Here is a 115,343-nt window from a genome sequence, read left to right on the forward strand (position 1 = left end):
TCCCGAATTTTATTTGAAGAACAAGTTGATTTACCGGATGGTATTTTTATTAATAATTTACCTGATAAAATCGCTGATTTGCGGTTAGAGCAATTTGAAATTAATAAACAACGTGATCAGATAATACAACCCAATATCTATCTTGATCAGTTGATGCAGGAATACCAAACAGCTCATCCTGAAGTTACCGATCCTAATGCACTAAAAGAGTTACGTAGTGCATTAGAATTACTTGTTGATGCGCGTCGAGAGTTGCTTGATAAACTTAATAATCAATTAGGTAATCAAATTTCAGGTTCGATAAATCTGCAAATGGATCAGCAACAATTACGCAGTGTTGTAAGCTCTTTAGAAGGTACATTAGCACAACAGATTTTCTGGGTGAGTAGTAACAAACCTATCAATCTCAATTGGTTTTCAACGTTTCCTTCTCAAGCAGTGGCAGAATTTCAAAGTTTTAAATTGAATTGGTCAAATGAAAATCTGTTGATCGGGGCTAAGAAATCACTCCCTGTCCTTATTGCGTTGATTCTGTTTGGTTCAATACTGATTTGGCAACGTAAAAAACTAGATACTCAGTTTGAAAAGCTGAATGGGGATATTAATAAGCTCAATAAAGATTCTCAGCTACATACACCTCTGGCGTTAGGCATTGTTTTCCTAAAAACATTACCTCTTTCTTGTTTTGTTTTAGCGATTGGTTATTGGCTAATAAATAGTTTTAATGTGCAACAAGAATTTATCTGGTCTTTTGCTTGGCAATTTGCGGTATTTTGGCTGATGTTTGAATGGTCTTATCGTTTAATGTCTGATAATGGCGTTGCTGTAAAACATTTTAAAATCCCTGTAGAGCGAGTTCAGCAAAATCGTAAACGTTTATTACGTCTTTCTTTTCCTATGCTACCAATTATTTTGCTTTCTGCTTATGGTATTAATAACCCATTATTACTGGTGGGTGATGTTATTGGGCAATTGGTTGCGATTATTTCACTGTTTTGTATTAGTTTATGTGCGTTGCCATTTTGCCGTGAAATGTGGCAAGAAAAGGGCAATCATGTTGTTAGAACGGTTGTGATCACCCTATTAACGTTCTCGCCTTTAATTTTAATGGGGTTAGTGATTTTTGGTTATTACTATACGGCGTTACGTTTAGCAAATCGCTGGATTGATAGCTTATATCTGCTTATGTTGTGGTTCATTGCTTATCATGCCAGTTTGCGGGGATTAACCGTGGCGGCTCGAAGGCTTGCTTACCGTCGAGCTATCGAGCGTAGGCAAGCGATGTTAAAAGAAAAAAAAGAGAGCGAAGATAATAGCCTTGAGCCAATTCAAGAGCCACCCATGGATATGGAGCAAATCAATCAGCAATCATTAAGACTGACAACAATGATTTTATTTATCATTTTTGCGTCTAGCTTCTACGGTATCTGGTCTGATTTTATTACTGTATTTACCTATTTAGATGGTATCTCGCTCTGGAGTTACACTTTACCTACTGAGTTAGGCAATGTTGTCAAAGCTGTCACCGTAGCAGATCTCTTATTGTCTATTTCTATTATGGCAATTTCTTGGTTTTTGACGCGAAACTTACCCGGTTTATTAGAAGTATTAATTTTATCGCGCATCAAATTGCAACAAGGCGCTTCTTATGCCATTACGACCATTCTAACCTACGTTATTATTGCTATGGGTACTATTGTTTCTCTAGGAATATTAGGTGTGGCATGGGAAAAATTACAATGGTTAGCTGCTGCTTTAACGGTAGGGTTAGGGTTTGGTTTACAAGAGATATTTGCAAACTTTGTGTCTGGTTTAATCATCTTGTTTGAAAGACCGGTCAGAATTGGCGATACCGTTACTATCGGGAGCTATTCTGGTACTGTTAGTCGAATTCGAATAAGGGCAACGACTGTGACAGACTTTGATCGTAAAGAAGTGATTATTCCCAATAAAGCCTTTGTAACAGAACGTCTTATTAACTGGACATTATCGGATACAGTCACACGTATTATTATTCAGGTGGGGGTGGCTTATGGATCTGATCTTGATAAGGTCAAAGCTATCTTAATGAAAGCGGCAAAAGAGAATGCCAGAGTGATGACTGAGCCTGAGCCAGTCGTCTTATTCACTGAGTTTGGCGCCAGTACGCTAAACCACGATTTACGTTTTTATGTCAGAACATTAGGGGATAGAAGCATTGCAATTGATGAAGTTAATCGTGCTATTGATAAGCTTTGTAATGAAAACGACATTAATATTGCATTTAATCAACTTGATGTTTATTTGCATAATAAACAAGGTGATGAAGTACAAGAGATAAAACGCCCTCTTGATGGTTCAACACCTGAAACGAATCCCCCTTTGGCTTAATTAAGGGGAATATTTGTTGATTGTGCCGCCAATTTGTTTTCATAATCTTGGCGCACAATCTCAAGGGCTTCTAGTGCTGTTTTAGGATCAATATGGTGACTTTCAAGTAAATAGATAAGATCAACAGCCAACTGAACAGATTCTGGGGCTTCTTTTAAACTCATAATAATCGCCTTTAAAATTTATCCTCTTGTTTTTCAATGCTTTTTTCGATAGAGAAAAGGGCGTTTTTACAGCGTGCTAGGCGATTCTCCAGTGTGGCAATTTCTTTTTGCAATTCTTGTTGCTGCATAAAACTCTGTGCTTGCGTTAATGAAAGTTCTCTATCTTGGATCATGGCCTGTAGTCTGCGCTCATAATCCTGATGTTGGGCAAGTTTTTGGTATAAATCGACACTTTTTTTTCGTTGAGTAAGTTGGTTCTCTTGCTTTCTTAGTGTTTGTGTCGATAATTCACGAGTTAATGCTTCTATTTGTTGTAGGATTTGTGTGGCCAGAAATTTAACTTGCTGGCTTCGTTGTGCCTCAACACAAGCGATTAACTGGGTAAAATTATCGCGGATCTGTTGCATATAGCCGCCAAGAGAATCACTTCGGCGGTGGAATAGTGCTGTGTCGAAGCAAGGTGCTGCAATTTTTTTGTTTGCAATAGGCGCCAGTGTTTCGGCAAGATTGTCTATCTGTTTTTTAAACAAGCTTAAAGGATCAGGTTTATTCATCAGGTTCTTGTCCTTGTTTTGATAAAAACATGAATTGACTTAAAGCAACAAAAAAGAGTTGTTAACTGGCTTTCTGTTGCATTTTAACGGCATATTGCATAGATTCTATCGTTTCGTTTTTTATTATGGCACTGATTATGACTGCTAACGCGCAACAACTGCAATTTATTAAAGACAGTATTGAAACCATTCCTGATTATCCAAAAGAAGGGATATTATTTCGTGATATCACTACATTACTGGATAATCCTGCTGCATATCAGGCAACCATTGATTTATTGGTAGAACACTATCAAGGTCAGGGTATCACTAAAGTCGTGGGTACCGAAGCTCGCGGTTTCTTATTTGGTGCTCCGGTCGCTCTACGTCTTGGTGTTGGTTTCGTTCCTGTTCGTAAAAAAGGTAAATTGCCTCGCGAAACGCTCAGTGAAACTTATGATTTGGAATACGGCACAGATACTTTAGAGATCCACAAAGACAGTATCACGGATAAAGATAAAGTATTAATGGTTGATGATTTACTGGCAACAGGTGGCACCATTGAAGCAACTGCACGTCTTATCCGTCGTTTAGGTGGAACTGTGACAGAAGCAGCCTTTATTATCTGCTTACCTGATTTAGGCGGTATTGAACGCTTAGAAAAACAAGGTGTTCACAGCTTTACACTAGTTGATTTTCCAGGACATTAATATCTTCACTGTTTAGAGTGTGGTGATTCACACCATTATTTTAAACATGAGTAATAGTGCGGGTACTTTTGTGTTATTTGTGTGTGATATATAAATATCCATGGCCCGCACAATTGATTTTCTTTTCTGACACACGTCAAATATTCGACGGTTCTTTCATCAATATCTCATTTGTTTCTGACAAATCTCGCTCAATGGGGCGTCCCTGTGTTAGCATAGAGATAAATCTCGTTCAAATTTAGCGGAATCAATGAGCTATCAGGTACTTGCCCGTAAGTGGCGCCCACAAACTTTTCACGATGTTGTCGGTCAACGTCATGTGTTGACGGCTTTAGCTAATGGTCTAGATCATCAGCGACTTCATCACGCCTATCTTTTTTCAGGCACTCGAGGTGTCGGAAAAACCACTATTGCCCGCTTATTTGCTAAAGGGCTCAATTGTGAAACAGGCATTACGAGTAAACCTTGTGGTCAATGTGCAAATTGCCTTGAAATAGAACAGGGGCGTTTTGTTGATTTAATTGAAATAGATGCTGCATCGCGTACCAAGGTAGAAGATACCCGTGAACTGCTTGATAATGTGCAATATGCGCCAGCACGTGGACGTTTCAAAGTCTACTTGATTGACGAAGTTCATATGCTTTCTCGTCACAGTTTTAATGCGCTATTAAAAACATTAGAAGAACCACCAGAGCACGTTAAATTCCTACTAGCGACGACAGATCCACAAAAATTACCGGTCACGATTTTATCGCGTTGTTTACAGTTTCATTTGCGCGCGTTAGATATCGACCAGATTGCGACTCAACTCGAAAAAGTACTTACCGCTGAGCATATTGAAAATGATGTAAGAGCACGTCAGCTTATTGCTCGAGCAGCCGATGGCAGTATGCGAGATGCTTTAAGTTTAACGGACCAAGCTATTGCAAGTGGTGAAGGGGTTGTCAGTACTGAAGTTGTTAGCCAAATGCTTGGTACTATTGATGATGCTCAGCCTTTAGCACTGATTGAAGCTCTAGTAAAAGCAGATGGTCAACAAGTGATGTCACTAGTTAATGAAGTGGCTTCAAGGGGCACCGATTGGGAAAACTTCTTGGTTGAAACACTTTCATTATTGCATCAAATTGCCATGTTGCAATTATTGCCAAGTGAAGATAATCCCCAAGAACAATTTACCCAAGAACGTTTGCGCCTATTGGCTAAATCTGTTTCACCACAAGACTTACAACTCTATTATCAAACCTTATTGGTTGGACGAAAAGAACTGGCTTATGCACCAGATAGACGCATGGGCGTTGAAATGACGTTATTAAGGGCGTTGGCTTTTCATCCAAAAACAGTGATTGATGAGGTTTCTTCTGCACCATTAGCACAAACTTTACCTTCTACGTCATTGCCTACGAATAGAATGTCTGAACACAATGCCCAACAAGTGCCTCAGATACATTCGTCACAAAATACACGTTCTTCTTCACCTATGGATAATGCCTCATTAGGTAATAGTCCAGCAGCACAACTTTTAAGAGCACGGCAGGCGATAAAGGGGACGGAACAACAAACTCCGCCAAAAAAGTCTGAACCGGCAATGCCAAATCAGGCTAAGCCGGCTGCTAGTGCATTAGAGCGGCTAGCAGCCGTGAGTGAAAGACGTCAGCAAGTTGCTAAGCGTCAATCTAATCCTAATGCACTCGAGAAAAAGAAAAAAGAAGCGTATCAATGGCGTCCACAAAATCCTGAGTTGATGTCAACGCAAGAGACGGTATCTTCGCCTAAAGAGATCAAAGAAGTTCTCGAATACGAAAAAACCCCTGAATTAGCGGCAAAAATCGCGAAAGAATCACAAGAAAGAGATGCATGGGCTGCTGAAATTGAAAAAATGCCATTACCTAAATTGGTGCAACAACTGGCATTAAATGCGTATAAAGAGACAGTAAGTGAAGAAAACGTGATTTTGCATTTACGAACGAGACAGAAACATTTAAATTCTGCAAATGCGCTACGCACACTCACAAATGCATTAAGTGAATTGCATGGAAAAGCAATTTCACTCACAATTATAGAAGATGATGATCCCGCGGTAAAAACTCCGCTGGAGTGGCGACAAGCCATTTATGATGAAAAGTTGGCGTTATCGCGTCAATCGATTATTACGGATAAAACAATTCAAACATTACAGCAATATTTTGATGCTGAATTGGATGAAGAGAGTATCCGACCTGTTTAATCGCAACATGTTGTATGACTTCATACTGTGTGGCTTTTACAAAGAGAGACAATTATGTTCGGAAAAGGTGGTTTGGGCAATCTGATGAAGCAAGCCCAACAAATGCAAGACAAAATGCAACAAATGCAAGAAGAGATCGCGAACTTAGAAGTGACCGGTGAATCTGGCGCTGGCTTAGTCAAGATCACTATCAATGGTGCTCATAATTGCCGTCGTGTTGAAATCGATCCTAGTCTGCTAGAAGATGACAAAGAGATGTTAGAAGATCTGATTGCAGCCGCCTTTAATGATGCTGCGCGTCGTATCGATGAAACACAAAAAGAGAAAATGGCCTCTGTCTCTAATGGTATGCAATTACCACCAGGCTTTAAGATGCCATTCTAATGCAAACTAGCCCACTTCTTGAATCATTAATGGAAGCGTTGCGTTGTTTGCCTGGTGTCGGGCCTAAATCAGCGCAACGAATGGCTTTCCAACTGCTTCAGCGTGATAGAAGCGGTGGTATGCGACTTGCACAAGCGTTAACGCGTGCAATGTCTGAAATCGGTCATTGCTGTGATTGCCGTACTTTTACTGAAGAAGAGCGTTGCACCATTTGTGCCAATGTTCGTCGTCAGCAGAATGGGCAAATTTGTGTTGTGGAAAGTCCTGCAGATATTCATGCTATTGAGCAGACAGGGCAGTTTGCGGGCCGATACTTCGTTTTAATGGGGCATTTATCCCCTTTAGATGGCATCGGACCGATGGATATTGGTTTAGATAGACTTGAAGAGCGTTTGAGCCAAGAAACGATTTCAGAAGTTATCTTGGCAACAAACCCGACAGTGGAAGGTGAAGCGACAGCTAATTATATTGCTGAGATCTGTGCTCAGTATGATATTACGGCAAGCCGAATTGCTCACGGGGTTCCTGTGGGAGGCGAGCTTGAAATGGTTGATGGTACAACGCTTTCACACTCTATTGCTGGACGTCAAAAAATCTATTATTAATATAATAAATATTTTATTTGAAAAGCACCTTTTACTTAATGTAACAAGGTGCTTTTTTCATTTAATATTATGAAAAATATCGTAATTCTAATTTAAAATAATATTTTTAAGTCTTAAAACCGACTTTTTCTAAGAAATATCTTTATCTTCAAATTATTGTTTTTTTCTTTCTGATGAATTTTGCGCCTTTATGTTACATTAATCATTATCATGAAAAATAATAACTGAATGATGGAGCATCTTATGATCCCTGACGTAGCCTTAGTTGATAACAGTGAACAACGTACCCCTCTGATCTTAGTGTTAGATAGTTCTGGTAGTATGTATGGTCAGCCTATTCAACAATTAAATGAAGGCCTTAAACTACTTGAACAAGAACTAAAAAATGACGTTATCGCAGCGAAACGTGTGCGTATTTTAGTGATTGAATATGGTGGATATGACCAATGTACGGTGCATGGTGATTGGAAAGATGCGATGGACTTTACGGCTCCCGTTTTAGAAGCAAATGGCACAACCCCAATGGGACAAGCAATCATGTTGGCGCTTGAAGAGATAGAAGCTGAAAAACAACGCTTTAAACAAGCGGGTGTTGCTTATACTCGTCCTTGGCTATTTTTAATGTCTGATGGTGTACCAACTGATCAGTGGGAACAAGCCGCACAGCTTTGTCGCCAAGCAGAAGAAAGTCAAAAAACAGCAGTATTTCCAATTATGGTTGATGGTGCATCAGCAGAAGTGATGGGAAGTTTTAGTCGTAATGGTGTTAATGGTGTGAAAATGCTTAAAGGGCTGCAATTTAAAGAATTATTCTTGTGGTTAAGTGCCAGTATGCAAGTGGTTTCTCAATCAACACCGGGTGGCACTGCACAATTACCTTCAACAGATTCTTGGGCGAGTGTACCTGTTTGATGAATGATTGGTTAGCTTATGGGGCATCGGTGACAGGTATTGCCCATCAAGAACGTCAAATTCCTTGTCAGGATGCGTATTTTATTCGCCGCAAGGGCGAGTATCTTATCGCAGCTGTTTGTGATGGTGCTGGTTCATCTCGTTATAGTGAGCAAGGTGCTCAACTTGTGGCGCGGTTATTTACACTACGCATTACAGAGTGGCCAAATATTGATTTATTAACCGAAAAACAGATAGCACAGGGTACAAAACAACTTATTGAAGATATTCGCATTCAACTTGCTGAATATGCAGAAATAAAACAGTGTGCACTTAATGAATATGCATCCACTCTTGTGGCATGTTGGATTGGTGATGAAGGTGGCTACTTATTCCATTTAGGTGATGGTATTGCGGTTGTGGAATACAGTGATGGTACAAGTTATGTTTCTCAACCAGAAAATGGCGAATATGCCAATCAAACCTGGTTTGTGACGTCTGAGAACTGGGAAGCACACCTACGTGTTATACCTCTCAATAAACCAGTGAAGCAAGTTATTTTAATGTCAGATGGTGTACAGCCTTTTGCCATGAATAAAGCGTGTGATGCTCTTTACGAGCCTTTCATTACCCCCGTTATTCGTTATTTAAAAACAGTCTCAGAAGACTGTGGAAGTGAAGCACTCGCGGGAACATTGGCAGATCCTCGTACACATTCAATTACGGGTGATGATAAAACTTTAGTGATTTGCATCAGGGATGAAACGTTGTGGTAAAAGCGAGAAAAAAAAGAATAGTGACATCTGGTGCGACACAACTGCAAGATGAAAATGGTAAGATTTATCAAATTGGTGAGTTGATAAAAAGTGGGGGGGCAGGAAGTGTTAGTCACATTAATAATGCCTCTTTCCAAGTATCAAAGGTTTATCATGATAAAATTGATAAAGCTTATTATCTGAAAAAGATCACGGCAATGCAGAAGCTAAAACCTGCATTAGAAGCCATTTCTGTTAATGATACCCCAATAATTCAACTCGCATGGCCAGAAGCACGTTTATACAATAGCCAAAAGCAATTTGTTGGCTTTGTAATGCCTGAACTGGATGTGAAAAACACCATAGAGTTGGAGTATATTCTTCAAGAGCGTCAAGCAAAAGCTCATAACTTACCCACAGGGATGGGCGCTAAGGTTAGTCTGGCTTATAATCTTTGTACATTGATTGATGCATTGCATCAACAAGGACATCGTATTATTGATATGAAACCGTTAAACCTGCGGTTTTATAAATCAAGCTTATACATGTCTCTTCTTGATTGTGATGGTTTTAGTATTCAAGGTGAAAATATACGCTATCCCGCAGGGCAATTTACGGTTGAATACTTAGCGCCAGAATTTCAAGCAAAGCAAACTATTCCACAAGAGCAAGAAGAGTCGCAAGACCGATTTGCATTAGCTGTCATTATTTTTCAACTGCTTAATTTTGGTATTCACCCCTTTAGTGGTCGTCCTAAAAATGACAGTGTTCCTACTGATATTCCAAGACGTATTGCTGGTCGTTTTTATGGCTATGGCGTAAAGGCACATAATTTAATTACACCCAGTGTGGCGAGTGGACATAAACAATTACCTGATACATTAAGAATACTTTTTGATAAAGCGTTTTCTGGTGCACCTTCATTAAGACCAAGTGCCAAAACATGGGCGACGGCACTTTATGAATATGCACAACCTGAAAAACAGCAAATGGTGGTTTGTCAGAAAGATAAAAACCACCAGCATTTTGCAGGTAAAGCCTGTGTAGCATGTGCAAGACAAGCTCAATTACAGCAAGTTGCAACGACTCAAAAACAAAACCAAACGCAACGTGAGCAAGTTCGTCAAAAAAGAGTACAAAATGCGAATATCCGACAAGCGCCAATTCAAACTACGCCAGCGAAACCTATTCAACCGCCTGCGATATTTATTGCAGTTAAAAATGCAATAAACCAAGTACCCAAAGTCATATTACATACTGCTATTGCCATGATTGTTCCTGTGATTTTGGGGGTATTACTGATGAACTTTATTCCACAAGGAGCCAGCAGTAGTTTAGGTTCTAGTTGGATCGCTGATTTAATCAAAGCGGATTATATTGAACAAATACTAATAACGATGTTGAGTGTGATGTTTTTAATGGTTTCAGCCATTATCTTGTTAGTTATTTTTGTTTTCCCTTCAATGCATATTTTGAAAAGAAAGCCATAGTTTAGGGAAATAACATGAAAAAAAGAATAAAGCTGATCCTCATTATTATTGGCGTTATAACGTTACTGTTCCCTTTTTGGTTGCCAGCCTTCTTAGTTTCAACCTTTAGTTTGATTGATGGTGTTAATAGCCAAATTCTCCCCTCATCTGTTCGCTTTGATGAGCGTAATTTCTTACTGGGATTATGGCTAGGCTCTCTCATTATGACGATTGTAATGTTATTGCAATCGTGGAGAGCTAAAAATATTTACTATTTATTCGGTGGGGGGCTAGTGCTTTTAATGGCGCTGGGCGTGTCATTTTCAGTGATCCCAACGAGTGAATTGGAAGATCGTCGTCGTTTTGTTTTACAAAGTATCGAACAATCTGAATGGCAAAATTATCATTATCTTGTTGTTAATAGTGAAAATGAGATCCGTAACATTATCCGGTCTAATCAATCTAAAGCGCTGGCATCTATTAGCGCTATTGAGAAAGTGCGAATTACTTTACCAGGATTGGATTATTTTAGTGATGATGTGGCAGTAGCGACAAAAGCGAAAGAAGCTTATTTAGTTCATACCAAGGGAACATCAGAATATGCGGAAGCTGCAAAAATACTCAATTTTTATGGCGACTGGCTATTAAATCAACCTGAGATTATGGTTGCTCAGGCATTAGCTTCCCTTTCAAATAGTAATGATGCTCAATTAACGCAATCAGGTATTAATGTTATTGCTGTTGCACCATTATCACCTGAGGCATGGCAAGTTTTAGCACTTACTTATATTGCTCATCGTTCTTTGGATACACAAATTGAAAAAGCGATGTTAGCTTTAATGGTGGCAGATACGCTCAAGCAAGCTAAGCAAGGCCATAATGATATTTCAGCACAACAATTGTTGAAAAAAGCAATTTCAGAGCTTACTGAAAATCAGCGCCAGATTTATCAAATATTACAAGCGCGTGTTGTTGAAGATCGTTTTTATCGACAAAGCAGTACACCACCAGAAGAAGTCACTAAGCTTGCTAATCAGCGATTACCAGTGAGTAATGCAATTAATAATGATTTAACCACTTATCTTGAAATGCAATCAATGATGGGAAAAGAGTATCCCGGAGAAGTGATTGTTGAATCACCTAATGAAGTGAAAAACTTAACTGAGATCCGTTATCCAACAATCAGAAAATATATCCCTCGTGCAGATGTTATTTTATCCGTTGATGTTGATCCTCAAGGGCGTATTTCAGGGCTTTGGGTGCAAAACAGTAGTGGTATTCATGCTTTCGATGATCAAGCTGTGAAAGCTGCTCGTCATTGGCGTTTTATGCCAAACAAAGACGGATATCGCCAACGTGTGACAGTCCGTTTTGAAAGTACCCGTCTTGGTTGGAAAGAGTATGCGGTTAAGCAACAATCAACATTGATAACATTGGTTAAAGCTTATGCGAGACAAGATGTAAAAGGGATAACACTGACTGAAAATGCTTATACAGAACTGAAAAAGCAAGCACCTGAATTAGAAGATGGAAGAGAAGCAACTCGCTCTAGCTATGATCCTTATGCTTCTTATTACCCTAGATTATCTCAACAACAGCAAGAAAAGCGTGCAGCGTTACAAGCTATCTTAAAAGAGTTGCAGACATTGCCTAATGGTAAAAATAACCATGAAAGTTGGGATAATAGCATTCGCTTTTTAAATGAAAAACTTGCTCTTCATCAGGATAATGCTGATATCGTGAGAACAGTGGCACGTTTTGAATTGCAATATTACAACGTAGGAACCAATAATTTAGCCAGTTCTCCGAAAATTTATCCTCAAGATAAAGAATATTGGCAAACTTTATTACTCAATGCGCGTACTCACTTTGAACAGGCCATTGCATTAGAACCCGATCGTGAAGATGTTTGGTTAGGTTGGGGGATAACATGGTTAGATGAAGATCCTGAAATTGCAGCAGGTGCATTTGCTAAAGCGGCACAGCAAAAATCAAAAGAGAGTATTAGCTCTTTAATGCAAATGCTAGAAATGAGAATGGTGATAAATACACTTGAGGGTGCTCGCTTAGAGCGCTATCAAACCTTGCGAGCAAGAATGGATATGCGTTATTTACCAGAAGGTATTGAAGTCAAACCTTCAGATGATTATCTCAGTGATGACTTAACACAAATTCAGTTAGCTCAACGTGCAATACCAGCATCAGAACCGAATAGCAAAGTTATTCGCTCACCGTTAAGTGTTGATAGAGTTGAGCAATCAAATCGGATATTTAGTGTTGATTTCTCATCAGCAAATATCAAAGGCAGTAATCAGCCGTTACCAAAAGTGAATGCACCTAACTCCGCACCTAAAACAGGGGATATGATCTTACAACTTGATATTGATCCTCAAGGTGTTCCTACAGTGGTGATGCTAAAAAGCAGTAGTGGTGATATGAGCATTGATAATGCTGTGATTGATGTTGCTTATCAGTGGCGATTTAATGGTTCACCTTCTCGAAAAGGTAATGTACTTTTGATATCCGTTCAATTTAGTCAATAATCTTACTTTGTTTAAGTAATGTTATAAAAAAACGCCTTTTTTGTTGATGTTGAGGCGTTTTTTTTTGTATTTTATTATTCTATAACTTATTGAAAGTCATAAAATTGTTATCTAGATCACAAAAAAATCGCCTTTTGAAAACAGCAAAACCACTTAACTAAGAAAATAGACCGCTTAATTCGGTATACAACCGCTAAGCGATTTAGTCACACCATGTCAGTGTCAAAATTCTTATTATGTAGCTGCGGGCAGTTATCTCTCAGATTCGCTTAAATCATTCTTTACTGTCCCGCATTACTCTTTGGCTGTTCGGTCTTGCCTGAAAAAAAGGTGTCTCATGAACAAAAATGCATTTTTAAAGCACGTACCTTGGGTGGTCCTCGGGATTATCGGTGCTTTTTGTCTTTCAGTGGTTGCACTTCGTCGTGGTGAACACGTTAGTGCTCTATGGATAGTTGTTGCTTCTGTAGCTGTCTACTTAGTTGCTTATCGTTATTACAGTCTTTATATCGCTCAAAAAGTGATGAAGCTTGATCCAACGAGAGCAACACCTTCTGTTGTTAATAATGACGGATTGAACTATGTTCCGACTAACCGTTATGTTTTATTTGGTCACCACTTTGCGGCTATTGCAGGCGCTGGTCCTTTAGTTGGCCCGGTTCTTGCGGCTCAAATGGGGTACTTACCCGGCACACTTTGGTTATTAGCAGGGGTTGTGCTAGCGGGGGCAGTACAAGACTTTATGGTGTTGTTTATTTCAACACGCCGTAATGGTAACTCACTTGGTGAGATGATAAAGAAAGAGATGGGTCCAATTCCGGGTACTATCGCTTTATTCGGCTGTTTCCTTATCATGATCATCATTCTTGCAGTACTTGCACTTATCGTTGTTAAAGCATTAGCTGAAAGCCCATGGGGTGTGTTCACTGTTTGTTCAACAGTGCCGATTGCCCTGTTTATGGGTATTTATATGCGCTATATCCGTCCAGGTCGTGTGGGCGAAGTTTCGGTTATTGGTATTGTCTTACTGATCGCAGCGATTTGGTTTGGCGGTGTTATTGCGAATGATCCGTACTGGGGGCCAGCGTTAACCTTTAAAGATACAACAATTACCTTTGGTCTTATTGGTTATGCTTTTGTGTCTGCATTACTGCCAGTATGGTTAATTCTTGCGCCTCGTGACTACTTAGCAACGTTCTTAAAAATTGGCGTTATCGTTGGTTTGGCCGTGGGGATTGTTATTTTAAACCCTGAATTGAAAATGCCGGCGGTTACTCAATATATCGATGGTACTGGTCCATTATGGAAAGGGGCTTTATTCCCATTCTTATTTATTACTATCGCTTGTGGTGCCGTTTCAGGCTTCCATGCTCTGATTGCTTCAGGTACAACACCTAAGCTTATCGCAAATGAAATGGATGCTCGTTTTATTGGTTATGGTGCCATGTTAATGGAATCGTTCGTTGCGATTATGGCGCTAGTGGCTGCATCTATCATTGAACCTGGTCTGTATTTCGCAATGAATACACCACCTGCAGGCTTAGGCATTACTATGCCAAACCTACACGAATTAGGGGGTGAAAATACGGCAGTGATCATGGGGCAACTAAAAGAAGTTACTGTACATGCAGCTGCAACAGTAAGTTCATGGGGCTTTGTCATCTCTCCGGAAGAAATCTTACAAACAGCGAAAGATATTGGTGAGCCTTCAGTATTAAACCGTGCTGGTGGTGCACCTACTTTAGCGGTTGGTATCGCGATGGTATTCCATAAGATCATTCCTGCTGCAGATATGGGCTTCTGGTATCACTTTGGTATTTTATTCGAAGCGCTCTTTATTTTAACGGCGTTAGATGCCGGTACACGTTCTGGTCGCTTTATGCTTCAAGACTTGTTAGGTAACTTTATCCCTTATCTGAAGAAAACAAATTCGTTTATTCCGGGTGTTATTGGTACGGCGGGTTGCGTAGGTTTATGGGGATATCTGTTATACCAAGGTGTTGTTGACCCACTAGGTGGTGTTAAGAGTCTATGGCCATTGTTTGGTATTTCAAACCAAATGTTAGCGGCTGTTGCTCTGGTATTAGGTACGGTTATCTTAATTAAGATGAAACGCACTAAATATATTTGGGTAACTGTTATTCCAGCAGTATGGCTATTGATTTGTACAACATGGGCATTAGGTCTGAAACTTCTAAGTGATGACCCACAAATGGAAGGTTTCTTCTACTTAGCAAATGAATACAAAGCGAAGATTTTAGCAGGAGGTGCCGACTTAACCGCGGCAGAGATTACCAATATGAATCATATTGTAATCAATAACTACACTAATGCAGGCTTAAGTATTCTGTTCTTAGTGGTTGTTTACAGCATCATTTTCTACGGTTTCCGTACCGCAATGAAAGCACGTAAAAACCCAAAAGAAACAGCACAAGAAACACCATATGCTCCTATGCCAAAAGACGTTAAAGTGTCCTCTGGTCACTAATATTCGGTAAACAGTTTAACTCCGTACTGGTTTAGCTGGTACGGAGTTTAGGAGAAACGTATGTTTGGCAATTTAGGACAAGCTGGAAAATATCTAGGACAAGCTGCACGTATGCTGATAGGTATTCCTGATTATGACAACTATGTACAGCATATGAAAGATAACCATCCAGATAAGCCAGTTATGACCTATAACGAGTTTTTCCGTGAACGTCAGGAAGCTCGTTATGGCGGTGGTGACGGTAAAGGCGGTTTTCGCTGTTGCTAATAATCTGTAAAGGAGACACATTATGGAACCTATTGCAGTTACGATATTGACTGGTTTTTTAGGATCAGGAAAAACAACGCTTTTGCGTCATATGCTCAATGAAGAGCATGGTTATAAAATCGCTGTTATTGAAAATGAATTTGGTGAAGTGCCTATTGATGACGAAATTATTGGTGATAGAGCCACTCAAATTAAAACGCTTACCAATGGTTGTATTTGTTGCAGCAAATCGAATGAATTAGAAGACACGTTATTAGATTTATGTGACAGTCTCGATCGTGGTGAAATTCAGTTTGATAGATTAGTCATTGAATGTACTGGTATGGCTGATCCTGGCCCGATTAGCCAAACATTTTTTTCTCATGAAGTAATTTGCCAACGCTATTTGTTGGATGGAATTATTACTGTTGTCGATAATATTCATGCTCAACAACAGCTTGATCAATTTACGATTGCTCAGTCTCAAATAGGTTATGCTGACCGCATTTTGTTAACGAAAACAGATATCACACCAGCCTCTCCTGAATTAATGGCGCGTTTAAGACGTATTAATGCAAGAGCCCCCGTTAATACCGTTATTCATGGGCAAATTGATTTAGGATTATTGTTTAACGTAAAAGGTTTTATGTTGAACGATAATCTTGATGTAAAACAGCCTTTGTTTCGTTATCAAGCAGATAAGCAAGATGATATTCATTCCATTGTGCTGAAATTCGATTATCCCGTTGAATTGCAAAAAGTCTCAGATGTAATGGAAAAATTATTATTAAGCTTTGCTGATAATCTTTTGCGTTATAAGGGGATATTAAATATTAAAGATCAACCTAATCGCTTGTTATTCCAAGGAGTACAACGTCTTTACAGTGCTGATTGGGATAGACCATGGCATGAGGATGAAACTCGCCAAAGCACATTGGTCTTTATTGGCATTCAATTACCAGAAGAAGAGATAAGAGCCAGTTTTGATGCATTGATGCCTAGCACAGAAGAGAAGACATATTAACCTAATACCCTGTAGTGAGTGTTAGAAAGTAGTAAGAAGTAGAGAAGTAACCGTAGTAGTCGTAAAAATAGCAGTAACGAATATTGATAAGCTCCTGACTTGAGGAGGATCCTGTTCCTAGGATCTTATGTTTCACCCCATAATAACCAACATTATGGGGTGCTTTTTTTTAAACGTTCAAATTAGCCATTAGCAACAGCTTTATATTCCATGATCTCAATAATTTGGACATCAGTATGTTGCATTGCACGGCTTGCTAATGCACACAGATTTTCAATTGTAGAGTCAACATCATGAGCGACAATACCGTCATTACCTGTCACATAAGTATTATCTAGCGCCATTAATACAGCTTTATAAGCCGCACTTGCTCCTGTTGAAACTTTCATTGCACAGCTATTTGATGCGCCATCACAAATTACACCACTAATATCACCAATCATGCTACTAATTGCCATTGCCATGGATTCATAGCGTTCATCCATTAGCCATGCAATTGCACCTGCAGCACCCATTGATGCGGTTGTTGCTGCACATAACGCAGATAACGCGGGGAATTTATGATGAATATAGATTGCGAGTAAATGAGAAAGCATTAATGCTCTCGCCATTTTCTCTTCGCTGACCTTCAAATATTCAGCAACGACGACGACAGGCATTGTTGCCGCAATACCTTGGTTACCTGAGCCAGAATTACTCATAGCAGGTAAAACGGCACCACCCATACGTGCATCAGATGCAGCAGAAGTACGGATCATAATTTCAGATAATAAATCTTTTGCTAATAAACCACGCTGTTGTTGGCGTTGTAAAGTTTGCCCAATATGTAAACCATAAGTATTGTTCAAACCTTCTTTTGATAACGCATCATTTAAGTGTGCTGATTCAAGGATAAAAGAAATTTCTTCTACTGGTATTTGAGTAACAAATTGATAAATTTCTTGGGTATTTGTTTGAGTCAGTGTTTCTTTGATTTCGCAAGGCGATGTTGATTGTTCAGCATCGTCACAAGTGTTATCAAAAATCACATTGTTGTTATGAATGATTTTAACAATATTGGTGTGATTGCCTGCAATAATGACAGTTGCGCTGTTTTCGCCATCTTCAACAGTAACTTCGCTGTAGAGTACTTCTTGGCATGCTTTTTTAATCGAAACATTCACAATGCCAGAAGCTAATAATGCTTTGCTTTGTTCAACATGGTCTGGTGTTGCATTTTTTAATACTTCGAGGCCAGCTTTACAATCACCACCAACGGCACCCAAGCTTGCGGCAATGGATAAACCTACCATACCCGTACCTGGTACGGTTACGCCCATGCCGTTTTTCATTAAATTAGGAGAGACTTCTGCACTAATGCGGGTAATCGCGTGTTGTAAGTAACTTGCTGCTGTTGCAGCTGCTAATGCAAGCGAAATAGGTTCTGTACAACCTAAAGCGGGTTTGACTTGTTGTTTTACTGCCGCTATTAATATTTTCCAACGAGAGGATAATTGTTCTTTCATTGCATGTATCCAATAAACAGTATGAAAATTAATGAGTTATTCTATTTTTAATACCATCATAATACTGAATTTATAGGAGAAAGTTTTTTCCGAATTTACTAGCATTGCGTAAAATTTAAGAAATTATTACTCTTTATGATGTCAATCTTGGTAGTTTTTTCCACAATAAATAAAAGTAAATATTTTGGCGCCCTTGTGCAATTTTTTAGTGTAAAAGCGGGTGTTTTGTATCTTATTTATTAATAAAAAATAGAATGAAATAATTTGAATATCTAACGGTGAGATAAAATAAAAAGGCAATAGAACGAATACACAGTTCTATTGCTAGTATAATATTCATACTGAATGTGGGCTAACTTAGGAATGTTAAAATAAAGGCAATGAGTGCTTCAAGCATCACACGATTATCTTAACAGAATAGATAATAAGCTCTTTATTTTCGAGAGTATAAGAATAATCTTTTATTCTTTTGTTAATATTTTCATAGTAATAGCATCAATGCTTTATTTGAAAATAGAAATATATTTTTATAAAAAGATATAATTAATTTTTTATTATCTAAATAACAATCAAATATCTTTATCTATTTTTAATATGTTTATTATTTGAAAATAACCTGAAGCAAAAATATAGCTTCAGGTTTATTTATTAATAATAGAAAATAGCAATAATAGCGCTATGGAATATAAAACCAACCATAAGTGGTATTGCTGTCCTTTTTACAACATCAAATGGTTGTAGCTTTGCACCACTAGATACTGCAATGATAACCCCAGCTACAGGAGACATACCTCGTCCCATATGTGATGCTTGTTGCATAGGTAAAATCATCGCAATTGGGTTTACTCCCATACTATGAGCAATTTGTGGAATTAGTTCAACGAATGCAAGGAATGGCGCATTACCTGAACCCATAATAATCGCGGCTGCTAATGTGACGATAGCGAAAACGAGTGCCATTGCAAATGGAGGCAGGCCAACAGACTCTGCCATAATGATCAAACTCTCTATAGCACCACTCACTTTAATACCATGAGCAAAAACACCTGCAGCGACTAATAAACCCACAACATTACTAAATGCAGAGCCCATACCTTTTAAGAAATGCTGAAAGCCGGCACATACTGATTTAAAATCACGTAAGCGTAGGGATTCAATTAGCATACAAATTGCCATTGAAATCAATACGATTGTGACCACATCAAGGTGAATGCCTTTAACAAATAGGCTTGATGAACTTACCGCCATCATAATGGGTAACATTGGCAATAAGGCATAAAAGCCAGGTACGTTTTTATTACTTTTTACTTCTTCAGATATTGTGCCTAATTGAGGCATAAATCCAGCTTTGCGGTCACAATGACGTTGCCAAAAGATATGCGTAATACCAATAGCTAATACGGTTGCGACAGCTGCTGGCCCTTGGTAATAAAGCACATATTCAACAACCCCTAAATCAACGGCTTTTGCACCACGAATGGCATCAATTGCAGTCGGGGTATAAGCAACACCCAATGAAGTTGCAATCACACCCGCAGCAGAGGCTGGAGATAAACCAAGTCCTATCATAATCGGGAACATGGTGCCCATTAATAGAACGGCCAATCCAGTTGCTGAAGGAATAGCAAGTTGCAAAATACTCGCGAGTAAAAAAGAGAAAAATAGCAACACATAAGGTGAGCGCATATTTTTCAATGGGCGAGTTGCAACACGTACAACGGCCTCATTGGCGCCAATATGATCCATATAATGCGCAAATCCCATCAGTGCCATGATCATTAAACCAAGATCAGCCGCACGACTACTAAAGAGATCACGCATTACTTCAAAAGGATCTAACCAGCCAATACCTGTTGTTTTGACATTTTTAGGAAGAATATCTCCCCAACCAAACAGCATGGTGAGTGCCATTAAGGCTAAACCTGCTATTAACAAAACAGGTTCGGCTTTATATCCTTTCAAGATCATTCTGGCGACAATAACGACGACTACTAAGACCGCAAGAATTTGGATCATGCTTTAGCTCCAGGTGCAAAACGCTCCGCCGTGATCGTCACGACAGATTTTAAGACATCACTAGCAGCGTAAAGCGATTTAACTGGCAGATATTCATAAATAGAGTGGAAATTATGCGCACCGGTAAAGATATTAGGACAAGGCAGGCCATTTTGAGAGAGCGCTGCGCCATCATAACCACCACGCATTGGAATTGGACGAGGGGTAATGCCATTTGCTTCATAAGCAGCCACAGCAATATCAATCGGATAACGGTTATCACCTTGCAGGCTATTAAAGACGTTGGCATAGCGGTCAGCTTGTTTACAAACGACAGAACCTTCCCCCCATAAGCCTTCACAATATTCTGAAAGCTGCTTTAAAAATGCCATACGTTGTGCATAGCCTTTTTCGGTAAAATCACGCACATCCATTTTTAATATCGTGCGAGCACTATTACCAGCTAATTGTTTTACCCAATAATAACCCTCACGGCCTTCGGTATATTCTGGAGCTTCACCGCCCGGCAACATTGCAACGAATTTGTGTGCCATTAATAATGAGTTTTTTAATTTACCTTTTGCTGACATCGGATGAGCTGATGCACCCGTAAATGTGATTTCAACATCACCTGCATTCCAGTTTTCATAAACTAATTCACCAATACCGCAACAATCCAATGTATAAGCAAAATCGGCGCCAAATTCTTTAGTATCAAAAGCTTTTGCACCTCGTAGACCTTGCTCTTCATCTGGCACAAAACCAATTTTAACCGTACCATGTTTAACTTCAGGATGTTGTTTAAAGTACTGCAACATATCCATAATAGAGGCGATAGCTGCTTTATCGTCAGCACCTAATAAACTGGTACCATCAGTGACAATAATATCATCACCAATATAGTTCTCTAATTCAGGAAATTCACTTTGACGTAAATAAATATCAAGATCTTTATTTAAGCAAAGATCACCCCCTTTATAAGGTAAGATTTGCGCTTTGGTATCATTAGTCTGTTCTGCACTAGTGTCTAAATGACCAAAGAAAGCAACAGTAGGTACTTCATAATCAAGATTAGAAGGTAGTGTCGCAGTAACAATCGCAGTATCACGAATTTTAATATCTTCAACACCTAACGCTTTTAGCTCTTCGACTAATTGTAGAGCAAGCACTCGCTGACCTTCTGAGGAAGGCATAATGCCAGCAGCGCCATTTTCTCTATTTGTTGTTGTATTCACTTTTGTATAAGAAATAAATCGTTTAACGAGATTCATAACAAGACTCCATTGTATTTTTAATTGTATTCTCTGTATTGATGATTAGTGATCTCATTTATTAGAAAATGACTAATGCTTACTTGTATCATAAAAAAAACAATAGGGAATTAGAGAAAAAGAATTATTTTTACAAAAAAAATTTAATGTTGAATATTATTTAATCTTTGGTTTTTCTTTTATTAAAAAAAATAGTGTTTTTTGTAGGTGAGGTTATTTTATTTAACTTATAGGACTGTATTTCTGTGATCTTAATCATGAAAAAGGCTCTTCGCATAAAAAATGTTAAAAATATAAAATTAATCATTATTTATTTTAATGTATTGATTTCTTTAATGGTTGTAATTTATTTATCTTTTGATGGAATTTAATCGAAAATAATGAATAAAATAACGTAACTTATTGATAGAAAATAATTATAATGTACGATTTAATTCTCTTAAAACGAATAGGAGGATATATGTATATAAATAATGTAGTTAGAAGCACATTTTCAGCGATACAAAATATTGAAAATAAAGGCGATAATTTTAAAATTAGTTTAAATAGCGTAATATTGGTTTGCTATAATACGATTGTTAGTTTTATAAAACCTATTTTAAATAAAAATATAAATTATCTGGGGTTGAATAAAAATATTTCTAACATTGAAAATAAAATCCATCGAAGAAAAAGTAAAATTATACTATTAAAAAATAATAATGAGCTTAATAGAATAGAAGTTAATGATTTTGTAGATGAGCATTTATCTGAAGCTAAAAGAAAAGTAAAAAGTGATAAAATAAAAGAGAGTGTAATTAGTAATATTATCTCTTCTTTAGAAGAAATATCTACGTTAGATAAAGAAATAATTATAAATTTCAATAATGAATTACATTTTCACTCTAAATGGATTTTATTTTCTGGTAATACAATTTCATTGAAAGAAATAAAAAATGAATTTTTAGAGTCAATAATAGATACTATATTAAATTCAGATTATAGAATAAAATCTAAATTTGGCAATATTGATAGTTATAAATATTTTTTACGCGATGATATCAACAATGCTGTTGAGAGCATTCTTTATAAGAATTAGTTTGATGTATTTATTTTTGAATAGTATTGGTTATATAGATGGTGGATAAATGGTAGATGGAAAGAAAATATAATATAGAATATTGCCTATGTTAAATTCATAGGATGATCATGATGTATTATACGAAAATAACAGATGTTAAATTACAAGGAAGTTCTTCAAATATATTAAATCAATCATCAAGTGATGCTCTTAGCATTAAACCTAGAAAATTTTTCTAAATAAGAAATTCAAAAATTCAGATTTCTAATGCTAGCTCTTCCGATAAAAAAATCTAATAGATGATGAACCCATTTATATGAAAATGAATAAGAGTGTAGATAACGTTACAAATACTTATAATAATGATTCATATAGTTATCTTTTTTAGAAAAGTTTATTCATTAATAATAAAAAATAATTTTTTTGTTGAGTTAATTGAGAAAGAAGTAGAATTAATATTTAGTGATCTAAAAAATAAAAATGATGATATTAATAAATTGAAAACTATAGAGTCATTAAATTTACCCGTTGATAGTTTAAAGAAAGACATTGTTGAAGAAAATATTTATGAAGAAATAGATAATGATTGTTATTTAAGTGAAAAATTAGAGTAAATAGATGCTTTGTCTGAAGCTGTTTCTAAGAATAAAAAATTAAAAGGAATTTTTAAAGATCATCTAATTATAATTTTAGATAAAATTTCATTAAATGAGTTGTTTTTTTAAGTGATAGGTATGAAGAGTTATATGAAATAGAAGAATTTTTTAATTAGTAAATTTATTTTACTATTTATAGAAAGTTTTAATAAGTTAAATAAAAATAAAATTAGATGATAATTTAAAAAGAGAATTAAATTCTATTATCCTTTTGAAAAGCCTAAAATTAAAAGATAATAAGATTATTTATCAAATTCCCCCGATAAAAAAATATCGGGGGAATTTAATAGTTATATATCTAAGCGCTTGGCTTGCCATCTACGAGAATGCCAACGCCATGCGTTAGTTAAGCCTCGTAACCACTCATCACAAAGAAAACCAATCCAGATACCTATTAAGCCCATTTCCATCTTAATACCAAGGAAATAACCCACAGGAATAGCGACTCCCCACATAAAGCAAATTGCGGTTATAAGGGGGAATTTAGCATCGCCGGCCGCACGTAAGGCATTAACCATCACGATATTAAATGTACGACCTGGTTCTAAAAAGACCGATAAAATAAACAGAGGAATTAATTGGTTGATAATGCGTTGATCTTCAGTAATGGAATACAAAATAGGATCACGCATAAACCAATAAATAATAACAACCCCAATCGTGAATATCACACCGGTTTTTAAACTTTTCCAACCACGATTAAAGGCATCATCAAAGCGTTTTGCACCAACTAAGTGACCCACTAATATTTCATTACCAATACTAATCGCAATACCAAAAAGCATTAAAAATAGTGATAATTGGAAATAAAGCGTTTGTGCTGCAAGAGGAACTTCACCCATTAAACCAATAAAGGCAGATGCAGTCATATAATGTAAAATCCAAACCAAGTTTTCTCCCGCGGCGGGTAAACCAATATGTAGGATCTTCCCTAACATATTTTTAGACCACACGACGAGTTGTTTGGCTTCGAATTTAATACGTAAACCGTAGAACAGTAATCCACACAGTAAAATAACGGCAATAATACGACCGACAACGGTAGACCAAGCAACGCCCACTAATCCGTATTGTGGTAAACCAAAGAAGCCGTAAAGTACAATCATATTACCAATCACGGTAACAATATTGGCTATCAATGTGACATACATGGCTGCTTTAGATTTGCCATAAACTCTCAGACAAGCTGCAAGAATAATCGAGATTGCCTCAGGAATAAGGCAAATACCAATAATATGTAGGTAATTGTAGCCATCTTGCACTAAATGCTCAGGCGTATTCATAAGATGTAGAATATTGTAGCCAAAGAAAAGAATGATCAAAGCGCTACTAATACCTAGCAAAGAGTTAAAAGCGATAGAAATATGGATGGCTTGGCTGGCTTTTTCTCTTTTACCTGCACCTAAATATTGTGCAATAACAACGCTACATCCCACACTAATAAAGCTAAAGATGGTGATAAAAAGGTCAAAAACTTGGTTACCGACGCCCATAGCTGCTAAGTAAGCAGTGGAAACGTGGCTTACCATGTAAGTATTAATTAATAGTGTGGCTAGATGTAGGAATATATCTATAAATATCGGCCAACTAAGAGAGAAAAGCGAGCGATCCGCTACATCAGATTGATGCATTGAAAACCTTCTTAAAAACAGAGTGAAATCGATTTATTAATATAACGCGTAGGAAGGTAGAAGATTCTACAAGGTTTATTTATAAGGTAATAGCGCAAATAATGTTTATCTGGCAAAAAAGATATTTATATGGTTTATTCATTGATAACTAATCACTATTATCATTAAGAGATGATTAACGTTAAAGTCAGGGGAATTAATGAATACTAAAATAAAAGTAGCGATTGTAGGTTATGGCAATATTGGTCGATTTGCATTAGAGGCTGTTCAAGCGGCTCAAGATTTTGAATTAATAGGTGTTGTTCGTCGTGATATTAATAATATTCCAGAAGAACTGCAAAATATTACCGTGACTAACGATATCAAAACATTAGGTAATGTTGATGTTGCGCTCTTGTGTTCACCGACACGTGCAATTAAAGAGTTAGCTAAATCTATTTTAAGTTTAGGCATTAATACAGTAGATAGTTTTGATGTTCACAGTGAAATCGTGTCATTGAAAACAGAACTAGATGAAGTCGCGAAAAAACATGATCGCGTAGCTGTTATTTCTGCGGGATGGGATCCGGGTTCTGATTCCATCATTCGAACTTTAATGTTAGCCATGGCGCCAAAAGGGATCACTTATACAAACTTTGGCCCTGGTATGAGCATGGGGCATAGCGTAGCAGCCAAAGCTATTGATGGTGTAAAAGATGCGCTTTCAATGACTATTCCATTAGGGACTGGTGTCCATCGTCGTATGGTTTACGTGGAGTTAGAAGCTGGGGCAAATTTTAATCAAGTAGAGCAATCGATTAAAGCTGATAGCTATTTCTCTTCTGATGAAACCCATGTTAAGCAAGTCGATTGTGTCGATAGCTTAAAAGATGTTGGGCATGGTGTTCATATGACTCATAAAGGTGTTTCGGGTAAAACGCATAATCAATTATTTGAATATTCAATGCGTATTAACAATCCTGCATTGACGTCTCAATTTATGGTCTCAGCGGCAAGAGCTAGTATGAAGCAACGCGCGGGTGCATATACGGTTATTGAGATCCCACCTGTTGATTTCTTAGCGGGTGATTTAAATACATTAGTTGCAAAATTGGTCTAATTTTCATTAGTACTTTCTGTATAAAATATTGCCCACATAATGTGGGCAATATAGGTTAACGCTTAGGCAAACTTGATGATTTTGAATTAGCGTTTAATACTTTTAAATTCTTTGGTCGTTGCGGTTAATGCCACTTCTGTTGGTAAACGTTCCATTGAACTTGCACCATAGAAGCCGTGACAATCAGGGCAATTATCTAAGATATATTGTGCATCTTCTGGCGTTGCAATTGGACCACCATGACAAAGCACAATGACATCAGAACGCACAGCTTTAGCGGCTTTTGCCCAGTCATTAATTAAAGGAACACAGTCCACTAATGTCAGCGCGGTTTCTGCACCAATGTTACCGCCAGTAGTTAATCCCATATGTGGCACAATAATATCTGCGCCAGCCTCAGTCATTGCAATGGCGTCTTCACGACTAAAGACATAAGGTGTGGTTAGTAGATCTTTTTCGTGAGCTAGACGGATCATCTCCACTTCAAGCCCATATCCCATACCCGTTTCTTCTAAATTCGCACGGAAATTACCGTCAATTAAGCCAACAGTTGGGAAATTTTGTACACCGGCAAATCCTGTCGCTTTGACATCATCTAAAAACTTATCAAAGTTACAGAATGGATCGGTGCCATTTACTCCTGCAAGTACTGGGGTATGTTTAACAACAGGTAAGACTTCTTTTGCCATATCCATCACGATTTCATTAGCGTTACCATAAGCTAATAAACCTGCTAAAGATCCTCGGCCTGCCATACGGTAACGACCTGAGTTATAAATAACAATAAGGTCTATACCACCGGCTTCTTCACATTTAGCAGAAAGGCCGGTGCCTGCACCACCACCAATAATTGGTTCATGGCGCGCGATCATTTCGTTGAATTTTTTTAGTAATGTTTCACGTGAATGAGTCATTCTTCTTTCTCCGTGGTTAACAAATAAGTTCCTGGTGTAAATCATAAATTTGCTGAGTAAACTCAGCTGAGTTTATGTGATAAGGACTGATGACTAATTGACGAGTCTCTGTCTCTTTAAATGTTGTTAGAAATGCATCAAAAAACGCTTGATTTGCTTTTGGATCCCAAAAAGGACCCCCTTCAATATCCAGAGCAGAAAAACCGCCCTGTGGTAATACAAACCGTAATGGACCTTCACACTGATTCATTTTTTCAGCGATCCAAATACCCAATTGACGGTTTTCCTCTGGTGTTGTGCGCATTAAGGTGACTTGTGCATTATGATGATAAAATTGACGCCCTTTATACTTCTCAGGAACACTAGAAGGGCGACCAAAATTCACCATATCTAATGCACCGCAAGAACCGATATAAGGGGTTTTAGTACGGGCGATTGCACCAAAACGATCTTCATCACAAGCAAGTACACCATCAAACAAGTAATCACATACTTCGGTTGTGGTAAGATCTAACACACTATGAAGTAGGTGACTGTCTGCCAGTTTTTCCATGGCTTTACCGCCACTTCCTGTTGCATGAAAAACAAGGCAGTCATAATTATTTTCAAGTTTTTTTGTGAGTTGTTGTACACAAGGCGTGGTGACACCAAACATCGTTAGTGCTACCGCAGGCTTATCAACAACATGTTCTTCTTGGTAAAAATAAACAGCACCAGCGATTTGATTCGCTGCATTTCTTAATACCTTGCGAGAAATGCGATTTAAGCCGGATACATCCGTAACGGAGTACATCATTGAGATATCACTTGCGCCGATATAGCCTGAAATATCGCCAGACGCCATCGTCGATACCATCAATTTAGGTACACCAATTGGCAAAGATTGCATTGCTGGTGTAATCAGTGCCGTTCCCCCTGATCCGCCTAGCCCAAGAATGGCTAAGACATCATCTTGGTGAGTTAAATAGTGTTCAAATGCGATTGACATTGCTTCTATTGCTTTCCCTCTGTCGCCACAGAAAACAACTTCTGGGCCATTGGGGTGAAAGCGTGCAACTTCAGCTGCTGTGACATCAGCTTCTCTTGCTAATGCCGTGGGTTTTGTTGTCAAATCAACTGTTTTAACAGGAAGGCCTGCTTTTTTAATTAAATCACTGACATAAAAAATCTCAGCACTTTTAGTATCAAGCGTTGTGGCAATATAAATAGAACCAGCATACTGTTTCATAAGCCTTCCCATACCTTTTATGATTATCGACGAATAGATTATAATCATAATGAGACTTGAGTTTCATTTATCATAGCACCATTTTGAGACACCTGTCTCATAATTTTTATTTTTTGTACGCTAAAGGTCGATAAGGTGTGATTAATCACCTAAAGTAAACGTCAAGTTTTGTGAGTATTTAGCTTAAGGTAAGCTAGGCATATATAAGTCAGACATATAAAAAAGTAGAAATAACGAAGGATTTTTTATGAGTTACAGTGATGAAACGGATGCAATGTCCGGTACACGAAAAAGGACCCATCAATTATTGGTGACAACAGCGTTGGGGCTTTTCGAGCAAGGGATGTTACCGACAGTGTCGGAATTAGCGGCACATGCAGGTGTTTCGAGAGCAACCGCATATCGTTATTTTCCCACACAAAGTGATTTAATTAGTGCTACAGTTGATGCAAGTTTAGCACCGATCATTGCATGGACGCCAACTCCTGAAGATAATACGCAACAGCGTATTACTAAATTGCTCGATCTTGCCTACCCACAAATGTTTAAACATGAAGGTGCACTGCGTGGTGCATTACAAGTTTCATTACAGCAATGGGCAAAAGAGAGACAATCGAGTGAATACGCAGAAAAACGATTTATTCGCGGTCATCGTAAAGAGATCCTACTCAAAGTAATTGAGCCTTTAAAAGCACATTATCCTCAAGAAATGTGGGATAAAGTGATTAAATCATTCTCTTTGATTTATGGTTCTGAAGTCTTTTTAGTAATGAAAGATATCTGGAAAATGGATGATCAACAGGTTATTGATATGACTCAATGGATGGCAAAAGCTATCCTAAATCAGGCAAAATCTGATTATCCCGCAGATAACGATTAATTATTTGAATAAATCGGTTAAAATTGTATAAATCATTTACGTTTTAGCTATTGCAGGGATCGTTATGTCACACAAAACAGAAGACCAAGAGTGGCTGGTAGAACAACTACAATTTATTGCACAAGGCATTGGTAAAACATTATCGCCTTTTTGTGAAGTTGTACTTCATGATCTAACCGATAGTGAAAATACCATTATGGTCATTGAAAATAACCTATCAGGTAGAAAAGTTGGGGACAGAGCAACTGAGCTGGGAATGGCGCGTATTGAATCGTCAGATTTCCCTCAAATAGTGGCTAATTATCCCAATCAGTTCCCTGATGGTAGAACAGCAAAAAGTACTTCTATCGGTATTAAAGATAAGCAAGGCAATTATGTCGCAGCGTTATGTTTAAATATTGATATTTCAATGATCAAAGGATTACAAATGGTACTTAACCAATTTGCGACCCTTGAAGAAGGTAATGACATTATTGAAACCTTTAGTTCAGTGACTGAAGATTCGCTGAAAAAACGTATTGATGAGTTTTCTGCGACTTATTCGGTCACTCCAAGAGCATTAAAACCGCATCAACGACGCGAATTGCTACTGTGTTTACAGGATGAAGGTTATCTTTCACTGCGTAAGGCAATGGAAATTACCGCACAATACCTTGGTGTTTCAAGAGCGACCGTGTATAACGATTTAAAAGAGTAGTATTTTTTAAGTATAATGATTAGTCATTAATAAAGAATAAATAAATTTTTTTAAAAAAAGATATCATTTATTGATATCTTTTTTTATTTATATTTTTTTAGTTTTATAATATGTCGTATTTTTATTAAAAGTGGTTAACTGATTACTATTGTGTGATTTTTATAAACATAAAAAAAGGAGAAGAATAAAATGAGTGATAAATAGTTTAATTAAGTATTTAGGTGAAAATTATGAATGTAAATGGATTGAAGAGTTTTGATGCAAGAATTTCGTTTTCAACTAGTCGTGTTGTTTTTGATAACGATAAATTAACTATTACGAAAAATATAAAAAATATATCTAACACAACGACAAAGTTTAACTTTGTCAAGAAAGTATTTAATGCAATGAGAAAATTTTCTACGCTATTAATGATGAGTCAAAGCGGGAGAATGGGAATAGAAAATAGAAAAGGAAATATTGTTAGATATACAGATGAAATGAATATTCTAAATAGCAGATTTAATGAATGTTTTGAACTTCAAAATGAAAATTCAAAGGAGTTAAAAAATAAAGGCAATGAATTGGATTCATTGATAATAAATAGAGAAAATTTAAAGTTAACATTACTTAATAATGATATATTTAATGAATTTATACATAACGAAAAAGAGTTGGAATTGATTTTAAATGATCCTGAAAAATTAAAGGAATTAATAAATAACAATGAGAGTTTTAAAAGTAAAATAGATAATGATGAAAAAATAGGAAAAATAATAAAAAATTTTTTAAAAAGTAATAGAATAGAATTAGAAAAAAATTTAGAAAGCGCTATTGATTTAAAAAATAAATTAATAATAGAGGAAAGAAAAGTAGATCATTTTTTATCTTTAATAGAAAATGAGAATGTATCCTTCAACGATAGATATAGTTTTTTTAACTACTTAAATGAGTTAAAAAGAGCAGAGTCTTTTTGCCAACAATCTGGAAATCCTAGTGATGAGCAACTTGCTGATGTATTTAAAAATATCTTTGAAGAAAGAATTTCAAGAGTAAAAGAAAGTGATGTTAAAAAAATATATAGTGAAGTAATAGACACTTATCATTATGAAACCTTTTTTTTAAAAGAAAATAAGAGCATTTTAGCTAATTTTTCCTCCAATAATGAGAAAGAGAAATTTCTTTCTAAAATTAATTTCTTAGTTTCCATCTCAGAGAGTCACCCAGATATATTGAATAATCTTTTTGATCAAAATATCTCTGATAAATTACATGATATAATGCATACAATACTTAATGAAGAATATCATGACTCTGGAGTGAATATTTCTTATTTTAATACTAAGAATACTTGGATTAAAGAGTACATGAATGAGTTTTATGGGAGTGAAAGAAAAATAACAACTCAAAGTGTAGGTACAAATACTGAAAATGAAAAAATAACTCAAAGTGTAGGTACAAATACTGAAAATGAAAATGAAAAAATAACTCAAAGTGTAGGTAAAAATACTGAAAATGAAAATGAAAAAATAACTCAAAGTGAGGGTACAAATACTGATATTCAAGATGTAGATAGTTATAACAATAATGCTGTTTATTCTAATGAAAAATCTCATGATGGAGAGGTTTTTTTTGAGATTGAAGGCTTAGATTCCATTTTGAAAGAATTCAGCACTGAATTAAAGAATAGGGATATATCTAATTATAGTCAATTCAATGATGCTATCAAAAATATGTTGGATAAACTTTCTGTTTTGAGTGATGTTATTACGGAAACTCTTGAATCACCAATAGTAGAAGAAAAAAAATTATTGGTCTCAGTAGAAAATATGGAGATTTTTTCAAAGACTATTTATTCTATTCAACAACAACTAGTGTCAATTAAACCTGATTACGCTTCTGGATTAGGTAACATCAATAACTTTTATCCTGAAATTCAGCGTTCAACAGAGGATATTTCTGATGCATTTGAGAATATTATCAATATAATAACGCCATCTCGTGGTAGTGATTCAACAAAATCTGAAATAAAAACATTATTGAGTCGTGTTTTTAATAAAATAAATACGTCTAAAATCGTTTTAAGAAAAGAAATGCTGAATGTTGCTATAGAATTATTTGATAAACTAGTTAAAGAATCAGAATCTAAACTAACGGATGATTTTTCTGAGGTAAAAGGGAAAAAAAACACTGTATTAACTAATAATAAGATTAAATAGATGAATATATACCAACGTTGGGAAGGCGTATTCGTATTAATAATAAAGTAGCATCAAATAATAAAGTAGTATCAAATAGTGATTCAAAAACAAACAGCGAGCTTTCAAAAAGTAAATCAAAAGAAAGATACAATGCTATCAATAGGTCGATTGATAATGTACTTTCAGATATTAAGGAGCTTATTGAAGGTAATGATAAAAAACCAGTGATAATCAAAAATATTTCCTTAAATAATATTTTTTATCACTAATCGGATAATTTTCTAACGTGCCAAATATCTCAAATCCCTGCTTTTGGTAAAAAGGCAGGGCTTGAAAGCTAAAGGTATCGACCTCAGCATATTTGGCGCCTTTCTCTTTTGCTGTGTTTTCCATTGTTTGCAGTAATTCTGTACCTATGTTTTGTCCACGATAGGCTTTATCTACCCATAAATAGCGGATCCGTAGCCAATTTCCTAAAATATCCCCCGTGATCCCACCTATTTTTTTACCGTTCTCTTCTTTAAAAACAGCAAGTGGAGTGTATTGCTCCATCTGAATATAATGAAGATTGTGGGTTAGCAATCCTTCATAAATTTCATTGATCTCATTCGGTGTTGGATTTGTGGTAATTTTTAACGACATAATTGGCTCTTAATATTAATAAAAATAATAATTACATTATCACTATTTGGTTATTAAATATTTATATAAATGCTAGGATAAAACAATAATTAAAAAACTGGATAACACAACATGTCGTTTTTAAAAACTCTGCCTGGTATTCTATTTTGTGCATTAATAGGCGGTGTTCTTACCCTTTCAGGTTTACCCATGGCACTGATGTTTGGGCCAATTATTGTCGTTATTATCGCTTATCGCTTTAAATGGGAGCTTGCGGTTCCTAAGCATACATTAACCTTTATTCAGCTTACTTTAGGAACCTCGGTTGGTTTAATGTTTAACCAAGTTCATTTAGGTAGTGCTGATAATTTAATGATTTTATTACTCACTCTTGTTGTTTGTTTAGCTATTCAGTTTTTTGTTAGTTATTTTTGGTTCTATCGTCATATTGGTTGGACGAAAGAAGAGTCAATGCTTGGTGCTGTGCCCGGCGCGATGGTTGCTATTCTAGCATTAACTGATCATACGAAAACACCTCCTCAAAAAATCGTTATTTCTCATACCATCCGTTTAATGGTGCTGATTATTATGGCGGGTTTTATTGTTGGAGCAGATAAAGCCAATATGCCTGAGTTTGCTATACCCGAAATGACGTTGATTTCATTGTTGTGGTTATTATTGATTGTGGCTTTAGGGCTAGGTGCGGGGCTTTTATTGCAGAAAATCCGATTTCCAGCTCCTTTTATGTTGACTTCATTAGGCAGTGCGATATTAGTTCAATCGTTTGTCAGCGAACCTATTGCTTTTCCTATGTTACTTAATGAATTGAGCATGGTTTTAATTGGTATGAATATCGGGGCACATTTTGTTGTTTTCCCTTTGTCATCACTGATTAAAAATGCCTTTTCTTCTGTACAAGTTGTTATTATTAATGTGATTTTAACGGTGATTGTAGCGTATGGGGCTGCCTATTTAACGGGAGTGCCTTGGGCAACATTAGTATTAGCATGGGCGCCGGGAAGTATGGAAGCCATGACCTTTGCTGCAATAACGATGAATGTAGATGCTGCTTTTGTGATGTCGAATCATATTTTTAGAATGCTGATTATTCAAAGTATTCCTTCTATCGCTCTGTATTGGAATGAATATAGACAGAAGAAAGATAGCTAGCACAAAGAAGAATAAAGAGTAGGAAAGCAAATCAGCTTTTTTGATAACCTCTATTTAGTTGCGTGATAGTGTTTTTATTAAATAAGCAGACTATTTTAAGAGGTTATCTTGTCCTATTAATCTCGCTGTAACTCATCAGGTGTGTTAATAATTTAATAAACTTAATGACTTATTTGCGAGTAACTGACATTTCTTATTGTGTGGCACTTCAATACCTTTTAAATCATTGTAACTATCTTCATTTAATTGGCTCATCGGTAATATTGAATAATTACTGACATCCCATTGTTGCGAACGAGAAAAGACCATTAAGGCTCTTTCAATTTTAGATTTTGATATTTGCTCATAACCACAATCTTTATTTAAAAAAAGGTAGATGGCGGTTAAATCTGCCAAGTCTTCTGCTTGTGTATAGGTTAATGCTTTTGCACTTGAAGAAACGAGCATAAAAAAAGAAAGCGTTAACGTGCAGAACAAGGCGAACATTTTTTTCATTAGGTGTGCTGTTCCTTTATGTGATGATTTAGCTAGTTTTGTTATTTGGCTTAATGTAGTTAAAAGTTTTGCAAAGACCCGCTATTTTGTTGGGTTTTAAATTGACCTTCCAGTAAGGGGAAACTTTAGCATCGGTAATAGGTTACAAGGCTTTTTTATTCGTCTTATCTCAATAAAGACAGAATAACTTGTTTTTATTCAAAGGAATATATTATGCAACGTCGTGAATTTTTAAAATTAGGCGCAACATTGAGTGCTGTAACATTATTGCCGAGCTGGAGTCGTTTTGCGTTCGCCCAAAGTAACACGCCTTCATTGGCTATTCCACCTCAAATTACGCCTGATGCTCAACAAAAGATTGTTCTTAATATTCAACAAGGTGTTTCCCAATTTATTCCCAATGCAAGCACAACCACATGGGGTTATAACGGCAGTTTATTAGGTCCCGCTCTGAAACTTAAACGAGGCCAACCAGTCACTATTAATATCAATAATAAATTGCCAGAAACGACAACGGTTCATTGGCATGGTCTTGAAATTAGCGGTGAAGAAGACGGTGGCCCACAAGCAATGATTGCACCTGGGAAATCTCGTACAGTCACTTTTACACCAAATCAAGCAGAATCTACGTGCTGGTTCCACCCTCATACTCATGGCGTTACGGGACAACAAGTCGCTATGGGATTAGGCGGATTGGTCATTATTGAAGATGATGAAACCGCAAGCCGTAAATTGCCAAATCGCTGGGGTGTTGATGATTTGCCCGTTATTTTACAAGACAAGCGTTTAGACAGTGATGGACAAATCGATTATCAACTCGATGTTATGAGTGCTGCAATTGGTTGGTTTGGCGATATGATGTTAACTAACGGTGCAATTCAACCACAACATATTGTGCCAAAAGGCTGGATCAGATTACGCTTCTTAAATGGTTGTAATGCGCGAAGTTTAAACCTTGCCACAAGTGATGGTAGACCAATGTATGTTATTGCTAGCGATGGAGGGTTGTTAGCGGAACCTGTCAAAGTGACTGAATTGCCGATTTTAATGGGTGAGCGCTTTGAAGTTTTAGTGGATACGTCTGATGGGCGTGATTTTGATATTGTTACTTTACCCGTACGCCAAATGGGGATGGTTTTAGCGCCATTTGACAATGTACTCCCTGTGTTGCGTTTATTACCATCAGCAGAAAAAGGGCAAGGCTTATTACCTGAGCAATTAGCACTTATTCCAGCATTACCAACACTCAGCAATCTTTCAACGCGGACATTACATTTACGTATGGATATGCGTTTAGATATGCAAGGTATGATGCTATTAACAGAACGTTATGGTGATAAAGCATTAGCGGGCATTCATCATGGGATGAGTCATATGCGACAAGGTAACGGCAGTGGCATGATGGGCGGTGGGATGAATTGCGGTCATGGAAATGGTGATTTAGATATCTATAATGCCAATAGTATCAATGGTATTCCATTCTCAATGACTGAACCTGCATTTGATGTGAAACAAGGCGTTTATGAGCGTTGGGTTGTTTCTGGTCGTGGTGACATGATGCTACATCCATTCCATGTTCATGGTACACAATTTCGTATTTTATCTGAAAATGGTAGAGCACCAGAGAAGCATCGCCAAGGTTGGAAAGATATTGTGAAAGTTGAAGGACAACTTAGCGAAATTCTTGTAAAGTTTGACCATTTAGCGACAAAACAGCACCCATTTATGGCACACTGCCATTTATTAGAACATGAAGATACGGGGATGATGGCAGGATTTACCGTGAGTAAATAATCTATCACTATAAAAATTATTAATATCAGTAAGATAAATTGATAAAGAGCACAAGATTAATATTTTGTGCCTTTATTTTCATTAAATCAGATCATCGCATGATGAGGGAAGTTCTGGTACAATCGTTTGCTTTCCCCGTTAACCCAATCGAAATTAATCATGAAACATATTGTTGATGTCATGATCTCTGAAGAAGAGATCAAACAGCGTATTGCTGAGCTAGGTCGTGAAATCACAGAACATTACCGCCCACGTCAAGGTCAACATGATCTTGTCTTAATCGGCTTGTTAAAAGGTTCTTTTATTTTTATGGCAGATTTATGCCGTGAAATTGACGTGAACCATGAAGTCGATTTTATGACTGTATCAAGTTACGGTAATGGGATGACGTCAACGCGTGACGTTAAAATCATTAAAGATCTCGATGAAGATATCCGTGGTAAAGATGTTCTGATTGTTGAAGATATCATTGACTCAGGTAATACCTTAAACCGCGTTAAAGAGATTTTAAGCTTACGTGAGCCTGCTTCTATTTCTATCTGTACTCTGTTGGATAAACCCTCTCGCCGTGAAGTAGATGTACCCGTTGAGTGGATTGGTTATTCCATCGAAGATAAATTCGTTATTGGTTACGGTATTGATTACGCACAGCGTTATCGCCATCTGCCTTATATTGGGCATGTAACATTATTAGATGAGTAATTATTTGTTGACTTAAAATAGAAGTGAAAAAACCCGCTTTAGGCGGGTTTTTTATTGAATAGAATGTGTTTATTAACGTGGATGACTTAATTTTGCCATTGCTTGACGATAAGAAAGTTCAAGCTTTTCACGGCTATCTGAGGTGACATCGAGATCGTGCAATTCACCATTATTTAAACCATAAACCCAGCCGTGGATCATCACTTTTTGCCCACGTTTCCACGCAGCTTGCATTATAGTAGAGTGACCGAGGTTATACACTTGTTCGATAACGTTGAGTTCACAAAGTAGGTTTAACCTATCTTGTGGGGCAAGTTCACCTAACATTGAGCTGTGCTTGTACCAAATATCGCGGATATGCAGTAACCAGTTATTGATAAGTCCTAATTCAGTTCCTTCAATGGCCGCTTCAATGCCACCACAGCCATAGTGTCCACAGACAATAATATGCTCAACTTGTAATACATCAACCGCATATTGGATCACTGAAAGGCAGTTTAAATCGGTATGGATGACTAAGTTTGCTACATTACGGTGAACAAATAAGTCACCCGGTGCTGCATTGATCAATTTTTCTGCTGGAACGCGGCTGTCTGAGCAACCAATCCATAAAAAATGAGGCTTTTGACCTTTACAGAGATCTTTAAAAAACTGAGGGTTTTCTTCAGTAACAGATTCTGACCATTGCTTGTTATTGGCTAACAGTTCTTCAATTTTTCTCATCATGACGTGACTGCCTGTAAATTCGGTTTCCCACCATTTGCGCTGACAGTACGCCAACACGAAATAGCTCTTGTGTTATTGTTGGATGCGAGAGATCCATTAAGAAAGGGTATTTTTATACCATTACTTTTGAATTAATCAGAGGGCTTTTTAAAGCCAATTGACAGATAATTGTCTATATTTTTTCGCTTTCAAATAAGATAGATCTTTTTATAGCATTTGTTTAATGAATTTATCAATACATTCTTTGATGTAAATCAAATGTATAAAAAGATAACTGTTTGTTAATCTTGTCATTGTCTTATTCGAAAAACAATTTCCATAAACATTATATAAATAAATCTTATATTTATGTTTTTAGCTGTTTTTACTATGGTGAGCAAATTGATATGCAAATCTATAATCATCATTGATTGGGAGCGATAAATAGCGAGATGATATCTATCAGTCAGATTGAGGAACAAGGGCAATAATTTTATTGCTATCAGTTAGGCTAAATGATTGCATCAAGGGATGAATGGATTAAGACATTAGGAATATAAGCAAGAAATAACAGTACAGAGTATCTTAGCCGTTTATTTTTGCTTACACTGAAATTTATTTTTATTAACTGTAATAGTTAAAATAAATTTATTTATTCATTTGTGTCATGAGCTCTAAAACGGTTTATTTACGGCCCGATTTTCTCTAGAATATCTTATTCCATTTTGATTTTATTGAACTAAGTTTATTTTCTAATTCGAAGTGTGTGAGCAATACGTAGCATTAGTAAGACTTAGTTGAATAGCTACTTTCTGATTTCAGCTCAGTTAATGCTGAATAATGCTGTTGATAAAAGGTAATTCCCACTTATGACGTATGCATTGGAGTTAACGGAGTTAACGAAAACTTATCACAATGGCGTAAAAGCGCTAAAAGGAATTAATCTAACCGTTGAAGCGGGTGATTTTTATGCTTTATTAGGCCCAAATGGTGCAGGAAAATCGACCACTATTGGTATTATCAGCTCTTTAGTTAATAAAAGCAGTGGCAAAGTCAACGTCTTTGGCTATGACACCGATACCGATATGGTTAATGCAAAACGCCAGCTAGGATTAGTGCCACAAGAATTCAATTTCAATCCTTTTGAAACCGTATTACAAATAGTCCTCAATCAAGCTGGTTATTATGGTGTTCCACGTAAATTAGCATTAGAGCGTGCTGAAACTTATTTAACCCAGTTAGATTTATGGGAAAAACGTGATGATAGAGCTCGTTTTTTATCTGGAGGAATGAAGCGCCGTTTAATGATTGCTCGTGCATTAATGCATCAGCCAAAATTACTTATTCTCGATGAGCCAACCGCTGGTGTTGATATTGAATTACGTCGCTCAATGTGGACGTTTTTAAAACAACTAAATGCTGAAGGGACAACGATTATTTTAACGACGCACTATTTAGAAGAAGCAGAAATGTTGTGCCGGAATATCGGTATTATTCAACGTGGTGAATTAGTTGAAAATACCAGTATGAAAAATCTATTAAGTAAATTAGAGTCTGAAACTTTTATTTTAGATCTCGCGCCAAAAAGTCCATTACCTGAATTACAAAATTATCAATATCGATTAATGGATACTTCAACATTAGAAGTCGATGTTAAAAGAGAACAAGGCTTAAACAGTGTTTTTGCTCAACTTAATGCACAAGGCATTCAAGTGTTAAGTATGAGAAATAAAGCCAATCGCCTAGAAGAATTATTTGTTCATTTGGTTAATGAAGAGCATACAGTAGAAGGAGAGAGGGAATGATTCAGCTGTATTGGGTAGCCCTCAAAACAATTTGGATTAAAGAAGTCACCCGTTTTGGTCGTATTTGGGTGCAAACATTAATTCCACCTGTGATAACCATGTCTCTCTATTTCGTTATTTTCGGTAACCTAATTGGTAAACGAATTGGCGATATGGGGGGGGTTGATTATATGCAGTTTATTGTTCCTGGCCTGATTATGATGGCCGTAATAACAAACTCTTATGCCAATGTTTCCTCTTCATTTTTTGGCGCCAAGTTTCAGCGTAGTATTGAAGAGTTATTAGTTTCGCCTGTGCCCACGCATGTTGTTATTGCCGGTTTTGTTGGGGGTGGTGTTGCTCGTGGTATTTGTGTTGGTATCTTAGTGACTTTAGTTTCACTGTTTTTTGTGCCATTAGAAATGCATTCTTGGACAATGGTGGTGGTGACATTACTGATGACTTCCATTGTTTTTTCTCTCGCAGGATTATTAAATGCAATTTTTGCGAAAACCTTTGATGATATCAGTATTATCCCAACGTTTGTTTTAACACCATTAACTTATTTAGGAGGGGTGTTTTATTCACTTTCACTCTTACCTGAATTTTGGCAAGGCGTGTCTAAATTAAACCCTATTGTGTATATGATTAGTGGTTTTCGTTATGGTTTTCTGGGCATTACGGATGTCTCTTTAACCGTAACGATTAGTGTTTTGTGTCTTTTCATTGCCGTGTTTTACGTTATTGCATGGTATTTAATTGAAAAAGGCCGTGGTTTAAGAAGCTAATCAAAAAGCAAAATAGAAAGTGATAAAAGTTGGAAATCGGTGTCTTATTTAGAGATACCGATTTTTTTTAGCCATTTTTTCAGCATAAATGTTAATTTTTCTTTAATTTAATACTTTGCTATTAACAAAATGGTTTTTCTTGTTTAGTATACTAAACACTTTGATAGGGGATAGAAAGGATATGTAATGACAACGGCAAGCCAAACAGGCAAAGCGCCTGAGGCAATCTCTCGTAATAAGCTTTTATGTATCGCTGGTATGGGCTGGACTTTTGATGCAATGGATGTGGGGCTACTTGCTTTTTTGCTCACCGCATTAAAAGAAGATTGGGGATTAACAGCATCACAATTAGGTTGGATTGGCAGTGTAAATTCAATTGGAATGGCGGTTGGCGCTTTCGTGTTTGGCATTATTGCCGATAGAAAAGGGCGAAAACCCGTCTTTATCTTTACTTTATTGCTGTTTAGCTTAGGGTGTGGCTTAACTGCATTAGCAAGCTCTTTGATGGTTGTCCTTGTTTTACGTTTCTTTATTGGAATGGGATTAGGTGGGGAATTACCCGTTGCTTCTACACTTGTCAGTGAAAGTGTTGAAACGCATGAGCGAGGCCGTATTGTTGTTTTATTAGAGAGTTTTTGGGCTGTCGGTTGGTTAATTGCGGCTTTGATTGCTTATTTTATTATTCCTGATTATGGCTGGCGTATGGCGATGTTATTAAGTGCATTACCTGCGGTATATGCTCTTTATTTACGATCAAAATTACCTGAACCAACCTCATCTCATATTTCACAGAAAAAAACACGTTTATCGATTCGCCAATCAATGGCATTAATTTGGTCACCCCAGTATCGACGTTCAACGCTAATGCTGTGGATCTTATGGTTCTGTGTTGTTTTCTCTTATTACGGTATTTTCTTATGGCTACCAAGTGTGGCTATGTTAAAAGGCTTTAGTTTAATTAAAAGCTTTCAATATGTACTTATTATGACCTTAGCTCAGCTACCTGGTTATTTTACCGCTGCGTGGTTAATTGAACGCTATGGGCGAAAGTTTGTGTTAGTCTCGTATTTAGCAGGAACCGCTGTGAGTGCCTATTATTTTAGTGTGGCAGAGACCACGACAACGTTACTTGTGTTTGGCATGTTGTTGTCATTCTTTAATTTAGGAGCTTGGGGAGCCTTATATGCTTATACACCAGAGCAATACCCTGATGGAATACGCGCAACAGGTGCAGGAACAGCAACAGCAATTGGGCGTATTGGCGGAATATTAGGGCCTTTAATGGTAGGATATTTAGTCCAATATCAATTTGAAATAAGTTCTATATTTCTTATTTTCAGCTTTTCTATTGTGATTGGGATATTGGCAGTGATGTTATTAGGTAAAGAGACAAAGAATAAACCACTTAACTCAATTTAATTACACTTTGTGTGACTAAAAATACAGAAATCCCCTTACTTGTAATATGATAGCGATTAAGAATTTTATGAAGAAAGGGGATTAATCATGTCTCATTATGATGAAGTGGTTAAACAGGTTGATGATGCTATTGCAACAACGAGTATTGAAACCATGAATGAACTTTTAGTTGAATTAGGCAAAGATAAAACGATTGAATATCCACTGCGTTATGAGCAACAAGAGCGTTTACGCACGGCTATTTTTCATCACGGTGAAAAACAGCGTTAATTGGATTGTCGCTAAGAAATAAGCATTAAAAAAGCGTTTAACCGTTTTAATAAACAGGTGTAAACGCTTTTTTCTTTTTACTGCATTGTATCAATACGGATCAAAAAGTCTTTTTACCTTCAAGTACTGCAATTCTATTTTCAATGGATGGGTGAGTTGAAAAAATAGAATCTCCTTTATTAAAAATAAAGGCCGCTTTGCGATAAGCTCGTCCTGTTGAACCATCTTCAAAATTTTCAGTGTCATGTTGTGCTGAAATTTTCTTTAATGCATTAATCATCGCTTGATTATCTTGAGTTAAATCAACGGCTACTGCATCAGCCATATATTCACGAGTACGAGATAAATAGAAATAGAGCACTTGTGTAATGATTGGTAAAACAAAGTTTAAAATAATTAAAATCAGTCGTGCTTTGCTTGCAGCATCATTGCTTTTACCCCCTCGGCTACTAGACGCAATATACAAACGGCTACCAAAGATATTCGTGACCGTTAAAATAACGTTAGCGAGTATACCGACATATAATGTTAATCGTGAATCACCATGAATAATATGCCCTGTTTCATGCGCTAATACGGCTTGCACTTCTTGACGATTCAGGCGATTGAGCAACCCTGTTGTGATACCAATAAAAGCATTTTTCTCAGACCAACCGGCAGCAAAGGCATTGGCTTCTGGTGTATCAAGAAGATAGAGTTTGGGTATATAGCCTAGTGTTGCACTTAAACTAAGCTCTTCAACAATATTAAGCAATTGGCGCTCTTGTGCATTTAAAGTATCATCTGGACTAATTAATCGTGCATTCATCCCTGTTAGCATGATTTTGTGCCCTTTAAAGTGGATAAAAAGAAGCAATAAAATCGAGATGGCTAAAATAATCAGTGAAGCAATGGGGAGAGACTGGAAAGTCAGAAATGCCAACATATTATCGGTTAGATTTAAGTCGGGATTTGCCCCAATAGCGGTATCCACTAGTAAACCAATGATGAGCATTAATAATAAATAAGTTGCTATAACCAAACGAGTTCGAATAGCATTTTTTCGTAGAACATTTCTGAAATCCATTAGTGACTCCAAACAGCACCGTTAAGTGCTGTTTTTATCAATCTAGAAAGAACAAATCTCTTTTTATTACGCTAAAATTAATCAAAATTAATGCGACGGGCTTCTTCTGTTTTAATTGTTTCTTCATCCAAGCGCCAGTACTCTTTATCAATAACCAGACTTGGGAAAATTTTGACGATAAACACCGCGGGAATAGCGGCAATAAAAGCGCGATATTGTTCTAAAGTACGGTTATAACCGCGTTTTGCAAAAGAGAGTTTATTTTCCGTTGAAACAATCTCTTCTTGTAAATTTGCCATAATGGTGTCGGATTTTAATTCAGGGTAATTTTCAACCGCAACATTAATGGCACCACTCGATACAATTTTTGATAATTCATCTTCAGCCGCTTTGGCTTCTTTGCCATTTGCACTTTGGGCTTGTGTTCTTAATTCAGTAATTTTAGTAAAGACTTCGGATTCATGGCTGAGGTATTTTTTGACAGTGGCTAATAAACTATCAAACACTTTGCCACGACGATCTAATTGTACTGAGATTTCAGTTTCACTTGAGATCACCGCTTCACGCATAGAGATAATACGGTTGTAATAATAAAAAATAAGACCCAATAACGCGATGGTAATAATTAATCCAGTCATGGTGAAGTGCTCTCTTTTTTAATAGTAAACAGGGAATTGTATTAAATCTTTGATGCTAATTTTGCCTATTATTGATAAAGATAGCTAGATGATTATTTCATCAAAAACAAAAAGAGTGTGAGTTAAAGTAAAATATAATGATATTAGTGAGATAAAAAATACCCCGAATAAATTCGGGGTAAAATTAAAGGTAGCGTTAGGGTAAATAAAAAGTATCAAGTGAAACATAGGGGATGAATCTGAGTTAAATAAGCATGTTAATGTGGCTATTTAACTCAGAGATAAACTATTTAGAACCAAGGCGCTTGCGCCATTACATTGCCATAAAACAGCATTCTTCCCGTGATTTCGCCACTAAATAGTATCAAAATGGCGGCAATAGAGAGCGAGATTTTGGTAAATGACGTGCTGTGAGACAAAGTAATAATACAGATACCAATAATCAGACTAGCAATCACTTGCCACCATAATAATAGACTTGCAACATCTGCTCCGGGCACTTGTGTTCTCATAACCAAGCCGACAAGAACTAATAATGTACCAACTAAGGCTCCTACTTTTAATGAGTTACTAATGGTTTTACCTTGTAAACGCAACCAAGGTATCATCGAGCCAAAACCAAGCAATAACGCTGTGCCAATAAAACTCATTTGTGTTGCCGGTGTATGCCAAAGAGGGTGAGTCTGCATTTGGTAATAGATTTGTGCTGTCACTAAAATAACAGGTAAACCCATTACGCCACAAAACAACCCAAGCAGACTATTACGGCGAATAGCATGAGGTTGTACCCAAGTGGCTAGCGCCCATAATGAAATTAAGCCATTTAACATCACAAAGGCAATTGCTTCGCGACTTAACCAAGAATGCGCAATACCTAATACAGAACGATAAGCACCAAGTGGATCACCTAAGTGTCCCATCGACATTGATGAACCCACAACTTCAATCAGCCAAATTAGTGCAATGGTTGTTCGTAATGCTTTGGAGCTTAACATTGCACCGTTTTGAGTTTGGTTTTGCCATTGATACAGTGAAAGTGCCAAGACCGCACCAATCCCCCATTGACTCATAACCGTAAACAGGACTAACGGCAGTTGATAATCATGCATGATTAATCCTCCATACCAATAATGACAATATTAGGATGACTAATGGTGTGATCGGGTACACCATAGCGTTTTTCTAATAAAGCCCAATTTGTCGTGTGTTTTTTACGTAGATCTTCAATTTCACCAAACTCAATGGCGCCAGTAGGGCAAGATTCAACACAACGGGGCTTCAGGCCTTCATCAAGTCTATCTGCACACATATTGCATTTACTCGTTTTTCCTTCTGCCGGATCGTAAACCGGAGCGTTATAAGGGCATGCCATGATGCACATTTGACAACCGATACATTTGTCATGATCTTGCACGACAATACCATCCTCACGTTTAGTATAAGTGTCAGCAGGACACACTTTTAGGCACTGTGGATCGTCACAATGATTACAAGACATGGTAATAAAAGCTTGTGCATTGGGTTGGTCTTCATTGAATTCACGAACTCGACGCCACAGCACACCGGGGGGAGTCACGTTTTCAGATTTACAAGCCATTGAGCAAGTTCGGCACCCATAGCAATCTTTGGTATTTATTAGAAAACCATACTGTTTCTTCGCCATGATCATGCCTCCCGTCTTACGTTAACCAAGGTACTATTACAGCAATGACCATTACCTAAAGGTTCAACGTGGTCATTGGTGACATGGCTACTGCTTCCGCCTTGTTGTTCCCACCATCCATTATCTAATGAAACAACGCCTTGCTTAATATGCGTGGTCACAACGGCAATTGCGCGGTGCTCTCCTCGATCATTAAACGCGATAGCCCATTCACCGTCTTTGATTCCTCTGGCTAAGGCATCATTAGGATGGATAAGAATATTAGGTTGATTACGCTGCACTTCTAAGATCCACTCATTCATACCATGGCTAGAGTGAACACTACGAGCGAGTTTGCGTTGTACTGCCATCAGTGGATATTTTTTAGCGAGTTCAGGTGAGCCTTTTGTCGATTCTTTTACGGGATAATAGGTGACAATAGGAGAGAAGTTTTTATCCTGCCACTCTTCAATAAAGAAGTGTGCTTTTTTCGTTGAAGTACGGAAAACACCCTCTTTAAAGGGGATCCAATCGCCTTCAACTGGACGCACTGGGCCTTTTTCTAACATTTCACGAGTAATGCCGGAGCCTTCAAGACAAGCATCAATATAGTGTTCAATAGGTTGGTTGAACACGTCACCAAATCCAAAACGTTCGGCTAGACGAGCAAAGATCCAATAATCAGGTTTTGCTTCTCCTGGTGGCTCAACTGCTTTTTCCATTAATTGTACATATTGACTACGAACGCCAGCCATTAAACTAGTATCTTCAAAAATAGTGGTAACAGGGAGTACAAGATCGGCATAAAGTGCAGTGGATGACATCAAGTTATCAGCCACAACAACAAAAGGCACTTTTTTCAGTGCATTACGCACCATATTAGTGTTAGGAAGTTGCGTCATCACACCCATGGTCATGATCCACCAAAAATTAATTGGGTGTGGTCTTTCATTGACAATCCAATCACCGACTTTTGCAACAGGGATAGGCTTGATGGGTTTTGTATTAGGTGCTGGTGGAATAATTGGACTAAATTTCGCCATTTGACGAGCACCACCAGCATCACAAATTCCAGCGCCTTTTTTACCGATATTGCCGGTTAATAAGGCGAGATAAAACTGGCTAGCAGCAACATAAGCACCGAATTCTGTTCGTTGAGCACCGGACATATTTTGCACAATCATCGCGGGTTTAGTCGTGGCATAATCACGCGCTAAACGAATAATCGTTTCTTTCGGGATATCCGTTTCTTGACTGGTTTTTTCGACAGTCCAAGGTTGTGCTTGTTGATAAATCTGCTCAAAGACAGTCACATAATCAGCGTTAGCAGGTAGTTCATCATGCGTTAACGCAGGGATAATATTCGGTGTGTCATGGTGAACAAGTTGCTGACTTAAAGTATCAAAAACTAGATAACTATCTTGATCATCATCAGATTGACGTAATAGTTTTTGTTGTGAGTTAACAAGGTAAACAGCACCCGTATGCGCACGTAAAAAAGGTTTATCAGTGAGATTTTCTTCAATGATAATTTTTATCATACCTAATGCAAGTGCCGTATCAGTACCAGGAATGATAGAGATCCACTCATCGGCTTTAGCCGCAGTTTCATTAAAGCGAGGATCAATAACCACCATTCTGGCACCATTTCGGCGAGCTTGATTGTAGTTTTTAAAATAGGCTTGCATGGTGACAGCCGGATTATTCCCCCAGCAAAGAATATAGCGACTGTCTTTTACAGTATCACGTGTATCAGCATAACGTAGGCCGACCATTGGGATCATCGCCGCGGTTACCGCAGAGCAACAAAGAGAGCCAGCTTGTTTTGTTGAACCGCCTAAGTAATCAAAAAAGGCCTTACCCATATCATTTTTAATTGAGTCCATATTGCCCGCATGAGTGGAGATAAACAGTCCCTCATTACCAAACTTATCAATGGTTTCTCTAATATTTTTTTCAATGAGATCGAGCGCTTCATCCCAACTAATGGGTTTGAACTCTGCTTTTCCTTTTTCACCAACACGTAATAAAGGTGTCGTTAGACGATCTTTATGATATACCCATTTAGTTCGACTCATGCCACGCAAACAGCATTTCACATTAAAGCCTTCGGTGGCTTCAATTTTGATGAGTTGTCCTTTATGTGTAAAAGCTGTTAGGTTGCAGTGTAAACATTCCATCGCACAGGTTGAACGAAAGGTTTTATATTCGGATAGTTTGATCCGTGGTTTCTGGTTAAATATGGGTTTATTTTCATTAGCTAGACTGAACACGTTAGGGGAAAGAGCTGCCACACCAATGGCACCCATTCCTTTTAACAATGCTCTTCTATTTAATTCCCATTTTTGATTTTTAGACATAGACATTCTCACGCACAAGAAAAGTTAACTATATATAAACTCAATTCATATATAGTTAACATTGAGGTAGATCATCTAAAAACAGACAAAGAAAATAATCGATAGAAAATGATTAAAAAGCCCTATTTAAAATAAGGTTTCAGTGAAATAAACTAGTAAAAATGACTAAAAAAGAATAATGAGATATCGTCATAAAAAAAAATAAGCAACGAATAGGTGTGGGAAAAATAAATGCAGAATTCTCAAGGAGTTAACTCGGTTGATATTGCTATTACTATTCTTGAATTTATTGCTTCGAATGGAGGTATTGCCCGATCGTCAGATATTGCAAAAGCCTGTTCGCTTTCAAAAAGTCGCTTACATAAATATTTAGTTTCACTTTGTCGCTCTGAAATGTTGTATCAAGAGTGTGAAGGAAGCCAATATTGTTTAGGCAGTAAAATTCTCTTTTTAGCGCAGGCGACGCCAAAGCCACAATCCTTTTTAGATGAAATAAACCAACTATTATGTGAGTTTAGAGATGAACATAATATGTCTACAGGATTAGTGGTTGCACAAGGTAATAAGCTATTTTTAACACGATATAATCGCAGCTTTAAACATGTCGATATCGATTTTCTACCCGATACGCCTGTACCTTATAAAATTAGTGCCGCAGGCGCTATTTTTGCTGTTTTTAGTGATTTAGAGATAGATGCAGGCTTGTCAGAAAAACAGAAAAATACGATCCGCCAACAAGGTTTTGCTATTCGCCATGAGCCAGCTGATGGTATTCCTGGTGCTCAATCTATTTCATGCCCCGTGTTTAGTAAAAAAGGAAATATGGTTGCGGCAGTATTAACGATGGGTTTTATTGAACCTGATAGGCAAATAGAGCTTGGTAATGCATTAAAAGCAAAAATGACATCTTTTTCACATTAGCCAAATAAAATCATGATATTAGGCACTTTGCTTTGCCTGCCAAAGTGCCTAATATGCAGAGAAGAATTAATCAAATAGCCCTTTTGCAAGGGTATCACCTTGGTGTGAAATACCGGGTAATACAAAGTAGTATCCACCACCAAAAGGCTTTATATAGCGCTCTAAAGGTTCACCGTCTAAGCGTTTTTGGGTATCAATAAAGCCTTTTTTAAGGTTATTTTGAAATGAGATAAAAATCAGCCCCATATCTAGTTGACCTGAAGGTGTTAAACCTAATGAATAGCTGTAACTGCGTCGGCGTAGTTTTGCACTGTAACGCTCTGGATTTCTTGGTTCAGCTCTTCGCATATGAGAATCAAACAGCACTCGGTCGCCATGAGGATCTTTTTCAAACTGTGGATCGTCCATCTCTTGCTTCATACCTATTGGGGCACCTGTTGATCGATGACGACCAAAGTTATTCTCTTGATCTTCAAGAGGTGTTCTATCCCAAAATTCCAATGCAAACCGAATAAGACGCACTGCTTGATAGCTTCCGCCTAAACACCATTGCGGCTCTTTTTGTTCTTCCGTGATCCAGACTAGCGAGTCCATCAAGCTATTATCAGATGAAGGTGCGTTGCCTGAACCATCTTTAAAACCAAAAAGGTTAATCGGTGTTTGGTGATTATCAATATCACGAGCAGGAAGAAAACCATCAATTTTCCACACAGCATAAACTTGACCAGAAAGGTATTTTAAAATATCTCTTAACGCATAAATGACGCTTTCTTGGCTATTAGCACAAAACTGGAGTAGAACATCGCCACCACACCATTTAGGATCAAGTCGGTCATTAGGAAAGGGTTTCATGGGTTCTAAGCGTTTGGGTTTTTTAGGTTGGAAACCAAAACGATTATCAAAAAAGCTATCACCTAACGCGACAGTGATGGTTAATTCATCTGGGTGTAATTGAGTGCCCAGAATACCAGATTCAGCAGGGGGAAGATGAGGGTTTGTTCTCTGCTCTAGTTCACGAGGTTGTGTTAAAAATGCAATTCGTTGTGTCAGAGTTGCGAATATTTTTTTCACTTCATCAATAGTCGTGACCGTTAGATTAAGTGCAATAAAGGAGGCATGTTTTTGTTCTGGTGTAATAACACCGGCTTGGTGTTTACCTAAGTATGCAATAGCACGCTTATAGCGCGGTATTGATACTCCATGAGTTGAGGCTTCTGTTTTTGCACCAATACTTGCCAGTAATAAGCTCCCGCCTAGCCATTTTAGCGTCGTACGTTTTTTCAGGTTAACGGGCATTTTTATTAATGATTTAACGAGATTTTTATTTTTCATCACTTGTTTCTTTATAGTGATAGTAAACATCAATATCGAGCATGCTACGTAAATTTGCCACTTGCTCTGCTAATTGCGTTACTTGAGAGAAAAGCCAACTTCTTTCTGTTTTAGAAAGTGTATTCAAAGGTTGAAATAAACCGTCATCACGCTGATATTTTAAAAGCAGAGCACCAATATCATCATATTGCTTGATCAGAGATTGATATTCAGTGGAGGGAATATGCTCGGATAAGATCTCCACAATTAAGCGTGATCCAGATAAATTTGCATAACTATCACCCAGATCGCTATTTGAGTATCGGTTTTCGATCCCGGCTAATTTATCCGTTAAAATAAACTCTAAGTTATCACCCGCCGATTGGACTAATTTAGGAATGGGAATATCTTCAATAGTTAAACGTTTCTTTAAATCACTAATGCCTCTTAATAACGCTTTTGCGGACTCTGTGGTTTTTTGTGTGTCTTTTAATTTAAAGAGTTGATATTCAACTAAATGAAATCCTGAAAAACGAGGTGAATTCTCTCTTTCAAGAAAGAAATCAGCTCGGTTATTTAATAAACGTTCACTTGATCCAAAAAGCGCAATAATAGGGCGGATGACTTCATAATGATAATGCGCTTGTTGATAAGCATTTTGAGCATTAATAAGCTGATTTTTTTCGCTACTTACTATTAACTTATTGAGCGCTTTTTCAACTTGGGTTAATTGCTCAACGGCCTTTTCTCGATATGTTAAAATATCGGTTTTAAATTTTTCAGGAGTAGGAATATCTCCTTTTGCTACGATGATATTTTCGCTATTTTGAATAATACCTTGAATGATTTTTTCAGCGTAAATAGGTAGAGAAAACAGCAAAAGAAAGAAAAAAATAGCCATGTTTTTACTTTTAAATTGTGTGTTATTTAGCATATTTAGCACCTCGCTTAAATAACAGTGCAACAACCACCCAATACACAATAAATGTCACTACACTTAAACCAATGGGTTGAGAGCGATAAGCGAAGAATGAGACTAAGAAATTACCAAAGACACTTGAATCATCCAGAATATGGCTGATATCCCAAAGCGGATATATCAAGAAATCAGGTAATTCAAAATCTATTTCAATGAGTAGATTTGCAATTTCTTCTACGGCTTTTAAGAGCAAAGAAACAGCAAGGAATAGCAGTAAAAAACCCGTTACAGTAAAGAAATAACGCCACGAAATAACTTTTGACGTCAGTAAAAATAGCCATAGAGTGAATGCTGCAACAAATAAACCAATAAAGACTTCAATAAAGAAAGGCAGTGCTGTTTGTGCATTTAAGGCCATTATATGGCTAGATAAAAAGACCACAACCTCGCTACCTTCTCGGGCAATAGCGATGGCAATAATCAGTAATATTCCCCATGCACTTTGTTGCTGTGTCTTTTGTGTGAGCTCATTTTCTATATTGGTTTTTAATGACTTTCCTTGCCTATTCATCCAATAAACCATTTGAATAATAAGTACACAGGCGAGGATCTCCATGGCGATCATAAATAGAGATTGCCACACATCCTCTAGTGAGCTAAATACGCCATAAATGCTCAGCGCTAAGATAACAGCAAGAAACAGCCCTAATATAACGCCACTCCATAGGTATTTCATACCTTGTTTTGGCGTTGGAGAGCGTTTTATCCACGCATAAATAATGCCAATAACTAATAGCGCTTCAAAACTTTCTCGCCACACAACAAACAGAACTTGTCCCATATTTACTCTGCCTTTTCAGTTGCAACAATTTCACCGTGAGGGTGAGAAAGGTGAAAATCATCAAAGAAGGTATAACGACCCGGTTTTAGTGGCGCTATCACAACGACAGAATTTGCGCCGGGTGCTAATACTTTTTCTTTACGTAACTGTGTACTTTCAAATTCAACAGGGCTGGTGCCTGTATTACGGATTTTTATTCTAATGGGAGTTTTGGCAGGTACTTCAAGTACTTGAGGAATAAGTTCACCATCTTTCATTTCTAATTCAACGGTGTATTTCTCTGCAGCAAAAACAGAGCTTGTTATCATTAATAGCAGTAATAACGTGTATTTATAGAGATGTTTCATCATCAGCATTTCACTTAAAAAAAGAGAAAAAGGATAAACCCTGTTTTGTTGGGTTTATCCGTTATCAAGCTAATTAATAACTACCTTTGCGACCTGTACCGCTGTAGGTGAAATCCCATGAAACTTCAAAGGGTTCAAACCAAGGCGCAACACCGGTTTCTTTATCGATATGGCGACCAAAAGCAATATCTTTATTGTATGAAGGCGGGTAAATCTTATAAGTGACATTATATTGACCATTACCATCGAGTTTTAGATTCTCGCCATAGTGAGGGCCATCATTAGCCACCATTGCCATAAAAACGCCTTGTTGTTTTTTCGCTGGCGCATCTGATTTTGTCACGGTGTATTCAACAGTGAGGTAAGGGATCCAGTCACCTTCTGCAAAGCCATTAGGATTATCTTCTGTAGCATGGATATCGGCTTCTAAATGGATATCAGCTTTATCCGCGGCGAGATGGTTCATTGCATGATGACCTTCTTCGGTATCCATCGTGATAGGTTGAAGGTAAACCCCTTGAATTTCCATGCCATTTTTAATAATCGGATGGCCTACTGGGTACTCTAGAGCAAAAGCCGAGGTGGAGAGAAACGATAATGCAGTAAGAGAGAGTGCATAGCGATATTTCATATTTAACCCTTATTTATTGAATGATAATTGTTATTATTCTTAATAAGGTTAACACAATTGGTGTTAGGAATAGGAGATAATCGATACGAAAAATATCGCTTAAGTTTAGGAAAAAACCAGTAAGAAATGTATTAACATTTTCTTTTATAAAAGAAAAAAATTTGTTGTTTTAAATGGAAAGGATAAATAGAGTTGATCGTTATAAGTGATAATAACCATAAAAATCATCAAATTAAGAATGGCATATGGAAATCTTATTTATTATAGCAAGGTGATAAAAAGACAGATTTCCATATATGACATTAAATTTGGCTTTGAGCGCTCCAAAATTGTTTGGATTGTGTCAGCGCTATAGCAGAAACTTGTTCTTCATTAGGTGGTAAAAAAAAGGCAGGTGTCACTTTGAGTTCTTGCGCAATATGAAAAAGCATATCAACATCAATTTTGCAGAGCCCATTTTCATATCGTGAAAATTGTTGTTGGCTAATACCTACTCTTTCAGCAACAACCTTTGCTGATAAGCGAAGTTGCTGACGTTGCTTACGAATTTTATGCCCAATAATTTGAGAAATGGGATAAATCTTTGACATTAGTGACCTCATTCTTCCTATCAACCACCAATAATATTCAATAATTTGAATATCCTGTTTCTGTGATGGATCTTCAAAGTAAACAAGCACTCCGGCTTGAATGAGTAAAATCCATTCTATAGTGTTATCGGTTAATGGGATGAATTATTTATACCCGTCAAGCTATAAGATGATATTAATTTTCATTAAACAATTTTGATATCTTTCTTTTTTCTAGCAGGATAATCGAGATAATTTTGATAAACAGTGCTATATATTGCCTAAATACCATTTTATCTATTATTTGTGCTCGCATTTATGATTAATAAAGAGTAAATAATGACGCTATAACAAAAAAGATAAAGCCCTCTTTGACTGTGTTTATACTCGAAAATACCTTTTATATATTTTTTATGATGGTTATTTTTGAGTTTTTTTTGTATTGGCGAAATGTTGCTTCTTAAATAGCGCAAAATCTAAATACCTCTTTTTACTTTATTGAAATTAATAAAATTACATTCACTTCTAATAGCCTACGGCGTTAAGATTGTTAACTATAATACTTAGGCAAGATTATAAGTATTACAGGGTTATTATCTATTTATCGTCAAGGTCGAGATTATGAATGTAAAAGATATCATTCGTCATGAACCATTTGGAACATTGCTAGGTTATGCGCCTGGTGGTGTCGCGATTTACTCATCAGATTACAGCAGTATCGATAAAGAAGACTATGCCGCTAATGATTCATTTCGTAGCTATATTGGTAATGAATATATGGGGCATAAGTGGCAATGTGTTGAGTTTGCTCGCCGTTTTCTCTATTTGCATTATGGCGCTGTGTTTACTGATGTAGGAATGGCTTATGAGATCTTCTCATTGCGTTTTTTACGTAAAACGATAGATGACGATATATTGCCATTACAAGCCTTTGCAAATGGTAGCAAACAACCGCCTGTAGTGGGAGCTTTGCTGATTTGGCAAGAAGGTGGTGAGTTTAAAGTAACAGGGCATGTTGCGGTTATTACTGAAGTACTTGAAGATAAAATTCGTATCGCAGAACAAAATGTTATCCACACGAGACTGCCGGCAGGGCAACAGTGGACACGAGAATTACCTCTTAAAGTGACGGATAACGGTTACTTTATTCAAGATACTTTTGACAATACAATACTATTAGGTTGGATGATCCAAACAGAGCCTAATGCTTACAGTCTTCCTCAACCTAAAATAGCTTCCGAACTGTTAAATATCCATGCCGAACAGCTTGATAATCAAGGTCAATTAGATGGCAAATGGTTAGATGAAAGCTCTCCATTAGAAAAAGCGTATGTCCTTGCGCAACATGGTCATGTTATCAACCAAAATAGCTATGAATACTTCACTATTTCAGAAAGTGCGGAGCAAGAGCTTATTCGTGCAAGTAATGAAATGCATTTGATGTATTTACATGCCACAGAAAAAGTGTTGAAAGACGATAATTTATTACGTTTATTCGATATTCCAGAGGTGTTGTGGCCTCGTATCCGTTTATCATGGCAAAACCGGCGTCATCAAATGATCACCGGACGATTGGATTTTTGTATGGATGAACGCGGTGTCAAAGTTTATGAATATAATGCGGATTCCGCCTCTTGCCATACAGAAGCCGGTTTAATTATCGAGAAATGGGCACAGAAAGGTGGCGTTAAAGAGGGTTTTAATCCGGGGGAACGCTTACTTGATGCATTGGCCGATGCTTGGAAACACAGTGATGCGAAACCTTTTGTGCATATTCTTCAAGATGATGATAGTGAAGAAGATTATCATGCTCTTTTTATGCAACAATCGCTGACGCAAGCAGGCTACGACAGTAAAATTCTACGTGGATTAGATGAGCTTCATTGGAATAGTCGTGGTCAATTAATTGATGCAGATAAACGGGTTGTTGAATGTGTCTGGAAAACATGGGCTTGGGAAACGGCTTTAGATCAACTCAGAGAAGAGAGTGAACAACAAGCACTGATCCCTATTCGTACAGGGCACCCAGATGGTGAAGTACGTTTAGTCGATGTGCTTTTGCGTCCTGAAATTACGGTTTTTGAGCCACTTTGGACGTTGATCCCAAGTAATAAAGCGATTTTGCCGATTTTATGGCAACTTTTCCCAGATAACCCTTATCTGCTAGATACGGATTTTACGATCACTTCACGTCTTACACAAAGTGGTTATGCCGTTAAACCGATTGCTGGCCGTTGTGGTAGCAACATTGGGTTAGTTGATCATAAAGAGAATGTACTAGATGAAACTAATGGCCAATTTGATCACCAAGAAAATATTTACCAAGAATTATGGTGCTTACCAAAAGTCGCTAATCGTTATATTCAAGTTTGTACCTTCACTGTGGGTGGGCATTATGGCGGATGTTGTTTACGTTCAGATCCTACAAGGGTCATTAAAAAAGAGAGTGATATAGAACCGTTGATTGTGGTTGAAGATAAATACTTTTTAGAAAAATAAGACAACCATATTTTGGTATTAATAATAGCCCGCCTTATTGGCGGGTTTGTTTTAAATAACAGTCGATTGTGAGGTGAATAAATAAAAATGATAAAAACATTCTTAACCCTTGATGAATTATTAACGTCGCTCTCGATACTTGAGCCAAATGAATGGATATATACTGAGATTACAACATGGAATAGTTATCCTGAGCAGGCTGTTTTTTATTATATTCCTTGGGATTACATCCAAGAATTACCTGATGATGAAATTTATCTGGATGATGAAGATATGGAAATGCCAAAAGCTGTTGAAGATAAAAATTTATGGGGCTGGATGGTGGTTTGTGATTTGGTTTTATTTTATCAAATCCAACAAGCCGAACAAAAAACCTTGCAGTGGATCATTGAAGAAATTAACTATTATCGTGAGTATGATGCTTATCGATGTTTGAGTTAGGTTTTATTTTAACGTTATGTTTAATAAAGAATAGTCTCAATATTAGGCCAATCATCAGCATAATGATCTGTCATTAATAAAAAACATTCGGCAATAGCACGGTTGAGTGATTTATGTTCAACAGTGTCTTTTTCTACTGAAGTGACAGACCATACTTTGTTTTTTTGATGATAAGAGCATGTCATTTCACAATCTTCTAATAAAGAAAGCGCATCATCTGCATTTTTGAGTAAATCAAATGGTGCACCATCGGGATCTAAAGCGCTCCAAACTTTTTCGGTTTCTGCATCAAATTCGATTTCATAACCATAACGGCGATAGATAGCGGTTAGGTTTATTTGAAAATCCGTATAATGACTATAGTGATGAATAGGTGGCTGATAGGTCTCTGGCTCTTGGGTTTCTCGATTATTTTTATAGTCTTGAATTTGTTTCTCGCGAGCTTGTGCGCGTTGATAGCCCTCGTCGCTAAATTCTAAAATACCTGCTTTACGATGAACGTTACTAAAATCCAGTATCGCCGCTCCGTAATAAAGTCCTTCCTCTGTTTTCACATCCAGCAAATCAACGAGGATATAGCGTTTATTTTCTGTGATATTTTCTTTATTAGTGATCGTTAGCCCTGCATATTCCGAAATAGCAATAATCTGTTGTGTTGTAAAGGTCATCTCTTTCATCAGATTTTCCTTAAAAAATTACATGCTTTCCTTGATTTGTTTTTTCAGCCACTGAATGAATAATTGTACTTTAGCATTATTTTTTTCATTTCGGGTCACTAGGTAATAACGCTGAGCACAAAAAAGCTCACAATTATCAAAAGGAATAATTAATTCTTTATTGGCCAATTGTTTTTGTACTAAACGCTTTCTTCCCATTGCGACGCCAGAGTGATTAATGGCGGCAATCACAGCAAGATCAGAACGATCAAAACAGATATTACTGCGATTAGGAAAGAGTGAAAGATCCATATATTCACTCCACGCTCGCCATTCATCAAAATCAGAGTTATTGCTCCATGCTTGTCTATCATGTAGTAAAGTGCAGTTAGAAAGATGATGAATATTATTTATAAGCTCATGTTTTTTAGCATATTCTGGGCTACAGACAGGAATAATTGATTCTGAAATTAAGTCTTCACAATACAGATTTTTTAACTGTTTATCGTCAAAATAAATTGCAAGATCAATACCATAACCTCGAAAGTTAATATCATCATTTCCTGTGAGTAGATTTAATTCAATGGATGGATAACGTTCCGTAAAATCTGAAATACGAGGAACTAGCCAACATTGAGCAATGGAAGGGCGTGAATAAACAGTTAGCACACCAGAGATTTCTTGATTATGAATATCTAAAATTTCTTGGTTAATATCTTCTAACGTTTTTTTAAGTGCCCAATAAATACGTTCACCTTCTTCTGTTAACTCAATTCGACGATGAAAGCGATTAAAGAGTTTAATGCCCAACTCTTCTTCTAATGTATTAATACGGTGACTAATGGCACTGGGGGTTAATGATAACTCTTCTGCAGCTAAAGCAAATGAAAGGTGACGCCCTGTTGCTTCAAAAGTGTGAAGTCTGGCTAATTGATAACTGGATAATCGTTTATTTCTTAAAATCACGCTAGAAGATTCAAACATTCTTTTATTCTCATTTCATTATTGATAGTAACCATGGTTAACAATCAAGGTAATATTAAGATGAAACACTATGCCACTATTCGTCATAATATGATTATTTGTGATTTTTATCACCTAATTGAGTTAATTGAGTTCATCTTAGTGCAAGTTTTCATCATTTGTAAGTACCGAATGATTAATATTCAATATGTTTAACAATAAATAAAATGTTTGGGATGGATATATGGATTCAACGTTATGGGTACTAGGTACTCTTATAATTAGTATCTTGCTCATTGTTTTTACTATAATAAAACTTAAGTTTCATCCGTTTTTAGCCTTACTATTGGCTAGCTTCTTTGTCGGTACCGCAATGAAGATGAACCCTTTAGAAATGGTCAATGCGATTGAAAATGGTATTGGTGGTACATTAGGGTTTTTAGCGGCAATTATTGGTTTAGGTACCATTCTCGGTAAGATGATGGAAATATCAGGTGCCGCAGAGCGCATCGGTATTACATTACAAAAATGCCGTTGGTTATCTCCAGACGTTATTATGGTATTGGTTGGCCTTATTTGTGGTATTACACTTTTTGTTGAAGTGGGTGTGGTATTACTTATTCCTCTTGCTTTCTCTATTGCGAAAAAAACAAATACATCATTATTAAAATTAGCAATTCCATTATGTACAGCATTAATGGCTGTTCATTGTATTGTTCCTCCTCATCCTGCTGCTCTATTCGTAACAAATGAATTAGGTGCGGATATGGGGACCGTGATTGTTGCCGGACTTGCTGTTGGTTTAGTTGCCTCATTAGTCGGTGGTCCGTTATTTTTAAAAGTACTAGGTGAACGTTTGCCATTTAAAACCGTACCTGAAGAATTCTCAGATATGGAAATTTGTGAAGAAAAAGATTTGCCTTCATTAGGTGCCACACTTTTTACCGTATTATTGCCAATTGTTCTGATGCTGATAAAAACGGCGGCAGAACTAAATATGACAAAAGGTACCTCGCTTTATACTGCTTTACAGTTTATTGGTAACCCAATTACTGCAATGTTTATTGCTGCTTTTGTCGCTTATTATGTGTTAGGTATTCGCCGTAATATGGGGATGAATATCTTATTGAAGAAAACAGAAGATAGCTTTAGCTCTATTGCTAATATCTTATTAATTATTGGTGCGGGTGGTGCTTTTAACGGCATTTTAAAAGGCAGTGGTTTAAGTGAGTCTTTAGCACTAATTCTTTCTAACTTGGATATGCATCCTATTTTATTAGCTTGGTTAGTTGCCATTATCCTTCATGCGGCTGTTGGTTCTGCAACGGTTGCAATGATGGGAGCTACAGCAATTGTTGCACCACTGATGCCTTTATACCCAGACATTAGCCCAGAAATTATTACCTTAGCAATTGGTTCTGGTGCTATTGGTTGTACCATCGTCACAGACTCATTGTTTTGGTTAGTGAAACAGTATTGTAATGCAACTTTAAGTGAAACTTTTCGTTTTTACAGTGTCGCGACCTTTATTGCCTCCTTTGTCGCATTAGGCGGTACATTTATGCTTTCTTTTGTCATATAAAAGAGAACGACTATGAACCATATAGATATAAATAAATTAATAAGTAGTTATCCACTTGTCCGTGACTTAGTGGATTTAAAAGAAGTGGTTTGGTTTAACCCAAAAGTGACCACCACTGACCAGGGACTTCCATATGTTGGTTTAACGCAAGATGACGTAATTGACGCACAAGCACGGTTACAACGTTTTGCACCTTATTTAGCTAAAGCATTTCCAGAAACATCTGTTACTAAAGGGATCATCGAATCAGAAGTGATTGATATTCCTAAGATGAAAGTTGCTCTTGAAAAGCGTTATAACACCGCCATTAGTGGCCAATTGCGTTTGAAAAAGGACAGTCATCTGCCTATTTCAGGTTCAATTAAAGCACGTGGTGGAATTTATGAAGTACTGACTCATGCTGAGAAATTGGCGATTAACGCAGGATTATTAAGTACAGATGATAATTATGAAAAATTATTTTCTGATAAATTCCGTGAGTTCTTTAGCCAATATAGTATCGCAGTAGGTTCAACAGGCAACTTAGGTATGTCTATTGGGATCATGAGTGCGAAATTAGGCTTTAGTGTGAGTGTTCATATGTCTGCTGATGCACGTCAGTGGAAGAAAGATAAATTACGCTCTCATGGCGTAAATGTTGTTGAATATGAACAAGATTACAGTATCGCGGTAGAAGAAGGTCGTAAAGAAGCAGAAAAAGATCCTAACTGTTTCTTTATTGATGATGAAAACTCAAAAACCTTGTTTTTGGGTTATGCCGTTGCCGGATTACGTTTGAAACATCAATTTGAAGAACAAGGTGTTCGTGTTGATAGTGAACATCCTCTATTTGTTTATCTACCTTGTGGTGTTGGTGGTGGCCCTGGTGGTGTTGCGTTTGGGCTAAAACTGGCATTTGGTGATGCAGTGCATTGTTTATTTGCAGAGCCTACACATTCGCCTTGTATGTTATTGGGCGTTTATACCCAGTTACATGAAGGTATTTCAGTACAAGAAATTGGTATCGACAACGTGACTGCTGCTGATGGCCTGGCTGTGGGGCGCGCATCAGGCTTCGTGGGGCGTGCAATGGAGCGCTTAATTGATGGTTATTACACTATTGATGATCAAGAGCTTTATGACTTGTTAAGTCTGTTAAATAAAGAAGAAGGAATTAAATTAGAACCTTCGGCTTTAGCTGGAATGGCGGGAGCTGTACATGTCACTCAAGCTAAAGATTACCTGCAAGGTTTATCACTAGATAGTCAAAATATGCAAAATGCAACGCATTTAGTGTGGGCGACAGGTGGTGGTATGGTGCCAGCAGATGAGATGCAGAAATATCTCACTCAAGGAAAATAGAGTGCAGGATAAGGACGAGAAGCTTTTGTCTTTATCGTCTCATATAAAAACAAAAGGGAGTGGTACGAGTATCCATAATTGTTTTTTAAAATAATAAAATATAAGCAATGTATTACACCAAGTGTTACATCAAATATTCACACCAGGATGTCACACCAGGGAAAAATGTCGTAGTATTATAATCATAAAAAAGAGGCACCCATTGGGTGCCTCGCTTATTTAAATGCATTGTTAAATTAAAATATTTTAGAAATCAATTTTGACATTGACCCCATAATTTCGACCCGGTAAAGGAGCTAAATATTTTAGTTGAGAAGAAGCCGGTCTTGCTTCAGTATCGGTGAGGTTATTAATCATAAAATCGACAGAAACATCAAGTTTATCTAAATGATATTTTTTACCTATACCTGCATCGACTAAAGTATAGGAAGGAAAAGTAATATCTCCACCATACATTAATCCGCCACTTTCTTTTTGTTTTTTATAGTAAGTAGCGCTACTAAATGCGGTTAATTCACCGTGTTGGTAATTAATACTGACACCATGTTTTTCGTTAGGTAAGTTTGGTAAATAATTACCGGCAATAAATAGCTTTCTTTTACTTTTATTTTCGACAAAATCACCGAATAGCGTAAAGGTAAGGTTATGCTCGTGAGGCATTTCATATAAATACTTAAATTCGTATTCTAAACCTTTTGTTTCTAGATCAGTTTCATCCCATTCCATAACGGTAACACCACCACGACTAATTCCTGTTAATCGTCTAAATTTAAAATCACTGTAGTCTGTTTTATACAAATTAAGTTTATTAGAGAAATTACCAATCTCAATAACAGATGATAATTCAATACTTTTACTTTTCTCTGTATTAAATTTACTATTTCCCTGTTCTTCAATCAGATAAGCGTAATGAGGGCCATGCGTATAAAGCTCATTAATTTCTGGTGCTCGATAGGAAATATGTTGTTGTAGCTTTAATGTCCATTCATCAATTGGCATAAAAGATAATGCTAATGTATTCGCACTGGTATCAAAATGACGGTTTTGTAAATTTGAACCTTGTCCTCTACCACTATTATAATTATCTGGGATATTAAGATGGTGTTGAGTATAACCTTTACGGTATCCCGCGGTGATTTCAAAAGGAGATAAATTTAGCGACTCAATCCAATATATCCCGTACTCTTTGGTTAATACACTTGGTAAATAAGCATCATAACCAGACGTTTTCAGATCACGATAATTACCGTTAACGCCAACTGCACCATTTAACCGATTAAAGAGTGGCTCGTGTGCTGTTTCCAATGCTAATTGGTGACTTTTTGTCTCAAATACTGATGATGCAATTTGCCCCACTAATTCTTCATCTTTAGACTCAGAATAAGAGTAATAAAAAGCACTGTCTCTTAAAAAAGGCGTTAAGTGATCATGTTTTCCTTGTATATCTATCCGCCGATTATGATTTGAAACTGAAACTGGTTTATACATTTCTCGGCTAGTCTTTGTGGTGAGGTAAGCATATCCCGGTACACCGTAAGAGGTTTGAAAATCAGTAATAGATAAACCTAAATAACTATCATCTCTAATATAAGAAAGGGATGCATTACCACTTTGGCTTTTTAAAAAGCTATTTGGGATCTCTTTATTGTTATTTTCAACATAATGCTTAGGCGGGGTGACATGTTCAATCGATGTCGGGCTACCTGGCTTATATTGTGCGTTTGGTTCATTATTGACATAGCCAATACCTGAAAAATAATCTTTATCTTTAAAGGTGTATTTATCACCTTCACTTAACTCATATTCAACCTTATATTTTTTCCAGAACTCACTAATATAAGGATAAGCTTCAGGGTTACGACTGGTAAAAACTTTCATATCCACTTGGCATTGATCACGTAATGCAAAGTGTTCTTTAAGTTGCTGAAAGCTGTAGCAAGGCCCCGCTTTAGAATTCGTAGGAATTTTATATCTAGAGACACGCTTCGTCGCACCAGAAAGATTAAAAATCCAATTTTCTTCATCGCTGAGTTTAATATTTGCAGAGCCACCATTACCGTTATTGGTACTTCCATTAAAAGTCACTGCACCTGAAATGGCTTTTTCAGGTAACTGTGTCAGTATCCTATCATCCCATAAATGAATGGCACCACCGCTTGTACTACCACCATAAAAGAGTGCTTCAGAATTCTTACTGATCGATATTTCATTAATTCGGTTCATATCAATGGGAATAGGCATATTTCCACTAATAAATGAAACATCATTAATTGGCAGATTATTGACTAAAATACCGACACGATTTCCTGATAAACTTCGAATAACAGGTCTTGCAGCATTAGGTCCAAAACCTTCGGCTTGTACGCCAGCGACTTTTGCAACGGTATTACCAATAGTATTCGTTTTTATTTGTTCAAGTTCTTTTCCTTTTATTTCTTCTCGGTTATTAAGTAATAAAGAGGAAAACGTCTCTTTATTTTTTATTAGTGTGCCTTTAACTGTTATTGCATCGTTTTGATTTTCTTTTTCTTTTCCTTTATCATCATTGCTCTCTTTTCCATATAAAGGAGATGACAAAAGCATAAGAAAAATAATATAGAGTTTACTTTTTTTCATGATATTTATATTAGAATGTAAGAGTAGCGCCTAAGATAATATTACGACCTGGTAAATACATTTCATCTTTAATATAAGAGGTACTGTCTTTCCCTTTTGCATCAAAGATATTATTAATCTTGGCATATAAGGTATAATCGGTGTTGTCTAAATAACCAATATATTCACTACCTAAACTAACCGTGTTATAAGCATCCGTAGGTGTTTCATACTCGGCTGTTTTATTCTGTTTTCCAAAATGATCAATACGGATTTGTCCCGTTAAGTTTCCTGAAAAATTATGTTTAATATAAGTACTTAATCGATAAGCCGGTATTCTTGGTATATTTCCTTTGTTATGAAGTAAATTTGCTCTGATATAATCACCAGAAATACCAATTAAGCTATCTTGGTTATAGTAATAATCAATATTTCCTTCTACACCTTTAAATTGTGCATCATGTTGAACATATTGTAATGAACGATAACCATTATTTAATTCAGCACCAGTAAACTTACCGTAAATATAATTATTGATACGATTGTAATAGGCACTCATATTAAATTGAATATCGCCTGTTACTTTAGTTACTCCAATATCAATATTATTTGCGGTTTCTGCAGTTAAATTAGGATCGCCTTTTTCAATGGTTCTACTTGCGGCATGAACACCATTCGCATAGAGCTCTTCTGCGACCGGTAATCTTTTTGTGTGTGATAGTGATAAATTTAAAAAATAGTCTTGTGTAAAATTCCAGGCTAATCCAGTAGAAATGGAAGATGCACTTTGTTTATTGGTTTTTTGAGTTTCTCTATTTAACAGTGATTGCCACTCTTGGCGAAATCCTAATTCATAGCGAAAATCACCTAATTGATATTCTTCTAATAAAAAGAGTGAGTGATTTTTTGTTTTTGTTGCGGGGACATAAGCCTCTTCACCGTCAGCACTAAAATCACGTTGATTAAATTGCCCGCCAATAACACCATGCCAACCTAAAATAGGTTGATGAGTGAAAGAAAACCTTAATTCATCTCCTTTGTTTTTAAATTGGGTACTGACTTCATGACCTTCTTTTTCATCATGCTGATAATCGGTTCTGGCTGCACTGAAACGTAGAGATTCAATACCAACAAATGGATTGTTTTTTTCACCACGTAGATCCCATCGCTTACTCTCCATAATAATATAAGGAATACCATGTTCATGTTGTTCATCAGGGTATCCATGATTGTGATCATGATGATGATGGCCGACTAAAGGAGGGGTTATAGATGCGTGGTGGTGATCCTCATCGTGATCGTGAAAATGAGTATGACCAGGCAATCCATATCGACGATGTTGTTCGCCATAACCAATACCAATATAACCGTCATCGAAGATCCAAGATGCGCCGATATTGGCCGATTGATTATCTTGATAAGAGCCAGCTAAACGGCTAGGTTCTCCTTGATGCAAGGAGGCTGGTTGTTTGTAATCGCTTTGATAACGTTTAGTGCCTTCAATACGCAACGCTAGATTATCTTGTCCTAATGTTAATCCGGCTGATCCTGTATTTCCTTTAGAAACAGAATCGTACTGATACTGTAATTCTCCCTCGTAGCCTTTTTCAGGCACTGACATAGGAATTTTGCTATCAATCACATTAATTGCACCGCCTATTGTTCCTCCACCATAAAGTAATGTTGCAGGTCCTTTTAGTACTTCAATTCGCTGGCTTAAAAAGGGTTCGCTTGTGATTGCGTGATCTGCACCAATAGAGGAAACGTCCATAAGATCACTGCCACTGTGTAATACCTTGACTCTATTCCCTGACAGCCCTCGAATAACGGGATGTACCGAACCGCCACCAAAAAAACTGGCATGAAAACCTGGCAAGGATGTCAACGTTTCAGCAATAGATGCACTACGATTAGCACGTAGATCCTCTTGTGTCAGAACCACAACGGGTATTGCCATTTTTTCTTGTGGTGTATGCAAAGGGGTCGAATAGACCTTTAATACCTCAAAAGTCTGATTTTCTTTTTCCTTTATTGCAGAGTCTGCATTTACAAAAAAAGAATAACTTATTGAAATAAAAAGTGTTGTATAACTAAAAATAGATTTTTTCATACCATTTATCCTCCTTGTTTTATTATGTTATAACGTAACATTTTGTAAATATTGTAAGTAAATATAATTATCATTAGCAAGTAATGATTTTTTAAAAACGATAAAAAATTTATAATTATTTGTAATTTAAGAATAAAAAAACAAAAGAGAGAATGTAAAAAAGAAGGAATAAAAAGGCGCCATAATGGCGCCCTGAAGAGAAATGATAAAATAGGGTAAAGGTGCTTATTCTAAAATAAACATACCATAAGGATGGATTTGGAGATAATAACTGTCGCCTACGTTAGGTTGAAGCTGTGTGGCATTGACTTGTAATAGCAAAGTTTGATTTTGCCATTCGACGGTTACCTCATATTGAGGACCCATATAAGCTACATGCACGATTTTGCATTGCTGACAGGCTTCGCCTTGTTGAGATAAGGTGATCGCTTCAGGCCTAACACCGACTCTGACTTCTGTTTTAGTCGTATTAAACGTGTCTGGCTTTGGTAGGCGATATTGGAAGATATCAACATAATCAGCGCCTAATGTGGCTGGGAATAAGTTTGCATCTCCCATAAAACTGGCCATAAATTCAGACGCAGGTTGGCGATAAAGGGTTTGTGGAGATCCTAATTGCATTATCTTGCCTTTATTCATCACCAATACCATGTCAGAAACCGCAAATGCTTCACTTTGGTCATGGGTCACGTAAAGAGAAGTGATATTAAACTGTTGTTGTAATTCACGAATTTTCTCTCTCATGCTACGACGTAAATTTGCATCAAGGTTACTGAGTGGTTCATCAAAAAGCAGTACTTTAGGTTTTAAAATTAAGGCGCGAGCTAATGCAATACGTTGCTGTTGCCCACCCGATATTTGGTCAACAAAACGGTCTTCAAATCCTGCTAAATCCACCAGCTCTAAAGCTTCTGTTACTCGTTGCTTGATTTCTGCTTTCGGGCGCCCGAGCATTTTTAACCCATAGCCAATATTTTCCCCTAATGACATATGAGGAAAAAGCGCATAAGACTGAAACACCATACAGATATCACGTTGTTGAATTGAGCGATCAGTCACATCTTCACCGTCGATAAAGATTTTACCTTCTGTGGGTTTTTCTAGTCCTGCGACTAAACGTAAAACGGTTGTTTTACCGCAACCAGAAGGCCCTAATAATGAAACCATTTTACCTTGTGGAATAGACAAACTGAGCTCTTCAATAACCGTATTAGAGCCAAAACGCTTAACGACATTTTTCAGTTCAACGAAATGTTGTTGTGTCATGATTTATACTCCGTATTACTGTGCATTTTTGGCTTTAGAGCGTGAAACACGGGCTTCGCCAATCAAATAGTCAAATAAGAAAATAATTGCCAACATCACGACGATTAAAATCGAGCCGTAGGCAATTGCGACGCCGTATTCACCGTCTTCAACACGGTTTAAAATATAAGCAGTTGCAACACGTGTATCAGGTGTAACAAGGAAGACAATGGCACTGACAGTAGTAATTGCACGCACAAAACTATAAATCAGCGCAGACAGAATAGCAGGGCGCAATAACGGTAATAGGACATAGAAAATGGTTCTCATTGAATTTGCTCTCAAGCTTAAAGATGCTTCATCGAGAGATTTATCAATTTGTCCCAATCCCGCAATACCCGCACGTATCCCTACTGGCACATTACGCATTGTCATAGAGATAATCACAATCGCAGCAGTCCCTGTTAAATAGAACGGGGAGTCGTTAAACGCAAGAATATAAGAAACACCCGCAACGGTTCCTGGTACGGCGAAACAAAGCATTGTTGTGAACTCAATACTTTTCTTACCTTTAAAGTCTTGGCGCACAACGATATAGGCGATTAACAATCCAAGAATAGCCGTAATAGGTGCTGCGATGCCGGCATATAACAAGGTATCCAATAACGAAGGCCATGCACCGTCACTCATTCCTTGACCAAATAACTTGATAAAGTTATCAAGGGTTAAGGTGTAATCAACACCCCAGTTAACGGTAAAGCTACCGTAGAAAATACTGCCATATAATAAGATATTAAAGACAACCCAAATACCGAGAACGGTTGTTACAAAGGCAATCAATGACGATGGCAAAGGTTGAACATCACCACGATAAGATTTCCCTGATACGGTGACGTAAGAGCGTTTACCAATCCACATATACTGCACACAGAACACTAATAGTGAGAATACTAAAAGTGAGGCACCTAATGTACTGGCGGATTGATAATCCAGTTGAGAGCCAGTGATATAGAAATAAATCTGTGTGGCAATAACGTCAAAGTTACCTCCTAAAACCAGAGGATTACTAAAATCAGCAAGCGATTGCACAATAACAATTAAAAATGCATTAGCTAACGCTGGCTTAAGTAACGGTAAAAAGACGTTAAAGAAGGTTTGATAACGGTTGGCTCTTAAGGTGTAAGAGGCCTCTTCTAATGACGGGTGAATGGTTTTAATTGCACCATCTAAAATCATAAACGACATTGGTGTAAACGCGAGGACTTGTGCTAACCAAATACCTGTAAATCCATATAACCAGTTGGTATTTTCAAGGCCAGCATAAGTAGCGAGAAACTCTGTCACATAGCCAGAGCGTCCCATCATGAGTGTGACCCCTAAACCCACAACAAAAGGTGGTGTAACAATGGGTAAGATGGAAAATACACGGCCAATAATGGCAGAGCGCACCGCAATACGTGATGTGTAAATAGCTAGAATTAAACCAAAGAAAGTACAACCCATGCCGACCGCGATAGAAAGTGCGATAGAGTTCAGCATCACTTGTACAATATGGGCTTGGCTTAAAATGGCGATAAACTCAAATGGGGCAAAATTGCCTGCACTATCTTTAAACATCGGAATAAAAATAGCGATACTAGGGAAAATAATAAAGGCGCCAATCAAAGCAACAACGGTGATTAATGATCCAATAACGAAGCTATCACCGCCAAGCCATTCCAAGCGTGTTAAGGCGGTTTTCATGATCATTCCCAGTGAAATAAAGAGGATGATCGCAGAGTAACCTAAACCACGTCCTTCAAGTGTTGCGCTAACTATCGTAATAAAAGCACAAAGTAAGGCAAAACTCGCATCAAAATAGTGGCGAGAACGGTTTTCACGCTTAGGTGCGATTAATGGGCGAAAGAGCAGTAAACTCGGTAATACAAACCAGAGCCAACTAATATTGACGCTACTCCAGCCATAAGAGGTGAGCAATTCATCTGCTGTAGAATCTAAAAGACCGTAATCAAGGCTCCATGACGGCAGTAAAGCAAATGCCATCCAAGCAATTAGGATCCATAAAAATATGGGATCCCGCCTCTTTTTTTCAGGTAAAGCGAGTGTGTGAGACATAAATCCCCCGAGAGTAAATGTATTTATTATTATGAGAAAAAGAGAGCGAGAGGTTATCTCGCTCTGTTAATGAGCTATTTACCCATTTTTACTTCGGTTACCCATTTATTAATCAACTCTTTACGCACATCACTATCGCCATATTTATCCATGTCGTAGTTAATGAGTTTTAAGTCTGATAATTTTAGTGCCATTGGTGAAGATTCGGCCGTGGTATTGGTGAGAATTTGGTAAGATTTACCTTCTTTCCAGCTAATTTCTTGTGCTTCTTTTGAGAGTGTCCAGTCTACGAATAATTTTGCATTATCCATATTACGGGCATTTTTAATGATACTGACTCCCCCGATTTCATAACCAGTACCTTCACAAGGTGAAATTAATTCAAGTGGGGCGCCATTTTCAACTTCTAATGAGTAGTCATGTAAGAACCCAATACCAATGGCGGCTTCACCACGGGCGGCATTTCGTGCTGGGGCAATCCCTGACTTGGTGTATTGTGAAATATTCGTATTAATTTTTTTCAGATAATCAAAGGCTTGCTCAGTACCCCATAACTGGTCAAAGGTTGCCAATGCGGTGTAAGCGGTTCCTGAGCTTTGAGGATCGGCAATTTGAATTTCACCTTTATATTCAGGTTTAATTAAATCTTTCCAACAAGTTGGAATAGCGATGCCTTTTTCTTTTAAGCGATCTTTATTGACACCAAAACCTAAGATGCCGACATAAACCGCAGAAGAGTAGTTACCTTTACGTTTCGCGGGATCACGAAACTGTGGCATGATTTGATCAAGGTTAGGAGAGACATAAGGCTCTAACAGATCCATTTCACCCGCTTGTGAATGAGGATCCATCGTTCCGCCATACCAAACATCAGCTTGTGGGTTACGTTTTTCAGCTTCAATTTTAGCTAAAGTACTCCCTGAACCATTACGAACAAAGGTCGTTTTAACATCATATTTTTCGGCAAAGGCTTTTGTTTCGGCTTCACACATCGCATTTGTCGCACTACAGTAAACCACTAAGCGACCTGCAGCATTTGTAGATAAGCTAACAGCAGAAAGTGCCAGACCAGTAGCAACGAGTGTAGAGAGGGTTTTCAATTTCATGTTCAGAACCTTTTAAATGTGTCGTCATCGGAAAATGAAAGAGGGCCTACTAAATGCTCTTGTTTGCTGACATCAGCAATCAATAACGGCATTAGCAGAAGTCCCATTAAGGCCGCAGCACTGGTTAATAATGCGAACATCCCAGTCCAACCATAATGCGCCATGACCTGACTTAATGGCCAACCTGCCATTGCTGCCCCTAAGTAGGCATACAATCCCAAGTAGCCAGTTACCGTGCCTGCTGCGTTTTTATGGCAATATTCTGTTGCAGCAAGCCCGATTAACATCTGTGGTCCGAACACGAAAAAACCGATACTAAAAAAGCAGGCTGCGAGCAGAGCATAATGATGAATTGGAATTAACCAAAGTGCTGCTACTGCGGTAAAGAGTCCGAGTGAAAACAGCAATATCATGGGTGCTCGTTGGCCTCGGAATAATAAATCCGAGCCCCAACCTGAACATAACGCCCCTAATAAACCACCCACTTCAAATAACGAGAGAATGGCATTAGCACTCAATAAGTTGGCGCCATGTGTTTCTGATAACCAGATATTTCCCCAATCGTTTATCGCCATACGTATGAGATAAACCAAAATATAAGAAAATCCTAGCAACCAAATCATTCGGTTAAATAAAATGCTCTCTTTCAAAATAGTCAGCATCGGTTTGGGGGGAGAGGCTTGCTCTTGACGTAATTCAAAAACATCGCGTCGCCACACACCGACAGTAGGCAATCCTTCTTCTACTGGTGTACCTTTTAACTGAACACAGAGCCATAACCCAATAATAATGCCGATAATACCAGGTACAAGCAGTGCCACTTGCCAACTATAATGCGTCGCTAACCACGCTGTTAAAATGGGAAGACTCATCCCGCCAAGGTTGATTGAGATATTCCATAATCCCCACCAGAAACCGCGTTCATTGCGAGAATACCAGTGTGTTAACAACCTTGCACAAGGGGGCCAACCAAAACCTTGAAAGAAACCATTTAATGCCCAGACCAAAAGTAGTGCAGGAAACGAAAGACAATAGGCAAAAATAATATTCATAATGCCTGTCATCACTAAACCCACACCCATAAACCAGCGGTATCCCCATTTGTCATGGAAAACACCAGAAACAAATTTAGATAAACCGTAAGTCAGATAAAACAAGCTGGCGAGCCAACCGATATCCCCTTTATCTAAATTCAATTCAATTTGCATAACAGGCATAACAAAGTTGACGCTTTTACGTGTGAGGTAGAAAGTGGCATAACCAATAATCATCGACAGCATTAAGTTTCTGCGCCAAAAGTTATAGGTCTTATTTATTGATGCCGAATTTTTACCTGACATAACATCCTCTTTGATGTTGCAAATGTAAAAAAAATGTCGCGAAAAAGAATGAGATAAGGTTGTAGATGACTAAGACTTATTCTTAGTTTTCACTGTTTTCTTTTGAATTTGTGGGTAAGTTAACAATTATTTTCGTGCCGTGATGATTGATCACTTCCCATTCTCCGCCTAAAGCGCGAATGCGCTCTTCAATGCCACGCAATCCAAAACCGCTACTTTGTTGTGTTGATAATGATGTGGGGAGCATACCAATACCATTATCACTAATGATCAGTCTTAGGCGGTTTTTGTTTTGGGTTAACGAAACTTCAATATAGGTTGCGTTGGCATGTTTACTAATATTATTTAATAACTCTTGTACCAAACGGTAGAGGGTAAAAATTATGGTTTCGTTTTCAGGCTCTTTATCTAATGAATAATTAAAATTACAGGTGATGCCATTATCATTGAAGGCAAATTCATTGATTAAATGGTGAAGGGCTTTTTCAAGAGACATTTCTTCTAAAACAGGTGGGCGCAATTGTCGGAGTAGTTGACGTGTAGATTGATGAATTTGTAATGCTAGACGTTCTATTTGTTCACCAGTTTGTCGCGTTTTATCGTTATTGGCTGTTTTCTTCATTAGCATTGATTGAATTTGGATTGCGGTGATATTTTGTCCAATCTCATCATGTAATTCACGGGCAATCGCTTTTTTCACATCTTCTTCTGTATGAACCAGTTGCTCCATTAATTCACGTCTGGCTTGAAGTTCTTGCTCTAAACGTAATCGATAATGGCGTAAATTATGGGCTAATTGCTGTTGGCGGCTGATTGCTATCCCTAAACCAATGCCAATAATGGCTTGTGTAGTTAAGAACATTTCTAATTCACGTAAGTCATTAAATGCACCGTTTACTTGTCGAGCAAAGGTAATCATTAAGCTTCCGAGTAATGCCGATAATACGCCACCTTGCCAGCCATAACGGTAGGCCATAAAGACGTTAGGAATAAAAACGAGAATAACTAATAAGCGCTCTATTTCAGGTGTTAAAAAAAACTGAGCGCTTAATCCGATAAGGCAAAATAGAAATCCCCACATCAGTAAGGAGGTTCTTAGTGGTGGATCTGGGGTGCCATCAGCAATTAACGTTCGACTTTGTAATTCACGAAGATACTCATAAAGTAAAAAAACAAAGGGCGCGAGCAAGATCCCTCCGGTGACGGAGGTTAGAAAAATTCCGCTGGTGGTATTAATAAAAAAGCCAAGCATAAAGGCTTGTAATAGGCTATTAAAGCCCACAGCACCAATTAGTAGGGTTAAGCGTTGCCAATAAAGCGGATACCGCCACCAAATGCGTTGAACTTCTAAGGCGATAATTAGGCTCAATAATGGGGAAAGATAAATAATAGCATGTGTAATTAACTGCTCTTGTGTTAGCCAGTAATAAAGTCCCCATTCAGCAAACAACATCGGGAGCCAAAAGCGTCGCCAAAGCAAAATAATTAAAGCTAATCGCAAGCCTTGAGGTAAGAAAAGGGCGGCTTGTTGCCCATTCTTACTTAAATAGAAACCAATTACCCAAAGTGATAGCCAAAGTAAAGAGTAGGTAAGTAATAAAAAGAGGGATTGAAGAAGAAAACGCAGTCCTCTTTTCATGTTACAGCGATCCTGTGATCAACTGATTTTTTAAGGCGAAATGGACTAAATCGATGGTTGTCTCACAACTTAATTTGCCAAGGACATTGGCACGATGAACGTGCACCGTTTTATGGCTAAGGTTAAGTTGTATTGCAATTGTTTTGACATTAACGCCTTGCACTAAAAGATTAAAAATTTCTTTTTCACGGGGGGTTAATGTGTGTAATGCATCTTCTTTTTCAGGAGTATGCCGTAATGCTTTCATGGCGTCAGCGCAGAGATAACAACCACCTTGATGTACAGCTCGTACAGCTTGAACTAACTCTTCGGGGCCACAACGTTTTGTTAAATATCCATGAGCACCTGAGTCTAGCGCACTTTGAACGAAGGCTGGGGTATCGTAAATACTTAAAATAATTGTACGAAAGTCAGGGCGTTTTTGTTTTAAACGGCTTTGCAGTTGCAAACCACTTTCACCTGGCATTGAGAGATCCATGACGGCAACATCAATATCATCATGGGCTAAATAAGGCCAAGCTTCTTGCCCATTAGAATATTCACCGACTATATGAATATCAGGTTCCAGCATTAGCAATTGTGCAAATCCAGAGCGCACAACAATGTGATCATCTACTAAAGCAACTTTTATCATAATTTTTTATTAGTCAGAGAGTAGTCAGACAATACTTATCTGATTTATAACAAGCTACAGAAAGATAAGCGAGGAAAAAGGGAGAAGAAACTCGGTTTTGAATCTTATGTCTCGTTTTTATCGAGGTGAATCGTGACAAGCAAATAATAATAGATTATTTATTATTCTTGTTATGATCTCCCATAAGCAGGGAACCTCTGCTTATGGGATGTGAGTAATACTTTATTGATTAAGCAACTTGAACAGGCACGGCTTTTGCAATACGTTTCATTTCATTATTGTCTTCAAAATAAGCAATATTGGGTTTATGGCTACGCGCATCACTATCAGGTATTTGCACATAAGAGCAAATAATTAAGCGATCGCCAACGGCGGCTTTACGCGCAGCTGCGCCATTAACTGAAATAATTCGTGAGCCTCTTTCCGCGCAAATGGCGTAAGTTGAAAAACGTTCACCATTATCTACGTTATAAATATCAATCGCTTCATTTTCAAGAATACCCGCGGCATCCATAAAATCCTGATCAATCGCGCAAGAGCCTTCATAATGAAGATCGGCTTGTGTCACTTTTACGCGATGAAGTTTACCTTGTAACATAGTGCGTAGCATTGTTGTGTTTCCTATATTCTAATAATTAATACACCAGATTAACCTGCTGGTTATCAATAAGGCGAGTATTACCCAGCCATACAGCCATTAAAATAACCGCGTGGCGACTTTCTTCTGTTAATGGTGTGAGTGTATCTGCATCGCAAATAAAACACTCATCTGCACGGAAACCTTGTTGTTCTAAGGTGCTTTTGGCATTTTGAAGTAGCTGATTAACATCATGATTGCCAGACTTTAATTGTTCAGCGATTTCTTGCATTGCTTGATAAAGTGCAGGGGCTTGCTGTTTTTCACTATCAGATAATAGGCGATTACGTGAACTTAATGCTAAACCCTTTTTGTCACGGACGATAGCAACAGGAACGATGCTGATATCCATACATAAATCACTGACCATCTTCTTGATAATTTGTAGTTGTTGGAAATCTTTTTCACCAAATATCGCCACATCGGGTTGTACAAGATGAAAGAGCTTACTAACAACCGTTGTTACTCCACGAAAATGCCCTGGACGGCTTGCACCTTCCAGAACAGTAGAAAGTACTGGTACATCAACGGTTGTTTGGTTTTCCATGCCATGTGGATACATCTCTTTTGCTGAAGGAGCGAAGATAATATCGACATTTTTATCACGGAGTAATTCGCAATCTTCTTGTAAAGTGCGGGGATAATTGGCTAAATCCGCTTCTCTATCAAATTGAAGTGGGTTAACAAAAATAGACGTGATCACTACATCTGCGTGAATACGTGCTTCTTCTATTAATTTTAAGTGACCTTCATGAAGATTACCCATTGTTGGAACCAATGCAATGCGTTTACCTTCTTGCTTTAATCGCTTGATTTCTCTGCGTAAGATAAGCGTGGTTTCAATAATTAGCACGGCGTGACTCCTTTAAATGATGTTTATAAATTGAGATGATAAATCAGTTAAACGAATGTTGTTCTTGGGGAAACAGGCCTTGCTCTACTTGCTGAACATAAAGGCTGACAGCACCTTTTAATGAGCCCGCTTCTTGTAAAAAATCTTTTGAGAATTTAGGTGCTTGAGGTGTTAAACCTAATAAATCATGCATAACAAGAATTTGTCCATCAGTGACATTTCCTGCACCAATGCCAATAACTGGCATCGTCAGTGCGTCTGTGATCATTTTTGCCAGAGTCACGGGAACACATTCTAATACGGCTAGTTGTGCGCCTGCTTTTTCAAGGGCGATAGCATCTTGCTTCAATTGTTCTGCTTCATTGCTCTCTCTTCCCTGAACCTTATAGCCACCAAATACGTTAACAGATTGAGGTGTTAGACCTAAATGAATACACACAGGAACTGCACGTTCTGCCAGCATTTTGACAGTAGGAATTAACCAATTTCCCCCTTCAATTTTCACCATATTTGCCCCTGCTTGCATCAAAATACCGGCATTAAGACAAGCGTGTTCTGGGGTTGAATAGGACATAAATGGCATATCAGCAATTAAAAAAGCGTTCGGCGCTCCAGCTCTAACACAACGGGTGTGGTAGGCGATTTGTTCAACTGTAACCGGTAATGTACTGCTATGGCCTTGTAACGTCATTCCCAACGAATCACCAATTAGCATGGCTTGAATACCTTCTTGTGCAAAAAGGCGAGCAAAGCTTGCATCATAAGCGGTGATCGTAGCGAATTTTTTCTTTTCTTGCTTATAGCGATTTAGCGTTGAAAGCGTTGTGGGTTTCATTATAACAAACTCCATCATTGTTGGTTTTTTGTGTGCAGAGAAAATAAATTGCTTTACATAATCATTTGTTTATTAAGGGAATTATTAAATCATCAATATAAAGCCGCTTTCGATTGTAGCACTTAAGGGCTAAAAACGAAGAAAAAGTAATTAAATGAGTAATAAAAAAGAGTAATTAATAAGTATTGTTTATGTATATCAATAAGTTAGCGATGGAAATAAAGATAGAACTACTCAAAAATTGAGGAAATATAAAAGCGGGGATGGCTTGCTGTGAATGCATGGACTATAAGGCAGAGGCTGATACTGTGCTTATTTTTGACAGTATCAACCTTTTAGCTTTAGTGATGTATTTGTTTTGATTCACCACTTTTCCATGCCGTTTTCAGGCACTAACGCTAATCTATCTGCTAATAATTCACCATCAGGAAAGCGAAGATCAGGTGCTAATTCGGCTAATGGATAGAGCATAAATTCACGGACTTTTAATCCGTAATGAGGCACCGTTAAACGCTCTGTTTGAATAATCTCATCACCAAATAACATGATATCGAGATCGAGTGTTCTCGGACCCCAGCGGTTGCCTTTTTTTCTGACACGACCTTGTGCTAATTCAATCGCTTGGGTGTTATCAAGTAAGGCTTCCGGTGTTAATGTCGTATCAACGGCAACAGCAACATTAAGAAAATCTGGCTGGTCTTGTGGTCCCATTGGGCGAGTACGATACCAGGAAGATTGAGCAATCAGTGTAGTTTGTGGGATTTCACTGATTGCTTTAATTGCTGAATTCACCTGATTTTCGGGTGAATTCAAATTGCTCCCTAAAATGATATAAACACGTTTTGTCTGTTTACTCATTGTTGTTCTCTTGTCTTGATGCCGGTTTTGCACTTGGATGACGAGGACGCTTGCGTGGGCGAGGGCGTTTACGAACGGGCGCTTGACCTAATTCTGAGACCATTGATCGCTGTTGCGTATTGTTAGAGACTTGGAAATCAGCCCACCAGCTGGCTAACGCTTCAAGTTCTGGATTACGTTGTACATTGGCGCGTAATTCTAGCAAATCAAATGCTGCACGGAATTTAGGGTGCTCAAGCAATTTATTTGCACGGCGACCTTGGCGTTTAGGTAGACGTTGTTGTAATTGCCAAATATCACGCATCATGGTTGTAATGCGCTTTGGAATTGCAATCGTACGGCATTGTTCATCTAAAATATCATTCATCGCCATGGCGAAAGAATCATAGTAGGAAAGACCACTTTCTTGGACTAATTTCTCAGCATGCTCGATTAATGGATACCACAGCATGGCCGCAAATAAGAATGCTGGATTGACACGCATATTTTTATTGATGCGATAGTCTGTGTTTTTGAGAACTTGATCCAGCATTCTCTCCATCGGCGTATCATGTTGCTCTGTCATTCTAGATGCTACCAGAGGGAATAGTGGCTCAAGCAGTTGGTGACGACACATGAGCTTGTAAGTTTTATAGCCTTGCCCTGTTTGCAATAATTTCAGCGACTCTTCAAAGAGGCGAGCGGATGGAATATTACGTAATAATGGTGCAAGCCTGCTAATTGGCTCTGCGGTTTCAGGGGCAATTTGCATATCAAGCTTACTGGCAAAGCGAATGGCTCTTAACATCCTAACAGGATCTTCGCGATAACGCGTTTCCGGATCGCCAATCAAACGAATAATACCCGCTTTAAGATCCGCTAAACCACCAACGTAATCACGCACAGCAAAGTCATCAACACCGTAATAGAGGCTGTTCAATGTAAAGTCACGACGAATAGCATCTTCTTCGATGGAGCCAAAAATATTGTCACGCAGTAACATACCGCTTTGTGCTTGTTGTGATTGATTGTTATCGGAAATTTCATGATCTTCATGAGAGCCACGGAAAGTAGCCACTTCAATCACTTCAGGGCCAAACATGATATGTGCAAGACGGAAACGACGACCGACTAAACGACTGTTGCGGAATAATCGACGTACATCTTCAGGGGTTGCATTTGTGGCAATATCAAAATCTTTTGGTTTTTTTCCCAGTAATAAGTCACGGACACCACCACCGACTAAATAAGCCTGAAAGCCAGAGTTATTTAGGCGATAAAGTACTTTTAATGCATTGTCACTGATGTCTTTACGTGAAATTGGGTGTTGATCTCTTGGGATCACGGTCATTGGCAAATCACTCCCGTTCGCCTTTTCTTTATTACTCTTTTTCTTACGGGGACGGTCTGCAGATATAGCAGGACGCCGACGCACAGGTTTCTGTGTTTCTTGAATTGGTCGGTCAGGTGCAGTTGTGACTGGCCTTTCACTTGCTACCGATGGTGTGTCTGATGACGTTGTTTGTCGCCCTAGCAGATTACGGCAGAAATGTGCTACTCGATTAAAAATATGACACCTCGAATAATAAATTCTAATAATTAAAAAAATTAAGCGGCTAATCATAGCCTACTGAACATTTTTTGAGAATGCTTTGTGTCGTTTATTCGTACCCTTGTTGTTGATGATTGTGTTTTAAAATCACAGAAGGTGACCATTGTGCAATCGCAATCTCTAATAATGATGCTAACGAATAATCTTGCCAGCCAGCGATAATAGGTTGATTAAGAAACTGTAAAGCATCAATAATGACGGGTCTTGGATCAGAATCCGGCAATGCATGTGCGTGATTTTGCTTCGATAATTTATTACCGTCATGATTTATTGCTAAAGGCAAATGTGCATAACGCGGAATAGGTAACTTCAGTTGTTTATGTAAACTGATTTGTCGCAATGTAGGAGCGAGCAGATCAGCGCCTCTCACCACTTCGGTCACTCCTTGATAATAATCATCAATTACCGTCACTAGATTATACGCAAATAAGTTATTTTTTCTGTGAATTATCATATCTTCGAGTACGATAGATGTACTTTTAGAATAATACGTACCTTGAATAAGGTCTTCAAAATGATAAATAGGATGCTGTTGGATCAGCCTCCATGCACTGTTTTTATCAAAAGGTGTATCGCGATTCGTTAATGGGGTGTGGTGACGACATTGGTTATCATATACGCCCCCTAAGTCATGTAAACGATGACGACTACAATGGCAGTGGTAGCAAACACCTTCTTCCCAAAGAGTGAGTAATATTTCACGATAAACATCATGGCGTTGAGATTGGTAAAGGATTTCGCCATCCCAGAACAAACCATAATGTTCTAATGTGTGAATAATTTGGGGGACGATGTTGGGAGGTTCTCTAAGAGGATCGATATCATCAATGCGTAGAAGCCAACGCCCGTGGTGTGCGCGAGCTTGAAGAAAACTGCCAAGTGCGGTAACCAATGAGCCAAAATGAAGTTGACCCGTTGGCGATGGCGCAAAGCGCCCAATATAGTCTGTAATCTCGTGCATCGAAAGATTCAGATAAACGCCTCAACGTATTAGGTTGAGGCGTTGGCTCATTAATTAGCCAGCCATCTGCTTTTCACGGATTTCAGCTAGCGTTTTACAATCGATACATAAATCGGCTGTAGGGCGAGCTTCTAAACGGCGGATGCCGATTTCTACGCCACAAGATTCACAGAAGCCGAAGTCATCGTCTTCGACTTTTTTCAGTGTCTTCTCGATTTTCTTAATGAGTTTACGTTCACGATCACGGTTACGCAGCTCAAGACTGAATTCTTCTTCTTGTGCAGCACGGTCAACGGGATCGGGGAAGTTCGCCGCCTCATCTTGCATATGAGTAACGGTGCGGTTGACTTCATCCCTGAGCTGATTGCGCCAAGATTCAAGTATTAGCTTAAAATGCGCTAATTGGGCTTCGTTCATGTACTCTTCGCCCGCTTTTTCTTGATATGGCTCAACGCCAGCAATAGCGAGAATGCTCATGGACGATGTTTTACGCTTTTGCCCTTCTTGCATAATGCTTCTCCTACATACGCATTTCTGAATAATCCCCACCTTCAAAACAGGAAGGGGAAAAAATAGGGCGCTATAAATAGCAGATGCCCGCGAGGATAGCAATTATTCCTTGAATAAGTTTTCTCATGGTGTGAAGACACGCAAGTAAATGTCCCTTTTTAGTTGAAAAATATTTAACTAAAACGATGAGAATCAATTAACCATTTGAAATAAAAGGTAATTGCTGTCCAATTGTTAAATTGTATTCACTAATATTGATGCGATAACACAAGATTTCAACCCCTGCGTCATGTGCTTCTTTTAGTAATGAAGCATAGTCAGGGTCAATCTCTTTAGCAACAGTCACTTCCGTAATGCCAGTATGGGGAACTGCGTAGAATAAGACAGCCCTTAAACCCAATTTTGCGATAGCGGTCAACTCTCGAAGATGTTTCTGTCCACGTTGTGTTTTGGCATCAGGGAAATAACCTATTCCATTGTCTAACAATGTGACTGATTTCACTTCAATATAACAGTCAACTTTATGATTTGATTTAAGTAAAATGTCAATACGGCTATTCTCATTCCCGTATTTCACTTCTCGTTTTATCTCTTCATATTCAGATAATTCTGGAATGTCACCCGCCTCAATAGCATCAGCAATAATCCCATTCGCTCTTAAAGTATTTACACAAATCCAATCGTTGGTTTGAGTTTGTGTAAGTTCCCAACTGTGCGGGTATTTTCTTTTTGCATTTGAAGAGGTGGAATACCACACGGTATCACCGGGCGTCGCACATCCTGTCATTGCACCTGTGTTGGCGCAATGGAGCGTGAATTCTTCCCCATTTGGGGTAACAACGTCTGCTAAAAAACGCTTATATCGTTTTAGTAAAGTAGCAGATTGTAGAGGTTGCTCAAATTTCATGACAACTCCGATGAAAATACGATCTTTAGTAAAGCGCTAATGCTACAATGCCAAGCCGAGAAAGTTAATGAGTCATGGAGTCTGTGTGCATTTATTGCCAATCTTTGAAGTAACGGAGAATATCCTTACTGCGTTAAAACAATTCCCACAAGTCTTACTTCATGCACCAACAGGTGCAGGTAAATCAACAGCACTTCCCCTCTATTTACTTCAGCAAAACCACTTTGATGGCAAAATCATTTTATTAGAACCAAGACGAATAGCCGCTAAAAGTATCGCTTATCGTTTAGCAAGTCAGCTTAATGAAGCGGTGGGTCATACGGTAGGTTATCGTATGAAAGCGGAAAGCAAAGTGAGTCAATATACTCGACTGGAAGTGGTAACAGAGGGGGTATTAAACCGCATGTTACAACAAGATCCGGAATTGACTGGCGTAAGTCTTGTGATGTTAGATGAATTTCATGAACGCAGTTTACAGGCTGATTTAGCGCTGGCGCTATTACTCGATGTTCAAATGGGATTACGCGATGATTTACGTGTTTTGATTATGTCCGCAACTTTAGACAATCAAAAACTTACCTCCTTATTACCCGATGCTCCCATTATTAGTGCACAAGGACGCAGTTACCCTGTCGAAAGAGTTTATTTTCCAATCAATACGCATCAACCTTTTGAGCAAGAAATTGCTAACATGGCTTTGCGATTACTGGCGCAAGAAACTGGTTCCATGTTGATATTTTTGCCGGGTAGCGCAGAGATTATGCGCGTGACTGAAATACTAAAAGATAAAGTGGATAAACATGTTTTGTTATTCCCACTTTATGGGGCGTTGTCATTAGCAGAGCAACAAAAAGCGATTGAACCTACAGAAAGAGGTTATCGAAAAGTGGTACTTGCGACCAATATCGCAGAAACCAGCTTAACAATTGAAGGTATCCGCCTTGTATTGGATAGTACGATTGAGAAACGCGCTCAGTTTGATTTAAAAAGTGGTGTCACCAGCTTGCTACGCCAGCGAATTAGTCAATCATCACAAACACAAAGAGCAGGGCGTGCGGGTCGCCTTGAAGCTGGAATTTGCTGGCATTTAATGAGTCAAGAGCAGGCTGAACGAGTTGCCTCTCATCAAGTACCAGAAATTTTAAGTAGCGATTTATCCTCATTATGGCTTTCTGTTTTGCAATGGGGATGTCGCGACATTAATCAACTAAGTTGGTTAGATACACCAACAACACAAGCATTAAATGTAGCTAAAGATTTATTGTATCGCTTAGGCGCTGTTGATAAACAATGTGGATTAACACCTCGAGGCTTGCGCATGGCGCAATGGGGAATAGAACCTCGACTTGCAGCAATATTGGATTATGCCAGTGAACAAAGTGACAATCATCTGGCGACGGCGGCACGCTTATGTGCAATCTTAGAAGAGCCTCCTCGAGGACAAGAAATTAATCTGGAGTGGATTGCTCAACAAAAAAACACTTTCTGGACACGACGTGAAAAACAGCTTTCTCAACATCGGAAAGGGATGTTTTGCCCTGAATTGTTAGGTTTATTATTAGCTGTCGGATTTCCGGATAGAATTGCTAAAAATCGGGATAACCAAGGGCGTTTTCGTTTAGCGAATGGGCAGGGTGCAATGATGGACGACACTCAAGCAATAAGTGGCGCACCTTGGATTTTAGCGCCGTTGTTACTTCAAAGTACACATTATGCTGATGTGCGTATTTTATTAGCGCTACCTATTGATATTGATGAAATATCAACGACCTTTTCTGAACTTATTGAAGAGAATACCACGGTTGAATGGGATGAAAAACGCGGTACGTTAATCACTTGGCAACAACGTCAATTAGGGCGACTAACCTTAAGCCAGCGTCAATTAGACAAACCCAATAAACAGCAAATGCAACAAGCACTATTGAACTGGTTAAGAGATAACGGTTTAAATGCATTAGCACTTAGCGAAGAGACTAAACAGCTTTTTATTCGCCTTGCTTTAGCGAAAAAATGGTGCCCAGAAGCCTTATTACCTGATTTAGATGAAGCTGTGTTACTTGAAACTTTAGAAACATGGTTATTGCCTGAGCTTGGTGATGTACAAACATTAAAAGCATTACAACAAATTGATATTAATATGATGATTAAAAATCAATTAACGTGGCATGAAAATCAGTTGCTACAAAGTTTATTTCCAACGCATTATTTAGCGCCAACTGGTACAAAAGTGGCGATCCAATATGATTTAGAGTTACCACCGGTGATCGCGATCCGCATTCAAGAAGTTTATGGTGAGAAACAAAGCCCTATTGTAGCGAATGGTCAATTACCCGTTGTGATGGAATTATTATCACCTGCTCATCGACCTATTCAGAAAACACAAGATTTAGCAACGTTTTGGGCAGGAAGTTATAAAGAGGTGCAAAAAGAGATGAAAGGGCGTTATCCAAAACATTTATGGCCTGATTCACCCGCAGATACAGCCCCCACACGGCGAGTAAAAAAATATAGCCAATAAATGTAAGTTTTACCCTAATATTATTCGTATTTGAGAGCTTTCTTGTGTGATCACACAGAAAAATAGCGACAATGTTAGGCTTCTTTATCCCGTGATAAAGGGGTTTTAATGAGAGATACAGTTCATGAGTAGAAAGAAAAGACCAGTGAAACAAGCCAAAAGAGGTCGTTCTTGGTTTTGGTTATTTGTCAAAATCGCCATTGTGGTTGCGGTTTTAATGGGGATTTATGGGGTTTATTTACATTCTCAAATCAAAGAGCGCCTTGATGGCAATGTTTGGGAATTACCTGCCGCAGTTTACGGACGCACCGTTAACTTAGAGCCGGGCATGAATTATAGCCAAAAAGAGATGATGAGCTTACTTGAAGGCATGCAATACCGTAATGTCAACAAAATCACACGTCCCGGCGAATTTGTGGTAAGAGGCAATACAATTGAAATGTTGCGCCGACCTTTCGATTTCCCTGATGGTCGTGAAGAGCAAATTTTAGCTAAATTAGCCTTTGAGCAGAACTCACTCGTTAGTATTACTAACATGGATAATCAGCGCCAATTTGGCTTTTTTCGTCTTGATCCTAAATTGATCACTATGATGCAATCCGCCAATGGTGAGCAACGTTTATTCTTGGCAAGAGATAAATTCCCACAATTATTAGTAGATACATTAATTGCGACAGAAGATCGCCGTTTCTATGAGCATGACGGTATCAGCCTTTATTCTATAGGACGTGCAGTATTAGCGAACTTTACTGCAGGTAGAGCTGTTCAAGGTGGTAGTACCTTAACGCAACAATTAGTCAAAAACTTATTTCTCACTAACGAAAGAACCTTAAAAAGAAAGCTTAATGAAGCCTATATGGCGATCATTATGGATGCAAGTTATAGTAAAGATCGCATTCTAGAATTATATCTAAATGAGGTTTTTTTAGGGCAAAGTGGTGATGAACAAATTCGAGGCTTCCCTTTAGCTAGCCTTTACTATTTTGGTCGTCCCGTTGATGAATTAAGCCTTGATCAGCAAGCACTTTTAGTCGGTATGGTAAAAGGTGCATCGGCTTATAATCCATGGCGTAATCCTAAAGCAGCGTTAGAACGCCGTAATGTGGTATTAAAGCTACTGCAAACACAACAGATCATCGATGAAGAACTTTATAACGTACTCAGTGCGCGTCCTTTAGGTGTGAAGCCTCGTAGTGAAGCATTAACCCCTCAACCCGCATTTATGCAACTCGTTCGTCAAGAGTTACAAACAACCTTAGGCGATAAAGTGAAAGATTTATCAGGGACGAAAATTTTCACTACATTAGATCCTGTTTCGCAAGATGCAGCCGAAAAAGCGGTTGAAGTAGGGGTCGCAGATTTACGAAAAGTGCGTAAAATTGACGATCTTGAAGGGGCGATGGTTGTTGTAGATCGCTTAAGTGGTGAAGTGAGGGCCTTAGTGGGAGGATCACAACCACAATATGCAGGCTTTAACCGTGCTTTATCAGCTCGTCGTTCTATTGGCTCTCTGGCAAAACCGGCGACCTACTTAACAGCATTAAGTGAACCTGAGCGTTTTCGTTTAAACACATGGCTTGCGGATGAACCTATTTCTGTGCCAATTCCTGGGGGAAAACCTTGGCAACCCCGTAACTACGATCGTGGTTATAAAGGTAAGTTAATGCTGGTAGATGCATTAGCAACCTCACGTAATATCCCTACTGTAAACCTCGGGTTAGAAGTGGGATTAGACCGAGTGATCAAAACATGGATTAACTTAGGTGCACCAGCGGAAAATCTAGAAAAAGTACCCGCCATGCTTCTTGGGGCGTTAAATTTAACACCAATGGAAGTGGCTCAAACCTTCCAAACGATTGGTAGTTTAGGGAACAGAGCAAAATTATCATCACTGCGCTCTGTTATTGCTCAAGATGGTACCGTGCTTTACCAAAGTTATCCTCAAGCTGAAACGACTGTTTCGCCTCAAGCCGCTTATATGACGTTATTTGGTATGCAACAAGTGGTTAATTCAGGGACAGCATGGCGTGTATTAAAACCAAAATTTGGTAATTACAACCTTGCAGGTAAAACTGGTACCACTAACGATTTGCGTGATAGCTGGTTTGCGGGAATTGATGGAAAAGAAGTCACCATTGCATGGATGGGGCGTGATAATAATGGTCCAACGAACTTAACGGGTTCAACAGGGGCATTATTGCTGTATCGTAATTATTTAGAGAATCAAGCTCCGCTGAAACTAACGCCATCTGTGCCAGAAGATATTGCTGAAATGTCAGTGGATGCTCAAGGTAACTTTGCTTGTTATGGTGGTGGTGTTCGTACACTACCTGTATGGACAGCGAATCCAGATGGATTGTGCACACCTATTCAGCAAGATACTGATGAAAGTGGTGCACCAAAATGGTTACAAAATCTGTTTTCTGAGTAGGTAATCACATAGATTAGCTAAAATAAAAACGGCACATAAGTGCCGTTTTTTGTTTATTCGCATCTTATTTTTATTAAAAAACGAATCGAATATTAGCTCTTCATCTGAGCAAAAGCATATTCCGCAGCATCAATAGTGCGCTGAATATCTTCTTTAGTATGAGCAATAGACATAAAGCCAGCTTCAAATGCAGAAGGTGCAAGGTAGATGCGTTTTTCTAGCATTAAATGGAAGAACTGTTTGAAGCGTTCAACATCGCAGTTCATCACATCTTGATAGCAAGTGACTTCTTTTGCATCGGTAAAGAACAGACCAAACATCCCGCCAACATGGTTAATAACCATTGGAATACCCGCTTGTTGTGCTTTTTCAAGCAAACCATCAGCCAGCATTGTTGTTAGCTCATTTAATGTTTGATGAACACCCGGTTGTGATACTTCGTGTAAACACGCGAGACCTGCTGCCATTGCAATTGGGTTACCTGATAAAGTACCTGCTTGATAAACAGGACCAATTGGTGCGAGTTTAGACATCACTTCCATATGTCCACCAAAAGCACCCACTGGCATACCGCCACCAATGATTTTACCTAAGCATGTTAAATCAGGATCAACATCGTAATAAGCTTGTGCGCCACCTAATGCCACGCGAAAGCCGGTCATAACTTCATCAATAATTAGCAATGCACCAAACTCATCACATAATGCACGCAAGCCCGGTAAGAAGTCGGCTTTTGGTGGTACGCAGTTCATATTGCCCGCAACAGGCTCAACAATGATACAAGCGACTTCTTCAGGGTAATTTTCAAATGCTTGGCGTACAGAATTCAAATCGTTGTAAGTACAGGTTAAGGTGTGTTTTACAAAATCAGCGGGTACACCCGGTGAATTTGGTTGTCCCATCGTTAATGCGCCAGAGCCTGCTTTTACTAATAGACAATCGGCATGACCGTGGTAGCAACCTTCAAATTTAATGATTTTGTCACGACCTGTATAACCACGAGCAAGGCGAATAGCGCTCATTGTCGCTTCTGTACCTGAGTTCACCATGCGAACCATATCCATGGAAGGTACAAGTTCAGTCACTAGGTTTGCCATTTCAACTTCAGCCGCCGTTGGTGCACCAAAGCTTAGGCCTTTTTGTACCGCGTCAGTAACAGCATGGCGAATAGAAGGGTGGTTGTGGCCTAAAACCATTGGTCCCCATGAGCCGACATAGTCAAGGTAAGCTCGTCCATCAACATCATAAATATACGCACCATTAGCACGTTCAATAAAAAGAGGGGTTCCACCTACACCGTTAAATGCTCTAACAGGTGAGTTGACACCGCCGGGGATCACTTGTTGTGCGAGATTATAAAGCGTTTCAGACTTGCTCATGTCAGACTCCTAATGATGGGTGAGCGTAAGATTAAGGCGTATTCTAAATCACCACGCAGATGAAGCCAAATATACGGCAACAACATTTTGATTTATCACTGTTATTGAGGGTACGTGGTTTATCGTAAAAAGTGATAGGTAGCAAAAAGTGTATTTTATCCACAACAAACTTGAAGGTTATGAGCAGGTATTAGATAATCATCACATTATATCAGCAAGAAATATAAATTTTTGCTGGCTGTTTTTTTGCTGGAATACCCAGTCTGGAGTGAACAATGAGTGATGATATGGCTCTGCCGTTACAATTTACTGACGCGGCTGCAAATAAAGTAAAAGATTTGATTGCGGATGAAGAAAATCCAAATCTGCGTTTACGTGTTTATATCACGGGTGGCGGTTGTAGCGGATTCCAGTATGGTTTTACCTTTGATGATGCAATGAATGAAGGTGATATGACCATAGAAAAACAAGGCGTTGCCTTAGTGGTTGATCCGATGAGTTTGCAGTATTTAGTGGGTGGCTGTGTGGATTATACTGAGGGGTTGGAGGGTTCGCGTTTTATTGTGACGAATCCTAATGCTAAGAGTACGTGTGGTTGCGGCTCCTCCTTTAGTATCTGATCCTTCTTTGGCGTCGTGGCTGTGCAGTAGTGCCACGGCGTTAGAGCAGTGCTCGCAATGCTCACATACTAATGTATGCTCCGCTTACTGTGCGCTGTCTGCCTTGTTGCACTGCTTGCTCGCTCACGACTTTTGTCTGTGAGAGTTTGTTGGTTACTCTTTTCTTTTTTTCTTCTCTTCTCTTCTCTTCTCTTCTTTTCGTTATTTATTCTTTCTGAGCTTATTTCATAAAATCACTCTATGGGTGATATTTTTGCCTCTATTTAAATAGATCTTCTGCGATACACTAAATTTTAGGTGCGCATTTTTTGTCCTTTGAGAATAAGAATCGTAGTTTGCGTATTATTTTGAAAATAGGACTATTTTTTCCTTACAAATCAACGCTATTACAATTTGAAAAAAATACACATTTTGTTACATATTAAAAATCCATGTACATTAGAACTGACTGGCTTTAGCGAGATTTCGGATATTTACGAAAGAGAATGATATAAGTAAATACACTTATTTTAAGAAACGAAAGCAGTAAATAACGTGTGAACAATTATTTTACGCTAAGTCACTTATCCTACGAGGATACAACGTCCTTCTTACCCGTTATCACAAAACACAACGGGTGACGTTCATCAGCAACACCCTGTATTTGAAAGCTATGGCCGTTTTCAAGAAGAGGCAGAAGCTCAGCCATTGAATCAATTGCGCTATGAGCAATCTCAAAATTATCGTCAAACAGGCTCAGCAAGCACTAACTGTTTTGCGTTAATGCCGGGCAAAGTGTTTACCTTAACCAATCACCCGAGTGCGCGTATGAATTCACGTTGGCAGGTGATCAGCGTTTCACATCATGGTGTACAACCCTCTGCGGATAACGGTGGCGGTGAGGGAACTCAACTTTCAAACAATGTCACTTTTATTCCCGGTACGCAGGAATGGCGACCGCCTTTTCATTATAAACCGCTGGCAGATGGTGATGAGTTGGCGACAGTCGTTGGCCCTGAAGGTGAGGAGATTTACACCAATGAACAAGGCGCAGTAAAAGTTTATTTTCATTGGGATAGACGCGGAAAGCCTGATCATAGTGGCTCGTGTTGGTTGCGCGTTGCACAGGGTTGGAATGGTGATGGCTTTGGCTTTATGGCGATCCCTCGCATTGGGCAAGAGGTGATTGTGTCTTATTTAAATGGCGATATTGATAGACCAATTATCACCGGTTGCACCTATAACGGTCGTAATGCTCTCCTGCTTGATTTACCCAAAGAAAAAACCCGAACCACATTTCGTACCAAAACGCATAAAGGCAGCGGGTTTAATGAACTGCGATTTGAGGATGCCGGCGGACGCGAAGAAGTGTATTTACATGCGTAGAGGGATCAAAATACGCATATTAACCATAATAAATTTCAATATATTGGTAAAAATGAATCTCATGAAGTTGCAAATGATCGCAAACATGAGGTTTGTCATGATGAATTTATTCGTATAGTTAATGAGCAACATATAAATATTGGACTAAACCAATTTGAAGAAATTAATAAAGATAAAATTATAAAAATTGGTAATGCTAAGACAGAAACGATTTTCTCTAATTTCATAGAAGAAATCGGTGAGGATAAATTATCTAATATAAAGAAAAAATATCATATAAATGCATCAGATGGAATTCATTCAAATACTAAAATATATACTTTACAGGCTAGTGAAACTATTTTAATAAAGAGTAAGTCAGGTTCTATTTTGATTGACTCTCAAGGCATAAAGTTAACAGGTAATATTAATATTTTGGGGAATGTCTCGATTGAATCAGGGAGTCCAGAATCAGTATCATCTTTAGATAATGCCTCAAATGAAGGATTAGCATTAGCTGAAGACTGTCAAAAATTGGATGATTGATAAAGGGAATTTAATGTTATCTCTATTTGAAAAAATTAAAAAAATTTGGGTTCTTGAGTATTATTTTGAATCAACTGAAAGTAAAATTGAGGGAAAGCTATTAGTAAATTCTGATACTGAAGAAAGCGCTATAGAAAAATTTAGAGATTATTTCTCTACATATGAAAAATCTTTTTTCTATTATAAATCAATATTGTTATTTGAAAACTATATTAATCAAAGTGAAAAATCAGAACTATTATGTATAAATGCAATGGATAATATAGATAAACAGGATGTGATTATTTTTGAAGAACGAGAAGTATCGTTTCCATTAGCAATTGAAAGTTCAGCTATTATATTGAGTAAAATAGAAATAGAGTATGATTTTATTGATAGTAATACTTTTATATTAATTGATGCTAGTAAATATGAGCATTTAAGTGGTGATTTCGTTTTAACTAAACTACATGTTCTTGGGTTTGATTGGACGTGTTTACTTAAAGGAAAAACTCAATCAATTCTAGAAAGAAGTGCTCCTTATTTAATAAAAATAAAAAATAGAAGTGAAATGGATATAATTCAAAAGCAATTTGTAAAATTATGCTTGGATAATCCAATTTGCATTTTCATTAAAACAAGTTTAAGTTTACTTGAGTTAAGTAAACATTTGAGAAAGTTTACATATTTAGAGGTGTATGGAAAAGATAATTGGAGCTATTTTAGGTTTTATGATCCTAATATATTTTCATTGGTTTTAGAACATTTGAATGAAGTTGAGTCTAATATTTTTTATAAAAATATAGATGAGTTCTTCTTTTTAAAAGATAATTGTTTTTTTCTTTGAAAAATAATACTGTTGATTATAATTTTGATTCAAAAAATAAATTAATAATAACACCATATTTACAAAAAGCTTTTAATGATTATCAACAATCTATTTTTATGAAGAAAATAGCTATTAATTTGCCAAAGTATAAAATTAATAAAAGAGATTTAAATGTTAAAGAAAAAAAGAACTTATTAATGAATTAAACAAAGCATATTTATTGGGTTTAACAAATCCTAAAGCAATATATTATTTTATAATTGCTCAAATTGATTTTTTCAATGAAGAATTTTTATCATTATGGAATGAAGCAAGCCATTACTCATCATCACAAGAAATTAGAGCATTACATTATCTTGATTTAACTATTAATAAAATGAGTAGAGATAAAATATGAACTTTCCAATAAATAATAATCTTATAAAAATAGTTATCAAGAAAAAAGACAACCGTGCAAACCTTGTGGTTTTTTACCTATAAAGAAAGATGTTAAAAATATAAGTATATTATTTAGTGATGTACCTTTATCGAAAAGTATTCTGGAAAAATTAAACAATAATATTGCCTATAGAAGGCATATGATGCAATTTATTAATTTAGATACAGAAGAAAACTATTCATTAGAGTTAAATAAAGAAAATTTATCAGATTTAGTTGAAGATTATAAGATTAAGAATGAGCAATTTAATTGGTGCTATAATGAATTGAAATTAGATGATGGTTGTGGTTATCAATTGAGTTATGGTACTACACAACAGAGCTATTATATAGATCCAGAAAAAAAGATAATATATTTAGAGCTTATTGTAATAAAGGAGAAAAAGGAACTTTAGTTATTTTACATGACCCTGTTGGTAGACAAAAAGATATATTGGAAGTTTATAGTTTTTTAGTTACATACTTAAAGTCTTATATGGAAAGTTATAATTATCCAATAACTATTGGGAATTATATTGAAGCACTGCTCAAAAATGACTCTAGTGAAGTCCGTGAAACGGTAAGATCAAGTTTGAATGAAGATGAATGGAATACTAACTGGAAAGAAATTAAAAATAATATTTCCAATATTCATGCAAGAACGGCAGAAATTTTATCCTTATATAATGCATTTGCTTTTAATTATAAACTGTCTTCAGAAAAATATGATGGGCTTAAATTACATTTGACAGGTTTATTTAGTTTTTTAAATGAAACTGAATTGTCAGGTGAAAGCTATATTGATGAGGTTTATATTTTTTCTGGATTATTTTTTGATATTACAAATTCTCTTCAGTTTACAGAATTAGGCTCTGTAATATTAGATAGATTCTTTAATAAAGAGTTAACACCAAAATCTGTCATTGAAAAACTCCAAGAACGCTCTAGCCTAGGAAAATACATACTTACTTATTCATTAATGGAGTCATATGATCTTTTGCCTACTGTCGCAACAACTATGCTTGATACAGAGGTTGGTAAAAAGGCATTTAAAAAATTTTCAGATACACTTCCAACTGAAGATGATAATTTAATTGATGATTGGAAAGATACTTTAGTTTCATTAAGAACATTTCTGGATAATAAGCTTGTGGAAAATCCAGAATTAAAAAAATTATTAGTTAAATCTTTTGATAAATTATTAATTGTTTTTGGAAAAAGCTTTTCAACTTCACTAGTTTATATGGGGAATTTACCTAAAAATTCATCCATTCTAAAGGGAAGAAAGTTGATGGCTGATTTTACTATTGAAATTGCTAAATTATCAGGAATTAAAATTAATATTAATATAAGTAAGCTCTTTACAGGGAGTCAGTTAGAAATTGAGTTGAAAAAAATTGGGGTGTTATTAAAAGATAAACTTAGACCTGACAATTTAAAAATGGGCAATAAATTGTTTAATTGGGATAAAATAACTTCAGGATTAAAAAATGAAGCATGGATAAAATTGCCAAGTATAGATAAAATAACATCATCATTAAAATCAATAGGTTCTAAAAATAACCGGTTAAATGGGAAAAGTATAGTTCCTTATATAGATAAAGCTATTCCAGGATTAGCATTTTGTGTTAATACATTAATAGTATTATCTTTAAATAATCAAAGTTTTTATAATAAAAATAATCCATTAAAGGCAAGAAGTCTAGGATATTATTCATTTAAAATAGCTGAAGGTTTTGTTGCTATTGCTGAAAATAGTAAGTTTACAGTAATGGGAGTAAATCAACTACAAAAAATGAAATTATTTGCTAATAGCAAAATAATGCGTTCTATTGCTAATATACCTAAACCACCTGAAATAGTAAAAAGAGTAATTATAAAAAGTTTTCAGTATTTATCAACAATTAGTTTTTCTGTATTAGCTGGGATTTCTTTTTACGAGGCTTATAACTCTTGGCGAATTGGAAATGATTTAAATAGTATTTTCAAAGGAATTACTGGTGTTGGCTATAGCTTATTAGCTATTGGAACTCTTGGTGCTATATTCTTCGAATTAGCTCTATGGCCTATTTTTATATTTTTAGGGACAGCTTCAATGCTAGTAGGAACAGTTGGTGATTTAGCTACAACATGGGGGGATTTAGAAATATTAATTAAATGTAGTTTTTGGGGGAATTCAGATAAATATCCATTTTTGAATACAGAAAAAGGAAATTTCAATAAAAGATTTAAATTAATAAACAGTGATGAAATAAAAGTCACTAATGGTTTTTTAATAGAAAATCAAGATTTTATAAATATATTTCATATGCCGAAATTAGAATGGGAATATAGTACTAAAAAACTAACCATTAAAATGGAGTTAAATAACTTTATACCTTATGAATCTCAAGTTTTTTATCAAATTTGCCGTAAAATGACCTCAAGAATTCCAAGTGTTTATACCGAATACAGAGAAAAAGATAAATTATTTCATTACGATAATAGTATATACAAAAAAATAGATTATACAGAACTAGATGCTGAGTTTAATGAGAATATAAAAAATAGTTATATTGATAATAATGGAAGTTCTATCTTAGAAATGGTTATAAAAACACCAGAAATTTTTATTATGGAAATGAAATATTTTTCTATTACAGACCATTTGAAGATAATATTGTACCCTTACGATATGATTGGGATGATAATGAAATTTTAGATCTTGAAGTAAAGCATTATGGGTTAATGAAACAGAGAGCAAAGGGAAATCCATGGAGTTAAAAACACAAACTCAGTGATCATTGTGAATCACTACTACAAACAGAAACACCAAAAATGACACAATATCAAGCAGGTGCACTTGATTTTGTGGAAGAAATAGAAAATTTGCGTATTGGTAATACGCCATGTTTTTTCTAATGGAAGGACTATGTTAGCGATTCCTTTTGTTATCGGCTTACTTTGGGCTTTTAGCTATGGTGTTAAAACAATTTATATTGATCCTTGGAAAAATACAGAATCTCTTTTCCTTAGAATATTAGATAAGAAAGATAATAAGAATAATATATTTATATTACCTCAGTATAGGGATAATGATGAATTAGAAAAAAAATATATTCAGAATGGAAAGCTTTCTTTTATAAATTATTGGGACTATTATTACTATAGCAATTCATTTATAAGAGAGAAAAGCATTATTTTAGATTTGTTTTTACTATTAGCTCCATTATTATGTTCTTTACCAATGATCTATTTTGGTTTTATTGCTAGAAATAGACCTTACCTAATATGTGATCGAGAAAAACAATTATTTTATACTTGGGATATGAAAATGAATGTTTATGTTGCTAAATATTCTCAAATTAATTTTTCAGATATGAAACCAACATTAGCAGTTATTTTATATCGAGTTGATGAAAATAATAAGTTGATAGAACATAAATATTATCCAAACTTAACGATGTTTAGTTTTTTAGGAGGTGGAAGTAGTAATGATAAAGCATGGGGATTAGGATATATTACCAAATATTTATTTTATGGATTAGCACCTTTGATTGAAGGTAAGTACACAAGAAAAAAATATTCTATTTTTAGAGAAGCGCCTATTCCCAAAGATCTTGATAAACAAATAGAACAACAAGTTGTTCTGGTTGATAAAGAGCTGCCACCTTGTAAAGAAATAGAAGATAAATTATCGGAAGCAATTAAGCATTCTATTTAGATTTTTTAGCTAAGTTTACTGTTAATAGTTTATAAAAGGATATATAAACATGCGTAGCTCAATTCAAGGACGAAAAATCATTTTAAAAAATGATACTACCAATACTAAAGGAACCGTATTAAGCGGTTCTTTATTAGCAAAGCAAACGCATGAAATTGCCTGTTTAGACGATGAAGTCTATTGTCCCGCTTGTCAGCAAAAAGGCAAGATAATAGAAGGGGATACCATGATGAAAATAAACAATATCCCTGTCGCGTTAGAAGGACATAAAGTGCAATGCGGTTGTTTAAAGGGTTGTGTATTAGTGGCTATTGAATAATTAATTATTTTGCTAATGGTTTGTTGCTATTGCCTCACAAATTTGCTGTGCTGCATTAATAATACGCAGTGCAGGTCGGCTAAAACTGTCTTCATCAATAGCAATAACCGGTACAGTAAGCTGAGGTTGCCAAAATGCTCGTACTGTAGGTATTTGATCTGCCTTACCACTGAATATAATTAAATCAGGTTGCTTTGTAAGTACTTGCTCACGACTTACTTGAGGCCATGCCACAGGGCTATTAGCGAAGATATTTTCACCACCACAAAGTTCAGTAATATGGCTTTGTAATGTACTGTTTGATGTAGTAAATAACGGCTGCATCCCAAATTGAATAAACACTTTTTTGTTGGGTTGATTCGATATAGTTGATGCATATTGTTGCTGTAACATTTGATATTTCTGGCGTAATTGTTGGGCATTTTTTATTGCAATATCAGGATGATGGCTATAGCTGGAAAGAGTAACGAGATCGTCTGCGATTTCTTCAATACTTTGTGGATCAGAATAAATGATAGAAATACCCAAAGCTTTTAATTGATCTAATGGGCGTTGTGGATTACCGCCTTGCCATGCAATCACTAAATCAGGCTTTAATAATAGAATGCGTTCGATATTAATACCCTGCCAATTGGCAACTTGTTCGATACTTTTGGCATCCTCTGGATAATCGGAGTAAGCACTAACTCCGACAATATTATCCCCCATCCCTGCGGCATAAGCCATTTCAGTGGCTGATGGTGATAGCGTAATAACGCGATCTGCAGGCGTGATAGCAATAGCAAGGTTTAGCCAAAATAATGAACAGAGTAATAATCCAAGATTGATAAGTAAACGCATTGCTTTTCCAATAATAAAAAATACCCACCTATTTTTTATCTTAGAATAAACAAAAAAATAAAGGTGGGGTATTAATAAAACGATATTAGGATTATCTCGACTTAATTAGTCTTTTAATTTATCCAACATCGCGGTCACCATTAAACTTGATTGTTCTGCGGCAACAGATAAAAATTCATCAAAGCTTAAATGCGATTCTTTATCAGCTACATCAGAAATAGCGCGAACTACAACGAATGGTGTGTCGAACTGATGGCAAACATGACCAATCGCGGTGGATTCCATTTCTACGGCAGCAACATCTGGGAATGTACGTCGAATGCGCGCTAAAGGCTCTGCACCATTAATAAAGGCATCACCACTACAAATTAAACCACGAACAGCATTTAATTTTAGCGACTCAATACACTCTTCTGCGATGCTAATAAGTTTAGGATCTGCAATAAAAGCAGGCGGACATTGTGCCATTTGACCTGGTTCATAACCAAACGCAGTCACATCTGCATCGTGATAGCGAACTTCTGTTGAAACAACGATATCACCGACATTTAATCTTGAGTCTAAGCCACCCGCAGAGCCAGTATTGATAACGACATCAGGGCGAAAATGCTCAAGCAATAAGGTTGTACCAATCGCAGCCGCAACTTTACCAATACCTGATTTTAATAATGCAACATCAACACCGTTGATTGTGCCTGTATAGATTTCACAACCGCCACGAGATAAGATTTGGCAATCTTCAATTTTCTCACGCAGAAGTGTGACTTCTTGCTCCATTGCACCTATTACGCCAACTCTCATTGTGTCATACTCACTTGTAGGTTAATAATAAATAGAGTTTAACATCTATCGGAAAAACACGATATAACACAAAGAATAGAGAATTCGTTTCATCGAAACCAGAAAGAGGACAGAAATGATCGATTTTAAGCTGAAGTTAAATTATCAACGCAAATATAACAGCAGTGATATCGATATTAACGATGAAATACAGGTTTCTCGTCAATTTGAAAGTGATCGTGGCCGCATTATTAACTCAGCTGCCATTCGACGTTTACAACAAAAAACACAAGTCTTTCCTTTAGAGCAAAATTCAGCAGTCCGTAGCCGTCTTACTCACTCTCTTGAAGTTCAGCAAATTGGTCGTTATATCGCTAAGCAAATTATCGGTGAATTAAAAAAGCAAAATAAGCTGGAAGTGTATGGCTTAATTGATCGCATCGATAGCCTTGAAAGTTTAATTGAGATGGCGTGCTTAATGCACGATATTGGTAATCCACCTTTTGGGCATTTTGGTGAAGCTGCTATTAAGCATTGGTTTGAAAAAGTATTATCACCAGAGGCGACAGCAGAATTCGATAGTTGCCCGTTTATCCCAATGCAGTATTCAGCAAAAGTGCAATTAAATGAATTACGACAAATTTTACGCCAAGATTTATGCCAATTTGAAGGCAATGCTCAAGCTATTCGAATGGCGCATCATCTTCTTAAATTGAATTTAACCTATGCTCAAATTGGCTGTGTATTAAAATATACTCGTCCTGCTTATTGGCAAGGAGAAATCCCCAAAGAATATAGCTATTTAATGAAAAAACCGGGGTATTACTGGTCTGAATTAGCTTTCGTAAAAGAAGTGCAAGAAAAATTAGATATGGATGAATTTTGTCGCTTTCCTCTCACATATATTATGGAAGCTGCCGACGATATCTCATATTGCATTGCAGATTTAGATGATGCGGTAGAAAAGGGGATTTTTGATATTAATCGTCTGGTTCATTTATTACGTGATGCGTGGCGTGAAAATGGTGATGTAACTGAAGGTGATTTATTCGATATAACCGTTAATCGAGCTTATAAAAAAGTCGACCAAAATGAAGCCAAACGCAGTATGCAAGATCAGTTTTTTATGTACTTGCGAGTTTATATTACAGGAAAGTTAGTCCCTTATACCGCACATCGTTTTATAAAAAATCTTCCTCAAGTTTATGAGGGACGTTTTAATCATGCTTTGTTGGAAGGAAATAGTGCTGAACATCGTTTATTGACGACATTAAAAAATGTGGCTAAGAAATGGGTATTTAGCCATCCTGAAGTAGAAGAGCTAGAAATGAAAGGGTATCGCGTGATCAGTGGATTACTCGATATCTATAAACCTTTATTGTTATTATCAACTGAAGATTTTTTAAGATTGCATAAATATAATGAACATCCTAAATATGTTATTGAGACGCGTTTATATCATAAGCTTTCTGTTAAACATAAACTGGCATATAACGAAATGTTAGAAAAGCTAAATGATATAAATACGGAAAGAGGTAAAATCTTAGAGTTTTATTATCGGACAAGATTAATTCAAGATTATATCAGTGGAATGACTGATCATTATGCTTATGAAGAATATAGAAAATTAATGGTTTGTGATTGATTTGTAATCATTAAGAGAAAAGCTATCTAATTGATTGGTGTTAACTTTTAGAATTTTCCTAGTGATAATAAAGATTTATTAAAATAACAGAAAATAGATGTTATTAATTGTAAATATATTCAATATAAAAGTTATATATAATATTTGTTAGTTATAGAACAATATAAAATTCATAAAACGAGTGCCTTAGGTTGTTATCATTAAAAGATTTCTCAAATTAACAAAAATATTGCTTATATCAGTTAAGTAAATAACTTGTTCGATGTTATACTCTTCCCATGTTTTCTTTTGAAATGCATAGTCATTCATGTCACGCTGAAAAACGTACAGCGTATTCTAAAACGGCGTCATTTCACTGTTAATCTGTTATTGATACTTAATTTAATACTATGGTGCAGTTTTATTCCCCTAAAAAACGCCCTGTGAAAAAACAGGCAACAACGTTGGAAGTGACCGCCAGCGCACTAGATGCAAATGGTCAAGGTATTGCTCATGTTGAGGGCAAAACGATTTTTGTCAAAGGATTACTCCCACAAGAAACTGCTCGAATTCGTTTAACAGAAGAAAAGCGCCAGTTTGCGAAAGGTGAGGTTATTAAGCGTTTAACGACCAGCGAACAACGTATCACACCTTATTGTGAGTATTATGCGCGCTGTGGTGGTTGTCAGCAGCAACATGTGCCAATTACATTACAACGAACAACAAAAGCGAGTGTGTTATCGCACCTTATTAAGCGTGAAACCGGTGTCCTGATTTCAGCTGAGCCTGTGATTGCAGGCTCTGAATATGGTTATCGTCGTAGAGCAAGATTGGGATTACGCTATCAACCTGAAAAAGGGTTGGTAATGGGCTTTCGGCAAGAGCGCTCGAACGACTTGGTAATGATAAAAAAATGCCCTGTGTTAAAACCACAGCTAAATGATTTATTAACACCTCTTTGGGAGTGCCTCAAGCAGTTATCAGCAGTGCGTGATTTAGGGCATGTTGAAATGGTGCTCGCTGATAATGGGCCGTTAGTGATTTTACGCCATTTATCACCATTGCCAGAGTGTGATAAACAGAGTTTGCGTGATTTCTCTCAAACTCATCAAGTTACGATGTATCTTGCAGGTGATAATAGCGAGATAGCACGATTAACTTCAATTGAGAAGGAACCCTTCTATCAAATAGAAGGTCTTAATTTACGTTTTGCACCCACTGATTTTATTCAAGTGAATGATGAAATAAATCCTAAGATGGTTGCTCAAGCCATTGAGTGGCTTGATTTATCACTAGAAGATCGCGTATTAGATCTGTTTTGTGGTATGGGGAATTTTACTTTACCTATCGCGAAACGTGTTAGTGAAGTAGTGGGTATCGAAGGTGTGCCCGCATTAGTTGAAATGGCGAAACAGAATGCAAAACTAAACCAATTAGGTAATGCGCATTTTTGGCATGCAGATTTATCGGCTGATTTTTCTGCGATGTCGTGGTCGAAAGAAGGATTTAACAAAGTGTTGTTAGATCCAGCAAGAGCAGGGGCTTTGGAGGTAATGTCACATATTGTGAAGTTATCCGCAGAAAAAATTGTGTATGTCTCCTGTAATCCGACCACGTTAGCCAGAGATAGTAAGATATTATTAGATTCTGGATATCAGCTAACCGGTTTAAAAATGTTGGATATGTTTCCACAAACGGGTCATCTGGAATCAATGGCACTATTTAGTCGAAAATAAACAGTTAGCCAGTAATAAGTCGCAAATAAGATTTATACCGTGTAGGGAGAGAATATGGTTGCAGTAAGAAGTGCTCACTTAACACCTGCAGGCGAGTTTGCTGTTGATAAATGGGTCAACAGTTTGAACTTAACCCATGCCAATGCAGGTAGTGAAATCATGCAAGCCTGGGAATACTGCCATCGTACTGTTCAAGGGCGTGAAGATGCCGAACTGTTATTGTGGCGTGGTATTGAAATGGTTGAGCTTCTTTCGACACTAAGCATGGATAAAGACAGCATGAGGGCAGCGCTCCTTTTCCCGCTTGCTGAAGAAAATCTTATTGATCAGGAAGTCGTTACTGAACATTTTGGCGATGCTATTTGGAGCTTAGTGCGAGGTGTTATGGAAATGGATGCCATACGCCAATTAAAAGCGACACATACCAATGAAACAAGTTCGGTTCAGGTGGATAATGTACGTCGTATGTTGTTATCCATGGTGGAAGATTTCCGTTGTGTGGTCATCAAACTTTCAGAGCGTATTGCCCATTTACGTGAAGTGAAAGATGCCACAGAAGATGAGCGCGTACTGGCGGCCAAAGAGTGTTTTAATATTTACGCGCCATTAGCCAACCGATTGGGTATTGGCCAATTAAAATGGGAATTAGAAGATTTTTGTTTCCGTTATCTTCATCCTGATGAATACAAAAAAATAGCAAGCTTGCTTCATGAGCGCCGTATTGATCGCGAACAGTACATTGATAATTTTGTCAGTACAGTACGCGGTTATATGAAGGAAGAGAATGTCGATGTAGATATCTATGGACGTCCCAAACACATCTATAGTATTTGGCGTAAAATGAAGAAAAAGAATCTCGCATTTGATGAGTTATTTGATGTGAGAGCGGTACGTATCGTCGTTGAACGGCTTCAAGACTGCTATGCGGCATTAGGGATTGTGCATACTCATTTCCGCCATTTGCCTGATGAATTTGATGATTATGTTGCAAATCCAAAACCTAATGGCTATCAATCTATTCATACCGTTGTGTTAGGGCCTGAAGGCAAAACGGTTGAGATCCAAATTCGTACTCGCCAAATGCATGAAGATGCAGAATTGGGTGTGGCTGCGCACTGGAAATATAAAGAAGGTGCAACTGGCGCTGCGACGAAAGGCGGTACAGGCAGTTATGAAAACCGTATTGCATGGTTACGTAAACTGATTGCATGGCAAGAGGAGATGGCAGATTCTGGCGAAATGTTGGATGAAGTCCGTAGCCAAGTCTTTGATGATAGGGTTTACGTCTTTACACCAAAAGGTGATGTAGTTGATTTACCAGCAGGCTCAACACCACTTGATTTTGCTTATCATATTCATAGTGATGTAGGGCACCGCTGTATTGGGGCGAAAATTGGTGGACGTATTGTGCCATTTAGCTATCAGTTACAGATGGGCGATCAAATTGAAATCATCACGCAAAAACATCCTAACCCAAGTCGCGATTGGTTAAATCCTAACTTAGGTTATGTCACCACAAGTCGTGGGCGTGCGAAAATTCACAATTGGTTCCGTAAGCAAGATCGCGATAAAAATATTCTTGCGGGGCGTCAGATTTTAGATAACGAATTGGCACATATGGATATCAACATGAAAGAAGCAGAAAAACTGCTGATTGCGCGTTATAACGTGCATAGTGTTGATGAAGTATTAGCTGGTATTGGTGTCGGTGATATCAGAATTAACCAGTTAGTGAACTTTATTCAAAGTAAATTAAATAAAGCCACTGCGGAAGATGAAGATAAAGAAGCATTACGGACACTAGAGAGTAAAACACCAGCACCAAGAAACACAGGCTCAGGGAGTAGTATTGTTGTCGAAGGTGTGGGTAACTTAATGCACCATATAGCACGCTGTTGCCAACCTATTCCAGGTGACAATATTGTTGGTTTTATTACTAAAGGACGAGGTATTTCGATTCACCGAGCAGACTGTGAGCAACTTGCTGAACTGCTTTCTCATGCACCAGAACGTATCGTTGATGCTGTATGGGGAGAAAATTACTCTAGTGGTTATTCATTAGTCGTTCGTGTTGTTGCTAATGATCGAAGTGGATTATTGCGCGATATCACCACTATTTTAGCGAATGAAAAAGTTAATGTGCTAGGCGTTAGTAGCCGTAGTGATGTGAAGCAACAAATTGCGACAATCGACATGAATATTGAGATTTATAATCTCCAAGTATTAGGTCGTATTTTGGCAAAACTTAATCAGTTGCCTGATGTGATAGAAGCGAAACGCTTTTCTCACTAAAATATGAAAATGATAAGATGCCGAGACAACTGTTCTCGGCATTTTTTTATCTAAAAATCAGAAAAACTGTATATTTAGTTAGTAATTAAATTGTTATGGTTTATTTAAAATAAATATGGTTTTAAATAAAAGGGATCTAGTAGATAAATATGAAGATAACTAAACAATATTATATTAAAAATATGTGTTGGGGGTGGTTTATTGGTGCTCTATTTTTATACTCTTGCTTAGAATATGAGTTGAAGTATGAAAGTCTGATGTTGTTAATTAGTATTGCTGGTATTGGACTATATCCGTTGGCTAAATGGGGGATTGAATGTTTTTTTCTTCAATTTACTACCAAAGAATTTTGGAATCGAGGACTATTTTCAGATACAGCAGGTAAAGCTGGTGGCTTGGCTTTATATAGTTTCATTGTGTTTTTATTATCTATACCAATTACAATAATTTTTATATTATTCGTGTTAGTGAAAAGGTTGCTTTTCTAAATAAACAACCTTTAAAGTATTAATTAAATACCAATCAAATTATTGGCTTTTTCAATTAAGTCGTTATCAATCAATGCTCCAATACTTGCTATGAGCAATCCATATCCTAATATCCCTATGGGACCACCTAGAAGCACACTAAATGTAAATCCTGCTACAGATGTAGCCGCCATTCCTGCAAATATAGTCTCAGCTTTAACAAAAAATGGACGCCAATTATCTGTCTCTGTTGCTTTTATTAACTCTATCCATAAATCTTTGACGTCAAGGGCTTTACTTACAAAAAACATACCTTTACTAAATTTTTTTAATTTTTGATTTATATCATCGAGTTTGATCGATTCCAATGCGGTTGCAATAGCTTTACGATCTTTGGCATTAATTCTTCTATTGATATCCGCTTTGTATTTTTCGTAAGCTTTTAGCGCATCATCAACGTTACGGATGGTTTTTCCTCTGGTTTGTTGTGCTAAAGATTCCGCTAATTTCCTTGCTTTATCACCATAAGCATTAAACACTTCTTTATAAAAATCAGCCGTAAACTTTATTGAATCATGCAACAGCTTAAATTCATCGTTTGTTTGTTCTTTTTTATTTGCTTGTTGAGCTAGAATATCAGCAATTTGGAAATTGCGATGTGTAAACGTCATATTATTATGGAAATCTTGGCATGCGGATTTAAAATTTTGATCTCTAATATATTTTTGCATCTCAGGAAAATTATTTATATTGTCTGCGCCTTTATCTGCATATAAGGCATGTAAGGCTAATCGTACTGAGGGTAGCCAGCGGGAATATTCCCCAAATTTTTCACCTATATTTTGTAACATAGGGTCTGGATGAGGACTAAAATGAATATCAAAGAGAAAACCATTTATATAGTTCATTTTTTGGTAAAACATTCTACTTAGATTCAGATCTGCTTCGAATATATGACCTATATTTTCATTATTTAATGGAATATTGTTTTCTTTCATATTCAATAATAGTAATGGAGAGCTTTCATTAAACTCGTTTGATCTGTGCATTAAAGCACGGCCATAAGGTCGCATTCTTAATGCTTTTTTTAATGCTAATTCGGTTTTTTGTTTTAAGTAAGATTTACATTCATTTTTAAATGCTGGGCAATTTTTCTTTCCACAAACTGGGCATTCTTGGTTTTTATTCTGCATAAAAGCATTGCAAATAATATTTGTAGCTTGATTAAATGAAAAATTATTATTAAAAGCATACTCTGGAATATAAGCACTATGTGGAGTTACAGTTAATGAACTAAATTGAATTACATTTTCACTCATTTTATTAATCCTTTGATAAAAATGACGTATTTATATGGTGTTTAAGAGTGGATTTATAGCGAGGAGTATATTTGTAAATAACAAATTCATAGTTCAATTTAAAATGTCATTATTCTTTCAAAAAAGTTATTTTTAAGATCTTGAGCTTGAAATGATAAGATGCCGAGACAACTGTTCTCGGCATTTTTTTATCTAAAAATGTGTTAAACAGGATAACGCTCACTCTTATTTAAAAGGCTATGTGATGTCAGAAAATCGTGAAATCTTTCGTTTATTAGAAATTATGGCGCAACTACGTGATCCTAATACTGGATGTGAATGGGATAAAGTGCAGACTTTTGACACTATCGCACCTTATACCTTAGAAGAAACGTATGAGGTGTTAGATGCTATTACTCGTAAAGATTTTGCTGATTTAAAAGAAGAGTTAGGCGATTTGCTTTATCAAGTTGTTTTTTATTCAAGAATGGCGCAAGAGCAAAAGTTATTTGATTTTAATGATGTTTGTGAAGCCATTAGTAATAAGCTAGAACGTCGTCATCCTCATATTTTTGCCTCCGAAAGCGAAAATAATTTATCAACGGAAAAACATCGCTGGGAAAAACTTAAAGCGCAAGAGCGTGAGGCTAAAGCACAATTTTCATTATTAGATGATATTCCCGCCACATTACCCGCTTTGATGAAAGCAGAAAAAATTCAGAAACGATGTGCTTCTGTTGGATTTGATTGGAATGAACTTGAACCTGTTTTAGGTAAAGTGTTTGAGGAAATTGATGAAGTGATGGCTGAAGTGAAAAAAACACCTCAAGATGCGTCTAAAATTGAAGATGAATTGGGTGATTTATTATTTTCAGTTGTAAATTTATCTCGGCATTTAAAACAAAAACCAGAACAAGCATTAAATCGAGCATGCCGTAAATTTGAACAACGCTTTCGCTTTGTTGAAAAAACGCTCTCGGAAGATGGCATAGGCATAGAAAATGCTTCATTGGAAGAGATGGAGATCTGTTGGCAGAAAGCAAAGAAACAACAGATTGAGTGAATTGTGACACGCAAATTAACGCAAGCGTGACATAAAATGCGATAAAAATAGTCTATAACATCTCGTTTTTTCAGCCATTTTTATAAAAAATTTTAAAAAGCGAAATTATAAAAGGTAATTTCGTTTTTTTGTTTTTGGGTAATTTTAAATATTGCCGTTACATTTCATTGCATTGAAAATGTGATTGACCTCAAAAAAATTAAACGCATGATCAGAAGCAAAATATCGCGCTAGAAACCTGCTACACTCAATATCGTGAAAAAAATAAAGCATCTCTTCTGTAAAAGTGATATCTTAGCTGAAAGGATTAAGCTAAGATGCTTGAGAAATATTTTCACGGGTTTAGTTTATTGAATTTTTACTGTTTTTTCGTGTTTAAACGGATAAGTGGCGTGATGAAAAAGAACTTTATACTACTAAGAATGTTTGTAGCGAAAATAAGGTTCGGGTATACTGTGTTCCCGTCCAGTTATATCCATCATCCTAATACACCTAAACTTTCAGGTTCAGCATGAAAACGAATTATATTTTTGTGACCGGCGGGGTCGTATCCTCTCTGGGTAAAGGCATTGCCGCAGCCTCTTTGGCGGCTATACTCGAAGCCCGTGGACTCAATGTCACCATGATGAAGTTGGATCCGTATATCAACGTCGATCCAGGTACTATGAGCCCAATTCAGCACGGGGAAGTCTTCGTCACTGACGATGGTGCTGAAACTGATCTCGACTTAGGACACTATGAGCGCTTCATTCGCACGAAAATGACTCGTCGTAATAACTTTACGACTGGTCGCGTATACTCTGAAGTATTACGCAAAGAGCGCCGTGGTGACTACCTTGGGGCTACAATTCAAGTTATTCCTCATATCACTAATGAAATCAAAGAACGCATCATCCGTGGTGGCGAAGGCCATGATGTCGTTTTAGTTGAAGTCGGCGGGACTGTTGGTGATATCGAATCTTTACCTTTCTTAGAAGCGATTCGCCAAATGGCAGCAGAAGTGGGTCGTGAGCACACATTCTACCTGCATTTAACGTTGGTGCCTTATTTAGCCGCTTCAGGTGAAGTGAAAACCAAGCCAACACAGCACTCTGTAAAAGAATTACTGTCAATCGGTATTCAACCTGATGCGTTGATTTGCCGTTCAGACCGCGTTATTCCTGCTAATGAACGTGCAAAAATTGCGCTGTTCTGTAATGTACCAGAGAAAGCGGTTATTTCATTAAAAGACGTTGATTCCATTTATAAAATCCCTGCACTATTGAAATCTCAGGGATTAGATGATTATATCTGTAAACGATTCAGCTTGGATTGCCCAATTGCAAATCTTGCAGAGTGGGAACAAGTTATTTATGAAGAAGCTAACCCTGAAGGCGAAGTAACCATCGGTATGGTTGGTAAATATGTTGAATTACCAGATGCCTATAAATCAGTGATTGAAGCCTTAAAACATGGTGGTTTCAAAAGCCGTGTTGCTGTAAATATCAAACTCATTGATTCACAAGATGTTGAAACCCGTGGCGTAGAAATGCTTAAAGGGTTAGATGCAATTTTAGTACCAGGTGGTTTTGGTGAACGTGGTATTGAGGGCAAGATTATGGCTGCTCAATATGCACGTGAAAATAAAATCCCTTACTTAGGCATTTGCTTAGGTATGCAGGTTGCTATGATTGAATTTGCACGTAATGTTGTTGGTATGGAGGGTGCGAACTCCACTGAATTTGCACCAGATTGTAAATATCCAGTTATCGCATTAATTACCGAATGGCGCGATGAAGACGGCAACATTGAAGTACGCTCAGATGAGAGTGATTTAGGTGGCACGATGCGCCTCGGTGCTCAGCCTTGCCATTTAAGTGGTGATAGCTTAGTACGTACACTGTATGGAAAAAACACCATTACAGAGCGCCATCGTCATCGTTATGAAGTAAATAATCTACTTTTAAAACGTATCGAAGATGCGGGTTTACGTATTGCAGGTCGTTCAGTAGATAACAAGCTGGTGGAAATTATTGAAAATCCAAACCATCCTTGGTTTGTTGCTTGTCAATTCCACCCAGAGTTTACCTCAACGCCGCGTGACGGCCATCCGTTATTTGCAGGCTTTGTGAAAGCAGCCTTTGATAACCAAAAAGGTTTGCTGAAATAGGATATATGAGAAGAGATAGGGTATCTCTTCTCGGAAATTTAACTTGTACAGAGGAAAACCGAATGTCCAAAATCGTTAAAGTACTTGGTCGTGAAATTATTGATTCTCGTGGCAACCCAACTGTTGAAGCTGAAGTTCATTTAGAAGGTGGTTTTGTTGGTATGGCGGCTGCTCCATCAGGCGCATCAACAGGTTCTCGTGAAGCATTAGAATTACGTGATGGTGATAAATCACGTTTCTTAGGTAAGGGTGTTCTGAAAGCGGTTGCAGCTGTTAATGGCCCAATCGCTAAAGCTATCCTTGGCCAAGATGCAAAAGACCAAGCTAACATCGATAAAATCATGATCGATTTAGATGGTACTGAAAACAAATCAAACTTTGGTGCAAACGCAATCCTAGCGGTTTCTTTAGCAAACGCAAAAGCAGCAGCTGCTGCAAAAGGTATGCCTTTGTACGAGCACATTTCTGATCTGAACGGTACTCACGGTCAATACTCTATGCCTCTGCCAATGATGAACATCATCAATGGTGGTGAGCACGCAGATAACAACGTTGATATCCAAGAATTCATGATCCAACCTGTTGGTGCACCGACTCTGAAAGAAGCTGTGCGTATGGGTTCAGAAATCTTCCATCACTTAGCAAAAGTGCTGAAAGCAAAAGGTATGAACACTGCAGTGGGTGACGAAGGTGGTTATGCACCAAACTTGGAATCTAACGCTGCTGCATTAGCTGCTATCAAAGAAGCCGTTGAGAAAGCAGGTTACGTTTTAGGTAAAGACGTTACTCTGGCTATGGACTGTGCAGCTTCTGAGTTCTACAACAGTGAAACGGGTAACTACGAACTGAAAGGCGAAGGCAAAACCTTCACTTCACAAGAGTTCACTCATTACTTAGAAGAACTAACTAAACAATACCCAATCGTTTCTATCGAAGATGGTTTAAATGAATCTGACTGGGATGGTTTCGCATACCAAACTAAAGTTCTTGGTGACAAAATCCAACTGGTTGGTGACGACCTGTTTGTAACTAACACTAAGATCCTGAAAGAAGGTATCGACAAAGGTATCGCTAACTCAATTCTGATCAAATTCAACCAAATCGGTTCACTGACAGAAACGTTAGCAGCAATCAAAATGGCGAAAGATGCAGGCTACACAGCTGTTATTTCTCACCGTTCTGGTGAAACAGAAGATGCAACTATCGCTGACTTAGCAGTTGGTACAGCTGCTGGTCAAATCAAAACGGGTTCTATGAGCCGTTCTGACCGTGTTGCTAAATACAACCAACTGATCCGTATCGAAGAAGCATTAGGTAACAAAGCGCCTTTCAATGGTCTGAAAGAAGTTAAAGGCCAAGCATAATCTTGTATCTTTGATTAAAAAATCTTATTAATTATAAAGAGGCGAACCTTGTGTTCGCCTCTTTTTTTTGGATTTTTTTATAGGAAAAAAGAATATTTATTCTGGAGCACTTTGAAAAAGTGTGACGTGTAAGAGGAAATAGTGTTCAATTATTACTCTTTTATTAATAAATTGGTTAATTCTCGTGGATGAGATCCCAATTATACGTTTTGCACATTTTCAATGGTGCGAAATGTTTTTATATTTCACATATAACCTATTTCGTTAACAATTATGGCTTAGTGAACCTAATGTTCATATCAGCTAATGTGGAGTATTATCAATGGACGCGTCCAATTTAGCCCCATCGGCGAAATCAAGCCCGATAAACAAACGAGGGTTAATTATTCTGGCAATCGATGTCGTTTTATTATTACTTTTGCTTGAATTTTTACCTTATGATCCGAAGGCCAATGCAGGTTTAGCATTAATGGTGTTTGTGGGAGTGTTATGGCTAACTGAAGCTGTTCACGTTACGATCACAGCATTATTTATTCCTATTTTAGCCGTCGTACTTGGGCTAATGAATACAAATGAGTCATTAAAATCATTTGCGAATCCTATTATTTTCTTGTTCTTCGGTGGATTTGCTTTAGCAACGGCGCTTCATATTCAAGGGCTAGACCGCTTAATTGCTAACCGTTTATTAATGATTGCAAAAGGTAAACTCTCAATTGCGGTATTGTTGTTATTTGGTGTCACTGCATTATTGTCAATGTGGATCAGTAACACTGCAACAGCAGCAATGATGTTACCTTTAGTGTTAGGTATCTTATCTAACTTAGATATTCGTTCAGAACGTAATACTTTCGTATTCGTATTATTAGGTGTTGCTTACAGTGCGAGTATTGGTGGTTTAGGTACGTTAGTAGGAAGCCCGCCAAATGCGATTGCAGCAGCTCAATTAAACTTAGATTTCATTACGTGGATGAAGTACGGTGTCCCAATCATGCTGGTATTATTACCTATCATGTTTATCGTGATGTATCTGATGTTACGTCCTAACTTAAAACATAAGTTTGACCTGAAATTAGAAGTCTTAGAGTGGAATAACAAACGTGTTATTACCATGATCATCTTCTTAGTTACTGTATTTTGCTGGATCTTCAGTTCTTTCATTAGCAGTGCTTTTGGTGGTGTGAAAGATTTGGATACCGTGATTGCTGTAAGCGCAGCAATTGTTATCGGTGTGACAGGGGTAGCAAGTTGGAGCCAAATTCAAGAGAACACAGAGTGGGGTGTATTAATGCTGTTTGGTGGTGGTTTAACACTGAGCGCAATTCTACAATCTTCTGGTGCAAGTTTGGTGATGGCTGACTTTATGAAAAATACCTTTGGTAATAGCCATTGGTTCGTGATTATTCTTGCAGTAACGACCTTTATTATTGTGTTAACTGAATTTACCAGTAATACGGCGAGTGCGGCGTTATTAGTGCCAATCTTCGCCACAGTAGCTCAAGCATTAGGTATGCCAGTTATGGCATTAACAATGATTATTGGTATCGGTGCATCATGTGCGTTTATGTTACCTGTTGCAACACCACCAAATGCGATTGTCTTTGGCTCCGGTTATATTAAACAGACAGAGATGGTGCGAGTCGGTGGGGTGCTTAACCTAGTTTGTATTTTAGTTATCTCTCTGTTTGCTTGGTTCTTCTGGCTGTAGTTAATACACCAAATTAATCTAAATAGAGCGCTTGATAGTCATATCAGGCGCTTTTTTATTGCCTACATCTTGTTATTCTTTGAATTGACGTTGTTAAGGCCATAGAGATCGCTTTAGAAAATAAATCAAGCAAGGGGGGAATGGCATGATTTGTCTTAGTCATAAAAAACCATCAATATTAAGACCAAAGATGTCATAACATTGATGGCTTTAATCAATATAGAATATAAATTAGCTATTTTGTGTAAAGTGTAAGTTGTGTACCCGGTTTTAACATTTTAATGTCTGAGTTCCAACTCATTAATAATTTAAGGTTAATACCGTGGCGACGAGCGATGCTGTAATAAGAATCTCCCTGTCGAACTTTGTAATAACTCGGAGACGGTTTTGTCGGTTTTGTTACCGTGCTATTACTGATACTACCTGCATTATGAATTTTTAATGTTTGTCCTACTAATAGGGTGCTTTTTGCATTTAATCCATTAATACGTTGTAAGTCTTTTATGCTCATATTGTAGCGACGAGCAATAGCGTAAAATGAATCCCCAGAGCGAACTTTATAAATACCTTCTTGCTTAATAGACTGATTTGTTTTGGCAACAGCTAAACGAATAGTCTCTAATACCGCTTCATCTGCAAAAGCATTACGGAATTGCTCAAGCTTATTTCGAGGCAACATAATGACATGAGGGCCATTTGGTGCGGTTATTCCTCGTTTATAGCCAGGGTTATAATCTTTCACTGTATTTATAGGTAACTGGCTTAATTCAGCAACTTTATTTAACGTGATTTGTTCGCCGACATCAAATGAGGCCAATGCTTTATCGCGATAGTTACTTTTTGGAAAAGTAATATTTTGTTCGTTTTCACGAATAACTTTACTTAATGCGAGAATTTTCGGTACATAATTCATCGTTTCTTTAGGTAAAGAAAGAGACCAATAATCTGTTGGTAAGTTTTTACTTTCATTTGCCTTTATTGCTTGCATAACACGGCCTTCACCAGCGTTATAAGCAGCAAGGGCAAGTGCCCAATCACTATCAAACATTACATACAGGCGTTCAAGTAAATCAAGTGCAGCTTTGGTTGACGCCATGACATCACGACGGCCGTCATACCATTGGTTTTGTGCCAAACCATAGTAATTACCGGTTATTGGAACAAATTGCCATAAACCAGCTGCATTTGCAGATGAGGTAACATGGGGATTAAAGGCACTTTCAACAACAGGAACGAGAGCAAGTTCCATCGGTAATTCACGTTTTTCAATTTCATCAATAATTGAATACATATAAGGTTCAGCGCGAGAAGCTACGCTCTGTATATGTTTGGGATTATTTAAAAAATACAACTCTTGCTGCGAGATCCTTTCATTTTCGGGGAGTTCCATTTTCAATTCACTTACCACATAACCCCATAAATTGGTTTTTACATCATATTGAGGTTGGTGAGAAGTTGAAGTCCCTTTCGTTGATAGTGGTGTGATCGCAGACAAATTAGGTTTAATGTTCTCAGATTGCTGGCAACCCGCCAATAGCAATATGGAGAACAAAATCGCTTTTGTCTTCATAATAGAAAAATTCATCCTGTGTGTTTTTTGAACCAAATGATACTTAGTGTGCCCAAATAAAACAACCAATAGGCACTAAAAGTTGTCTTTTAATTCTCTTAATTTTGTAAATGTCTTAATTGGAGCGTAAGTATTAGTGGTTATACCTAAAATCCTTTGTAAATCAATATCGTCAGATTTCAAAAAAAGATTAATACTCTTTTCATTTTTCAGTGTTATCGGCACAGTAGGCTGCAAGTTTTTACGCATTTCACTAACTTGGGCTAAATAATCGGTAATAAGTGCATTTTCTGGCATGATATGATGTGCAAAGTTCATATTTGAAAGCGTATATTCATGCGCACAACAAATTAATGTGCTATCAGGTAATGCACTTAATCTTTGTAATGAGCTAAACATCTGTTGCGCAGTCCCTTCAAATAAACGGCCACACCCCCCTGAAAACAGGGTATCGCCACAAAATAGATAAGGCTCACAATAATAAGCAACATGACCCAATGTATGGCCTGGTGTACCAATCACATTAAAAGTAAAAGAGCTAATAATAATATGCTCTTGGTTATGAATAATATTTTCAGCCCCTTTACTTTGTGTTTCTTGTGGGCCAAAAACGTCGATGTTAGGATATTTTTTTACAAGTTCAGCGACACCACCAACATGATCATCATGGTGATGGGTTAATAAAATTGCGATAGGTGTTAGTGACCGTTGTGAGAGTATTTCAATAACAGGCTTAGCTTGTGAAGGATCAACAATCACACATTCACTATTTTCATTACTTAATAGCCAAATGTAGTTATCGGATAAAGCAGGAATTCTGATAAGCTCCATATAAGTTACCTTACTTATAAATTATAAAGGGTTAAACGATGAAAGCAGCACGTTCAGCAACACCGATTATTATGCCAGATTCTTGGCGAGATATTCCTTGGGGAGAATATTATCGCATGGCGATTGAATTGCGTTTACAAAATTGGTGGCCGAAAATGTATGGCTTTCATTTGTTGAAACTCGGTCAACTCAGTGCCGAACTGGATACCAAATTAAGTATCGTTTCACATCAAGTCAATGTGACATCAAATGCAATAAATGCGGATGTTATCGCGTCTTTAAATTATCTACCCTTTGAAAATAAATCGATTGATGTTTGCCTTATGGCACATATGCTTGATTATAGTGCGGATCCCCATTGGCTATTACGAGAAGCTGATCGCGTTTTAATCGATGATGGCTGGATAGTATTAACGAGCTTTAACCCAATTAGTTTATTAGGACTGGGAAAATGCACGCCTTTTTTACGACAAAAACAGCCTTATTCTAGTCGTATGTTTTCACTTCGTCGCCAAATAGATTGGCTTAGTGTGTTAAATTATGAAGTGATGACGCAACAGAATTTCCAGATTATGCCATTTTCAAGACCAATAAAACGTGATGGTAGCCGCTATCATACTGGTGGCTGTTTAAATTTAATCATTGCACGTAAAAGAACGCTTCCTTTGACACCCACAGCCTTGAAATTTGCCTTACCACGCATGAGTGTAAAAGGTCGAGTTTTAGGGGCGACTCGTAATCATCCAGAGTCATAATGCTTACTAATCTGTGGTTTTATCTTTTTGGCTTTCGATATAACCTGTGTCTTCTTGAGTTGGTGCTTGTGCAGCTGCTTTCGCTAATTCATCACAACGTTCATTTTCATCATGACCTGCATGGCCTTTCACCCAATGCCATTCAATTTCATGACGAGTAATAGCACTATCTAATCGCTTCCATAAATCGACATTCAGCACAGGGCTTTTGTCTGCTTTACGCCATTGACGCTTTTTCCAGCTATGGATCCATTGTGTAATACCTTGCCTGACATATTGGCTATCTGTTGTTAGTGTAATTTTACAAGGGAATTTTAACGTTTCTAATGCTACGATAGCGGCAAGAAGTTCCATTCGGTTATTGGTGGTCATAAAAAAACCTTCACTCAGGGTTTTTTCATGTTGTTGATAGCGTAAAATAGCGCCATAACCACCGGGGCCTGGGTTGCCTAAGCATGAACCATCGGTGAATATTTCTACCTGCTTGTGCATAAAGGCGACTTATCCTTTTTGATTAATACGAAAAATTAACCCTAAGTCTGACATAAAAACGGATTATGAGCACTCCAATCACACGACAAATTGTACTTGATACCGAAACTACCGGTATGAATAAACTGGGCGTTCATTATGAAGGTCATAATATCATTGAAATTGGTGCCGTAGAGGTTATCAATCGTCGATTAACAGGGCGAAATTTCCATGTGTATATTAAGCCTGAAAGATTAGTTGATCCTGAAGCCTTTGAAGTTCACGGTATTAGTGATGAGTTTTTAGAGGATTGTCCTTCTTTTGCGGATATTGCTGACGAGTTTTTAGAGTATATTCGTGGCGCTGAACTGATTATTCATAACGCATCGTTCGATATCGGCTTTATGGATTATGAGTTTAGAAAACTTAACCGTGATATTCCGCCTACCGAAACGTTCTGCCAAATTACTGATAGCCTTGCAATGGCAAGGGCATTATTTCCCGGTAAGCGAAATAACCTTGATGCTTTATGTGATAGATACTTAATAGATAACTCTAAACGTACTCTTCACGGCGCGTTATTGGATGCTGAAATACTTTCTGATGTCTACTTGGCAATGACCGGTGGACAAACCGCATTAGCATTTTCAATGGAAGGCGAATCAAGTAACGAACAAGAGCAAAATGATATTCAACGTATTGAGCGTCCAATTTCAGGATTAAGAGTCATAAGAGCAACCGCAGAAGAGCTTGCTGAGCATGAGTCTCGGTTAGATTTAGTTGAGAAAAAAGGCGGGCATTGTTTGTGGCGTCCTGCATCAAATGATGATGCCGTTTGAATATAAAAAAAGCAGAAATGGTTAGCTGAGATTAAAAACTATCCAAATGCATCTTTTTGTTAGAAAAACAGTTGACGACAAGGCAAGAGATTCGTAATATTCACCTCGTCCGAAAGGATACGCGGAGCGGTAGTTCAGTTGGTTAGAATACCTGCCTGTCACGCAGGGGGTCGCGGGTTCGAGTCCCGTCCGTTCCGCCAATATTCCAAACCCCAGCATTTATGCTGGGGTTTTTGCTTTTATAGCCTTAAATAATTTTCTCTCTTCATATTTTTCTAAGTTATTATTCTTTACTTTTAATATTTGATACCACTATCTTAGAATTTATTAATGAAATATATAAAGAGTTATTTGAGGATAACCTCAAACAATATAATGAAAGGTTAAATAGGCAAGATCCAGAGCATTACTATGAAGGTACTTTCTCTCAAATGAATAAATTTTTTGTTAATTTATCAGAAAAATAAAGGCTGTCAGTAATTAATATATTGAAAATCGTGATGACAGATACGGCATCAACAATATTCGGAACACTCGACGGTACATATTTTATTAATAATATCGATAAAGATTTTCAGCTTATTTATGATGACGAGGAAATTCAAGGCGACCTTCAAGATCATTTTTTAGCGTTAGTGGAAGATAATCATCGCTAAACAAAGATTTATTCTAGTAAGGATCTCATTGCCATAAAGGATATTACGTATTTTATCAATATTCATACATTTAGGATCAGCATGTTATGTTGAAATCAGATAGAATTAACGTAAAAATAATTGAGTCTATTAGCCATGAGCTTTTTTAACGAAATTCAACAAAAAATGGGTACTACTCCTTTTTTTTCTAATATGGGAAAGGGAAACTTCGATGATAAAAAAATTATCTATTTTCACAGTATCCAAGCTTGTTTTGAATCGCCTTTAAATGTCGTATGGTTGCCAACTTCCCCCACTCAAGACGATCCTTTCTATATAAAACAAGAATATCCCAAAGATTTGGTTGAGATGCGATTACTTGTCAGTAAAGCGGTGATAGAGAGTTTAAAAGCGTTCCCTGTGCCAGATAATCAATTTCAATTCGATGCACATAACTTTAAAATTGCAGCAAGAAATGCGATATGTTACGCCTTTAGACAGTATCTTACTGAAAAATATTTCAATTATGGTGATAATTGGGAAAATATTATTCAGATTTACTGCCAAGGCCATTTTCCGATAGGTTTTTGTAAAAAGACATTAGTGGTGATTTAGTTCTGGTTATTTAAAATAAGTTTTCAGTTAGAGTGAAAAATAGAATTAAATTTGTTTTTATCCTTTGTTATTAATATTAAAAAGCAACATTTGCTTTACGCTGATTTTTCCTTTAATTCATATATGATGTAAATGAAACTTTTATTATGTAATCAATGAATTATCTTTTTTTTTATCTTTTTTAATCTCTTATAATTCTACGTTCTCGTAACAAGTACAGTCAGTTATTAGGTTATGATTAAAACAAAAGCGATATTTATTTGATTTGTTGGATAATTCGGCAATGAAATT

At 37.3% G+C, this 115,343-nt stretch carries 97 protein-coding genes, 1 tRNA gene and 1 pseudogene (1 of these 99 running past the window's edge); 52 read left to right on the forward strand and 47 right to left on the reverse strand.

Going from position 1 to position 115,343, the window contains the following annotated elements; genetic code table 11:
• A protein-coding gene (mscK, locus tag GWI97_RS03565) for a mechanosensitive channel MscK (protein WP_087802978.1) crosses the window boundary here: on the forward strand, positions 1 to 2,370 show its 3' portion. Its footprint begins 1,053 nt before the window's first position; the window shows 2,370 of its 3,423 coding nt (coding positions 1,054-3,423); its start codon lies off the left edge, out of view; it ends in the stop codon at positions 2,368 to 2,370.
• Here mscK and rsmS read toward each other — a convergent pair.
• Positions 2,367 to 2,534, reverse strand: a complete 168-nt coding sequence (rsmS, locus tag GWI97_RS03570; RefSeq protein WP_072024184.1) for a pleiotropic regulatory protein RsmS — start codon at positions 2,532 to 2,534, stop codon at positions 2,367 to 2,369. The genes mscK and rsmS overlap by 4 nt on opposite strands.
• 11 nt (positions 2,535 to 2,545) lie before the next feature.
• Positions 2,546 to 3,088 carry a primosomal replication protein PriC gene (gene priC, locus GWI97_RS03575; protein ID WP_036932857.1) on the reverse strand — a complete coding sequence of 181 codons (543 nt, stop codon included), beginning with the start codon at positions 3,086 to 3,088 and terminating at the stop codon, positions 2,546 to 2,548.
• 137 nt (positions 3,089 to 3,225) lie between these two features.
• Between priC and apt the strand changes: the two genes are divergently transcribed.
• From apt to yjiA, 11 genes are all read left to right on the forward strand, one after another.
• Positions 3,226 to 3,777, forward strand: coding sequence for an adenine phosphoribosyltransferase (apt, locus tag GWI97_RS03580; protein WP_036932856.1), 552 nt, complete (start codon positions 3,226 to 3,228; stop codon positions 3,775 to 3,777).
• Positions 3,778 to 4,027: 250 nt separating this feature from the next.
• On the forward strand, positions 4,028 to 6,001 hold the full coding sequence (gene dnaX, locus GWI97_RS03585; RefSeq protein ID WP_115370457.1) for a DNA polymerase III subunit gamma/tau: 1,974 nt from the start codon (positions 4,028 to 4,030) through the stop codon (positions 5,999 to 6,001).
• Between the two features lie 54 nt (positions 6,002 to 6,055).
• Complete coding sequence (locus GWI97_RS03590; protein ID WP_036932854.1) at positions 6,056 to 6,385, forward strand: YbaB/EbfC family nucleoid-associated protein; 330 nt, start codon at positions 6,056 to 6,058, stop codon at positions 6,383 to 6,385.
• The gene (gene recR, locus GWI97_RS03595) at positions 6,385 to 6,990 is read left to right on the forward strand and encodes a recombination mediator RecR (protein WP_036932853.1); all 606 of its coding nucleotides are present in this window, start codon (positions 6,385 to 6,387) and stop codon (positions 6,988 to 6,990) included. Before GWI97_RS03590 ends, recR begins: the two co-directional genes overlap by 1 nt.
• Positions 6,991 to 7,233: 243 nt before the next feature.
• Complete coding sequence (locus tag GWI97_RS03600) at positions 7,234 to 7,902, forward strand: vWA domain-containing protein (RefSeq protein ID WP_036932852.1); 669 nt, start codon at positions 7,234 to 7,236, stop codon at positions 7,900 to 7,902.
• Positions 7,902 to 8,657: a PP2C family serine/threonine-protein phosphatase gene (locus GWI97_RS03605; RefSeq protein WP_087802982.1), complete on the forward strand. Its 756-nt coding sequence runs from the start codon at positions 7,902 to 7,904 to the stop codon at positions 8,655 to 8,657. Before GWI97_RS03600 ends, GWI97_RS03605 begins: the two co-directional genes overlap by 1 nt.
• The gene (locus GWI97_RS03610; RefSeq protein ID WP_052038404.1) at positions 8,651 to 10,126 is read left to right on the forward strand and encodes a hypothetical protein; all 1,476 of its coding nucleotides are present in this window, start codon (positions 8,651 to 8,653) and stop codon (positions 10,124 to 10,126) included. The genes GWI97_RS03605 and GWI97_RS03610 overlap by 7 nt, the downstream gene beginning before the upstream one ends.
• Before the next feature lie 14 nt (positions 10,127 to 10,140).
• A complete protein-coding gene (locus tag GWI97_RS03615; RefSeq protein WP_103005040.1) occupies positions 10,141 to 12,648 on the forward strand; it encodes an energy transducer TonB family protein in 2,508 nt (835 codons plus the stop codon).
• Positions 12,649 to 12,985: 337 nt separating this feature from the next.
• Positions 12,986 to 15,136, forward strand: coding sequence for a carbon starvation CstA family protein (locus GWI97_RS03620; RefSeq protein WP_036932847.1), 2,151 nt, complete (start codon positions 12,986 to 12,988; stop codon positions 15,134 to 15,136).
• Positions 15,137 to 15,196: 60 nt separating this feature from the next.
• Positions 15,197 to 15,403, forward strand: a complete 207-nt coding sequence (locus GWI97_RS03625; RefSeq protein ID WP_004245057.1) for a YbdD/YjiX family protein — start codon at positions 15,197 to 15,199, stop codon at positions 15,401 to 15,403.
• A gap of 22 nt (positions 15,404 to 15,425) precedes the next feature.
• Positions 15,426 to 16,406, forward strand: coding sequence for a GTPase (gene yjiA / locus GWI97_RS03630; protein WP_036932846.1), 981 nt, complete (start codon positions 15,426 to 15,428; stop codon positions 16,404 to 16,406).
• Between the two features lie 182 nt (positions 16,407 to 16,588).
• Here the strand turns inward: yjiA and GWI97_RS03635 are convergent, their stop codons facing one another.
• The 3 genes from GWI97_RS03635 to pepT form a co-directional block, all read right to left on the reverse strand.
• A complete protein-coding gene (locus tag GWI97_RS03635; protein WP_036932844.1) occupies positions 16,589 to 17,911 on the reverse strand; it encodes an L-cysteine desulfidase family protein in 1,323 nt (440 codons plus the stop codon).
• A gap of 648 nt (positions 17,912 to 18,559) precedes the next feature.
• Positions 18,560 to 19,927 carry a C4-dicarboxylate transporter DcuC gene (dcuC, locus tag GWI97_RS03640; protein WP_087802986.1) on the reverse strand — a complete coding sequence of 456 codons (1,368 nt, stop codon included), beginning with the start codon at positions 19,925 to 19,927 and terminating at the stop codon, positions 18,560 to 18,562.
• Entirely contained in the window at positions 19,924 to 21,177 is a 1,254-nt protein-coding gene (gene pepT / locus GWI97_RS03645; RefSeq protein WP_036932841.1) for a peptidase T, read from the reverse strand. Before pepT ends, dcuC begins: the two co-directional genes overlap by 4 nt.
• 460 nt (positions 21,178 to 21,637) lie before the next feature.
• Here pepT and GWI97_RS03650 point away from each other — a divergent pair, with 460 nt between their 5' ends.
• Positions 21,638 to 22,255: a hypothetical protein gene (locus tag GWI97_RS03650; protein ID WP_036932840.1), complete on the forward strand. Its 618-nt coding sequence runs from the start codon at positions 21,638 to 21,640 to the stop codon at positions 22,253 to 22,255.
• Between the two features lie 344 nt (positions 22,256 to 22,599).
• The gene (locus GWI97_RS03655; protein WP_036932838.1) at positions 22,600 to 22,851 is read left to right on the forward strand and encodes a hypothetical protein; all 252 of its coding nucleotides are present in this window, start codon (positions 22,600 to 22,602) and stop codon (positions 22,849 to 22,851) included.
• 332 nt (positions 22,852 to 23,183) lie between these two features.
• Here the strand turns inward: GWI97_RS03655 and GWI97_RS03660 are convergent, their stop codons facing one another.
• The gene (locus GWI97_RS03660; protein WP_036932837.1) at positions 23,184 to 24,524 is read right to left on the reverse strand and encodes an MATE family efflux transporter; all 1,341 of its coding nucleotides are present in this window, start codon (positions 24,522 to 24,524) and stop codon (positions 23,184 to 23,186) included.
• Between the two features lie 199 nt (positions 24,525 to 24,723).
• On the opposite strand from GWI97_RS03660, the gene GWI97_RS03665 reads away from it, so the two are divergent.
• Positions 24,724 to 25,623, forward strand: a complete 900-nt coding sequence (locus tag GWI97_RS03665; protein ID WP_123821927.1) for a diaminopimelate dehydrogenase — start codon at positions 24,724 to 24,726, stop codon at positions 25,621 to 25,623.
• Between the two features lie 86 nt (positions 25,624 to 25,709).
• Here GWI97_RS03665 and GWI97_RS03670 read toward each other — a convergent pair whose 3' ends face one another.
• Together GWI97_RS03670 and GWI97_RS03675 are read right to left on the reverse strand one after the other, a co-directional pair.
• Positions 25,710 to 26,537, reverse strand: a complete 828-nt coding sequence (locus tag GWI97_RS03670) for a phosphoenolpyruvate hydrolase family protein (RefSeq protein WP_103005044.1) — start codon at positions 26,535 to 26,537, stop codon at positions 25,710 to 25,712.
• Positions 26,538 to 26,553: 16 nt separating this feature from the next.
• On the reverse strand, positions 26,554 to 27,765 hold the full coding sequence (locus GWI97_RS03675; RefSeq protein WP_161751841.1) for a Tm-1-like ATP-binding domain-containing protein: 1,212 nt from the start codon (positions 27,763 to 27,765) through the stop codon (positions 26,554 to 26,556).
• Between the two features lie 247 nt (positions 27,766 to 28,012).
• On the opposite strand from GWI97_RS03675, the gene GWI97_RS03680 reads away from it, so the two are divergent.
• The 3 genes from GWI97_RS03680 (at position 28,013) to GWI97_RS03690 (ending at position 31,540) form a co-directional block, all read left to right on the forward strand.
• Entirely contained in the window at positions 28,013 to 28,645 is a 633-nt protein-coding gene (locus GWI97_RS03680; protein WP_036932832.1) for a TetR/AcrR family transcriptional regulator, read from the forward strand.
• A 64-nt stretch (positions 28,646 to 28,709) separates the two neighbouring features.
• Positions 28,710 to 29,342 (forward strand): helix-turn-helix transcriptional regulator, encoded by a 633-nt coding sequence (locus GWI97_RS03685; protein WP_006535016.1) that lies wholly within the window; start codon positions 28,710 to 28,712, stop codon positions 29,340 to 29,342.
• A gap of 230 nt (positions 29,343 to 29,572) precedes the next feature.
• Positions 29,573 to 31,540: a hypothetical protein gene (locus tag GWI97_RS03690; protein ID WP_161710025.1), complete on the forward strand. Its 1,968-nt coding sequence runs from the start codon at positions 29,573 to 29,575 to the stop codon at positions 31,538 to 31,540.
• Positions 31,541 to 31,753: 213 nt separating this feature from the next.
• On the opposite strand, the gene GWI97_RS03695 is transcribed toward GWI97_RS03690, so the two are convergent.
• Entirely contained in the window at positions 31,754 to 32,164 is a 411-nt protein-coding gene (locus tag GWI97_RS03695) for a GNAT family N-acetyltransferase (protein ID WP_036932828.1), read from the reverse strand.
• 111 nt (positions 32,165 to 32,275) lie between these two features.
• Here GWI97_RS03695 and GWI97_RS03700 point away from each other — a divergent pair, with 111 nt between their 5' ends.
• Positions 32,276 to 33,313 carry an AbrB family transcriptional regulator gene (locus GWI97_RS03700; RefSeq protein ID WP_161751842.1) on the forward strand — a complete coding sequence of 346 codons (1,038 nt, stop codon included), beginning with the start codon at positions 32,276 to 32,278 and terminating at the stop codon, positions 33,311 to 33,313.
• 144 nt (positions 33,314 to 33,457) lie between these two features.
• Here GWI97_RS03700 and GWI97_RS03705 read toward each other — a convergent pair whose 3' ends face one another.
• Positions 33,458 to 33,808, reverse strand: a complete 351-nt coding sequence (locus GWI97_RS03705) for a YacC family pilotin-like protein (RefSeq protein ID WP_036932826.1) — start codon at positions 33,806 to 33,808, stop codon at positions 33,458 to 33,460.
• A gap of 213 nt (positions 33,809 to 34,021) precedes the next feature.
• On the opposite strand from GWI97_RS03705, the gene cueO reads away from it, so the two are divergent.
• Together cueO and hpt are read left to right on the forward strand one after the other, a co-directional pair.
• Positions 34,022 to 35,602: a multicopper oxidase CueO gene (gene cueO / locus GWI97_RS03710; RefSeq protein WP_036932824.1), complete on the forward strand. Its 1,581-nt coding sequence runs from the start codon at positions 34,022 to 34,024 to the stop codon at positions 35,600 to 35,602.
• Between the two features lie 159 nt (positions 35,603 to 35,761).
• A complete protein-coding gene (gene hpt, locus GWI97_RS03715; RefSeq protein ID WP_036932823.1) occupies positions 35,762 to 36,304 on the forward strand; it encodes a hypoxanthine phosphoribosyltransferase in 543 nt (180 codons plus the stop codon).
• Positions 36,305 to 36,376: 72 nt separating this feature from the next.
• Here the strand turns inward: hpt and can are convergent, their stop codons facing one another.
• A complete protein-coding gene (gene can / locus GWI97_RS03720) occupies positions 36,377 to 37,030 on the reverse strand; it encodes a carbonate dehydratase (RefSeq protein WP_036932822.1) in 654 nt (217 codons plus the stop codon).
• A gap of 848 nt (positions 37,031 to 37,878) precedes the next feature.
• On the opposite strand from can, the gene GWI97_RS03725 reads away from it, so the two are divergent.
• From GWI97_RS03725 to GWI97_RS03740, 4 genes are all read left to right on the forward strand, one after another.
• A complete protein-coding gene (locus GWI97_RS03725; RefSeq protein WP_036932821.1) occupies positions 37,879 to 38,814 on the forward strand; it encodes an ABC transporter ATP-binding protein in 936 nt (311 codons plus the stop codon).
• Complete coding sequence (locus GWI97_RS03730) at positions 38,811 to 39,581, forward strand: ABC transporter permease (protein ID WP_036932820.1); 771 nt, start codon at positions 38,811 to 38,813, stop codon at positions 39,579 to 39,581. Before GWI97_RS03725 ends, GWI97_RS03730 begins: the two co-directional genes overlap by 4 nt.
• 186 nt (positions 39,582 to 39,767) lie before the next feature.
• Entirely contained in the window at positions 39,768 to 41,000 is a 1,233-nt protein-coding gene (locus tag GWI97_RS03735) for an MFS transporter (protein WP_036932819.1), read from the forward strand.
• 87 nt (positions 41,001 to 41,087) lie between these two features.
• Entirely contained in the window at positions 41,088 to 41,270 is a 183-nt protein-coding gene (locus tag GWI97_RS03740) for a DUF2526 family protein (RefSeq protein ID WP_036932818.1), read from the forward strand.
• A gap of 100 nt (positions 41,271 to 41,370) precedes the next feature.
• Here GWI97_RS03740 and htpX read toward each other — a convergent pair whose 3' ends face one another.
• The 5 genes from htpX to GWI97_RS03765 all read right to left on the reverse strand — a co-directional run bounded on the left by htpX (position 41,371) and on the right by GWI97_RS03765 (position 46,976).
• Positions 41,371 to 42,336: a zinc metalloprotease HtpX gene (gene htpX / locus GWI97_RS03745; protein ID WP_103005049.1), complete on the reverse strand. Its 966-nt coding sequence runs from the start codon at positions 42,334 to 42,336 to the stop codon at positions 41,371 to 41,373.
• A gap of 77 nt (positions 42,337 to 42,413) precedes the next feature.
• Complete coding sequence (locus GWI97_RS03750; protein ID WP_036932815.1) at positions 42,414 to 42,974, reverse strand: LemA family protein; 561 nt, start codon at positions 42,972 to 42,974, stop codon at positions 42,414 to 42,416.
• Between the two features lie 290 nt (positions 42,975 to 43,264).
• A complete protein-coding gene (locus GWI97_RS03755) occupies positions 43,265 to 44,083 on the reverse strand; it encodes a dimethyl sulfoxide reductase anchor subunit family protein (RefSeq protein ID WP_036932814.1) in 819 nt (272 codons plus the stop codon).
• A gap of 2 nt (positions 44,084 to 44,085) precedes the next feature.
• A complete protein-coding gene (locus GWI97_RS03760; RefSeq protein WP_036932813.1) occupies positions 44,086 to 44,637 on the reverse strand; it encodes a 4Fe-4S dicluster domain-containing protein in 552 nt (183 codons plus the stop codon).
• A gap of 2 nt (positions 44,638 to 44,639) precedes the next feature.
• Positions 44,640 to 46,976, reverse strand: a complete 2,337-nt coding sequence (locus GWI97_RS03765) for a molybdopterin-containing oxidoreductase family protein (protein WP_036932812.1) — start codon at positions 46,974 to 46,976, stop codon at positions 44,640 to 44,642.
• Between the two features lie 231 nt (positions 46,977 to 47,207).
• Here GWI97_RS03765 and GWI97_RS03770 point away from each other — a divergent pair, with 231 nt between their 5' ends.
• A complete protein-coding gene (locus GWI97_RS03770) occupies positions 47,208 to 47,897 on the forward strand; it encodes an IclR family transcriptional regulator (RefSeq protein ID WP_036932811.1) in 690 nt (229 codons plus the stop codon).
• Positions 47,898 to 47,963: 66 nt separating this feature from the next.
• Here the strand turns inward: GWI97_RS03770 and efeB are convergent, their stop codons facing one another.
• The 6 genes from efeB to GWI97_RS03800 form a co-directional block, all read right to left on the reverse strand.
• Positions 47,964 to 49,229 (reverse strand): iron uptake transporter deferrochelatase/peroxidase subunit, encoded by a 1,266-nt coding sequence (gene efeB / locus GWI97_RS03775; protein ID WP_036932809.1) that lies wholly within the window; start codon positions 49,227 to 49,229, stop codon positions 47,964 to 47,966.
• Positions 49,219 to 50,142, reverse strand: a complete 924-nt coding sequence (locus GWI97_RS03780; protein ID WP_036932807.1) for an EfeM/EfeO family lipoprotein — start codon at positions 50,140 to 50,142, stop codon at positions 49,219 to 49,221. The genes efeB and GWI97_RS03780 overlap by 11 nt, the downstream gene beginning before the upstream one ends.
• The gene (locus GWI97_RS03785; RefSeq protein ID WP_036932805.1) at positions 50,132 to 50,968 is read right to left on the reverse strand and encodes an FTR1 family iron permease; all 837 of its coding nucleotides are present in this window, start codon (positions 50,966 to 50,968) and stop codon (positions 50,132 to 50,134) included. The genes GWI97_RS03780 and GWI97_RS03785 overlap by 11 nt, the downstream gene beginning before the upstream one ends.
• Before the next feature lie 2 nt (positions 50,969 to 50,970).
• A complete protein-coding gene (locus tag GWI97_RS03790; RefSeq protein WP_036932804.1) occupies positions 50,971 to 51,318 on the reverse strand; it encodes a cupredoxin domain-containing protein in 348 nt (115 codons plus the stop codon).
• A gap of 70 nt (positions 51,319 to 51,388) precedes the next feature.
• The gene (locus GWI97_RS03795; RefSeq protein ID WP_036932803.1) at positions 51,389 to 51,946 is read right to left on the reverse strand and encodes an iron transporter; all 558 of its coding nucleotides are present in this window, start codon (positions 51,944 to 51,946) and stop codon (positions 51,389 to 51,391) included.
• Between the two features lie 302 nt (positions 51,947 to 52,248).
• On the reverse strand, positions 52,249 to 52,536 hold the full coding sequence (locus GWI97_RS03800) for a helix-turn-helix domain-containing protein (protein WP_036932801.1): 288 nt from the start codon (positions 52,534 to 52,536) through the stop codon (positions 52,249 to 52,251).
• Positions 52,537 to 53,136: 600 nt separating this feature from the next.
• On the opposite strand from GWI97_RS03800, the gene gss reads away from it, so the two are divergent.
• On the forward strand, positions 53,137 to 55,014 hold the full coding sequence (gene gss, locus GWI97_RS03805; RefSeq protein WP_087802994.1) for a bifunctional glutathionylspermidine amidase/synthase: 1,878 nt from the start codon (positions 53,137 to 53,139) through the stop codon (positions 55,012 to 55,014).
• Positions 55,015 to 55,101: 87 nt separating this feature from the next.
• The gene (locus tag GWI97_RS03810) at positions 55,102 to 55,455 is read left to right on the forward strand and encodes a hypothetical protein (protein WP_087802996.1); all 354 of its coding nucleotides are present in this window, start codon (positions 55,102 to 55,104) and stop codon (positions 55,453 to 55,455) included.
• A 20-nt stretch (positions 55,456 to 55,475) separates the two neighbouring features.
• Here the strand turns inward: GWI97_RS03810 and GWI97_RS03815 are convergent, their stop codons facing one another.
• Positions 55,476 to 56,132: a hypothetical protein gene (locus GWI97_RS03815; RefSeq protein ID WP_036932797.1), complete on the reverse strand. Its 657-nt coding sequence runs from the start codon at positions 56,130 to 56,132 to the stop codon at positions 55,476 to 55,478.
• Positions 56,133 to 56,150: 18 nt separating this feature from the next.
• The gene (gene dsdC / locus GWI97_RS03820; RefSeq protein WP_036932796.1) at positions 56,151 to 57,095 is read right to left on the reverse strand and encodes a DNA-binding transcriptional regulator DsdC; all 945 of its coding nucleotides are present in this window, start codon (positions 57,093 to 57,095) and stop codon (positions 56,151 to 56,153) included.
• A gap of 223 nt (positions 57,096 to 57,318) precedes the next feature.
• Between dsdC and dsdX the strand changes: the two genes are divergently transcribed.
• Together dsdX and GWI97_RS03830 are read left to right on the forward strand one after the other, a co-directional pair.
• Entirely contained in the window at positions 57,319 to 58,656 is a 1,338-nt protein-coding gene (gene dsdX, locus GWI97_RS03825) for a D-serine transporter DsdX (RefSeq protein WP_161751843.1), read from the forward strand.
• A gap of 12 nt (positions 58,657 to 58,668) precedes the next feature.
• Positions 58,669 to 59,997 carry a D-serine ammonia-lyase gene (locus GWI97_RS03830; RefSeq protein WP_036932793.1) on the forward strand — a complete coding sequence of 443 codons (1,329 nt, stop codon included), beginning with the start codon at positions 58,669 to 58,671 and terminating at the stop codon, positions 59,995 to 59,997.
• Between the two features lie 246 nt (positions 59,998 to 60,243).
• On the opposite strand, the gene GWI97_RS03835 is transcribed toward GWI97_RS03830, so the two are convergent.
• The 16 genes from GWI97_RS03835 to sfsA all read right to left on the reverse strand — a co-directional run bounded on the left by GWI97_RS03835 (position 60,244) and on the right by sfsA (position 79,933).
• Positions 60,244 to 62,613: a TonB-dependent receptor domain-containing protein gene (locus tag GWI97_RS03835; protein ID WP_161751844.1), complete on the reverse strand. Its 2,370-nt coding sequence runs from the start codon at positions 62,611 to 62,613 to the stop codon at positions 60,244 to 60,246.
• Positions 62,614 to 62,623: 10 nt separating this feature from the next.
• A complete protein-coding gene (locus GWI97_RS03840) occupies positions 62,624 to 64,702 on the reverse strand; it encodes a TonB-dependent receptor domain-containing protein (protein WP_161751845.1) in 2,079 nt (692 codons plus the stop codon).
• A 225-nt stretch (positions 64,703 to 64,927) separates the two neighbouring features.
• Positions 64,928 to 65,968, reverse strand: coding sequence for a ferric ABC transporter ATP-binding protein (gene fbpC / locus GWI97_RS03845; protein ID WP_161751846.1), 1,041 nt, complete (start codon positions 65,966 to 65,968; stop codon positions 64,928 to 64,930).
• A 15-nt stretch (positions 65,969 to 65,983) separates the two neighbouring features.
• Positions 65,984 to 68,062 carry an ABC transporter permease gene (locus tag GWI97_RS03850; RefSeq protein WP_103005054.1) on the reverse strand — a complete coding sequence of 693 codons (2,079 nt, stop codon included), beginning with the start codon at positions 68,060 to 68,062 and terminating at the stop codon, positions 65,984 to 65,986.
• Positions 68,063 to 68,136: 74 nt separating this feature from the next.
• The gene (locus GWI97_RS03855; protein ID WP_036932785.1) at positions 68,137 to 69,168 is read right to left on the reverse strand and encodes an ABC transporter substrate-binding protein; all 1,032 of its coding nucleotides are present in this window, start codon (positions 69,166 to 69,168) and stop codon (positions 68,137 to 68,139) included.
• A 2-nt stretch (positions 69,169 to 69,170) separates the two neighbouring features.
• Complete coding sequence (gene uhpC / locus GWI97_RS03860) at positions 69,171 to 70,523, reverse strand: MFS transporter family glucose-6-phosphate receptor UhpC (RefSeq protein ID WP_082239417.1); 1,353 nt, start codon at positions 70,521 to 70,523, stop codon at positions 69,171 to 69,173.
• Between the two features lie 67 nt (positions 70,524 to 70,590).
• Positions 70,591 to 72,147, reverse strand: a complete 1,557-nt coding sequence (locus tag GWI97_RS03865; protein WP_036932783.1) for an MASE1 domain-containing sensor histidine kinase — start codon at positions 72,145 to 72,147, stop codon at positions 70,591 to 70,593.
• A gap of 1 nt (position 72,148) precedes the next feature.
• Entirely contained in the window at positions 72,149 to 72,781 is a 633-nt protein-coding gene (locus GWI97_RS03870; RefSeq protein ID WP_036932771.1) for a response regulator transcription factor, read from the reverse strand.
• Positions 72,782 to 73,010: 229 nt separating this feature from the next.
• On the reverse strand, positions 73,011 to 73,391 hold the full coding sequence (panD, locus tag GWI97_RS03875; RefSeq protein WP_036932765.1) for an aspartate 1-decarboxylase: 381 nt from the start codon (positions 73,389 to 73,391) through the stop codon (positions 73,011 to 73,013).
• Positions 73,392 to 73,416: 25 nt separating this feature from the next.
• Positions 73,417 to 74,271 carry a pantoate--beta-alanine ligase gene (panC, locus tag GWI97_RS03880; protein ID WP_036932762.1) on the reverse strand — a complete coding sequence of 285 codons (855 nt, stop codon included), beginning with the start codon at positions 74,269 to 74,271 and terminating at the stop codon, positions 73,417 to 73,419.
• Between the two features lie 43 nt (positions 74,272 to 74,314).
• The gene (gene panB, locus GWI97_RS03885; RefSeq protein ID WP_036932761.1) at positions 74,315 to 75,106 is read right to left on the reverse strand and encodes a 3-methyl-2-oxobutanoate hydroxymethyltransferase; all 792 of its coding nucleotides are present in this window, start codon (positions 75,104 to 75,106) and stop codon (positions 74,315 to 74,317) included.
• 363 nt (positions 75,107 to 75,469) lie between these two features.
• Positions 75,470 to 75,964, reverse strand: a complete 495-nt coding sequence (gene folK, locus GWI97_RS03890; protein ID WP_036932759.1) for a 2-amino-4-hydroxy-6-hydroxymethyldihydropteridine diphosphokinase — start codon at positions 75,962 to 75,964, stop codon at positions 75,470 to 75,472.
• Positions 75,957 to 77,294 (reverse strand): polynucleotide adenylyltransferase PcnB, encoded by a 1,338-nt coding sequence (gene pcnB / locus GWI97_RS03895; protein WP_036932758.1) that lies wholly within the window; start codon positions 77,292 to 77,294, stop codon positions 75,957 to 75,959. Before pcnB ends, folK begins: the two co-directional genes overlap by 8 nt.
• Before the next feature lie 310 nt (positions 77,295 to 77,604).
• Positions 77,605 to 78,516, reverse strand: coding sequence for a tRNA glutamyl-Q(34) synthetase GluQRS (gene gluQRS, locus GWI97_RS03900; RefSeq protein WP_036932756.1), 912 nt, complete (start codon positions 78,514 to 78,516; stop codon positions 77,605 to 77,607).
• Between the two features lie 54 nt (positions 78,517 to 78,570).
• Positions 78,571 to 79,026, reverse strand: coding sequence for an RNA polymerase-binding protein DksA (gene dksA, locus GWI97_RS03905; RefSeq protein WP_023580786.1), 456 nt, complete (start codon positions 79,024 to 79,026; stop codon positions 78,571 to 78,573).
• Positions 79,027 to 79,222: 196 nt separating this feature from the next.
• Complete coding sequence (gene sfsA / locus GWI97_RS03910; protein WP_036932754.1) at positions 79,223 to 79,933, reverse strand: DNA/RNA nuclease SfsA; 711 nt, start codon at positions 79,931 to 79,933, stop codon at positions 79,223 to 79,225.
• A gap of 85 nt (positions 79,934 to 80,018) precedes the next feature.
• Here sfsA and hrpB point away from each other — a divergent pair, with 85 nt between their 5' ends.
• Positions 80,019 to 82,451, forward strand: a complete 2,433-nt coding sequence (gene hrpB, locus GWI97_RS03915; protein WP_123821939.1) for an ATP-dependent helicase HrpB — start codon at positions 80,019 to 80,021, stop codon at positions 82,449 to 82,451.
• A 124-nt stretch (positions 82,452 to 82,575) separates the two neighbouring features.
• Positions 82,576 to 84,882 carry a bifunctional glycosyl transferase/transpeptidase gene (mrcB, locus tag GWI97_RS03920; protein WP_161751847.1) on the forward strand — a complete coding sequence of 769 codons (2,307 nt, stop codon included), beginning with the start codon at positions 82,576 to 82,578 and terminating at the stop codon, positions 84,880 to 84,882.
• Between the two features lie 92 nt (positions 84,883 to 84,974).
• On the opposite strand, the gene hemL is transcribed toward mrcB, so the two are convergent.
• Positions 84,975 to 86,261 carry a glutamate-1-semialdehyde 2,1-aminomutase gene (gene hemL, locus GWI97_RS03925; protein ID WP_036932747.1) on the reverse strand — a complete coding sequence of 429 codons (1,287 nt, stop codon included), beginning with the start codon at positions 86,259 to 86,261 and terminating at the stop codon, positions 84,975 to 84,977.
• Between the two features lie 275 nt (positions 86,262 to 86,536).
• Here hemL and erpA point away from each other — a divergent pair, with 275 nt between their 5' ends.
• The 7 genes and pseudogenes from erpA (at position 86,537) to GWI97_RS03960 (ending at position 94,018) form a co-directional block, all read left to right on the forward strand.
• Positions 86,537 to 86,881: an iron-sulfur cluster insertion protein ErpA gene (gene erpA, locus GWI97_RS03930; RefSeq protein WP_006534944.1), complete on the forward strand. Its 345-nt coding sequence runs from the start codon at positions 86,537 to 86,539 to the stop codon at positions 86,879 to 86,881.
• A 582-nt stretch (positions 86,882 to 87,463) separates the two neighbouring features.
• Positions 87,464 to 88,771 (forward strand): annotated as a pseudogene (locus GWI97_RS03935) (type VI secretion system Vgr family protein); the annotation flags it as partial.
• Positions 88,772 to 88,784: 13 nt separating this feature from the next.
• Positions 88,785 to 89,597, forward strand: coding sequence for a DUF4123 domain-containing protein (locus GWI97_RS03940; protein ID WP_161681127.1), 813 nt, complete (start codon positions 88,785 to 88,787; stop codon positions 89,595 to 89,597).
• Between the two features lie 458 nt (positions 89,598 to 90,055).
• Entirely contained in the window at positions 90,056 to 90,412 is a 357-nt protein-coding gene (locus tag GWI97_RS03945) for a hypothetical protein (protein ID WP_323795805.1), read from the forward strand.
• Between the two features lie 80 nt (positions 90,413 to 90,492).
• On the forward strand, positions 90,493 to 92,697 hold the full coding sequence (locus tag GWI97_RS03950; RefSeq protein ID WP_161751848.1) for a hypothetical protein: 2,205 nt from the start codon (positions 90,493 to 90,495) through the stop codon (positions 92,695 to 92,697).
• A 210-nt stretch (positions 92,698 to 92,907) separates the two neighbouring features.
• Complete coding sequence (locus GWI97_RS03955) at positions 92,908 to 93,699, forward strand: hypothetical protein (protein ID WP_087803011.1); 792 nt, start codon at positions 92,908 to 92,910, stop codon at positions 93,697 to 93,699.
• Between the two features lie 49 nt (positions 93,700 to 93,748).
• Positions 93,749 to 94,018: a PAAR domain-containing protein gene (locus tag GWI97_RS03960; RefSeq protein WP_087803013.1), complete on the forward strand. Its 270-nt coding sequence runs from the start codon at positions 93,749 to 93,751 to the stop codon at positions 94,016 to 94,018.
• A gap of 12 nt (positions 94,019 to 94,030) precedes the next feature.
• On the opposite strand, the gene btuF is transcribed toward GWI97_RS03960, so the two are convergent.
• Positions 94,031 to 94,858, reverse strand: a complete 828-nt coding sequence (gene btuF, locus GWI97_RS03965; protein WP_115370443.1) for a vitamin B12 ABC transporter substrate-binding protein BtuF — start codon at positions 94,856 to 94,858, stop codon at positions 94,031 to 94,033.
• Between the two features lie 105 nt (positions 94,859 to 94,963).
• The gene (gene mtnN, locus GWI97_RS03970; protein WP_036932734.1) at positions 94,964 to 95,659 is read right to left on the reverse strand and encodes a 5'-methylthioadenosine/S-adenosylhomocysteine nucleosidase; all 696 of its coding nucleotides are present in this window, start codon (positions 95,657 to 95,659) and stop codon (positions 94,964 to 94,966) included.
• Between the two features lie 115 nt (positions 95,660 to 95,774).
• Between mtnN and dgt the strand changes: the two genes are divergently transcribed.
• The 4 genes from dgt to GWI97_RS03990 all read left to right on the forward strand — a co-directional run bounded on the left by dgt (position 95,775) and on the right by GWI97_RS03990 (position 101,778).
• Positions 95,775 to 97,283 (forward strand): dGTPase, encoded by a 1,509-nt coding sequence (gene dgt, locus GWI97_RS03975; protein ID WP_036932733.1) that lies wholly within the window; start codon positions 95,775 to 95,777, stop codon positions 97,281 to 97,283.
• Positions 97,284 to 97,672: 389 nt separating this feature from the next.
• Complete coding sequence (gene rlmD, locus GWI97_RS03980; protein WP_036932732.1) at positions 97,673 to 98,998, forward strand: 23S rRNA (uracil(1939)-C(5))-methyltransferase RlmD; 1,326 nt, start codon at positions 97,673 to 97,675, stop codon at positions 98,996 to 98,998.
• 54 nt (positions 98,999 to 99,052) lie between these two features.
• On the forward strand, positions 99,053 to 101,290 hold the full coding sequence (relA, locus tag GWI97_RS03985; protein WP_036932731.1) for a GTP diphosphokinase: 2,238 nt from the start codon (positions 99,053 to 99,055) through the stop codon (positions 101,288 to 101,290).
• 149 nt (positions 101,291 to 101,439) lie between these two features.
• Entirely contained in the window at positions 101,440 to 101,778 is a 339-nt protein-coding gene (locus tag GWI97_RS03990; RefSeq protein ID WP_103005062.1) for a colicin E1 family microcin immunity protein, read from the forward strand.
• A 23-nt stretch (positions 101,779 to 101,801) separates the two neighbouring features.
• On the opposite strand, the gene GWI97_RS03995 is transcribed toward GWI97_RS03990, so the two are convergent.
• A complete protein-coding gene (locus tag GWI97_RS03995) occupies positions 101,802 to 103,076 on the reverse strand; it encodes a colicin-like pore-forming protein (protein ID WP_115370442.1) in 1,275 nt (424 codons plus the stop codon).
• A 244-nt stretch (positions 103,077 to 103,320) separates the two neighbouring features.
• Here GWI97_RS03995 and mazG point away from each other — a divergent pair, with 244 nt between their 5' ends.
• The 4 genes from mazG to GWI97_RS04015 all read left to right on the forward strand — a co-directional run bounded on the left by mazG (position 103,321) and on the right by GWI97_RS04015 (position 109,336).
• On the forward strand, positions 103,321 to 104,118 hold the full coding sequence (mazG, locus tag GWI97_RS04000; RefSeq protein WP_087803017.1) for a nucleoside triphosphate pyrophosphohydrolase: 798 nt from the start codon (positions 103,321 to 103,323) through the stop codon (positions 104,116 to 104,118).
• Between the two features lie 511 nt (positions 104,119 to 104,629).
• On the forward strand, positions 104,630 to 106,267 hold the full coding sequence (gene pyrG, locus GWI97_RS04005) for a glutamine hydrolyzing CTP synthase (RefSeq protein ID WP_036932724.1): 1,638 nt from the start codon (positions 104,630 to 104,632) through the stop codon (positions 106,265 to 106,267).
• A gap of 62 nt (positions 106,268 to 106,329) precedes the next feature.
• The gene (gene eno, locus GWI97_RS04010; RefSeq protein ID WP_036932722.1) at positions 106,330 to 107,631 is read left to right on the forward strand and encodes a phosphopyruvate hydratase; all 1,302 of its coding nucleotides are present in this window, start codon (positions 106,330 to 106,332) and stop codon (positions 107,629 to 107,631) included.
• Positions 107,632 to 107,953: 322 nt separating this feature from the next.
• Positions 107,954 to 109,336 carry an SLC13 family permease gene (locus GWI97_RS04015; protein WP_036932720.1) on the forward strand — a complete coding sequence of 461 codons (1,383 nt, stop codon included), beginning with the start codon at positions 107,954 to 107,956 and terminating at the stop codon, positions 109,334 to 109,336.
• Positions 109,337 to 109,571: 235 nt separating this feature from the next.
• Here GWI97_RS04015 and mltD read toward each other — a convergent pair whose 3' ends face one another.
• Together mltD and gloB are read right to left on the reverse strand one after the other, a co-directional pair.
• On the reverse strand, positions 109,572 to 110,906 hold the full coding sequence (mltD, locus tag GWI97_RS04020; protein ID WP_036932719.1) for a murein transglycosylase D: 1,335 nt from the start codon (positions 110,904 to 110,906) through the stop codon (positions 109,572 to 109,574).
• Positions 110,907 to 110,981: 75 nt separating this feature from the next.
• Positions 110,982 to 111,737, reverse strand: coding sequence for a hydroxyacylglutathione hydrolase (gene gloB / locus GWI97_RS04025; protein ID WP_036932713.1), 756 nt, complete (start codon positions 111,735 to 111,737; stop codon positions 110,982 to 110,984).
• A 38-nt stretch (positions 111,738 to 111,775) separates the two neighbouring features.
• Here gloB and GWI97_RS04030 point away from each other — a divergent pair, with 38 nt between their 5' ends.
• The gene (locus GWI97_RS04030; protein WP_036932710.1) at positions 111,776 to 112,492 is read left to right on the forward strand and encodes a methyltransferase domain-containing protein; all 717 of its coding nucleotides are present in this window, start codon (positions 111,776 to 111,778) and stop codon (positions 112,490 to 112,492) included.
• Between the two features lie 6 nt (positions 112,493 to 112,498).
• Here GWI97_RS04030 and rnhA read toward each other — a convergent pair whose 3' ends face one another.
• Positions 112,499 to 112,984: a ribonuclease HI gene (gene rnhA, locus GWI97_RS04035; protein ID WP_036932708.1), complete on the reverse strand. Its 486-nt coding sequence runs from the start codon at positions 112,982 to 112,984 to the stop codon at positions 112,499 to 112,501.
• A gap of 65 nt (positions 112,985 to 113,049) precedes the next feature.
• Here rnhA and dnaQ point away from each other — a divergent pair, with 65 nt between their 5' ends.
• From dnaQ to GWI97_RS04055, 4 genes are all read left to right on the forward strand, one after another.
• Entirely contained in the window at positions 113,050 to 113,802 is a 753-nt protein-coding gene (gene dnaQ, locus GWI97_RS04040; RefSeq protein WP_036932707.1) for a DNA polymerase III subunit epsilon, read from the forward strand.
• A 123-nt stretch (positions 113,803 to 113,925) separates the two neighbouring features.
• Positions 113,926 to 114,002, forward strand: a tRNA-Asp gene (locus GWI97_RS04045).
• 300 nt (positions 114,003 to 114,302) lie between these two features.
• On the forward strand, positions 114,303 to 114,458 hold the full coding sequence (locus tag GWI97_RS04050) for a hypothetical protein (protein ID WP_158482365.1): 156 nt from the start codon (positions 114,303 to 114,305) through the stop codon (positions 114,456 to 114,458).
• A 135-nt stretch (positions 114,459 to 114,593) separates the two neighbouring features.
• Positions 114,594 to 115,052, forward strand: coding sequence for a hypothetical protein (locus GWI97_RS04055; protein WP_036932706.1), 459 nt, complete (start codon positions 114,594 to 114,596; stop codon positions 115,050 to 115,052).
• The last annotated feature ends 291 nt before the right edge of the window (positions 115,053 to 115,343 follow it).

This window comes from Proteus sp. G2300 (assembly GCF_009915965.1).
GTDB classification, from domain to species: Bacteria; Pseudomonadota; Gammaproteobacteria; order Enterobacterales; family Enterobacteriaceae; genus Proteus; species Proteus vulgaris.

Bases quoted from the DNA above. Each gene is read 5' to 3' on its own strand.
- rsmS (WP_072024184.1), bottom strand. From the start codon at position 2,534: ATGAGTTTAAAAGAAGCCCCAGAATCTGTTCAGTTGGCTGTTGATCTT.
- priC (WP_036932857.1), bottom strand. From the start codon at position 3,088: ATGAATAAACCTGATCCTTTAAGCTTGTTTAAAAAACAGATAGACAAT.
- apt (WP_036932856.1), top strand. From the start codon at position 3,226: ATGACTGCTAACGCGCAACAACTGCAATTTATTAAAGACAGTATTGAA.
- dnaX (WP_115370457.1), top strand. From the start codon at position 4,028: ATGAGCTATCAGGTACTTGCCCGTAAGTGGCGCCCACAAACTTTTCAC.
- GWI97_RS03590 (WP_036932854.1), top strand. From the start codon at position 6,056: ATGTTCGGAAAAGGTGGTTTGGGCAATCTGATGAAGCAAGCCCAACAA.
- recR (WP_036932853.1), top strand. From the start codon at position 6,385: ATGCAAACTAGCCCACTTCTTGAATCATTAATGGAAGCGTTGCGTTGT.
- GWI97_RS03600 (WP_036932852.1), top strand. From the start codon at position 7,234: ATGATCCCTGACGTAGCCTTAGTTGATAACAGTGAACAACGTACCCCT.
- GWI97_RS03605 (WP_087802982.1), top strand. From the start codon at position 7,902: ATGAATGATTGGTTAGCTTATGGGGCATCGGTGACAGGTATTGCCCAT.
- GWI97_RS03615 (WP_103005040.1), top strand. From the start codon at position 10,141: ATGAAAAAAAGAATAAAGCTGATCCTCATTATTATTGGCGTTATAACG.
- GWI97_RS03620 (WP_036932847.1), top strand. From the start codon at position 12,986: ATGAACAAAAATGCATTTTTAAAGCACGTACCTTGGGTGGTCCTCGGG.
- GWI97_RS03625 (WP_004245057.1), top strand. From the start codon at position 15,197: ATGTTTGGCAATTTAGGACAAGCTGGAAAATATCTAGGACAAGCTGCA.
- yjiA (WP_036932846.1), top strand. From the start codon at position 15,426: ATGGAACCTATTGCAGTTACGATATTGACTGGTTTTTTAGGATCAGGA.
- GWI97_RS03635 (WP_036932844.1), bottom strand. From the start codon at position 17,911: ATGAAAGAACAATTATCCTCTCGTTGGAAAATATTAATAGCGGCAGTA.
- dcuC (WP_087802986.1), bottom strand. From the start codon at position 19,927: ATGATCCAAATTCTTGCGGTCTTAGTAGTCGTCGTTATTGTCGCCAGA.
- pepT (WP_036932841.1), bottom strand. From the start codon at position 21,177: ATGAATCTCGTTAAACGATTTATTTCTTATACAAAAGTGAATACAACA.
- GWI97_RS03650 (WP_036932840.1), top strand. From the start codon at position 21,638: ATGTATATAAATAATGTAGTTAGAAGCACATTTTCAGCGATACAAAAT.
- GWI97_RS03655 (WP_036932838.1), top strand. From the start codon at position 22,600: ATGATTCATATAGTTATCTTTTTTAGAAAAGTTTATTCATTAATAATA.
- GWI97_RS03660 (WP_036932837.1), bottom strand. From the start codon at position 24,524: ATGCATCAATCTGATGTAGCGGATCGCTCGCTTTTCTCTCTTAGTTGG.
- GWI97_RS03665 (WP_123821927.1), top strand. From the start codon at position 24,724: ATGAATACTAAAATAAAAGTAGCGATTGTAGGTTATGGCAATATTGGT.
- GWI97_RS03670 (WP_103005044.1), bottom strand. From the start codon at position 26,537: ATGACTCATTCACGTGAAACATTACTAAAAAAATTCAACGAAATGATC.
- GWI97_RS03675 (WP_161751841.1), bottom strand. From the start codon at position 27,765: ATGAAACAGTATGCTGGTTCTATTTATATTGCCACAACGCTTGATACT.
- GWI97_RS03680 (WP_036932832.1), top strand. From the start codon at position 28,013: ATGAGTTACAGTGATGAAACGGATGCAATGTCCGGTACACGAAAAAGG.
- GWI97_RS03685 (WP_006535016.1), top strand. From the start codon at position 28,710: ATGTCACACAAAACAGAAGACCAAGAGTGGCTGGTAGAACAACTACAA.
- GWI97_RS03690 (WP_161710025.1), top strand. From the start codon at position 29,573: ATGAATGTAAATGGATTGAAGAGTTTTGATGCAAGAATTTCGTTTTCA.
- GWI97_RS03695 (WP_036932828.1), bottom strand. From the start codon at position 32,164: ATGTCGTTAAAAATTACCACAAATCCAACACCGAATGAGATCAATGAA.
- GWI97_RS03700 (WP_161751842.1), top strand. From the start codon at position 32,276: ATGTCGTTTTTAAAAACTCTGCCTGGTATTCTATTTTGTGCATTAATA.
- GWI97_RS03705 (WP_036932826.1), bottom strand. From the start codon at position 33,808: ATGAAAAAAATGTTCGCCTTGTTCTGCACGTTAACGCTTTCTTTTTTT.
- cueO (WP_036932824.1), top strand. From the start codon at position 34,022: ATGCAACGTCGTGAATTTTTAAAATTAGGCGCAACATTGAGTGCTGTA.
- hpt (WP_036932823.1), top strand. From the start codon at position 35,762: ATGAAACATATTGTTGATGTCATGATCTCTGAAGAAGAGATCAAACAG.
- can (WP_036932822.1), bottom strand. From the start codon at position 37,030: ATGATGAGAAAAATTGAAGAACTGTTAGCCAATAACAAGCAATGGTCA.
- GWI97_RS03725 (WP_036932821.1), top strand. From the start codon at position 37,879: ATGACGTATGCATTGGAGTTAACGGAGTTAACGAAAACTTATCACAAT.
- GWI97_RS03730 (WP_036932820.1), top strand. From the start codon at position 38,811: ATGATTCAGCTGTATTGGGTAGCCCTCAAAACAATTTGGATTAAAGAA.
- GWI97_RS03735 (WP_036932819.1), top strand. From the start codon at position 39,768: ATGACAACGGCAAGCCAAACAGGCAAAGCGCCTGAGGCAATCTCTCGT.
- GWI97_RS03740 (WP_036932818.1), top strand. From the start codon at position 41,088: ATGTCTCATTATGATGAAGTGGTTAAACAGGTTGATGATGCTATTGCA.
- htpX (WP_103005049.1), bottom strand. From the start codon at position 42,336: ATGGATTTCAGAAATGTTCTACGAAAAAATGCTATTCGAACTCGTTTG.
- GWI97_RS03750 (WP_036932815.1), bottom strand. From the start codon at position 42,974: ATGACTGGATTAATTATTACCATCGCGTTATTGGGTCTTATTTTTTAT.
- GWI97_RS03755 (WP_036932814.1), bottom strand. From the start codon at position 44,083: ATGCATGATTATCAACTGCCGTTAGTCCTGTTTACGGTTATGAGTCAA.
- GWI97_RS03760 (WP_036932813.1), bottom strand. From the start codon at position 44,637: ATGGCGAAGAAACAGTATGGTTTTCTAATAAATACCAAAGATTGCTAT.
- GWI97_RS03765 (WP_036932812.1), bottom strand. From the start codon at position 46,976: ATGTCTAAAAATCAAAAATGGGAATTAAATAGAAGAGCATTGTTAAAA.
- GWI97_RS03770 (WP_036932811.1), top strand. From the start codon at position 47,208: ATGCAGAATTCTCAAGGAGTTAACTCGGTTGATATTGCTATTACTATT.
- efeB (WP_036932809.1), bottom strand. From the start codon at position 49,229: ATGAAAAATAAAAATCTCGTTAAATCATTAATAAAAATGCCCGTTAAC.
- GWI97_RS03780 (WP_036932807.1), bottom strand. From the start codon at position 50,142: ATGCTAAATAACACACAATTTAAAAGTAAAAACATGGCTATTTTTTTC.
- GWI97_RS03785 (WP_036932805.1), bottom strand. From the start codon at position 50,968: ATGGGACAAGTTCTGTTTGTTGTGTGGCGAGAAAGTTTTGAAGCGCTA.
- GWI97_RS03790 (WP_036932804.1), bottom strand. From the start codon at position 51,318: ATGATGAAACATCTCTATAAATACACGTTATTACTGCTATTAATGATA.
- GWI97_RS03795 (WP_036932803.1), bottom strand. From the start codon at position 51,946: ATGAAATATCGCTATGCACTCTCTCTTACTGCATTATCGTTTCTCTCC.
- GWI97_RS03800 (WP_036932801.1), bottom strand. From the start codon at position 52,536: ATGTCAAAGATTTATCCCATTTCTCAAATTATTGGGCATAAAATTCGT.
- gss (WP_087802994.1), top strand. From the start codon at position 53,137: ATGAATGTAAAAGATATCATTCGTCATGAACCATTTGGAACATTGCTA.
- GWI97_RS03810 (WP_087802996.1), top strand. From the start codon at position 55,102: ATGATAAAAACATTCTTAACCCTTGATGAATTATTAACGTCGCTCTCG.
- GWI97_RS03815 (WP_036932797.1), bottom strand. From the start codon at position 56,132: ATGAAAGAGATGACCTTTACAACACAACAGATTATTGCTATTTCGGAA.
- dsdC (WP_036932796.1), bottom strand. From the start codon at position 57,095: ATGTTTGAATCTTCTAGCGTGATTTTAAGAAATAAACGATTATCCAGT.
- dsdX (WP_161751843.1), top strand. From the start codon at position 57,319: ATGGATTCAACGTTATGGGTACTAGGTACTCTTATAATTAGTATCTTG.
- GWI97_RS03830 (WP_036932793.1), top strand. From the start codon at position 58,669: ATGAACCATATAGATATAAATAAATTAATAAGTAGTTATCCACTTGTC.
- GWI97_RS03835 (WP_161751844.1), bottom strand. From the start codon at position 62,613: ATGAAAAAAAGTAAACTCTATATTATTTTTCTTATGCTTTTGTCATCT.
- GWI97_RS03840 (WP_161751845.1), bottom strand. From the start codon at position 64,702: ATGAAAAAATCTATTTTTAGTTATACAACACTTTTTATTTCAATAAGT.
- fbpC (WP_161751846.1), bottom strand. From the start codon at position 65,968: ATGACACAACAACATTTCGTTGAACTGAAAAATGTCGTTAAGCGTTTT.
- GWI97_RS03850 (WP_103005054.1), bottom strand. From the start codon at position 68,062: ATGTCTCACACACTCGCTTTACCTGAAAAAAAGAGGCGGGATCCCATA.
- GWI97_RS03855 (WP_036932785.1), bottom strand. From the start codon at position 69,168: ATGAAATTGAAAACCCTCTCTACACTCGTTGCTACTGGTCTGGCACTT.
- GWI97_RS03865 (WP_036932783.1), bottom strand. From the start codon at position 72,147: ATGAAAAGAGGACTGCGTTTTCTTCTTCAATCCCTCTTTTTATTACTT.
- GWI97_RS03870 (WP_036932771.1), bottom strand. From the start codon at position 72,781: ATGATAAAAGTTGCTTTAGTAGATGATCACATTGTTGTGCGCTCTGGA.
- panD (WP_036932765.1), bottom strand. From the start codon at position 73,391: ATGCTACGCACTATGTTACAAGGTAAACTTCATCGCGTAAAAGTGACA.
- panB (WP_036932761.1), bottom strand. From the start codon at position 75,106: ATGAAACCCACAACGCTTTCAACGCTAAATCGCTATAAGCAAGAAAAG.
- folK (WP_036932759.1), bottom strand. From the start codon at position 75,964: ATGAGTAAACAGACAAAACGTGTTTATATCATTTTAGGGAGCAATTTG.
- pcnB (WP_036932758.1), bottom strand. From the start codon at position 77,294: ATGACCGTGATCCCAAGAGATCAACACCCAATTTCACGTAAAGACATC.
- gluQRS (WP_036932756.1), bottom strand. From the start codon at position 78,516: ATGCACGAGATTACAGACTATATTGGGCGCTTTGCGCCATCGCCAACG.
- dksA (WP_023580786.1), bottom strand. From the start codon at position 79,026: ATGCAAGAAGGGCAAAAGCGTAAAACATCGTCCATGAGCATTCTCGCT.
- sfsA (WP_036932754.1), bottom strand. From the start codon at position 79,933: ATGAAATTTGAGCAACCTCTACAATCTGCTACTTTACTAAAACGATAT.
- mrcB (WP_161751847.1), top strand. From the start codon at position 82,576: ATGAGTAGAAAGAAAAGACCAGTGAAACAAGCCAAAAGAGGTCGTTCT.
- hemL (WP_036932747.1), bottom strand. From the start codon at position 86,261: ATGAGCAAGTCTGAAACGCTTTATAATCTCGCACAACAAGTGATCCCC.
- erpA (WP_006534944.1), top strand. From the start codon at position 86,537: ATGAGTGATGATATGGCTCTGCCGTTACAATTTACTGACGCGGCTGCA.
- GWI97_RS03940 (WP_161681127.1), top strand. From the start codon at position 88,785: ATGTTATCTCTATTTGAAAAAATTAAAAAAATTTGGGTTCTTGAGTAT.
- GWI97_RS03950 (WP_161751848.1), top strand. From the start codon at position 90,493: ATGGAAAGTTATAATTATCCAATAACTATTGGGAATTATATTGAAGCA.
- GWI97_RS03955 (WP_087803011.1), top strand. From the start codon at position 92,908: ATGTTAGCGATTCCTTTTGTTATCGGCTTACTTTGGGCTTTTAGCTAT.
- GWI97_RS03960 (WP_087803013.1), top strand. From the start codon at position 93,749: ATGCGTAGCTCAATTCAAGGACGAAAAATCATTTTAAAAAATGATACT.
- btuF (WP_115370443.1), bottom strand. From the start codon at position 94,858: ATGCGTTTACTTATCAATCTTGGATTATTACTCTGTTCATTATTTTGG.
- mtnN (WP_036932734.1), bottom strand. From the start codon at position 95,659: ATGAGAGTTGGCGTAATAGGTGCAATGGAGCAAGAAGTCACACTTCTG.
- dgt (WP_036932733.1), top strand. From the start codon at position 95,775: ATGATCGATTTTAAGCTGAAGTTAAATTATCAACGCAAATATAACAGC.
- rlmD (WP_036932732.1), top strand. From the start codon at position 97,673: ATGGTGCAGTTTTATTCCCCTAAAAAACGCCCTGTGAAAAAACAGGCA.
- relA (WP_036932731.1), top strand. From the start codon at position 99,053: ATGGTTGCAGTAAGAAGTGCTCACTTAACACCTGCAGGCGAGTTTGCT.
- GWI97_RS03990 (WP_103005062.1), top strand. From the start codon at position 101,440: ATGAAGATAACTAAACAATATTATATTAAAAATATGTGTTGGGGGTGG.
- GWI97_RS03995 (WP_115370442.1), bottom strand. From the start codon at position 103,076: ATGAGTGAAAATGTAATTCAATTTAGTTCATTAACTGTAACTCCACAT.
- mazG (WP_087803017.1), top strand. From the start codon at position 103,321: ATGTCAGAAAATCGTGAAATCTTTCGTTTATTAGAAATTATGGCGCAA.
- pyrG (WP_036932724.1), top strand. From the start codon at position 104,630: ATGAAAACGAATTATATTTTTGTGACCGGCGGGGTCGTATCCTCTCTG.
- eno (WP_036932722.1), top strand. From the start codon at position 106,330: ATGTCCAAAATCGTTAAAGTACTTGGTCGTGAAATTATTGATTCTCGT.
- GWI97_RS04015 (WP_036932720.1), top strand. From the start codon at position 107,954: ATGGACGCGTCCAATTTAGCCCCATCGGCGAAATCAAGCCCGATAAAC.
- mltD (WP_036932719.1), bottom strand. From the start codon at position 110,906: ATGAAGACAAAAGCGATTTTGTTCTCCATATTGCTATTGGCGGGTTGC.
- gloB (WP_036932713.1), bottom strand. From the start codon at position 111,737: ATGGAGCTTATCAGAATTCCTGCTTTATCCGATAACTACATTTGGCTA.
- GWI97_RS04030 (WP_036932710.1), top strand. From the start codon at position 111,776: ATGAAAGCAGCACGTTCAGCAACACCGATTATTATGCCAGATTCTTGG.
- rnhA (WP_036932708.1), bottom strand. From the start codon at position 112,984: ATGCACAAGCAGGTAGAAATATTCACCGATGGTTCATGCTTAGGCAAC.
- dnaQ (WP_036932707.1), top strand. From the start codon at position 113,050: ATGAGCACTCCAATCACACGACAAATTGTACTTGATACCGAAACTACC.
- GWI97_RS04050 (WP_158482365.1), top strand. From the start codon at position 114,303: ATGACAGATACGGCATCAACAATATTCGGAACACTCGACGGTACATAT.
- GWI97_RS04055 (WP_036932706.1), top strand. From the start codon at position 114,594: ATGAGCTTTTTTAACGAAATTCAACAAAAAATGGGTACTACTCCTTTT.